72 protein-coding genes and 2 pseudogenes are annotated in these 90,349 nt (G+C 31.1%); 60 read left to right on the top strand and 14 right to left on the bottom strand.

Annotated elements, in window-relative coordinates:
* The first annotated feature begins 222 nt into the window (after positions 1–222).
* From KPL51_RS08240 to KPL51_RS08175, 14 genes and pseudogenes are all read left to right on the top strand, one after another.
* Positions 223–483: a Crp/Fnr family transcriptional regulator gene (locus KPL51_RS08240; protein WP_216159338.1), complete on the top strand. Its 261-nt coding sequence runs from the start codon at positions 223–225 to the stop codon at positions 481–483.
* A gap of 40 nt (positions 484–523) precedes the next feature.
* Positions 524–1,942 carry a dihydrolipoyl dehydrogenase family protein gene (locus KPL51_RS08235; RefSeq protein ID WP_216159336.1) on the top strand — a complete coding sequence of 473 codons (1,419 nt, stop codon included), beginning with the start codon at positions 524–526 and terminating at the stop codon, positions 1,940–1,942.
* Between the two features lie 223 nt (positions 1,943–2,165).
* Positions 2,166–2,819, top strand: a complete 654-nt coding sequence (locus KPL51_RS08230) for a peroxiredoxin-like family protein (RefSeq protein WP_216159334.1) — start codon at positions 2,166–2,168, stop codon at positions 2,817–2,819.
* A gap of 70 nt (positions 2,820–2,889) precedes the next feature.
* Entirely contained in the window at positions 2,890–3,483 is a 594-nt protein-coding gene (locus tag KPL51_RS08225; protein ID WP_216159332.1) for a CDP-alcohol phosphatidyltransferase family protein, read from the top strand.
* A gap of 43 nt (positions 3,484–3,526) precedes the next feature.
* Positions 3,527–4,219: a TVP38/TMEM64 family protein gene (locus KPL51_RS08220; protein ID WP_216159330.1), complete on the top strand. Its 693-nt coding sequence runs from the start codon at positions 3,527–3,529 to the stop codon at positions 4,217–4,219.
* Between the two features lie 58 nt (positions 4,220–4,277).
* A complete protein-coding gene (locus KPL51_RS08215) occupies positions 4,278–5,510 on the top strand; it encodes an ABC transporter substrate-binding protein (protein WP_216159329.1) in 1,233 nt (410 codons plus the stop codon).
* Entirely contained in the window at positions 5,510–6,385 is an 876-nt protein-coding gene (locus KPL51_RS08210) for an ABC transporter permease (RefSeq protein ID WP_216159327.1), read from the top strand. Before KPL51_RS08215 ends, KPL51_RS08210 begins: the two co-directional genes overlap by 1 nt.
* Positions 6,382–7,170 carry an ABC transporter permease gene (locus KPL51_RS08205; protein ID WP_216159325.1) on the top strand — a complete coding sequence of 263 codons (789 nt, stop codon included), beginning with the start codon at positions 6,382–6,384 and terminating at the stop codon, positions 7,168–7,170. The genes KPL51_RS08210 and KPL51_RS08205 overlap by 4 nt, the downstream gene beginning before the upstream one ends.
* A gap of 73 nt (positions 7,171–7,243) precedes the next feature.
* Complete coding sequence (locus KPL51_RS08200; RefSeq protein ID WP_216159323.1) at positions 7,244–8,281, top strand: ABC transporter ATP-binding protein; 1,038 nt, start codon at positions 7,244–7,246, stop codon at positions 8,279–8,281.
* On the top strand, positions 8,268–9,386 hold the full coding sequence (locus KPL51_RS08195) for a slr1591 family oxidoreductase (RefSeq protein WP_216159321.1): 1,119 nt from the start codon (positions 8,268–8,270) through the stop codon (positions 9,384–9,386). Before KPL51_RS08200 ends, KPL51_RS08195 begins: the two co-directional genes overlap by 14 nt.
* Before the next feature lie 343 nt (positions 9,387–9,729).
* A complete protein-coding gene (locus KPL51_RS24480) occupies positions 9,730–9,963 on the top strand; it encodes a hypothetical protein (RefSeq protein WP_216159318.1) in 234 nt (77 codons plus the stop codon).
* A 468-nt stretch (positions 9,964–10,431) separates the two neighbouring features.
* Positions 10,432–10,578 (top strand): annotated as a pseudogene (locus tag KPL51_RS08185) (sugar ABC transporter permease); the annotation flags it as partial.
* 40 nt (positions 10,579–10,618) lie between these two features.
* Positions 10,619–10,891: a hypothetical protein gene (locus KPL51_RS08180; protein ID WP_216159316.1), complete on the top strand. Its 273-nt coding sequence runs from the start codon at positions 10,619–10,621 to the stop codon at positions 10,889–10,891.
* Between the two features lie 108 nt (positions 10,892–10,999).
* Positions 11,000–12,052 carry an aldose epimerase family protein gene (locus tag KPL51_RS08175; protein WP_216159314.1) on the top strand — a complete coding sequence of 351 codons (1,053 nt, stop codon included), beginning with the start codon at positions 11,000–11,002 and terminating at the stop codon, positions 12,050–12,052.
* A 291-nt stretch (positions 12,053–12,343) separates the two neighbouring features.
* Here KPL51_RS08175 and nfsA read toward each other — a convergent pair whose 3' ends face one another.
* From nfsA to KPL51_RS08150, 5 genes are all read right to left on the bottom strand, one after another.
* Entirely contained in the window at positions 12,344–13,081 is a 738-nt protein-coding gene (gene nfsA, locus KPL51_RS08170; RefSeq protein WP_216159312.1) for an oxygen-insensitive NADPH nitroreductase, read from the bottom strand.
* A 189-nt stretch (positions 13,082–13,270) separates the two neighbouring features.
* Positions 13,271–15,658: an endopeptidase La gene (gene lon, locus KPL51_RS08165; protein WP_216159310.1), complete on the bottom strand. Its 2,388-nt coding sequence runs from the start codon at positions 15,656–15,658 to the stop codon at positions 13,271–13,273.
* 178 nt (positions 15,659–15,836) lie between these two features.
* Positions 15,837–16,400 (bottom strand): TetR/AcrR family transcriptional regulator, encoded by a 564-nt coding sequence (locus KPL51_RS08160; protein WP_216159308.1) that lies wholly within the window; start codon positions 16,398–16,400, stop codon positions 15,837–15,839.
* A gap of 58 nt (positions 16,401–16,458) precedes the next feature.
* Complete coding sequence (locus KPL51_RS08155) at positions 16,459–17,148, bottom strand: response regulator (RefSeq protein ID WP_216159306.1); 690 nt, start codon at positions 17,146–17,148, stop codon at positions 16,459–16,461.
* Positions 17,145–18,725, bottom strand: a complete 1,581-nt coding sequence (locus tag KPL51_RS08150) for an ATP-binding protein (RefSeq protein ID WP_216159304.1) — start codon at positions 18,723–18,725, stop codon at positions 17,145–17,147. The genes KPL51_RS08155 and KPL51_RS08150 overlap by 4 nt, the downstream gene beginning before the upstream one ends.
* Positions 18,726–19,104: 379 nt before the next feature.
* On the opposite strand from KPL51_RS08150, the gene KPL51_RS08145 reads away from it, so the two are divergent.
* From KPL51_RS08145 to KPL51_RS08085, 13 genes are all read left to right on the top strand, one after another.
* Positions 19,105–20,415 carry a 2-hydroxycarboxylate transporter family protein gene (locus KPL51_RS08145; RefSeq protein WP_216159302.1) on the top strand — a complete coding sequence of 437 codons (1,311 nt, stop codon included), beginning with the start codon at positions 19,105–19,107 and terminating at the stop codon, positions 20,413–20,415.
* A gap of 57 nt (positions 20,416–20,472) precedes the next feature.
* Positions 20,473–21,645, top strand: a complete 1,173-nt coding sequence (locus tag KPL51_RS08140; protein ID WP_216159300.1) for an NAD(P)-dependent malic enzyme — start codon at positions 20,473–20,475, stop codon at positions 21,643–21,645.
* A 179-nt stretch (positions 21,646–21,824) separates the two neighbouring features.
* The gene (locus KPL51_RS08135) at positions 21,825–23,075 is read left to right on the top strand and encodes a DNA polymerase Y family protein (protein WP_216159298.1); all 1,251 of its coding nucleotides are present in this window, start codon (positions 21,825–21,827) and stop codon (positions 23,073–23,075) included.
* A gap of 308 nt (positions 23,076–23,383) precedes the next feature.
* Entirely contained in the window at positions 23,384–25,072 is a 1,689-nt protein-coding gene (locus KPL51_RS08130) for a GspE/PulE family protein (RefSeq protein ID WP_216159296.1), read from the top strand.
* Between the two features lie 25 nt (positions 25,073–25,097).
* The gene (locus KPL51_RS08125) at positions 25,098–26,306 is read left to right on the top strand and encodes a type II secretion system F family protein (RefSeq protein ID WP_216159294.1); all 1,209 of its coding nucleotides are present in this window, start codon (positions 25,098–25,100) and stop codon (positions 26,304–26,306) included.
* A gap of 126 nt (positions 26,307–26,432) precedes the next feature.
* The gene (locus KPL51_RS23990) at positions 26,433–26,864 is read left to right on the top strand and encodes a type IV pilin protein (protein WP_280526763.1); all 432 of its coding nucleotides are present in this window, start codon (positions 26,433–26,435) and stop codon (positions 26,862–26,864) included.
* 404 nt (positions 26,865–27,268) lie between these two features.
* Positions 27,269–28,354, top strand: a complete 1,086-nt coding sequence (pilM, locus tag KPL51_RS08115; protein WP_216159292.1) for a pilus assembly protein PilM — start codon at positions 27,269–27,271, stop codon at positions 28,352–28,354.
* A 9-nt stretch (positions 28,355–28,363) separates the two neighbouring features.
* Positions 28,364–28,936, top strand: coding sequence for a PilN domain-containing protein (locus tag KPL51_RS08110; protein ID WP_216159290.1), 573 nt, complete (start codon positions 28,364–28,366; stop codon positions 28,934–28,936).
* Positions 28,923–30,164, top strand: a complete 1,242-nt coding sequence (locus KPL51_RS08105; protein WP_216159288.1) for a hypothetical protein — start codon at positions 28,923–28,925, stop codon at positions 30,162–30,164. Before KPL51_RS08110 ends, KPL51_RS08105 begins: the two co-directional genes overlap by 14 nt.
* A gap of 16 nt (positions 30,165–30,180) precedes the next feature.
* Positions 30,181–30,984, top strand: coding sequence for a type IV pilus modification PilV family protein (locus tag KPL51_RS08100; RefSeq protein ID WP_216159286.1), 804 nt, complete (start codon positions 30,181–30,183; stop codon positions 30,982–30,984).
* 30 nt (positions 30,985–31,014) lie between these two features.
* Entirely contained in the window at positions 31,015–33,297 is a 2,283-nt protein-coding gene (locus tag KPL51_RS08095; protein ID WP_216159284.1) for a hypothetical protein, read from the top strand.
* Positions 33,298–33,311: 14 nt separating this feature from the next.
* Positions 33,312–33,845, top strand: a complete 534-nt coding sequence (locus KPL51_RS08090) for a PilW family protein (protein ID WP_216159282.1) — start codon at positions 33,312–33,314, stop codon at positions 33,843–33,845.
* Positions 33,846–34,094: 249 nt separating this feature from the next.
* Positions 34,095–37,475, top strand: coding sequence for an Ig-like domain-containing protein (locus tag KPL51_RS08085; RefSeq protein ID WP_216159280.1), 3,381 nt, complete (start codon positions 34,095–34,097; stop codon positions 37,473–37,475).
* 298 nt (positions 37,476–37,773) lie between these two features.
* Here KPL51_RS08085 and KPL51_RS08080 read toward each other — a convergent pair whose 3' ends face one another.
* Both KPL51_RS08080 and KPL51_RS08075 read right to left on the bottom strand, forming a co-directional pair.
* A complete protein-coding gene (locus tag KPL51_RS08080; protein ID WP_216159279.1) occupies positions 37,774–39,060 on the bottom strand; it encodes a dicarboxylate/amino acid:cation symporter in 1,287 nt (428 codons plus the stop codon).
* A 234-nt stretch (positions 39,061–39,294) separates the two neighbouring features.
* Entirely contained in the window at positions 39,295–40,722 is a 1,428-nt protein-coding gene (locus KPL51_RS08075) for an aspartate ammonia-lyase (protein ID WP_216159277.1), read from the bottom strand.
* 758 nt (positions 40,723–41,480) lie between these two features.
* On the opposite strand from KPL51_RS08075, the gene KPL51_RS08070 reads away from it, so the two are divergent.
* The 5 genes from KPL51_RS08070 to KPL51_RS08050 all read left to right on the top strand — a co-directional run bounded on the left by KPL51_RS08070 (position 41,481) and on the right by KPL51_RS08050 (position 48,886).
* Positions 41,481–42,980: a multicopper oxidase domain-containing protein gene (locus KPL51_RS08070; RefSeq protein WP_216159275.1), complete on the top strand. Its 1,500-nt coding sequence runs from the start codon at positions 41,481–41,483 to the stop codon at positions 42,978–42,980.
* A gap of 223 nt (positions 42,981–43,203) precedes the next feature.
* Positions 43,204–44,907, top strand: coding sequence for a methyl-accepting chemotaxis protein (locus tag KPL51_RS08065; RefSeq protein ID WP_216159273.1), 1,704 nt, complete (start codon positions 43,204–43,206; stop codon positions 44,905–44,907).
* Between the two features lie 191 nt (positions 44,908–45,098).
* Positions 45,099–45,716: a nucleotidyltransferase family protein gene (locus KPL51_RS08060; protein WP_216159271.1), complete on the top strand. Its 618-nt coding sequence runs from the start codon at positions 45,099–45,101 to the stop codon at positions 45,714–45,716.
* 320 nt (positions 45,717–46,036) lie between these two features.
* Positions 46,037–48,121, top strand: coding sequence for a methyl-accepting chemotaxis protein (locus KPL51_RS08055; RefSeq protein ID WP_216159269.1), 2,085 nt, complete (start codon positions 46,037–46,039; stop codon positions 48,119–48,121).
* Between the two features lie 165 nt (positions 48,122–48,286).
* The gene (locus tag KPL51_RS08050) at positions 48,287–48,886 is read left to right on the top strand and encodes a zinc dependent phospholipase C family protein (protein ID WP_216159267.1); all 600 of its coding nucleotides are present in this window, start codon (positions 48,287–48,289) and stop codon (positions 48,884–48,886) included.
* Positions 48,887–48,891: 5 nt separating this feature from the next.
* On the opposite strand, the gene KPL51_RS08045 is transcribed toward KPL51_RS08050, so the two are convergent.
* Positions 48,892–49,659 carry a DeoR/GlpR family DNA-binding transcription regulator gene (locus KPL51_RS08045; RefSeq protein ID WP_216159265.1) on the bottom strand — a complete coding sequence of 256 codons (768 nt, stop codon included), beginning with the start codon at positions 49,657–49,659 and terminating at the stop codon, positions 48,892–48,894.
* Positions 49,660–49,975: 316 nt separating this feature from the next.
* Here KPL51_RS08045 and KPL51_RS08040 point away from each other — a divergent pair, with 316 nt between their 5' ends.
* Genes KPL51_RS08040 through KPL51_RS08015 form a run of 7 tightly spaced genes read left to right on the top strand, consistent with a single transcriptional unit; the run spans position 49,976 to position 55,928 of the window.
* A complete protein-coding gene (locus KPL51_RS08040) occupies positions 49,976–50,728 on the top strand; it encodes an ABC transporter ATP-binding protein (RefSeq protein ID WP_216159263.1) in 753 nt (250 codons plus the stop codon).
* Complete coding sequence (locus KPL51_RS08035; RefSeq protein WP_216159261.1) at positions 50,721–52,346, top strand: ABC transporter permease subunit; 1,626 nt, start codon at positions 50,721–50,723, stop codon at positions 52,344–52,346. Before KPL51_RS08040 ends, KPL51_RS08035 begins: the two co-directional genes overlap by 8 nt.
* 49 nt (positions 52,347–52,395) lie before the next feature.
* The gene (locus KPL51_RS08030; RefSeq protein ID WP_216159259.1) at positions 52,396–53,382 is read left to right on the top strand and encodes an extracellular solute-binding protein; all 987 of its coding nucleotides are present in this window, start codon (positions 52,396–52,398) and stop codon (positions 53,380–53,382) included.
* Between the two features lie 21 nt (positions 53,383–53,403).
* Entirely contained in the window at positions 53,404–54,507 is a 1,104-nt protein-coding gene (phnW, locus tag KPL51_RS08025) for a 2-aminoethylphosphonate--pyruvate transaminase (protein ID WP_216159257.1), read from the top strand.
* Positions 54,495–55,310: a phosphonoacetaldehyde hydrolase gene (phnX, locus tag KPL51_RS08020; RefSeq protein ID WP_216159255.1), complete on the top strand. Its 816-nt coding sequence runs from the start codon at positions 54,495–54,497 to the stop codon at positions 55,308–55,310. Before phnW ends, phnX begins: the two co-directional genes overlap by 13 nt.
* On the top strand, positions 55,300–55,479 hold the full coding sequence (locus KPL51_RS23405; RefSeq protein ID WP_224853981.1) for a hypothetical protein: 180 nt from the start codon (positions 55,300–55,302) through the stop codon (positions 55,477–55,479). Before phnX ends, KPL51_RS23405 begins: the two co-directional genes overlap by 11 nt.
* An 11-nt stretch (positions 55,480–55,490) precedes the next feature.
* The gene (locus KPL51_RS08015; RefSeq protein WP_224853978.1) at positions 55,491–55,928 is read left to right on the top strand and encodes a hypothetical protein; all 438 of its coding nucleotides are present in this window, start codon (positions 55,491–55,493) and stop codon (positions 55,926–55,928) included.
* 126 nt (positions 55,929–56,054) lie between these two features.
* Here KPL51_RS08015 and KPL51_RS08010 read toward each other — a convergent pair whose 3' ends face one another.
* On the bottom strand, positions 56,055–56,258 hold the full coding sequence (locus KPL51_RS08010; RefSeq protein ID WP_216159253.1) for a hypothetical protein: 204 nt from the start codon (positions 56,256–56,258) through the stop codon (positions 56,055–56,057).
* Between the two features lie 274 nt (positions 56,259–56,532).
* Here KPL51_RS08010 and KPL51_RS08005 point away from each other — a divergent pair, with 274 nt between their 5' ends.
* From KPL51_RS08005 to KPL51_RS07985, 5 genes are all read left to right on the top strand, one after another.
* Positions 56,533–58,281 (top strand): GGDEF domain-containing protein, encoded by a 1,749-nt coding sequence (locus KPL51_RS08005; protein ID WP_216159251.1) that lies wholly within the window; start codon positions 56,533–56,535, stop codon positions 58,279–58,281.
* Positions 58,282–58,453: 172 nt separating this feature from the next.
* A complete protein-coding gene (locus tag KPL51_RS08000; RefSeq protein ID WP_216159248.1) occupies positions 58,454–59,350 on the top strand; it encodes a phosphate ABC transporter substrate-binding protein in 897 nt (298 codons plus the stop codon).
* Positions 59,351–59,703: 353 nt separating this feature from the next.
* Positions 59,704–60,135: a hypothetical protein gene (locus tag KPL51_RS07995; RefSeq protein ID WP_216159246.1), complete on the top strand. Its 432-nt coding sequence runs from the start codon at positions 59,704–59,706 to the stop codon at positions 60,133–60,135.
* Between the two features lie 153 nt (positions 60,136–60,288).
* A complete protein-coding gene (locus tag KPL51_RS07990; protein WP_216159244.1) occupies positions 60,289–61,554 on the top strand; it encodes a hypothetical protein in 1,266 nt (421 codons plus the stop codon).
* 121 nt (positions 61,555–61,675) lie between these two features.
* Complete coding sequence (locus KPL51_RS07985) at positions 61,676–61,858, top strand: hypothetical protein (protein WP_216159242.1); 183 nt, start codon at positions 61,676–61,678, stop codon at positions 61,856–61,858.
* 108 nt (positions 61,859–61,966) lie between these two features.
* On the opposite strand, the gene KPL51_RS07980 is transcribed toward KPL51_RS07985, so the two are convergent.
* Entirely contained in the window at positions 61,967–64,339 is a 2,373-nt protein-coding gene (locus KPL51_RS07980; protein WP_216159240.1) for a PAS domain-containing sensor histidine kinase, read from the bottom strand.
* Positions 64,340–64,559: 220 nt separating this feature from the next.
* On the opposite strand from KPL51_RS07980, the gene KPL51_RS24475 reads away from it, so the two are divergent.
* From KPL51_RS24475 to KPL51_RS07935, 10 genes and pseudogenes are all read left to right on the top strand, one after another.
* On the top strand, positions 64,560–64,664 hold the full coding sequence (locus tag KPL51_RS24475; RefSeq protein ID WP_376770079.1) for a cysteine-rich CWC family protein: 105 nt from the start codon (positions 64,560–64,562) through the stop codon (positions 64,662–64,664).
* 227 nt (positions 64,665–64,891) lie between these two features.
* Positions 64,892–66,013, top strand: coding sequence for an efflux RND transporter periplasmic adaptor subunit (locus KPL51_RS07975; protein WP_216159238.1), 1,122 nt, complete (start codon positions 64,892–64,894; stop codon positions 66,011–66,013).
* Positions 66,013–66,705, top strand: coding sequence for an ABC transporter ATP-binding protein (locus tag KPL51_RS07970; RefSeq protein ID WP_216159236.1), 693 nt, complete (start codon positions 66,013–66,015; stop codon positions 66,703–66,705). The genes KPL51_RS07975 and KPL51_RS07970 overlap by 1 nt, the downstream gene beginning before the upstream one ends.
* 46 nt (positions 66,706–66,751) lie before the next feature.
* The gene (locus KPL51_RS07965; RefSeq protein ID WP_216159234.1) at positions 66,752–67,993 is read left to right on the top strand and encodes an ABC transporter permease; all 1,242 of its coding nucleotides are present in this window, start codon (positions 66,752–66,754) and stop codon (positions 67,991–67,993) included.
* Positions 67,994–68,011: 18 nt separating this feature from the next.
* Positions 68,012–69,520, top strand: a complete 1,509-nt coding sequence (locus KPL51_RS07960) for a HAMP domain-containing sensor histidine kinase (RefSeq protein WP_216159232.1) — start codon at positions 68,012–68,014, stop codon at positions 69,518–69,520.
* Positions 69,517–70,206 (top strand): response regulator transcription factor, encoded by a 690-nt coding sequence (locus KPL51_RS07955; protein WP_216159230.1) that lies wholly within the window; start codon positions 69,517–69,519, stop codon positions 70,204–70,206. The genes KPL51_RS07960 and KPL51_RS07955 overlap by 4 nt, the downstream gene beginning before the upstream one ends.
* A 148-nt stretch (positions 70,207–70,354) precedes the next feature.
* The gene (locus KPL51_RS07950) at positions 70,355–71,356 is read left to right on the top strand and encodes an N-acetylmuramoyl-L-alanine amidase (protein WP_216159228.1); all 1,002 of its coding nucleotides are present in this window, start codon (positions 70,355–70,357) and stop codon (positions 71,354–71,356) included.
* A gap of 191 nt (positions 71,357–71,547) precedes the next feature.
* Positions 71,548–73,059 (top strand): annotated as a pseudogene (locus tag KPL51_RS07945) (fused DSP-PTPase phosphatase/NAD kinase-like protein).
* 306 nt (positions 73,060–73,365) lie between these two features.
* Positions 73,366–75,126, top strand: a complete 1,761-nt coding sequence (locus tag KPL51_RS07940) for a glycosyl hydrolase family 28-related protein (protein WP_280526762.1) — start codon at positions 73,366–73,368, stop codon at positions 75,124–75,126.
* A 487-nt stretch (positions 75,127–75,613) separates the two neighbouring features.
* A complete protein-coding gene (locus tag KPL51_RS07935) occupies positions 75,614–78,079 on the top strand; it encodes an ABC transporter substrate-binding protein (protein ID WP_216159224.1) in 2,466 nt (821 codons plus the stop codon).
* 167 nt (positions 78,080–78,246) lie between these two features.
* Here KPL51_RS07935 and KPL51_RS07930 read toward each other — a convergent pair whose 3' ends face one another.
* Complete coding sequence (locus KPL51_RS07930) at positions 78,247–78,720, bottom strand: DUF3231 family protein (RefSeq protein WP_216159222.1); 474 nt, start codon at positions 78,718–78,720, stop codon at positions 78,247–78,249.
* A 306-nt stretch (positions 78,721–79,026) separates the two neighbouring features.
* Here KPL51_RS07930 and KPL51_RS07925 point away from each other — a divergent pair, with 306 nt between their 5' ends.
* The 5 genes from KPL51_RS07925 (at position 79,027) to KPL51_RS07905 (ending at position 86,984) form a co-directional block, all read left to right on the top strand.
* Positions 79,027–81,390, top strand: coding sequence for a PAS domain-containing sensor histidine kinase (locus KPL51_RS07925; protein ID WP_216159220.1), 2,364 nt, complete (start codon positions 79,027–79,029; stop codon positions 81,388–81,390).
* A 109-nt stretch (positions 81,391–81,499) separates the two neighbouring features.
* Positions 81,500–81,715, top strand: coding sequence for a PF20097 family protein (locus tag KPL51_RS07920; protein ID WP_216159218.1), 216 nt, complete (start codon positions 81,500–81,502; stop codon positions 81,713–81,715).
* Between the two features lie 173 nt (positions 81,716–81,888).
* Positions 81,889–83,946: a thioredoxin domain-containing protein gene (locus KPL51_RS07915; protein WP_216159216.1), complete on the top strand. Its 2,058-nt coding sequence runs from the start codon at positions 81,889–81,891 to the stop codon at positions 83,944–83,946.
* A gap of 422 nt (positions 83,947–84,368) precedes the next feature.
* Positions 84,369–86,078, top strand: coding sequence for an arginine--tRNA ligase (gene argS / locus KPL51_RS07910; protein WP_216159214.1), 1,710 nt, complete (start codon positions 84,369–84,371; stop codon positions 86,076–86,078).
* 207 nt (positions 86,079–86,285) lie between these two features.
* Positions 86,286–86,984: a ribonuclease H-like domain-containing protein gene (locus KPL51_RS07905; RefSeq protein ID WP_216159212.1), complete on the top strand. Its 699-nt coding sequence runs from the start codon at positions 86,286–86,288 to the stop codon at positions 86,982–86,984.
* Between the two features lie 104 nt (positions 86,985–87,088).
* Here KPL51_RS07905 and KPL51_RS07900 read toward each other — a convergent pair whose 3' ends face one another.
* From KPL51_RS07900 to KPL51_RS07890, 3 genes are all read right to left on the bottom strand, one after another.
* Positions 87,089–87,253: a FeoB-associated Cys-rich membrane protein gene (locus tag KPL51_RS07900; protein ID WP_216159211.1), complete on the bottom strand. Its 165-nt coding sequence runs from the start codon at positions 87,251–87,253 to the stop codon at positions 87,089–87,091.
* A gap of 40 nt (positions 87,254–87,293) precedes the next feature.
* Positions 87,294–89,057 (bottom strand): ferrous iron transport protein B, encoded by a 1,764-nt coding sequence (gene feoB / locus KPL51_RS07895; RefSeq protein ID WP_216159209.1) that lies wholly within the window; start codon positions 89,055–89,057, stop codon positions 87,294–87,296.
* Positions 89,058–89,181: 124 nt separating this feature from the next.
* The gene (locus KPL51_RS07890; protein ID WP_216159346.1) at positions 89,182–89,406 is read right to left on the bottom strand and encodes a FeoA family protein; all 225 of its coding nucleotides are present in this window, start codon (positions 89,404–89,406) and stop codon (positions 89,182–89,184) included.
* Between the two features lie 235 nt (positions 89,407–89,641).
* On the opposite strand from KPL51_RS07890, the gene KPL51_RS07885 reads away from it, so the two are divergent.
* Positions 89,642–90,316 carry a ribonuclease H-like domain-containing protein gene (locus tag KPL51_RS07885; protein ID WP_216159207.1) on the top strand — a complete coding sequence of 225 codons (675 nt, stop codon included), beginning with the start codon at positions 89,642–89,644 and terminating at the stop codon, positions 90,314–90,316.
* The last annotated feature ends 33 nt before the right edge of the window (positions 90,317–90,349 follow it).

The following is a 90,349-nucleotide window of genomic DNA, read 5'->3' as shown; positions in this document are numbered from 1 at the left end:
TTAGGGTAGGAACTATCCGAAGTAAGACGCCCATGGAGTTAGTAGGTATGTCATAGGTTGTTATGTTAAGGGTTACGAGGACGTAGATGTGGGAAAATTTATTGGCAACAATAGAAGCTCGTGACTTCAGTCATGGGAGGTTCACGAGTTTTTACTGGAAAGACCGAAGCTTCTCATGAATATTTTAAAAAGAATGGGTGAAAAAATAAATGAACAAAATCAATGTTGGAGCAGTTAGCAAATTATGATATAAAACAAAGGCTGATGTACTGGCTAATAAAACTGGCTAATGAATTTGGAAATGAGAAAGGCGAAATTATAACCATTGACCTGGCTCTAAGTCATCAGGAATTGGCCAATATGATTGGTTCTACTAGAGAATCTGTTACATCAACATTAAACGAATTAGTTAAGGAAGAGGTTATAATAATGGGAAGAATGAGCATTAGCTTAAGAAAAGAAATGCTGTCAGTATTTCAGTAAGTATATATTTCTACGAATAAACTTAAGGGGAGTATAAATCATGAAGTATGATTATCATATTATTGTTATTGGAGCGGGAAGTGCAGGTCTAGTAGTCGCTTCAGGTGCAGCAACTCTTGGCGCAAAGGTTGCACTTATTGAAAGAGAAGAGATGGGTGGGGATTGTCTTAATGCTGGCTGCGTGCCAAGTAAGGCATTTTTAAAGTGCGCTCATTTAGCGAAGGATATAAGAAAAGCACAGAAGTTTGGCTTAGAATCTACTATAAAGGAAGTGAATCTAGCTGATATAATGGAAAGAGTAAAATCTGTGATAAAGGAAATAGAGCCACATGATTCAAGAGAAAGATATGAAAGTCTTGGAGTGGATGTAATCACTGGGCAGGGAGAAATGCTAGATAGTCATACTATTAAAGTAGGAGAAAGAATAATTACTTCTAAATCTATTGTTATTGCTACTGGGTCCCAGCCCGTTGTTCCTAAAATTAAAGGATTAGAAGATGTCTCCTATTTAACTAACAGAAATATATTCGAATTAGAAAAATTGCCCAAGCATCTTGTCATTCTAGGTGGCGGACCTATAGGTCTAGAACTTGGTCAAGGTTTTAGACACCTAGGTTCAAAAGTAACTATTATTGATATGAGTACTAGTTTGTTTGGAAAAGATGATGCAGAGGTTGGTCCTTTAATGGAAAAGGTATTCATTGAAGATGGAATTGATTTAAAGTTAAAATCAAAAATTATAGAGGTTAAAAAAAGCAATGAAAACATAATTGTGGTAATTGAAAGGGGAGGCAAAACCGAGGAAATAACTGGGGATAATCTACTTGTATCCTTAGGAAGAAGACCAGTTACCTACGGACTAGGACTTGAAAAAGCTAAAGTAGAATTAACTGAAAGAGGTTTTGTTGTAGTTAACAAAAAACTTCAAACTAATATTAATAACATATATGCCTGTGGAGATGTAACAGGTCCTTATCAGTTTACACATATGGCGGGATACCAGGCAGGTATTGTAATTAGAAATATTATTTTTCACCTTGGTTCAAAGGTTGATTATTCAGCAGTACCCTGGACAACATATACAAAACCAGAAGTGGCACATGTGGGATATACAGAGACTATGGCAAAGGAACTTGGACTATTTGGAGAAGCTATTGTAGTTCCTCTTAATGAGATTGATAGAGCTAAAACAGAAAATGATAGAATTGGTTTTTTAAAACTTATCTTAGGAAAGACAGGAAAAATAATTGGGGCTACATTGGTGGGAGAGAAAGCCGGTGAAATAATTCCTTTAGCTACCCTGGCAATTAAGAAAAAACTTAAGGCAACAACCTATCTAAACATGATATTTTCTTACCCAACAGAAGCTGAAATTTTTAAATTTGCATCTCTGAAGGTTTTAAAGAATTCATTTAAAGATTGGCAGAATAAACTTATAAAATTAATTTTTTTAAGATAATTAATTTTTACAAAGAATATTTCTCGCAGGGTAAATTAGATTAATAAATTAAAACATGCATTAAAGATATTAGTAGAGGCAGCTGAAAAATGAAATTTAGCTGCTCTTTTTAAGTAGATTATGGGTCCATTGTTATGTGAAAAATTTTACATAATAATTTATTGATTTGATTTATAATATACAAATAACACATTAAATTATTCTAATAGAGAGGTAGATAAAAATGAATAACATAAGTTTAAAAGAAGAAATTCAAAAATTAAAAGATATTGCCAAGGAAAAAATCACCGATGAAATAAAAGAAGTATTTAACAAAGCTATAAAGGAGCTACAAGAAACAGGAAAGGTAAAAGGAATAAAAGCCGGTGGCAAGGCCCCTAACTTTACATTAAAAGATACTTTAGGAAATGATATAGAGTTATACGAGAAATTAAAAAACGGTCCAGTAGTACTTACTTTTTACAGAGGGGTTTGGTGTCCGTATTGTAATCTTCAACTTAGAGCTTATGAAAATATATTTCCTCAAATACAAGCAGAAGGTGCTGAACTTATAGCCATAAGCCCACAAAAACAAGATTTATCAATTAGTGTAGCGGAAAAGAATAATCTTACTTTTAAACTCCTAACCGATATAGAAGGAGGAGCTTCAGAAAAATATAATATATTGTTTGAAGTGCCTACTTATTTACGAGAAGTTTATGAACAAATGGGAGTAAATCTTTCAGAGTATAATATGGGTGAAAAATGGTCACTGCCGTTAGCTGCTACCTTTATAATTGATAGAAATGCTTTAATTCGTTATTCTTTTGTAAATGTAGACTATACAGAGAGAATGGAGCCTGTAGATATCTTGAGTATATTGTCTATAATAAAATAACAATATTTTAATGTTGCAGATTCGAAGAAGATGGTTTAACTATAAGAATTGTTTAAAAGGTGGCGTTAAAATGATTGATACTAGATGGCGTGGAGGATTTGAGCCTATGTTTAATTTCCTTTCAAGAATTTTAGTCCGTTTAAAAATAAAACCCAATGCTATAACAATAGCAGCTTTTGCTATAGGTTTGTTTTCAGCTATATGTATAGGATTTAATAAACCCATAATAGCACTAATTTTATTGTGGATTTCCGGTCTTTTGGATGCGCTAGATGGCAGTGTTGCAAGACTTACAGGCAAATCTTCTGCGGGAGGAGCTTACATGGATCTTATTTTTGACAGAATGGTAGAAGCTTTTATTATTCTTGGATTCACCATTCTTGCTCCTACAAATTACATTGCCTACATCTTGTTCTATATTTCAGTGATTTTCAATTTTACAACATTCATTGTAGCGGGAGCTCTATTTAAGAATGATTCTGAAAAAAGCATGCATTATGATACTGGAATAGCAGAACGGACGGAAACATTTATAGTTTTTTCACTAATGTTAATATTCACAAATCATATAACTATAATACTTATGATATTCAACGTTATTATATTTTTAACAGGAATTATAAGATTTCACAAAGTAATTAAATATAGTAAAACATTACATTAATTTACTAAAGATTTAATGGGTTAAGAATTTGGAGGGTAATTCAATGGCGTTTAAGAAGTTAATTAAAAAACATATTATTTATTTGGTTTCATTGGTTGCGGTATTATATTTTATTTATATATATAGGGCAAATTTTAAAAATATAATTGATACTCTCTCTAAGGGATCCATAGAACAGGTTGCAAATATCATTAGATCATGGGGCATTGGTGCACCCATATTAAGTATTCTACTTATGCTTCTACAAGCATTTATAGCTCCAATTCCTGCTTTCTTAATTACCGGGGCTAATGGAGCAGTTTTTGGTATTTGGTTTGGAACTCTAATATCTTGGTTTGGGGCTATGCTTGGAGCTTTAGGAACATTTTATTTATCAAGGCTTTTTGGAGAAGCTTTTGTGAAAAAATTTGAATCAACAAAGGGGTTATGGGAAAAAGTTGATGAAATAAGTAATAAACAAGGTTTTAAGGTTATAATAGTTGGAAGATTATTACCCTTTATTTCTTTTGATTTTTTAAGCTATGCGGCAGGCTTAAGTAATATGAAGTTAACCCCGTTTTTGGTTGCTACAGGAATTGGTATGATACCTGGGACCATCGCCTATGTAGTTTTAGGTAATGAAATGTCTAAACTCAGCTCTTATTCAAAGATAATTACTATGATAGTTATATCAGCTATTATTATATTTATATTTAGTTATATTATAAAAGTGATAATGAAAAAGAAAACTAAATAACATATGCTTTTTAATGATTTGGGAATTTGTAAGAAAATTACAAAAGGAGAGAGAAAACATGAAAATTAGAAAAATTTCAGTAATATTACTTGCTCTTGTCATGCTTTCGGGGTGTTCTTCTAATAAATTCTTAAGTAGTACCCCGGCAAAATTCACTTCATGGGAAAATGTGGAGAATCAAGGTAAAAACAAAGAGGCCACAATTTTAATGTGGGGGGGGAATGATAGCATCAACAAATACATGGACGGGTTTGTGGCTCAAAATGTGAAGGAGATGTACGGAATAACACTTAAGAGAGTGCCTATGAGTGCACCTGAGTTTATAACAAAACTTCTAAATGAGAAAAAAGGTAGCGTAAATAAAGGCACCGCAGATCTGCTATGGATCAACGGAGAAAATTTTAGAACTGCAAAGCAAGGCGAGCTTATATGGGGACCCTTCACTGAACTTTTACCAAACCTAAAGAAGTATTATGATGTAAATGCTGATGATTTAAAGTTTGATACTGGTATTCCCATAGAAAGCTCTGAAGCCATCTGGGGTAGAGCGCAGCTTGTACTGACTTACGATTCTAAAGTAGTTCCTGCTCCACCGAAAAGCTTTAAGGAATTGATGCAGTGGGTTAAAAAGAACCCTGGTAAATTTACGTATCCAAAGCTTCCCGATGATTTTGTAGGAGTTTCCTTTATCAGAACTGCCTACTACGAGCTTACGGGAAAAAGCGATGTTTTCCAAAAGGATATGACTAAGGAGGAGTTCCAACAGATCTCAAAGCCAGTAGTTGCTTACTTTAAGGAAATGAACAAGTATCTGTGGAGAGAAGGAAAGGCATTGCCAGCAACTCAGGCCCAGCAAGATGAGCTTTTCAAAAATGGTGAAATTGCCATGACTATGGGATTTGAAATAGGTAAAACTGCAGGGCTTGTAAAAAAAGGTGAATATCCAGAAACAGTAAAAAGCTTTGTTTTTGATACAGGAACTATAGGAAATTCGCATTATCTTGCGGTGCCTTATAATTCGCCAAACAAGGCAGCTGCACTACTTGTAATTGATTTTCTACAAAGCCCAAAAGCTCAAATAGAAAAATTGAAAGCAGAAGTCTGGGGAGATATGGCAGCCTTAGATGTAAGTAAGCTAAGTGATGATCAAAATACGCAGCTTAAAGCTGTAGAGGCAGGTCCGGGTGCGCTTTCCACTAAGGAACTTTCACAGCATAGACTTCCAGAAATGAAATCCCAATATATCGACTGGATCAAGGAAATATGGATAAGCGAAATCGGAGGGAAATAATGCATTTTAAGAGGATTACACCTTATGCACTTTTATCACCTATTTTGATATTGTATATTATGCTAATTGGTGGCGGACTTATAGAAACTGTAAAGGAAAGCATGGGTTATATTCCTGTTCTAGGATTTAATACTTTTAACCTAGACAGCTACAGTGAGATATTTAGACAAAGTGGATTCATTCGGGATATGCTGTACTCTTTCTATATAGCGACCTCGGCCACAATTTTATCTACTTTTCTTGGAATCATCATTGCCTACTGTTTTGTTACCTCAAGAAATTCACGCGTCAAGTCTATGGTTAAGAAAACCTTGCAAATGGGGCTAATTATTCCCTATCTGTATGTGGTATTCTTAGCAACGTTAACTCTAAGTCAAACAGGATTTGTTTCTAGACTTATGTACAATATAGGAGTACTGAAGGATTTGCAAAGCTTTCCAGAACTTATTTTTGACAGGAGGGGACTGGGTATAATATGGGTGTACATATTCAAAGGCACACCCTTTATAGCATTATTTGTACTTAATGTCATGTCCAAAATAAGTAGCACATATGAAGATGTTGCAAAATCTTTGAGTGCTAGTGGACTCACTATCCTTCGTAAAATTTATATACCGCTAAGCTCCGGAGCAATAATATGGTCATCCTGTATAGTATTTGCATATGCACTAGGCTCCTTTGAGGTACCATATCTGTTAGGAAGCATTTCACCAGTATCTCTGTCATCAAAACTTTATAGCTTGTTCATTAATCCTGACCTGAGTGCGCTCCCAAAAGGCATGGCAATGAACGTAATTCTGCTTATACTTGGAGGCACAATTGTAGGGGTCTATGCTATGCTTTTAAAAATTTTGCTTAAGGGGAGGAGATCATGAAGAAGTTGATTTTAATTATAACAGCCATTATTATATTATTTCCTATGACACTGGTATTTCTACTATCTATTTTTTCATACTACCGTTATCCACTTTTGTTTCCGAATAAATTCACCCTGGCATTATGGGGAAATATTATACTGGGAAATTCTCAGTTTTATATCAGTGTGTTAAATAGTATTGTCATTGGAACGCTAAACGGAATACTGGCTACACTAGTAGGAATTATGACAGCAAGAGCCTTAGTTAAATATAAATTCTTTGGGGATAAGTTTATAAAAATATTTTTTTCACTACCATTATTTATACCCTCAATCGCGCTTTTTATGGGTGTTCATTTGATGATGATAAAATTCCATTTGATTAACAGCTTAACTGGGGTGGTACTTACTCACATGCTTGTTTCAGTGCCGTATGCTACAAGTATTTTTATATCCTTTTTCAAGGGTATTAATCCAGATATGGAAAATGTGGCAAGAACCATGGGATGCACGCAAACAAAGATATACTCAAGGATATTACTTCCACTTTTGGCTCCAGGAATATATCTATCCTTTTCTATTGGGTTTCTTATTTCTTTCTCTGAATATTTTTCAACCTTTCTAATAGGGGGAGGCAAGGTGCGGACCTTATCTTCTATGCTGTATCCTTATATAAGCAACGGTGATACAGGAAATGCAGCGGTACTCGGGGTAATATTTATTTTAATTAATATATTTGTGTTTTTTATTACAGATTTTTTGTCCCATAAAAAAAATAAGATAGAGAATTACTTATTTGAATAATAAGGAATGATGCAAAATTGAAGGGAGTGCAAAATAGAATGATAAAAGAAATTAAAAAGAGAAAAAGGTTTATATGAAAATTATTCTTAATAATATTTCAAAAACCTATGGAGTGCAAAATATTCTGGATAATATCAGTCTTAAAGTTGAAGAGGGTGCACTACTATCAATTTTAGGAGAATCGGGTGCAGGCAAAACAACTATTCTACGTATAATAGCAGGACTTCTTACACCTGATACAGGAAATGTTATCATCGATGATACAGATATAACTAAGCTTATTCCAGAAAAAAGGGACATTGGGTATGTTTTTCAGTCACCTTTACTTTTTCCTCATATGACCATTGAAGAAAACATATGCTTTGGCCTTGAAGTGAAAAAGTGGGATAAAAAACGAATGATGGAGAGAACCAAGAAGCTTCTTAAATTGTTACAGATTGAAGAGCTTGAACACAGGATGCCCTCTGAGATTTCAGGAGGACAACAGCAGAGGGTTGCAATAGCAAGAGCACTTGCACCGCAGCCCAAAATTTTACTTATGGATGAGCCATTTTCTAGTCTTGATCCTGGACTTAGGAGCGAAATGGGTGAACTAATAAAAAAAATACAGGCCACTGAGGGAGCCACCATTATTTTTGTTACCCACGACAGAAATGAAAGCCTTGCGCTATCTAACTCCATTGCCTTCATTGTAGAGGGGCATATAGCACAAATAGATTCGCCACAAAATATTTATTATAAACCTATAAATAAAACTACAGCCTTGTATATGGGAGAGTGCAACTTCATTCCAGGTAAAATGGATGGTAATCTTTTCAAAAGTGTTATCGGTAGTTTTGAAGCTGAGACAAGTGCAAGTGAAAATTTAGAATTATTACTAAGACCACATCAGATTGTATTTGATTTTAGTGGAAATGATTATACTATCGAAAAGTGTAGCATAAGGGGCAAAGAAGTAACCTATACCGTTTCAAATGGCAAGATAAGTCTCCAGGTTGAAAATTTTTCAAATCAGGTTTTAAAACTAGGACAAAGGGTAGGGCTTATATTTCCTAGGAATAACCTTCACTTTGTACAAAAGGAAGAGGGTGAATATTATGCAAAAGACTAAAAAATTACTTTTAGTGGGTGGTGGGCATGCCCATGTATTTCTTATAAAGCAGTTTTATTTGAAAAACATTCCAGGGCTTGAGGTTGTTCTTGTGACTGCAGGTCAATATCAGTATTACTCAGGGATGGCTGCTGGATATGTGGAAGGAATCTACAAAGAGGAGGACATGTCCTTTGATATAAGGAAAATGTGCCATAAGAGTAGGATCAAATATATAGAGGGTAGGATAACTGGAATTGATGTTGAAAATAAATGTGTTAAATTAGAAAATCATGAAACAATATCTTTTGATGTGATTTCTGCGGATACAGGGTCTGAAATGGCTGGTAAAAATACTCAGGGAGTTGTGGAATATGCATATTGTGTTAAGCCATTAGAAAACCTATTTAAGCTTCGAGAAAATTTTATAGAGAAGATGGGTGAAAAAAGTCAGGTGGTAATAGTAGGTGCTGGAGCTGCCGGGATCGAAATAGCATTTGCGTTAAAAGCCTTGTCATGCAAAATGAAGAAAAATGTAGAAGTCACTTTAGCACACAGTGGGAATTTAATATTAAAGGGGTACAATGAAAATGTCAGAGAAAAGACCTTAAAAAAGCTTGAGAAAGATAAAATTAAAATTTTGCCTCTGAGTAAAATATCAAGTGTTTCAGAAAATAATCTCACTATAGAATCTGGAAAACAAATAAAATATGATTTTTTAGTATGGGCTGCCGGACCAAAGTCAAATTCGATGTATAAGGATTCTGGGTTTACAGTTGATAAGGCTGGTTATATGGTGGTAAATCGTTATCTTCAGTCCGTTGACTATCCGTTTATTTTCGGAGCGGGTGACTGTATTTCTTTTTCTGATTTCAAATATGTAAAGAAGGTTGGTGTTTATGCTATTCGCGAAGCTCCATACTTGCTTAATAATATACTGAAATTTATAGGCAATGAAGAATTAAAAGAATATATACCTCAGATAGACTACCTGGCTATTATATCTGCTGGGAATAAAAAAGGAATTATGCAGTATAAGGGAATGGCTAAGATGGGGAGACTAAGCTGGAAATTGAAGGACTATATTGACCGTGGATTTATGGAAAAGTTTAAATACTATGAATAGTTTAACAACTTATGGTGTGGTTAGAAAATATAAGTATGGAGCATAGTCAAATATGAGGGTTATAAAAAGGATAGCAAACTTATCGTATGCCACCCTTTTGCCACCGCTCTATAAAATATAATTAGATATAATTAGTTAATATTTAATCATAAATAATAATTTACACCTCATAAATGGCTCAATACCAATGATTATGTGATTATTTAGGATATATAAAGATAAGCTAAAATACAAGGTATAAATATATATTCAAAGCGGAAATGTTAGCTTTGAGTATGGAATAAAGATACCATAGAGATAGCTAATGAAATGAGGAAAAAATAGGGAAACCTTTGGATTTCAGGTGAAAACAATTATTCGTACAGATGAGGAACTTAGAAATATAGTGAATAATAATCCTTTTATAAAACAAGCAAATATTGAAATTGATAAATTATATATTACCCTTATGGTCGAAATACCGGACCCGAGCATTGGACAAATGAAAGTCTCAGTTTTGAAATCAACCTTGGTTTTGTTGAAACGCAAATCAAAAACTTTGCACCGAAGTTGCCCGCGGCCACCGGTGTTATCGTAGATATAGGTGTGAGGAGCACCACATTGAGGGCACACAGTATCCGGTGATACAGGGTTTTTACCACGAGAATTGACAGGCTTTTTTTCCTTACAATGAGTAGTATTATATTCACTTAATAGTTGTTTGTAATCAAGTCTTTTAAAGGTCTTTATGATAGGTGATTTATCTACAATATGTTTATTGTATTTAGGGCTTGTCATATCGTATTTCAGTTTACTAAGAGGTATATTTTTCGCAATAAAAATAAGTAATTGATTTATTTGAGAAAGTAATAGTTGATTATATTTAACTAATATTGATATAATTGTACTCATGATGACACCTTCCTTTTGGAATTTTGTTGGGTTGAGATACAACAATTATACCAAAAAAGAGTGGGTCATTGTTTCTTTGTTATAAAAATAGCTTAAATCCTTGCAAATGCAAGGACTTAAATAAATAAAACAAAGATAGTGTTAACACTATCCAGCTATGATTGGCGGTCTGTTTATGGGTGTTATGAATAACGGGATGTCACTTATGGGAGTAGGAATTGACTGGCAGCAGACTATTAAAGGTTTGGTATTGTTACTTGCTGTAGCATTTGATGTATATTCAAAATCAAAAAATGCATAAATAAATGTATATAAGATTTTAGAGAGAAGGGAAGACGTTTATGTCACCAACTAACATTATATTTGGGCTTATGGTTATAGCAATGGGGATATATGCTATTGTATTTAATAAATATCCTGGCAAAGAAATTTCTTATGAGAATGCAAAGAAGAAATTCAACACAGTTAATGAACGAAGAGTAACCGTGTTTGATGGAGTATTTTGTATAATATTTGGTGTAGCATATGCGTCACTGGGAATGATTTTTTTAGTAATACTAATGCTTGCCTATTATCCCGTAAGAACAATATTTTTAAAATTTAGGATTATATAGTGTATTAATTTCCTATTAGCTTTAAAAAAATGTATAATTGAATTGAGAGGCTGTTGAATTTATTATAACTTCATGGCCTCTACTTTTTTGAGGGGGGAATATTGAATTATGAGTATAAAAAAAGATTTTGGAATTGTAGATGGAAAGTCTGTATATCTATTCACTATTAAAAACTCCAAGGGTATGGTGGCAAAAATCACTAATTATGGAGGGACCTTAGTATCTGTAATGGTTCAGGACAATAAAGGTGAGTTAGGTGATGTGGTTTTAGGCTATGAAAAGGTTGAAGATTATATAAAGTATAATTACTTTTTGGGGGCAACAGTAGGTCGAGTTGCTAACAGGATAGAAAATTCGAGTTTTGAGCTAAATGGAACTCAGTACAAATTAGCTAAAAATGAAGGCGAAAATCATATACATGGTGGAATAGTTGGGTTTGATAAAGTAGTTTGGGAAGAAAAGCAACAAGTGAAAGAATCTGATGAGTGCATTGAATTATCTTATCTAAGTATTGATGGGGAGGAAGGGTACCCAGGAAATCTTAATGTAAGAGTTAAATATACAGTTACAGAGGATAATGAACTTAAAATAGAGTATTTTGCTATTTCAGATAAGGATACTATAGTAAATCTTACTAATCATTCTTATTTTAATCTGACAGGGCAAGGCTCAGGTGATATTTTAAAACATAAGCTTATGATCAATTCCGATAAATTTACTATTAATAATAAATTATCCATTCCCACTGGTGAAATAGCCAAGGTAGACAATACACCAATGGATTTTAGAGTGCTTACCTATATAGGTGAGAATATTTCTAGTGATTATGAGCAAATTGTGTTTGGTAATGGTTACGATCATAACTGGATAATTAATAATAGTAGTGAAAAATTAAACAAGGCAGCTGAAGTCTACGATGAGAAAAGTGGACGGGTTATGGAAGTTTATACAACTAAACCTGGAGTGCAGTTCTATTCTGGGAACTTTCTAAAAGGGTTGGAACCAGGGAAAGGCGGCACCACTTATTATAAAAGAGGTGGGTTATGTCTCGAAACTCAGTATTTTCCTAATGCCATTAACAATGAAAATTTTCCTTCACCAATACTTAAAGCAAATGAGAATTATGAACATAGCACCATATATAAATTCTCTATTAGATAATATCCCCTCTGGGGTCTTACCGAGAATATAGATAAGGGTTAAAATAATATTTAGAAATTTTCATTTGTTAACAAATGTTTTTACACGCAAAAAAAGTATATATTACGGATAATGCATTGAAGCGAGCTTTAGAACTTCTTATTTTATTTTTAATTGATCTACACTCAGAAAAATATATGTTTGAGCGAGGCAGCGAGTTTATATTTTTTAGCAGATTAATTAAAAATAAAATTAGTAGTTCTTAGCAAAATGAATGCATATATAGTAATATATATTTTTTTCTTTTTTATTCTATTTCATTTTAAAGCCTTGCCCTTCTAAAAAGTTTTTCATGTGGGGTCTTTGAGGTTTATCCATTAGATTAGATACTTGACTTGTCCATGTGTCTGATCTTTTTCCCTGAGTTCTCTTTTTATAATAAGCACTAATTTTTGAGTCATATTTTTCTATTTTTTCAGCATCACCAGTTGTATTGTACTCATCTGTTTTAAAGATTACGTCTAGAGGTAGCCTTGTTTTTATATCTGGTGCTTGATCTGGATAACCAATACACATTCCAAATACAGGGTATACTCCAGAAGGTATATTTAAAAGTTTACATACTTGTGAGGGATTATTTCTTATACCACCTATGTATACTCCACCTAGTCCTAATGATTCAGCAGCAATTAAAGCATTTTGGGCGGCGAGAGTAGCATCTACTGTTGCTACAATAAAAGTTTCAGTGTATCCTTCTAACATAGTTTTATGGTTAATTTCACAAGAGGTTTTAATCCGATTTAGATCCGCACAATATATTAAAAATAATGGACATTCTTCCACATAAGTTTGATCGCCTGCAAGATGTGCTATAGCTTTTCGCTTAGATTTATCTACTACACTTATAATTGTATAAGCTTGAATAAAACTAGAAGTAGGGGCACTTTGCGCACATTCTATTATTGCCTTTATTTTTTCTGCTTCTATAGGTTGATCTTTATATTTTCTTATGGAACTGTGAGCTTTTAATAAATTTATTGTTTCATTCATATTATCTACCACCTTATATTAAATTTAGAAACTTTTTCATATGCCAATAATATACCACAAACTAATGAAAAGGAAATGAACATTTCAAAAGATGTATATAAAAAAAGCTACCACTATAAAAAATCAATGGTAGCTTTTTTGTGTTAAGAACAATATAGTAATGTTTAATATTTATTTTTAATATACATCTTATATTTGTTTTGTTTTAAAAGTTCCTTCAGTAGAAATATTAGGATTAAATACATGTTCTATCCTAGGTAAGGATATTCCTAAAGTTTCGCGTAGTACGTCCTCTACAGTTTCTACTGTTTTTATTGATAATTGATTTTTAATTTCTTCAGGTACATCTTTTAGGTCAATTAAATTATCTTTTGGAATTAATATCTTCGTTATTCCAGCCCTTTGAGCTCCTAGTAATTTTTCCTTAAGTCCTCCTATTGGAAGTACTGCTCCTCTTAATGTAATTTCTCCAGTCATTGCAAGCTTTGAATCTACCTTTATGCCTGTAACAAGGGATGCAAGTGCAGTGAATAAGGTAATTCCAGCTGAAGGACCATCCTTAGGAGTAGATCCTGATGGAACATGAATATGAAGATCTCTTTCCTTAAAGTTTATAGTATTAACTGGTAACCTTGACTTAAGTAGGCTTAGTGAAATCTTTGCAGATTCTTTCATAACGTCGCCTAGTTGACCAGTTAAGGTAATCTGTCCAGTTCCTATCATGTCTGTAGCTTCAATGAAAAGTATTTCTCCGCCTACAGCTGTCCAAGCGAGACCTGTAACTACTCCCGGTGGGTTATCCACTTGAGCCTTATCATGGCTTGAAACCTTTCTTCCAAGTAAATCATCTAGCATTTCCACAGTAACTTTAAATGGTAATTCTACAGTATTTGTTACAATTTTCTCTGAGGTAACTCGGGCTAAAGCAGCTATCTGCTTTTTCAGTCCACGAACTCCAGCTTCTAGAGTATACTCACTAATTATTTTTTGTAATGCTTCATCTTCAATAATTAATTGGTCATTAGTTAATCCATGTTCTTCAAGTACTGAAGGTATCAAGTGGTTTTTACCTATATGAAATTTTTCATTCATAGTATAACTAGATATTTGTATTATTTCCATTCTATCTAGTAGCGGTCTAGGAATGTTGTCTAGGGAGTTAGCTGTTGCTACAAAGAACACCTCAGACAAATCATAAGGTAAATCCAAATAATGATCAGTAAAAGTATTGTTTTGTTCTGGATCTAATACTTCGAGTAGTGCACTGGCTGGATCTCCATTGTAGCCTGTCATTAGTTTGTCCACTTCATCCAAAACCATAACTGGGTTTATTTCTCCTGCCTTTTTAATACTTTGAATAATTCTTCCTGGCATTGCACCTATATAAGTTCTTCTATGACCTCTAATTTCAGCCTCGTCGCGTATTCCACCTAAACTAAGTCTTATATATTTTCTATCAAGAGCCTGTGCGATACTTTTTCCTAAACTTGTCTTACCAGTACCAGGAGGTCCAACTAGTAATAAAATAGAACCTTTTTTATCATTTTTAAGTTTCATAACTGCTAAATGTTGTATTATTCTATCCTTAACTTTTTCAAGACCATAATGCTGTTGATCTAATATACGTCTAGCTTCTCCTAGATTAATAGACTTAGTTTCAGCCTTTTTCCAAGGAAGGGTTACGAGTAGATCTAAATAGTTTCGGATAACATTATATTCAGCGCTACCTTCATTTTGACTTTCTAGTTTTCCAAGTTCATCTAAGGCAGTACTTTTTATTTCCTCTGGCATTTGAGCCTGTTCAATCCTAGTTGCATAATCCTTGTCCTTTTTAGAACCTTCACTTTTTCCTTCATTTAGTTCACTTTGGATAGCTTTCAATTGCTCCCTAAGTACTGATTCTCTATAATTTTTGTTAGCTTTTTCAGTAAATTTTTCTGCCATCTCAAATTGTAGTTTTAGAGATTCCTTCTGTTTTAAGAGGTAATCCATAAACTTAAGTCCTCTCTCTTTTAATGACTGAGTTTCAATTAATTCATATTTTTCTTCATTTGAAAGGGGCATAAATTGAGTAAGATGACCCATGAGGGCATTTAAATCCTTTTGATTCTCAACTATCTTCATAAACTGCTCTGAACCTTTGAAATTCTCACTAACTTCACGAGTAATTTTTTTCACATACTCAAGCATTTCTTCTTGACTCGTTGCATTAAGGTCAATAAGGTCTGGTGCAATTTCAAATTCAACACGAGTAAAACCATTTCCCATACTAAGTTCTTTAATTTCTACTCTATCTAACACTTTAATTTTTACTTGATATCCAGTTTCTGTTTTTTCAATCCCACTTACATTGAAGGAAACACCAATACTATGAAAATCTTCTCGCGTTAACTGACTTTGATTAAAGTTCTGCTTTAAAGGTAATGCAATACTAAATTGTTCCTTTTTAGATAGATTTTCTAGTTCTGCTTCACTAATGTTTTTTAGTTTTAGTGTATAAGCCATTCCTGGTAATAAAACTATGTCCGATACAGGTATTACCATTCCATCTTTATTTTTACTATCTATATTCATCATTATAATCATCCTTTCTTTAATAATATTCATAAGTGAATGTTCGTTTAATTATTTATTGATTAATAGCGAGATATTCTGCAATTAACGCATCACCTAAGGTGCTGAAATATTAACAATGCTACTAATGTAGTTAATATTTTTACAAAACTTTCTCGCTTTAATAGTGCGATTTTTATTATTATACAAGAAGGGCATCTTGAATTATTGTAATCATTTCTTCAAGAAGCGAAGCTTGTTCAAATTCTCCAATACATTGTTTAATAGCAATAGATTTTATTGGGTAAAATATTATAGCTATTAAATTATCATTTCTATAGTTTTTAATTATTCTTTTCTGTTTCATCGCTTCTAGCAGTGAGTTTAAATTATTAGTGTTCTTTTGCTCTGAACATTGACTAGCAAGCGCTGGGCAACTTGAGAATTGATCTACAAAATGAAATATTTCACCGTGTTCTTGTATATAGGTATAATAGCCTCTAGTTAGTATTTCAATTAGTTCATGTCCATCCATTTCTGCGTATATCTTGCTAAGTAATGAGTCTACAATTTCTTCGGAATACTCAATATATATATCCCTTAGCATTACCTCTTTATTTTCGTAATAAATATAAACAGTAGCGGGGGAGACCCCTGCCTCTTTTGCAATCTTTGAAATAGAAGTACCATGAAAACCTTGTTCTAGTATTAGCTTAATCACTGCTTCTTTTATGCTCTTTTCCTTTTCGTCATCTTTTCTTCTCATTGGATCACCTCTAATAATTATATAATAAACGACCATTCGTTTATTGTCAATAGATTATTTAATTATTTATTTTATACTTGTGTTGTGGTCTTCCTACCTTACCATATTCTATTAATTTTTCTACTTTTCCTTCCTTATTCATATATTCTAAGTATTTTCTGCAAGTTACCCTGGCAATGCCTAAAAGCTCACCTAATTCTTCAGGGGTAGTGTATTCTGCTCCAATTTTTTTGATTTGTTGCCATATCGTTCTGTAAGTATATTTATTTAATCCTTTTTCTAAATCTGAATTATTCTCTCCCACCTCTGAAAACTCCTTGCTACTTGAAAGGTACTTATCTACTTCACATTGCTGAATTTCATTTGTCTTTTTTAAACTATAATATCTATCTTTAAACTCAAGTAGTGATTCTTTGAATCTATCTAAGGTAAAGGGTTTTATTAAATAATCCCGGGCTCCGTAGCGAAAGGCCTCTTGAACTCTAGAAGTGGTGTTATCTGCAGTAATTAAAATAACATCTACGTTTATTTCTCTAGACCTAAGTAGCTTTAAAAAATCCATGCCATTTTCATTAGGAAGATAGATATCAAGCAAAATTAAGTCTGGTTTTTTACTTTTCATACAACTCTTAGCATCTGTAAGATTACTAGCAGCCATAGTTAACTCAAAGCCTTCCACTTTACTTAAAAACTTCGTATTGATATCACGTACCATAGGGTCATCTTCAATAATCATCACTTGAATCATAGTAATCTACTCCTTTTCATTGGTATGCTTACATTCCACATGGTTCCATTTTCTAGACTAAATTCAATTGTGCCTTGCATCTCATCAATAATATTTTTGACAATATACATACCCATTCCACGCTGACCAACTTTTGTAGTTGCCCCCATATCATATATTCTGTTTTGGATTTCCTCAGCAATACCTGGACCATTGTCCATTATATTAATTTTTAAGGCATCATCCATTTCAGAAATTTTAATAGAAACGGTTCCACTTCCATCCGTGCGGACCACATCAAAAGAATTCTCAACTAAATTACCAATAACAGAGCCCAGTTCATCTTCGCTCATATACTGTGGTAATTCATTTAAACTACATCCTGGGTCAATTTTAAAGGATATTCTAGTTTCTTCTGCCTTGTTGTATTTTGAAAACAGTAAGGCTGCGATAGATACATTCTTGATTCCATAAGTAAGAATACTACTGATTTCACTTCGAGTTTTAGCAATATTAGATATGAATTTTACAGCTTCCTCGTATTCTTCCAGTTGTATAAGTCCAGATATAGTGTGAAGCTTATTCATAAATTCATGATTTTGTGCTCTAAGAGACCAAGCCATTTTTTTTATGCCTGTAAGTTCTTCAGCCATTTTTTTAACTTCCGTTAAATCTCTAAAATTCATTACTATTCCAATTACTTCATCTTTAGCATTTTTAAGGGGATTATATTTGCACAAAATTGTTAGACCAGGTCTTACTTTAAGTTCTATATTTTCATAATACTTTCCTTCTTCTAGAACCTTGGAAATCTTATTTTCATAAGTGAGGTTTGAGATTGGTTTGCCTATATCTTCATTTACTAGTTGTAAAATTTCTCCCGCTTCCTTATTAAATAAGGTGATTTTGCCGTCTTTATCTACAGCTAAAATTCCTTCCCTTACACTTTCAATTACAGCTTCCTTTTCTTTTAAAATTAAGGCGATTTCTTTTGGCTCTAAACCAAAAATGGATTTTTTAATATTTGAGGATAAAAGAGTTGCAGCTATTACTCCAAGCATTAGCCCTAATAATAAAAATGGGATAAAATTGTCTATTTTTGAATAAATCTCACTATAAACTTCATTAATGGGGCTTCCTACAACTACAGCTCCAATTTGCACGCCATCTTTAAATATGGGGGTAAATGCTCTAAGGGAGATGCCGAGGCTACCCCTTGCTTCTGAAATATATTCATCACCCGTTGTGAGAACACGAATTTCATCTGAACCCTGAATTTTTTCACCTATTTTTTCTTTTGTAGGATGAGAATATCTTATTCCCTTCATATCCATTACTACTATAAATTCAACTTTTGTCTTAGTTCTTATGTTTTCTATTTCATCGCTTAAAGCTTTTTCATTAATTTCACTGGTTCCTTTTAAATAATTTTGTACACGATAACTCATGGACACAGAACTTGCGATATTTAAAAGGTTACGTCCAGCTTGATCTTTAAGAATTACCTTCATCTTATTAAAAGAAAGTAATGATATACTGCCAATAGTCAAAATTAAAATTCCTATTACGAAGCTTGTGATTTTTGTCTTTAATTTCATAATCTTCTCCTCTTAAACCTTTGGGACATTAGGAACATCTATATAAATTATAACATATCTAATATAATAAGAAGTTTGTTAAAAATTATACAAAGTTTTTTTAATCACCACAATACATTTTAAACTTTTAGAATATTTAAAAAACTTTAATTCGTTGTTATGATAGTAGTATAAAGTATATTTAAAAATTGTATTAACTTAATCTAAAAAATTATGGCGAGGCAAATTTAATACAGTAGAGGGAATCTTTTGTGGTTTAGTCCTATTACTTTTTTTATTTAGATTAAATGAAAACGTTATCTATACAATTAATTACTTCAATAGCTTAGTATAATTAGCTATAGGTTTCAATAAAAAATTAATAATAGGGGGGATAATTATGTTAGCAGAAAAAAAAGTTGTGGTACATGAAAAGAAAACACTTGAAGTTATGGGTATCAAAATCCAGTATTTTGCAATAATTGCTATTATCATGTTCGTGGGTTCATATATGAAGGTACTTCCTTCAGGAATAGTAGGGGTATTACCCTTAATGTTAGTTATGGGTAGTGTTCTTTACCTTATTGGAGATAATCTACCTATTGTAAAAGATTATTTTGGTGGTGGAGCTATTGTGGTTATTTTTGGATCTTCTGCACTTGCAACCTATAAAATTTTACCAGCTTATATTATAACTTCAACTACTACGTTTATGACAAGTGGTGGGTTTTTAGATCTCTTTATATGTGGTCTAATTGCTGGAAGTCTTTTAGGAATTAATAGAAAGTTACTACTTCAAGCTGTTGTTAGATATCTTCCATGTCTTTTGGGTGGAGTTATAGCAGCCCTTGGACTCGTAGGACTATTTGGAATTATTTTAGGCTACGGCGCAAAAGAAGCTATCCTTTATATAGGAATACCTATTATGGGTGGTGGAATGGGTGCTGGTGCTGTACCACTTGCTAAAATATTTGGTGCTACACTTAATCAAGATCCTAAGGTTGTTATGTCTATAATGACTCCCGCAGTAGCTTTAGGTAATGCTTTTGCTATTGTGGCAGCTGGTATTTTAAATAAAATTGGTAAAGTTAAACCTAGTTTAACAGGAAAGGGAGAGCTTATAATACCTAATTCAAAGACTAAACTTGATGCGGTTGAAGAGGTAGAAGATAAGTCTAACGATTTAGAATTATATGGAATAGGTATATTATTATCTGGTATGTTCCTTACGGCAGGTTATATCGTAGGAAAGTTTTTACCTGCAATCCATGCTTATGCTTGGATGATTCTTATTGTTATTATTGTTAAAATGCTTGGGGTACTACCTGCTAAATATGAATATGCTTGTAGTGTATGGTATTCGTTTGTAATGAAGAATTTTACAGTTGTTGTTTTGGTAGGAGTAGGAATTGCATATACTGATCTTAATGCAGTACTTGCAGCATTAACATTTAAATATATAATACTTGTTGGAGTTACTATAATTGGCGCGGTAATTGGTTCTGGATTTGTAGCTAGATTTGTTGGCTTCTACCCAATAGAAACTGCCCTGTCAGCCGGCCTATGCATGGCTAATATGGGTGGATCAGGGGATGTTGCTGTATTAACGGCAGCTAAAAGAATGAAACTTATGCCTTTTGCTGCAATTTCATCCCGTTTAGGTGGGGCTCTTATTCTTATAATTGCTAGTGTTTTACTTAGACTGTTTTAACTGATTAAGCGTTATACTTAAAGTAGATAAATACTTTAACAAAAGGAGAGAGATTAAATGGATTACTTTAAGGAAAGTTTAAAACTACATGAGAAGCATATAGGTAAAATTGAAGTTACATCAAAAATTAAAATAGAAACAAATGAGGATTTGGCACTTGCATATACACCTGGAGTTGCAGAACCTTGTAGAAAAATTCATGAAAATGAAGAAAATGTCTACAAATATACGGCTAAAGGAAATATGGTTGCAGTGGTTACAGATGGTACTGCTATTCTAGGACTTGGAGATATAGGACCAAAGGCAGGTCTTCCTGTTATGGAAGGCAAGGCTATATTGTTTAAGGAATTTGGTAATGTAGATGCTTTTCCAATCTGTTTAGATACAAAGGATGTAGATGAAATTGTTCGTACAATACAGCTTATTTCACCAGGATTTGGTGGAATAAACTTAGAAGATATTAGTGCTCCAAGATGTTTTGAGGTAGAAGATAAACTTAAGAAACTATTAGATATACCAGTATTTCATGATGACCAACATGGCACAGCAATAGTAGTGCTTGCAGGACTTATCAATGCTGCAAAAGTTGTTAATAAGAAACTCGCAGATTTAAAAGTTGTTGTAAATGGTGCTGGTTCAGCAGGTACTGCTATTTCTAAACTTTTACTTTCCTCAGGTGTGAAAAATTTAATTGCTTGTGATAAAGTAGGAATTCTTTATAGGGGAATGGAGAAAATTGATGATGCTAAAACAGCTCTTACAGAAATAACTAATCCAGAAAACATAAAAGGAAACTTAAGTGATGCCTTAGTAGGTGCAGATGTATTTATAGGAGTTTCTGCTCCTAATATTGTAACAGCTGAAATGGTTAAATCTATGAATATTGATTCTATAGTTTTTGGAATGGCAAACCCAACTCCAGAAATCATGCCAGAGCTAGCTAAAAGTGCTGGCGCAAAAGTAGTTGGATCAGGACGTTCTGATTACCCAAATCAAGTGAATAATGTGCTTGTATTTCCCGGGCTATTCAGAGGTGCTTTAGATGTGAGAGCAAAGGAAATAAACGAAGAAATGAAACTAGCAGCAGCATATGCTATTGCAAATTATATAAAAGAAGAAGATTTAAACGAAAATAATGTTATTCCTAGTGCACTAGATAGAGGAGTAGCTAAAAAAGTAGCAGAAGCAATTTCAAAAGCAGCAAGAGAAACAGGTGTAGCAAGAATATAGATTATGGAGATAACTAAGTAAGAAAAGATCTAGCAGAAAGTAAAGCTGCTAGATCTTTTTTGCGCCTAAAAATATTTTTTTAAAACTACTTATAAAAGATTAAAAAGTGTTATATAATAGTAAATGCGAACATATGTTCTAAAGTTAAAACATATGATTAGTAAAGAAGGTGATATTATATGAGTACATTAATTTTTCATATCGATGTTAACAGTGCTTATTTATCCTGGGAGGCTACTTATAGGCTTCAACAGGGAGAGAAAATAGACTTAAGAGAAATACCCTCTGTAGTAGGTGGAGATGAAGAAAGTAGGCATGGTATTGTTCTAACCAAATCAATACCCGCTAAAGTGTTTAATATCCAAACAGGAGAAACACTATATAATGCTAGAGCGAAATGCCCAGGGATAGTAATAGTACCCCCTAGGTACTGGCTTTATATGAAGTGTAGTTCAGCCATGAACTTAATATTTCAGGAATATACTCCACAAATTCAAAGGTTTAGCATAGATGAGAGTTTTCTAGACTTTTCTAATATGGAGCATTTATATCCAGACTATATGTATTTAGCTGAAACTATAAAAAATAGAATAAAGCAGGAACTTGGGTTTACAGTGAATATAGGAATATCAAATAATAAACTCTTAGCAAAAGTGGCTTCAGATTTTAAAAAGCCAGATAGAATACACACTTTATTTCCGAGTGAAATAAAGAAAAAAATGTGGCCACTACCTGTGGAAGATTTGTTTATGGTAGGCAGAGCTACAGCACCAAAATTGCACAATCTAAATATAAATACTATTGGAGAATTAGCAAATTATGATTTGAAAATATTAAAGAATAAATTTAAAAGTCATGGCCAGGTAATTTGGAATTATGCCAATGGTATAGATTTTTCAGAGGTCAGAAAAAGTAACTATATTGAAATGAAAGGTATTGGAAACTCTACTACTATAGCTTTTGATGTGGAGGACAGTGATACAGCTCATAAAGTGTTGTTATCCTTATGTGAAACAGTATCTATGAGGTTAAGAGATTCCCAGAACTGCTGCAATGTTGCTTCAGTAAGTATAAGAGGAAGTGATATGATCTCTTATTCACGTCAAGTGAAATTATCAGTAGCTACTGACTCTACTCGTAAAATATATGAAGTGGCTTGTTATCTATTTGATAATGTGTGGAAGGGAAATTCAATAAGGCATCTAGGGGTTCATATTACTGATTTTTGTGGTAATTATTTTTATCAGAGCTCTTTAGTTGATTCATTTAATTACGATAAAGATAGTAAGCTTAATAAGGCAGTGGATGAAATTAGGCTAAAGTATGGTGATAAAGCTATTGGTAGGTCTTGTTTTCTTCATTCAGGTTTAAGTGCTATGTGCGGTGGGATAGGGGAAGAAGATTATCCACTTATGAGTGCGATGTTATAGAGAATATTAGAAAGAAAGTTAAGGGAGATGAACTTTTAATATAAAAAATGCATTGAAAAAATGGAAAGTTAATTGGAAAATTAGTGAAATTAAAAAATAAATAGAATATCCATAATAAGTAAAAATATATAAAAATAAGCGGTTTATTTTAAGAAAAATGTTGTAATAATTTGTTAATCGTATTACAATAATATTAATTAAATATGGCGAAAAAGGTAAAATATTATATATAAAGTTATTATATAGAAATGATTCAAAAACATTAAATGGAAATAATATATAGTATTAGAAATAAAGGGGCATAACTAATGAAGATTATGGTGAAAAAGAGATTAGGAGATTTATTAGTGGAATCTAGAAAGATAGCTCCAGAACAACTTAAGAAAGTGCTAATAAAACAGCAAGGATCTGGGAAAAGGCTAGGAGAAATTCTTATTGAGGATGGTATTTTAAGTGAAGAAGATATTTTAGGAGTCCTAGAACAACAATTATGCATAAATAGAGTATACCTAGATATGGAACATATTGAGCAAAAGGTTGCACAATTAATACCGGTAAGTATTTCAAAAAAGTATAATCTAGTTGCTTTTGGTATGGAAGATAATAAACTAAAGATTGCAATGTCTGATCCACTAAATATATTTGCAATAGACGATGTTAAGATATCTTCAGGTTTTGACGTTAAAATATACATTGCAGCAACAAAAGATATTAAAGATACAATTGATAAATACTATGCTAGCCAAAATGCTAAGAGAGCTGCTGAGGATTTATCAAAAGCTCAAGGTACAAATGAAGGTAAGGAAGAAAACAAAGCGCAATTAGACGATATAAAAAGTGCGCCAGCTGTAAGACTTGTTGATTCCATAATAAGCGATGCAATAAAGCTGAAAGCTAGTGATATTCATATAGAACCTTTTGAAAATCACATAAAAATAAGATACAGAATAGACGGTACCTTAAAGGAAATATCTAAGTACAACAAAGATATTTTTAATGCTTTTATAACTCGTATAAAAATACTTGCAGAATTGAATATTGCAGAGAAGAGAATTCCTCAGGATGGTAGAATTTTAACAATTGTAGATGATAAGAAGATAGATCTGCGGGTATCAACGCTGCCAACAATTCACGGTGAAAAAGTTGTAATCCGGGTATTAGATAGAGAAAATTTCTTGGTAGGTAAAGAAAAATTAGGCATGAACGAAGATGACTTAGAAAAAGTAGAAAGAATACTTAAAATCCCATATGGGATAATTTTGGTTACAGGACCTACAGGTAGTGGAAAATCCACTACACTATATACATTATTAAGTGAACTTAATGACAATAGCAAGAATATTATAACAGTAGAAGACCCTGTAGAGTACGTAGTAGATGGAATAAATCAAGTAAACGTAAATGCAAAAGCAGGACTAACTTTTGCATCAGGCCTCAGATCAATTTTAAGACAAGACCCTGATGTTGTTATGATAGGTGAGATAAGGGACAATGAAACGGCAGAAATTGCTACCAGAGCATCTATAACAGGACATATAGTGCTAAGTACAATACACACTAACGATGCACCTTCTGCAATAGTAAGACTTATAGATATGGATATACAACCTTATCTAGTAGCTAGCGCCATAGCGGGAATTATATCGCAAAGACTTGTGAAAAAGATATGTCCCATGTGCAGTGAAATTTACGTAGCAACTGATTTTGAAAAAGAAATTTTAGGAATTCACTCAAATGAAGAGTTATTGATTCACAAGGGTAAGGGTTGTGGGCACTGTAACAAAAGTGGATATGCAGGAAGAATAGGTGTATATGAAATAATGGAAGTAACTCGTAAACATAGAGAATATATAATGCGTAATGCTAGTGTAGATGAAATAAGAGATATAAGTGTTGAAAATGGAATGAAAACACTAAAAGCATCTTGTATTGATTTAGTTTTAAAAGGAATGACAACCATAGAAGAACTGGTTAAGATAGCATTTTTGAAAGAATAAAGTTTTTGAAAAAGGGGGTGATAAAGTGCTTACTTTTAAGTATAGAGTTATGAACCATCAAGGTGAGAAAATAGATGGAACATTTAAAGCTAATAGTCAAAACGAAGTGTTAGCCATGATAGAGGATAATAACTACTATCCTATAGAAATAAAAGAAGTATTAGAACGTGAACAGCAGGATTTATTTGAATCCTTTGCAAAAGTTAAAACAAAGGACTTATACATTTTCTGTAGACAGTTTCACACCATGATAAACGCAGGCGCTAATATTTCTAATGCATTAGATGTTTTAAGAAAACAAACTGAGAATAAAAAATTAAAGAAATGCTTAGATGAAGCATATGATGATGTGCAGAAGGGAATATCTCTTTCAGAGGCGCTTGCAAAGCATAACGATGTGTTTCCAGATTTACTGATAAATATGATTAATACTGGTGAGGTCAGTGGTAATTTAGATGTAATAATGGGCAGAATGGCAACCCATTTTGAAAAAGAAAACAAAATAAACAACCAACTTAAGAGTGCCATGGCTTATCCAATGGTACTAGCGGGCTTATCAGTGGTAGTAGTAATTTTCCTTTTAACCTTTATAATGCCTACCTTTGCAGGGATGTTTGAAGGCTCAGGAGTAGCATTACCAGCACCAACCAGGATAGTTATGGGGTTAAGTAAGTTTATACAAACTAAGTGGTATATTCTAATTGCCGTTATAGGTGGAGCAGTTTATGGTGCAAAAACCTATGCTAAAATTCCAGCAGGTAGATTAACACTAGATGGATTAAAATTAAAATTACCAATAATTAAAGATACTACAGAAAAAGTAATAGTATCTAGATTTACTAGAACACTATCTACTGTACTTGCTAGTGGGGTAGCTTTGGTACAAGCCTTAGAAGTAGTGCAAAAAGTAGTTGGAAATAAAGTAGCAGAAAAAGCCTTAGAAGCAATCAAAGAAAAAGTACTAAAAGGTGTATCTTTAGGTGAAGCCATAGGAGAAACAACAATATTTCCAATAATGCTACACTCTATGATAAAAATAGGTGAAGAATCAGGTTCACTAGACGATATATTAGACAAGACAGCAAATTTTTATGATGAAGAATTAGAGGCGTCACTGAAAAAACTGACTGCAATGATAGAGCCACTTATGATAATAGTAATGGGGGTTGTAATTGGATTTATAGTTATTGCAATGATGCTTCCAATATTTGACATGGGAAAGACAGTCCAGTAATTGTTTGATTAATATGATAAAACTACAAAATATGTGCATGGAAATTACAGATATTGTAATATGGAGATTTTGTAGTTAAATCATTATTATATATTTAAAATATTAATTTATAAGGGGGAATTATTAATGGAAATGAATTTAATAAAAATGGATTTAGTTAAGAAAAAGAAGAGGAAAGGGTTTACTCTAATTGAACTGATTGTTGTTATTGCGATTATCGGTATTTTAGCAGCTGTTGCAATTCCTAGATTAACAGGTTTTCAAGATAAAGCGAGAAGAACTCAAGTTGTTACAGACGCAGCACAAATTACAACGGCTATTGAATCATTATTAACTGAATCAGCTTCAGGAGAATTAACACCAGTGACAGCAGTAGACCTTAGTACACTGGCATCAGATCCCGTAGTGAAATTGGCTGCTATAAATATTGATGTGAAAAATGGAGTAAAAACTTTAGGTTACGATAAGAATGGCGCCTTTGTTCTTAAAGAAACATTAAACTCAATAGAGTATACGGCAACTAGACTAGTTAATAAACCAGCAACTATTGCTCCTTAAAATTCAGGTGACAGGGGATTAATGGAAAGGGATCGTGCCAGCCACCCAGTATATGGAAATTAAGTGGCTAGCAAGCTCAGTCCCTCCGATAATGACCCTCGGGGGTCATTAGCAAGGAGCTGACTTCCAGTCACCTCCTAGCACCTCGGGGGAAGAGCAAATATTTACCATTTATTCATACTAATCAACAAACAAAGCAAAATCAATCCCTTCGCAATGCCCCCCCGGGGGTCATGAACAAACTGTGAATGAAAATATTAATGTGTACCACGAATTATGCCTATAGTAAAAACATGAGAAAATAAAAACTTCCAGTTCTTGTTACCACCTCATGGCATGTAACAAAAACTGGAAGTATATATTAAATATTTTAACTAAACAAACTAAAAAAGAGGTGACCACCAATGTTCAACTCAAAAGTCCTATCCATAGACATAGGTTCAAAAGACACAAAAATAGTTCTAGGAACTCAGAGTAAAAAAAATGTAATCATAGAAAAAACCATCACAATGACTACTCCAGTAGGATGTTATCATGATGGGAATATTATAGATATAACTAAATTTAAAAATGAAATTTCAGATGTGTTGCAAAAGGAAAATATAAGAAGTAAAAGTATTATAATCACCACAAAAAGCACAACAGTTATAACTAGAGACATTGATATTCCAGTTGCTAAAAAGGAAGATATGAACTCTATAATTAAGTTTCAGATGGAAAGATATTTACCAATAATGTTTGATGATTATATAATGCAATATAAAATATTAGAAGAGTTTGAAGAGGACGGTATAAAACAAGCTAAAGTTACAGTAGTAGTATATCCTAAAATTATGGCAGAGGGATATTATAATTTAGTAAAGGAATTAAAGGGTAATGCAGTGGCATTAGATATTAGTTCAAATAGTATTAATAAGTTATTTATTGAAAATATAAAAGTTAATGATGAAAATTACAGTTTAGAAGATACTGTTGGGGTTATAGATTTAGGATATGATTTTATAAATGTTAATATTATTTCAGATGGGAATGTACAGTTTACTAGAATTATTAATTATGGTGGCTCTAATATAGATATAGATATTGCTAAGCAATTATCCATATCGGAAGAGGAAGCTGAGGATCAAAAGCTTGAACAATGTAATTTAGAAAGTGAAGCTTCAAGTGATAGGCAAAGTTCAACCGTAAACGATATTGCAAAAGCACAAGTAAGAAATTGGACTGAAGAAATAGAAAGAATGATTAACTATTATAAAAATAAGGATCAAGGAAATAAAGTAGACAAGATATATATTTATGGAGGAAGTTCAAATATTAAGGGTATAGAAACATTTATAAAAGAAATATTGAACTTACCGGTTACTAAAATACAAAGTTTAAGTAATGTAAACTGTTCTAAGCTAAATACATCTAAAGTAGATTCATCTATTATAGATGCTGAATTAAGCATGTATTTAAATGCTATAGGAGCGATAATAAGATTGAGGTAGGTGAAACTTATGAAGGATTTTAACTTTTTTGCTCCTTATAAGGGAGGTAAAAAAGATTTTAAAAAAGAATATTTTTATGCTGTTATTTTATCTACAGCTTTAGTATTATTCGTTGTATTTACTTATGCATTTAATTATTTTAATATAAATAAGCTAAATTCAGAAATAGCTGATATACAGCAAAATTTAAATACAAAAGATAATATTGCTAAGCTGAAAGAGATAGAAAATGAAGAAAAAAAATTAGCTATAATGAATCAGTACTATGGTATAGTTACAAATATTAGTGATGGAATAATTAATAGTAATTTTTTAGGTAGTAAATTAGTAAATAAAATAAATACTTGCGTTCCTGAAGGGGTGTATTTTAAAATTATAGCTTTGGATGCCAGTGGAGTACAACTTCAAGCTGAAGGAAAAGATAGAGAAACAATAGCCGTATTTGAACGAGCTTTAAGAAATTTAGATGTGGTGAAAGATGTTAATATCGCTAATATAAATTCTTCATCAGTAGATAATAAAAATTTAACTTTTAGTATAAGTTGTACTTTAAAGGATGTTGATAATTATGAAGGTAACTAAAAGGGAACAAATGCTAATAGGAACTTTATTAATAGTGTTATTAGGTTACTGTTTTTACAAATTTTTTTACATACCTCAAAATCAAAAGATAGTGCAGTTAAAAGTCAGTAGAGATACGTATTCGCAAAAATGGGAGCAAGTTAAAGCTAAGATTGCATCAAAAAGTGAAAAAAATGAACAGTATAAAATTTTAAATGCGAAAATATTTAGTAAAACAGATATGCTATTTCCATCAATACAGCAGGAAGAAATCATTGTGGTTTTAGATAAAATGATTAAAGAAAGTAAGCTTCAAGCAGAGGTATTAGGTTTTTCAGAAGTGAGTAGTAATAACACAGAAGAAGATAAGAGCAAAACTAATACGGCAACTAATGAAAAAATTACTATCAATGAATTGGACAAGTTAGTAAATGACTTTAATAGTACTTTAAACAAAGAAGCGATTACAGAAAAGACAAATACTACTAAGGTAGAAACAAATACTGCAACTACTAAAACTGTTAATACAAAGCTTGTAGGTGCATATACAATGCAAGTTACACTTGAATTTAAAGGCATATATGAGGAACTTATAAGCTTTATAAAGCAAGTAGAAAATTACGATAAAAAGATAATTATAAATAATATAAATATAGTAGCGGCAGAGGGCAATATTGTATCAGGAAATGTTATAGTACAGTTTTATGGTGTTCCAAAGCTTATTAATAATGATGATTTTAAGTGGGATTATAAAGTGCCAAGTGGTAAGGAAAATCCTTTTGAAGGTGCAGTTACGTCTGTTAATGTAACTACAAAGAAGAAGGTTGAGGTTAAAAATGATTTTGTAATGAGTGCAAAACCTATTACGTCGGATTTACCTACTATAAGAATAGGAAAAGCTGAAGATAATTCTACAAGTTCATATGTATATGCAGATAACATAGGTGTGGAGGCAGTGGAATTCCACTTTAGTAAAAAGGGTGACAAGTATTACTATAAGTATAAAACAAGTATAGAGGCGTATCCAAAGGATTTTAATAGTGTCAATGAATTTGTTTTATCATCAGAAAATATTAATCTGGAAATTTTCTCTCAAAAGAGAGGTGGAGAAACAGATCTTGCTGGTGCAAATATAAAAATCTTTAATGATACTGACAAGACTGTTGTGGTTAATGTTCAAAATGATGATACAGTGAAGCCAAGAGTTAATATATTAAAAGAAAAAGGTAACGTTTTGGTCAATAGATAGTAAATGAGGAGAGACTATGAAGTTTATAAAAAGTAAAAAAGGTCTTACTTTAATAGAAATTATTGTGAGTATAGCTATTCTATCAATAATTATTGGTCCTATTTTGTCATTAACCTTAAATAGTGTGAAAATGAATAAAAAGTCAGATGAAAAGATGCAGGCATTATCCTTAGCTCAAAAGGAGATGGAGGGAATAAAGTCTCCTAAGTATATTATTGTTGGTTATACTCAAGTAGGAAATGTGTTAACTAAAAATCGTACTGAGGGTAGTTATGAAATAACAGAAACTTTAATCAAACCTTCTGAGAGTCAAGTAGTTGATGAGTTTAGTATTATTAAGGATGCTGATGCAGATATTGTGATGAAGTTTGATTATTCAAATATTGGAATTTATGATAAGAGTGTTGGTATTATAATAAAAGATTTGGGCACGGTTGATAGCAATTCAATTGTTAAAATTAAATCTGATGATAGTAGTCTAGATCTGGGACTAGATGGGGTTTACAACTTTCCCCTAGATGCAAGGATAAATCCGGAAATTAATATTAAAATTTATTTATCAAAAGATAAGTTGAAAATGGATATTTTGAATTTTAGTAGCAAGTACAAATTAAAATTACACTTTATAAAACAGGACGATAGTTCACAATTCGAATTTAACCAATATATCGGTAATGCTGAGTATTACAGTATTGATCCATCTGATTTATCTAATAGCACTGGGCCTATATATAGACTTTATGAAGTTAAGGTAGAGATTAGAAAAATGGGTACTACTGAAATACTTCAGGAATTGAAAGGATATAAAAAAATTTCTTAAACTTACATAAACTAGGGATGTGATATGGGAATGAGAAGATGTAAAAAAGGTTCTTCATTGATTTTAGTTTTGATAATTTTTTCTGTTTTGAGCTTATTAGGCACTGCTTTTTTAGGACTAACATTGTCTAATTATAAGTATAATTTTGTTAAAGGGAAAGTAAAAGAAAATCTCTATGCATCTGAAGCTGGAATTGATGAGTCATATAAAATCATTGGTAGTGTAATAGATAATGCAATTAATTATAGTAATACAGAGGTTGAGGTATTCACTAAAGGTGAGATGGACAAAGAGATTGAAAAGCAACAGGCAAAAGCACAAGAAATAATCAATAATCCGAAAGAAAAATCAACTTGGGAAGTAGAGTGGGAAACAAATTGGGATAGGGTTCATTATGGCAATGACTATATTACTGTGGATTCAAATGGAATATTTACTACTTATGAATTAAAAAAAGAACAAAAAATAAGATTTAAGGCAGAGTACAAGAAATATATTGAAGCTAATCTATTTGACGTGGATGCTGCTGGAAGTGTTATTTTAAAGGGTGACTATAGTTATAAATTATCAGAAAAAAAGCCAAGTGTTACTTTAGTTGGGCCTAAGCAGAGCTTTGTAACGGAGTTATTAAGTGTAAAGTTAAAATCCATCTTTAAGGATGATAAAGGGATAGAAAAAATAATAGGAGCTACTTATGATGTATCTGTACCAGAGTATGGACAGGAGTACAACGTTGATATGAATACTATTAGAATTCCTAACATGGTTTGGTCAAAAGCTTTAGCGGTAGATGGAAATATGTTTGTTGAAGAAGGAAATTTAATTGTAGGAGAGAACAAAAGTGGCGTAGATATTCCAGCAGATATATATGTTAAAGGAATAAATGGAGCAAATGGTGGAATAAATTTTAATGCTGAAAAATCTACTGCAAGGATAATAGGTAATATATCTACAGCAGAGGACTTTACAATAAACCAAAAGAGTGATAACACCATCTGGGGTAATATATTTGCTAAAAACGTAATAGTTAATGAGACAGCTATTGGATCTGAATTAAAAGTTGAAAAAATGTCTAGTCCGGTTGAAAGTGGCTCTGTATATACTACTGATGATTTGGAATTGAATGCTAATGATAGTACTGTTGATATTAAAGGTGGTTTTTATGGGATTGATGATGGTAGCATGGATAGTTTAGGTGAAAAGGGGAACACTGCATTTGGAAAAGCAAATAAATCCAGTACTATTATTGTTAATGCAGATTCAGATACAGCTTTAAACCTTAGTTCCACCCTATCAATTGCAGGGGATAGTATTATTAGTGGAGTTGGTTATATTGATATTCCTTATGTGAATTCATTTATATTAGAAACAGGTCAATATCAAACTGGTGAATCGGTAGCTATAAAGGGAAATTATAGAGCTTATACCTACCCACTTACAGGTAATATTGTTGGAAAAAATGATGTAAAGCTTGATGAAAGTAATATAATTTTTGAAAATTTTGACCCACTTACAGTAGTATCAAGTCTTAATACTGAAAAAAGACCCTTACTTGCACAAGAGAAAAGCATTTATTTTAAAGCTTATGATGATGAATATAAAGCTAAAGAAGGTGGAAGCGGTCTAATTCTTAATGGAGTGACTCTAGGTGCTGAAACAATCAATACTGGCGCAATTGTTTCTAATGGAATAATCACACCACAACATGTCCTTATTGATAAAGAACAGTATATAGTTGAAAAAAGAAATGAATTTAATAAGATGGTTAACAATATGGGAGCTAAGGTTAAAATTCCGGTTAGTGAAAAAGAAAAAAGAGATACCTACCCAGAGAAAACCAATGATATATTTGGAAATAATTCAACGGATGCATGCAAGATAGATAGCAGTAAACTAGTAGAAAATGATAAATTGGAAAACGAAGAACTTATCCTTATTCATAAAGGAAATTATATTTTAGATTTCAATTCGGATGCTAAAAAGGCTGCTAAGAAAGGGATAGTAATTATAACTGGAGATTTGACAATAAAGGGTGGAATGGATTTTACAGGCACTATAATTGTTGGAGGAAACTTAACAGTCCAGGGTTCTGAAGAAAAAAAGCTTGAATACGACAGAACATATATTAGCCAACTAATACTTAGTAATTATAATGAGCTTTTCAACGGTGTATTTATTAATGATAATACAAAAAATGTAGAAGAGTCATATGATACATTTATTAATTCATCCTATGGATTAAAAATAGATGCTGATAAGCTTATACAAAAGAATAACCTAATAATGATTAAAAATTGGACAATAATTAAATAGGAGCAGTGATAGGAATGTATAGAAATAAAAAAGGATTTACACTTGTAGAACTTATAATATCTATGGCAATTTTATCAATAGTTATGACTGCTATATATTCCTTTTTTTTATCAGATTATAAATCTTTGAATAGGGTATCCACAGAAGTAGAAATTCAGACTCAAGCTGAAAAAGCTATTGAAAAAATAACTAATATTGGTATGGAATCTAGTAGTGTAAAAATAAGCACTGCAGGTACCGATGAAAAAATAGATAATAGTGTGGAATATTTAAAATTAACTAAGAATTTAGTAATGGAACACACGGAGTACACTGAGTACACATTTACTGTAGAAGACAATAAGCTAATGTTAGATACGATTGATAATGGAGTTGACGAGGGCAAAATAGAAATAGCAAATTTGGTTGAATATGTTATTTGTAAAGAGATCACAACAAATGGAAGTGGTACAAAGGTTATAGGAATTGAAATTGAAATAGCCTTTGAGGGAGGAATTAGAGATAACGAAGATAAAATTGTAAAAAGCGAAATATATTTTAGAAACTAGATAAAAACATAATCCGAACTTGTTGTTGATATTTGACAAAGAGAGTAATTAATCACTTTGAATTTATAGGTATGCCAGCTTATGTTGAAGTAGACAAGAAGACTATAAATGATAACCAAAACATTAAAATGAGATAGGGTAAATAATTTGTATAGCTTTTCACATATTATAAAGTGAAGGTGGTATAGGATAGGAGATTTGTTTAGATAAATAGTTTATATAGTAATAACAAAATAAGGAGGGGTAAAGATGAACGTCAAAAGGATAGTTTGTGTAATGTTAATATTTACATTTGTCTTTTTAAACTTTCAGGGTATGGTAAATACTAAAACAACTTATGCAGCCACCAGCTTGGCATCAAATGTTAGCATACTAGAAATTACAGATTCAGGAGCTTCAAATTTAACAACACTGACTTCTACAGAAATACAAAAGATAACCACTATGAGCATGAAACAATTTGTAGCGAATAGAAATCAAATAGAAGGATTGTATGACATTATATACATCGGTACAGGAACTTATGCAACTGGCGCTATAATTAATAAAAATCACAATACAAAAAATATACTGAATGACATAACAAATTTAAAAGCAAATGAGATTATAAATAATTTTATAAATAAAGATTATCTTCTAATACTTCATAATGATGTTTTCAAAGGTACTATATTAAACTCTAAATTTTCTAGTTACAAAAATAATACTAAAACTAATGTAAAAGTAGTTACAGATACAAATAGTGTTATAACTTTAATGCGAAATTATACACCAAACAAACCAGTATTAAACATTAGAAATTATACAAATGGCGAGACATATAATGCTGGTAATCCTTTTATTTTGAATTATGACGTAACAAGTGCCAGTAGTAATATAAATTTGAAGCTATATTTAGATGGAAACTATAATAATATAAATGAACCTTCTGAAGTAGTTGCAACGAAGAGTTCAACGTCAGGATATATTTCATATATTTTTCCAAGAGGATTATCAGGCATTAGAAACTGGACTTTAGAATCTATAGATAGCAGTGGTAAAAAAGATATACAAAGTGGATATATTAAGTTTAATGATCAAAAAGTAATTGTAAATGTACTTCAAGTAACCAGTAGTGGAACTATTGGTAGTTTGTTAAATAATAGCAATATGACTCAAAGTTTTTTAAATGGAACGGATTATCAAATAAAAATTGAAGTAGTGGATATGAATACTTTTAATAGTAGTAAATACAAAGAAATAAATGGAAAGTATGATATGATTTTATTTGGTTTTGCTGATACTTATGGAAATGCGAGGTTAGGGATTGAGGCAAAAGTAGAACTTGATAAATTTATAGCTACAAACCAAAGTGTTATGTTTACACATGATATTTTATTTGCAAGCTCACCAACCTGGAGTTCATATGCAGGTGCTTTTGGTCAGAAAACTCCATACACTGACTTAGGTAATGGTGCACCAAACAAAACTACTTCAACAAAAAAAATAAACGAAGGTCTTATGACTATGTACCCATATGTACTTGATGATACGATTACTATTGCAACAACACATAATCAATACTATACACTGAATTTAGAAGACAAAGACGTTATACCTTGGTACAACCTTACAGGCAGTGATAGAGATCCATATGATAGTTATAATCATTTTTACACATATTCAAAAGGGAATTTGACATATTCAGGAACAGGACATACATCATCTGGATTCCCCGTATCAGAACAAAAGCTATTTGTTAATACTATGTATAGAGCGTTTTTAGGTGCAAATCATAATCCAATAATTACTGTTATTTCACCTAAAACAACGGATATTGTATCACAAAATAAAAAGGTATTTGTTGAAGCATTAATTGAAGATTTAGACCTAGGAGATTCTAGTATAGGCGTAAAAATATATATAGAAGATAGAGAGGTTTATAATGGAAATGTAATTAATGGTACTACTATAAAAAATACTTTCGATAACTATACAGTAGTTGGTGATACAGTTACAGTTAAAATAGTAGCTACCGATTCAAGAGGGGCAGAAAGCATACAGACTATAAATCTCACATATAAAGACATAAAAGTACCAACAGGACTTGATTTAACGGATTCATCTGATTCAGGAGTATTAAATAATGATAATTTAACAAATGACATTACACCAACAATAACTGGTGAAGCAGAAGCAAACAGTGCAGTTACTCTATACAATGGAAATATATCAATAGGAACTGGAATAGCAGATGCTAATGGGAAGTTTAGTATAACAACAAATGAATTAACACCGGATGGAGTTTATAATATTACAGCAAAAGCAAAAGACAGATATGAGAATGAAAGTCCAGCATCATCACCACTAGCTATAATAATAGACAAAACTCCACCAAATGCACCAAGAGATTTAGATTTAATTGAGTCATCAGACACTGGTGATAGTAGTACAGATAATATTACAAGTGATAATACACCAACTATAAATGGTAAAGCAGAACCTGGGAGTACCGTTACTCTTTATAATGGGAATATAGTATTAAACACAGGTATAACAGATGCTAGTGGAAATTTCAGCATAACAATATCATCAGAACTAGCTGATGCGGTTTATACTATTACAGCAGAAGCAAAAGACATGGCAGGAAATATAAGTTCAAGATCAGCGGGATTAATAATAACAATAGATAGTATGGTAAAAGCACCCACAGATCTTGACTTAGCAGCAGCTTCAGATACAGGAATATCAAATACAGATAATATTACAAGTGATAATACACCAACTATAAATGGTAAAGCAAATCCTGATAACACTGTTACTCTTTATGATAAAGATGGAAATCTAATAGGAACTGGAAAAGCAACTGTTGATGGAAACTTTAGTATAACAATAACAGACGCAGACAAACTAAACGATGGAGTTAATAATATTACAGCAAAATCAAAAGATATAGCGGGTAATATAAGTGGAGTAAGTGTAGGACTAAGTATAACAATAGATACAGTAGTACCATCTACACCAACACTAAGGGCTAATATAACTACACAAACAAAAGAAAACGTAAGTATAACAATAATTTATCCAAATGATGCTGCTATTAAAGACTATAAAATAGGCATTTCAGGTAAGTGGTTAAATTATACTGGAGCAGTGGTTGTAGATACTAATGATACTATATATGCTCAATGTAAAGATTTAGCTGGCAATATTAGTGAACAAGGGTCTCTAGAAATTAGAAACATTGATAAAACTAAAATTAAAACAGGGTTATTTGTAAATAATAAATTTACTGAGATAGTAGGAGATATTAATATAGTAAAAGGATTTAATACTAATTTAGCTTTTGAAATTAAAGATTTGAAAAATCAAGAAATTACTTTGAATATGAACAGTACTAACTTTATTACGATTTCAGAAGTGAAAGTATACTCAATTACAGATTTAATAACTCCAATTAAAACTTTATATATAATTGGTAATGCTTTTACTATCAAAGGGTTACCAATGGACAAAACAGATTATGTACTTGTCCTTAAATCTACAGCACGTAATTTAGGAACAAATATTAGTGATTTTATTAAGATTAATGGCTTTGAAAGAATAGAAAAACATATTATTAATGTTGTGAAATTACCATCATTACAATAAGGGTGACAGATACTCGTAAAAAAAATAAAATTATGTTGCAAAAAGAAAGTCCAGCAAGAGTGACTGTCACTTGTCGAAAGGTGTGAAGTTAAGAGGGAACTACCGAAATTTATATTTCGGTAGTTTTTTCGTCGTTAAGGTGTTTTTTATATTACATTCTAGGGGGTAAGGACAGTAACCTAAAAAGGAAATTGTTCGATGGCTAGGTGAAAGATATGCGGGCCAAAAACAATTGAATTAATCCATCAAAAAAAGGTGTAGTAAACAAACTACACCTTTTTACAAACAATACATTTACCTAAGCAACCTTCCCCCCCTCATCATCCTTCATATTATTAAATACATCAACATCCAATTCTTTTTCTTGCTTAGCTATTATAACAGTACAAATAGCATCTCCTGTAATATTAACAACGGTTCTGCCCATATCTACCAATCTATCAACCCCCATTATAAGTCCGATTCCTTCTAAGGGAAGGCCTACAGATTGAAATACCATAGATAGCATAATGATGGAAGCACCAGGGACTCCAGCTGTACCTATAGAAGCAATGGTTGAAGTTAGGACAACTGTTGCCATCATACCTAGTGTAACAGGAATACCGTATGCTTGAGCTACGAAGAAGGTGGCTACCCCTTGCATAATAGCGGTACCGTTCATATTAACAGTTGCGCCCAATGGAATAGTAAAAGCAGCAATTCCCTTTGAGACTCCTAATTTTTTTTCGCATATATCTAAGTTTACTGGTACTGTAGCATTACTACTAGCTGTTGAGAAAGCTACAGACATAGCTGGGAAGAATTTCTTGTAAAACTTCTTTATAGATAGCCCAGTAAAACCCTTTAAAAGACTTGCATATCCTAATATTGAAACAAGTATCAGACCAAGATATATTGTGAGGATATATTTCATTAGTGGAATCATGGCTACATAGCCTACAGTGGCAAAGGTTTTAGCTATAAGTCCAAATACACCAATAGGTGCAAAGTTCATAACAATATCTACTAGTTTCATTATTAAATCATTTAAGTTTTCAAGTAAATTAATTAAGGACTCACCCTTTTTCCCCAGTAGTGATAAACCTATGCCAACTAATACAGCAACTATAATGATTTGAAGCATATTTCCGTCGGACATAGCTAAAGTTATATTTTTGGGTACCATTTCGTATAGTGTTTGTACCAAGGGAGTTTTGGTGGCGGCTGTAGTAGTTTTTACTGCTTTAACCATTTCTAAATTTAAACCAGCTCCTGGCTTTAGAAAATAGCCTAAACATAGTGCAATAGTAATAGCTATTGCTGTAGTTGATAGATAGAAAGCTACAGTCTTGCCCCCAACTCTACCAAGTTTCTTTATATCGCCCATACTAGCTGCACCATTTGCTAAGGAAATAAATACTAATGGAACTACAAGCATCATTATTCCTCTTAAAAAAAGTTGACCTACTAATTGGAAAACTCCATTTATTAAAATTGTATCCTTAAAAACTCCATCTGGTAATTGGAAAACAATAATTCCAGTTATTGACCCTAGTAATAGTGCAACAAGGATTTTGGTTGTCAAACTCATCTTTTTTTTACTCATTTAAAACGCCTCCTTTAGAAATTTTAATTAGCTGGTTATAGAATTCCATAATCAACTTAAATACTACATTTTGTAGTTAACCATAATGTATGTAAAAGGTTGCTAGTAAACGTTTTCTTATTCTTTAGTAAATTTTTTTTATTTTTATAAAGCATCCAATTTTACTATTTGATGATATCGGATAGTAAAATTAGATGCTATTGTTCACACTCAACTAATGAAAAACTTGTATATTTATATAGCCATCAAATGTTTTGCTGCTATTCCTGGTTCAGTCATTGCTATTGTATCCAGTATTTCATTAAGTTCTGATTTGGTTAAAATATTCTCTTTAAGTACAAGATCCCTTACAGATTCGCCAGTTGCAATTGCTCTATCTGCAATTTTAGCAGCTGCTTTATAGCCTACATGAGGAACTATTGCTGTAATTATACCTACACTATTATCTACTAAGTATTTACATCTTTTTCTATTAGCAGTAATACCTACAATACAATTTTCACGAAGGGTGTTAACTCCATTGGCAAGTGTTTCTATAGATTCATACAAGTTATAGAATATAACTGGTTCAAAAGCATTTAATTCTAATTGCCCAGCTTCTGCTGCCATAGTTATTGTAACATCATTTCCTATAATATTGAAAGATACTTGACTCATTACTTCTGGAATTACAGGATTTATCTTTCCTGGCATTATTGAAGAACCATTTTGTTTTGCTGGAAGGTTGATTTCTCCAAAGCCTGTTCTTGGGCCTGAGGACATTAATCTTAAGTCATTTGACATTTTGGATAGACTTACAGCGCAAGTTTTAAGAGCTGAGGAAACGTCTACAAAAACATCTAGATTTTGTGTTCCGTCTACTAAGTCTTCTGCTTGACGTAAATCTAGATTAATAACTTTATTAATTGCTGGAACAATATTTTTAAAATACTCTGTATCTACATTTATTCCTGTGCCTATGGCAGAAGCACCCATATTTACAGTTTTTAGACCTTCACTAGCTTTTTCTATCCTAGTAATATTTCTTTTTATTACTGAGCTGTAAGCATGGAATTCTTGGCCTAATCTAATTGGTACGGCATCTTGCATTTGAGTTCTTCCCATTTTAATAACATCATCAAATTCTACAGATTTTGCAATAAGTGAATCGTACAGCTTTCTTAACTCATCTAAGGTTCTTGGAATAAGTTTTAGAGCTGTCATTTTGCCTGCGGTTGGGAATACATCATTTGTAGATTGTCCCATGTTTACATGATCATTTGGATGAACTTTATCATAAACACCTAGTTTACCGCCTAATATTTCATTTGCTCTATTTGCAATTACCTCATTGGCATTCATATTACCTGATGTGCCTGCTCCACCTTGAATGGGATCAATTATAAATTGATCATGTAATTTACCAGCTATTATTTCATCACATGCTTGTACTATAGCACATCTTACATCTTTATGCATTAAACCAGCTTCATTATTAGCAATAGCTGTGCCTTTTTTTACCTGGGCAAGGCTAATTATTAATTCACTATGCATTCTTTTACCTGTAATATTAAAGTTTTCTGCAGCCCTTAGTGATTGCACTCCGTAATATGCTCCTACAGGTACATTTTTAGATCCCACAGAATCGGTTTCTACTCTATATTTCTGAAAGTTTTCATTCATAATAATTCCTCCTTATTTATCTTAATATACTAATAATACCCTTTAGAACAAATTTGTCAAATTTTTAGATATAATTGGTAGTCCTAATAATAAATAGAACAACTAAAAAAAATATAGCAAATAGTACTATATTACACCTTATACGGTGATTTTAAACCGTGTAAGCTTAAAAACAATTTATGGTTTATATGGAATTATTAACAACGTTTAATTAGTAGAAATATTTAGAATATTCTAATTAATGCAAGAATACTGTTATAAAATTTTATATATGTTTTCTCAATTACAGTAGAGATAAAAAATCCGAAGAAAATTTAAAGCAAATAAAAAACAAGTCATACATTGTTAATGTAGACTTGTTTTTTATTTGCTTTCTTTTTCAATGGAATCAGCAAGACATTCATCAATGACATCTTTAGTAATTATAAACACACTTTCATTACTCATATACTTCACTCTCCCTTCTTCATATATAAATAGTATCATGTTAATGTTAAGAGAGTATTAAGCTAGTATTAAAATCAAGTGAATTTTAATGGTTTTAAAATTATAGCATCTATTATTAATAAGCACTCTAGAGTTATGTGGTCCAAAGAGAGTGTTTGAATTTATAATCAATTCTATTATAGCAGTCATATTATGGAGTAAAGATGTAACTATACATTTTGAATTATAGCTTTAAAAGTGCTGAATTGAATCTAAACTACTATATACCTTTAATTATGGATCAGAAATAAATAAACAGGGGTGATAATAAAATGAGTGTTAGACATTATGTGCTGGCTGCTACAGATGGTTTTATAGAACTTCCTACCTCTCCTGACCTGCCGCCTGTAGAATCTAAGCATAAGAAAGTCTATGTCTATGGTTTTGTTGGTGGGTTATTTAAGGTTAATGGCAAAGTAATAAATGAAAACCTTGATTGGACAAAACCTTGTAATTGGTCAAAATTTGAAGCACTAATAGGAACTGCGACTATACCTTCACCAATAATATGGGGAGAAACCGGCGATAGAGTGTATATAACACTGATAAATTTAGGAATGATTACTACAGGTATTATGGTTCCACACACTATTCATATGCATGGTGCCCATGTAGTGACTCAACTAGATGGCTTCCCAGAATCCTCATTTGCAGTTCCAACCTGCATGGATTTTGAAATGGAACCACCTTCGGTAACTTACCTTTTTGATACGCAGCACCCTGGAACTTATATGTATTACTGTCATGCTGAAGCCTCTGAGCATGTTCAAATGGGTATGTATGGAGCCTTGGTTGTCTATCCATCCATGAGAAGTCTTGCTTTGAAAGGTATAAGAAGGTTGTGGAATGGCCGTTGGTATTTTGAGGAAAAACTACAAGAGCATATCTCAGAAACTGCAACAAATAGAAATTTTGCATATAATGATGTACTTTCTTATTTTGACAAGGAATATATAATGCTACTTTCTGATATAGACACTAAATGGCATTATAGCGTTGAAATTGGTGGTAATTTTAATCCAGTAGATTATAGACCGAATTTTTGGCTTGTAAACGGTCGTGCCTTCCCAGATACCCTACTTCCACATCCGTCAACTCCTGAGCCATATTGTGATAAGGAGGTATCCCAGCTTAACTATGAATCCTATGTACATGTAAAAGCAGGAGAAATGTTTATGCTTAGAATGATTAATATGGGCTATCAGGTGGTACCATGGCATATCCACGGATGGAATTTTGCGGTAATAGGCAAGGATGCAAATCCAAGTCCACTATTAAAAATATCTGAAAAATTAGGGCTGGAGAGACATGAAGGACTTGAAAGGGGAGTTACATGTACCTTAGGTTCAGGAGAGACCTTTGATCTATTGATAATGGCTGAAGATAAAAGTCCACAGTATAAGAGCTATATTGTGAATGGAAAAGATTGCATTCATTCACTATGTAAGCAAATGCATGAAATAAAAAATATAGATTCCAGTATAATTGCTAATATACCAACCCAGCCAGGTAATATCAATAATATAAAAACCATTAATTATGTAGATATATGTAGCGAACCATCAGCTATTAATGACAATTTCTTTCCGCAAATTTATCCTATGCACAATCATGACGACTATAAAGTTACTAATAATGGAGTGTATCCAGGAGGACAATTGACTTATATTCAAACAGATGCTCCTGATAATCCTGAGTCTTGTGCTGAACAAGAAAAAGAGTTACAGGATAATGAATTTCATATGACTTACAAGGGTTTAGCCACGGATTAGTATATTTAAATGATATCTCAAAACCAATTAATTAATTGAAATAATAACTCTAGCAGGTTAAGTTTGCTGGAGTTTTTTTAAGTCTTCATATTATAGGAGTATGTGTAAAAATATGTTCATAAATAATTTGATAAAATAGAGGGAAAAAGAGTTTAATATAGAAATAGTATTAAGTAAGTTATACTATAAATGTAAAATAAAGAGAAGCAAAGGATGGGATGGCATGAAAGGTAAAATATATAAAAAGAGGAATAATTCTATTAGTAAACGTTTAATTAAATGTTTTGTAGTGCTTTTGTCATGTATGGTAATAATAAATGCTATTTCTGTTGTAATGAATTTGCGAGTAATTAATCAATACAAAAGTATTATAAGTAATATAGCTTTAGAAGGGCAAGTTAAGGTTAAAACTGCGGAACTCGTAAATATATATAATTCTGTAATTAGGAGTGACGGTAAACTAGATAATAAGGCATATAATAAAAAATGGGATGAAATTAAAGTAGTATTTTCAAAGTTAGACAAAACCATTATTTATGATAAAAGTAAAAGTGAATATGAGGGACTTAAAAATATTTTAGATACTATTAATAAAGATAGTATAGCAGCATTTTCTAATTTAGGAACTACTCATGGCGCTGTAGAGGCTATTGATGTGTATGCTACAATGCAAAGAAAACAAGATTTTGCCACTGTTAGTATTGGTAATATTTTAGTAGATGAATCAGAGTATATGCAGACTTTGGATGGAAACATACAAAAAATATATAAAATAACTCTTAGTTTAATAATTCTTACCATTATAGGAGTATCTGTGTTTGGTATATTATTGGCTTCTAAGTTTAGTAAAAAAATAACAAAGCAACTAAATCAATTAAATGATTTTGCTAAAGAAATATCAAATGGTAATTTAAATATAGATGATTTAAAATTTAACTCAAAAGATGAAGTGGAAGATCTGGGTAATTCTTTTATTACCATGAAAAATTCTCTTAAAGGCATTGTTAAGGATGTTCAAGAAAATAGTATACAAATATCTGAATCATCTAATCAATTAGCAATAAGTATGGATGAAAGCAGTAGAGTAAATGAGGAAATAGTCGCATCCATAGTTAAGTCTAGCCAGATATCTAGCAAACAATGTGAATTGGTGGATTTAGCATTAGTTAAAATTGAAAATTCCAATAGTGAAATGCAAGATATTTTAGTAAATGCTAAACAAATGCAAGAAGAATCCGATGAAACAATTGATCATTGTATGAAGGGCAAAAACAATATGGAGAACATGGTGCAACAATTATTGAAAATAAATGTAATCATTTCAGATTTTGATAAGCAAGCTGAAACATTAAATAAAAGAAATTCTGAAATAACGAATATATTAAGTTTGATAACGGGCATATCAAGGCAAACAAATCTTCTTTCGCTAAATGCATCAATTGAGGCAGCAAGAGCAGGGGAACATGGTAGAGGATTTGCAGTTGTAGCTGGAGAAATTGGGAAGCTATCACAGCAATCTGATGGTGCAGTAAAAGAAATTAACAAAATACTCGTTTATATAAAAGAAGATACAGAGGGGATCAATACTAAAGCAAAATTAGGACTTCTGGAATTACAACAAAATAAAGAAGTTTCAAATGATGTTAGCAATGCTTTTTCTGTTATTGAATCATCAAATAAGAAAGTGAATTATACTATAAATAATGTAAATAGTAATATAAATCTAATAGTGTCTAAAATGGATGATTTGTTAAAAAATATGGATAACTTAAAGAAACATTCTGTTGAGTTATCTGAAACTAGTATCAATAATTCAGCATCTATGGAAGAACAATCAGCAACCATTGAGGAGGTTAATGCTTCTTCGGATATTCTAAAAGAGATGGCTGTTAAGATGCAAGATTTAACAAAACAATTTAAAGTTTAACAGACTATTTTAGAAAATTAGAATCTTATATATAAAGCAAGTTCTTTTAATAAAGAATTGATAAAGTTACCCTTGTGTTTTATAATGATTATAACAATGAAATGTTAAATTATTACAAAGCATAAGGGCCTTTAATTTTATGTTCTTTATTTATAGGAAAATAGATTTTTACTGTAAAGCGAGGTGTCTGATTGGAAACTAATGGTATTATACTAGCTGCCGGTTTATCTAGTCGTATGGGAGAATTTAAACCGCTTTTAAAATTCAAAGGGAAAACTATGATTGAATATAGCATTGATAGTATGTTTAATGCTGGTGTTAGCAGAGTGATTGTGGTACTAGGATATCGTGGGCAGGAAGTTGAAGCTTTGCTACGTAATAACTATGATTCTCTTCATTTGCTAGTTGTATTTAATGAAAATTATAAAGAAACTGACATGTTAGCATCTGTTAAAATTGGAATTTCAGCACTTAATACCTGTGATGCTTTTTATATTCTTCCAGGGGATATGCCAGCTATTAGTACTAAAACTTTTCTTTTAGTAAACGATGCAATGTCTAAAACAAATGCAATGGTGGTTTTTCCCACTATTAATGGACATCTTAAACATCCACCTTTAATTTCATGGAGATGTATAGAGTATATTCACAACTTTGTGGGAGAGGGCGGTCTTCGGGAACTATGGAAGCATTTTGGTAACCAAATTGCAACGATACCTGTTCAGGACCGTGGTTGCATTATGGATGCAGACACAGTGGAAGATTATAATAAGCTAGCAAACTATATGGAAAGTTTGATTCAATTCTAAATCATTTATAATATAATTTTTGTAAAGTAACAAGTACATTTAATTCTTTAAGTATTATATAAAGAGTATATTACTTAATTAAAAAATAGGTCAATACAAATATTGGCCTATTTTTTTATGGGAAATAATTATTACTTATATTATATAAACAAACAAAGAGTTACATAAGAGAATGAAACAAATGGAGAGGTTTATCCTCTACGCATAAAATGTCTTTAATCTAAGCTATTATTTAACATAAGTACACATAAAACTTAACGCAATATTAACTATCCCAATATATACTATATATAAATAAAGATTATTAGGGGGATTTTGATATGCCGCATGAGCTAAAAAGAATTATTACACGTCTAAAAGAATTTAAAGGCTTCAAAAATATTTCTATACCCATTAAAATTATCTCAGTAGTAGCTTTGACCTTAGTTATTTTCATGGCTATAGAGAATGTAATTATATATAGGATTACCTATAATAAAATGGTAAGTACTAATAAACAAAATATGAAATTAGTGTCTAATGAGGTATATGAAAATTTTAAAAATCTAATAAAAATACAAATTAGTGATGTTGAAAAGAATGCACTAAATAATGATATTATTTTAGTTGTGAAACATAGAAATAATACGACCAGGCAAGAATTTAAAATCACATATAAAGATGAAATTGAAAAAGCTACAAATAAATTAAAGATTTATGCTCAAGAAAATAAGACAGATGAACATGTTTTTATTACTGATAAAGATGGAGTAATTATAGTAGATAGCAACAATGAGTTTTTAAATACTGATTTAAGTCAAAAGGATTATACAAAAAAAGCTTTGAGCGGCGTAGGTTCTTTAAGTTCTGTATATATGTCTACTGTTAATTCTAAGCCGGTAGTTACATTTTTACAGCCCATAGTGGATGAAAATGCTAATGTAATAGGAATTGCTGGGAAAAGTATTTACACAGACTACTTTTCTCAAAGGTTTGATAAGTTTAAATTTTTAGAGGATGGATTTTTATTTGTAGTGGATAGTTCACAAAATATAATCTACCATCCAGACAAACATCGTATCAATAAAAAGTTAGATATACCTGAATTAGTTACGATTACCAAAAACACTAAAAATTTTGAAAATGTCGATATGAAGGAGCTTACATATAAGACAGGCAAAGATACATTTAGCGCATTTTATATTAGTGTACCTGAGCTAAAGAGTTTAGTAGTTCTTACAGTTAATCAGAATAATATTAAAAGTGCATCAAATTTATTAGGAAACCTAATAGTACTAATGACTTTTATAATGCTTTTAGTTATGGTACCACTATGTTACATGTTTATAAAAAAAATTTTGAGGCCCATGAATGTACTTGTAGAAAATACAGTTGAAATTTCGAAAGGAAACTTTACAGTTATTAATGAAATAAAAAGCAATGATGAAATTGGTAAATTGTCGAAGAGTTTTAATTCCATGACGGAAAATATTAAATCTTTAGTGTTTGATGTAAAGAAGGTAACAGAAGAGCTTTTACATATTAATAAGGTAACAGGTACGGCCCAGCATAATATAGTTTTAGGTATAGAGAAAATTACAGAAAATACTCAATTGGTATCTGAGGACACAGATAAGTTGAATAGTGTAATTAATTTAAGTATGAGCTCTTTTGAATCAATAACTAAAAAGGTCCAAAGTATAAAAGAGCAATCTACAGATATGTATATAAAGGCTGAAAATATTAAGAATATTAATAATACAAACATAAGTACCGTTACTAGCTTAAAACATATAAATAAGAAAAGCACTGATAAATTAAAGGGAGTAAATATATCTTTCAAGGAATTATATACAGATTTAATGGGTATTAAAAATATAGTAGATGTTGTAAATGATATTTCTAAAAGAACTCATATACTATCATTAAATGCGTCTATAGAAGCAGCTAGTGCAGGACAGTACGGGGCTGGATTCAGTGTGGTGGCGAGAGAAATTAGAAATTTATCAGATGGCATAGGAGAACAAATGAGCAAAATACAGAATATAGTTAGTAGTGTTAATAATAATATGTCCAAAACTGAAACAAGCATTGATGAGGTAAATAGGGTTTTTAATGAGCAGGATAGTGTGATAAATGATACTATTGGAAATTATAAAGAGGCACTAAAATCTACAGAGGATATTGTTTCTTCTATTGGAAATATAGATCTTAGTATTGAAACCTTAAATAACGAGAATAGCAGTGTTATAAATACACTTCAAGAAGTAAATATTATTTGTTTTGAGTTTACAAGTTCTATAAATCAAATAAGTTCTGTAATTGAAAACCAATATGTTGAAACTGTGAATATGGACACCCTTGTACAACAATTAGAAAATTCAACTAATGAACTTAGAGAAAAAATGAATAAATTTAGTTTGTAATTGTATAAACAGTTTAACGATTAATGATTTACAAGATTATTATATTTATCTTCTTTAATAAAATGCGATATCTGTTTAACCATAAGATAACCATATCTTAACCTAATCTAAATTATAATTGCATCAATTTGGGATATACTATAAATATAGGGGAGGTGTAATACTATGATAGTTGATACCCACTTACTCATATCTCAAATTTTATACAAACACATCTCAAAAGGAACAAATTTTAAACTAAACAGGTTAGCATTTGCATATGGTAATATAAAACCAGATTTTACCAATAAGGACATTAAGAGTGCTCACACATTAGAAGAAAGCTTACACAATGTCACTAAATATTCAGAAGAACTAATGGGTAAAAATATTTCGAATAAGGAATTTTCAATATCCTTAGGGGTAACCTGCCATTTTATTTGTGATTATTTTTGCTTATATCACAGAGAGGGTAATGAGAAAAAAGCAGCATATGAGCATTTTTTTTATGAGCTAATCCTACATGTGAAATTGATAATACTTCTTTTAAAGGGTAAGATAAACCTTAGTAATCATGAATTGTTTGAAAATAATGTGGAAAAGTTAGTACTTGCCTTACAAAAAAAATACAACTCAGAGACCAAGAGCTTAACTAGAGATATAAACAATGCCTTAATTGCAGCTTCTCAAATTTCAAATTTAATAGTATGTTCAAGTCAATTGCTAATTCAGCAAAATGAAACTAATATTTCAAAAGCATATCTTTTAAGTCATAAAAATAGCTGAAGATTTTATAAATCTTCAGCTATAATTATTTTTGATTTGAATTTATTGAAACTATTTGCCATAGTTTTAGTTAGATTAGAATCTGTTACAATATAACTTACTTTGCTAAGTGGAGCAATATTGATTGTTACATCTCTTCCAAATTTACTGCTTTCAGCTGCTACAAATATTTCTTTAGATCTTTCTATAATAGTCTTTCTTATTAATGCTTCCTGCATGTTAAAATCAGAAATTCCATTTTCTAAGGTGATTCCACCAGCACAAATGAAACTCTTTTGAATGTTTAATTGCGAAAAATTAAAGATATAGTCATAAGATACTATAGATCTCTCATTATGTCTTACCTTTCCACCAATTATAATAATCTCATGTTCAGTATTTATTAGTGCGTTTAGCACTGGAATAGAATTAGTTATGATGGTTAGATTTTTTTTATCTATAATTTGTTTTGCAATATGAAAGGTGGTTGAACCACTGTCTATAAAAATACAGTCCCCATCATTTATAAATTCACTACATTTCTTACCAATAGATTCCTTTTGTTGCAGCTTATTAGTCATTCTATTCTCCATAGTGGACTCTCCTAAGGTTGCAGCTTTAATCTTTGCCCCTCCATATACCTTCTCAATCTTGTTTTGTTTTTCTAAAATAGATAAATCACGCCTAACTGTTTCTATAGATATATCAAATTCACCCATAAATTCAGAGATTGTAACTACATCTTTTGTTGAAAGTAATTCTAAAAATTTATTTTGTCTTTCACTTGGTAGCATAAGATCCCCCTAACATAGTCTTTTTATTGTGCATATTTAAATAAACAACAAGTCAATATACTAGTCTATTTATTTTACTGATCATAATATATAAACAACTTATCATAAATCATGACAATATACAAGGATGTATTACAGAGTAAATAAAGAAATTGTCATATATGTCCATGAAATATATCAACATATAGTAAAAACATAACAAACATATAGTAATAATTTACACACTCTTAACCTATTCATAATATGTATTAACCTTTATCAATGTATACTAAAAGTGCGATGAAATAAAAGCAAAAACATTTTGGAGGTGAATCAAATGCTAGAGCTCAGAAATATAACAAAAAAGTTCGATGGTAAATTAATATTAGATGAAATTAATTTGAAAATAGGAAATGGGGAGATCGTTTCTATGCTGGGACCCAGTGGAAGTGGTAAAACTACATTGCTAAATATAATTCTAGGAATAACACCAATGGATAGTGGCTGCATTATATTTAATGATGTCGACATAAGTAAAGTATCCATGAAGGATCGGGGATTTAATATTGTTTTTCAAGACTATGCTCTTTTTCCTAATCTTAATGCCTATAAGAATATAGTATATGGTCTTAAAAATAAACCTGATTTAGTAACTCCCAAAGAACTTGAGGAACTTATAGATTTTTTAGAATTAAAACCTCATTTATACAAAAAAATTCATGAGTTATCTGGTGGGCAGAAACAAAGGGTAGCATTAGCTCGAACACTAGCAACAAAACCTAAAATACTTCTTCTAGATGAACCTTTAAGTGCTCTTGATGGAGTTATAAAGGAGACAATTAAGGGAAAGATTAAAGCTATTACTAAGCAGTACAAGCTTACAACTATAATAGTAACTCATGATCCAGAGGAGGCACTAACTATGGCAGATAAGGTGCTGATTATTGATAAAGGTAAGATTTCACAATATGGCTCACCAAAAGAAGTAGTACATCAACCTAAAAATAAATTTGTGGAGGAGTTCATATTACGCCAATTAAAAATAAAAAGAGATAACATTTATAACTTGTTTGGAGAGAATTATGTATAGAAAAAAACTAGAAACACAAATTATTTTTATTGTTATAACCTTGTTTTTTATAGCATTCCTTTTTACTCCAATACTAATACTTTCAGTGAACTCATTTGTGGGCGAAAATGGAATAGGATTTTCAAATTATTATTTAGTTACCCATAATAAGGAGTTTTTAATTGCCATAGGAAATAGTATAAAAGTTTCATTGATTACGGCATTAATAACAACAATTTCTGCTTTTATTATAGCTTATGGAGTAAACTGTACAAAAATATTTAGTCCTATAAAAAATATGATAAAAATTGGAGTTTCTATACCAATGCTTTTACCTACCATAACTTATGGATTCGCCATAATATATTCATTTGGTAAACAAGGACTTTTAACAAAACTCTTTGGAAGGGAGCTATTTCAAATTTATGGATTTAAAGGGCTTTTAACAGGTTACGTAATTTATACACTACCTTCAGCTTTTCTTCTTATAAATAATTCTTTTGAGTACATTGATAAAAAGTTTATTGTTGTATCAAAGCTTATGGGCGATAATTTTTTAAGAAGTTTTATAAATACAATCTTTCGTCCCTTAATTGGTACCTTAGGAGGAACTTTTGTACTTAGCTTTATTTTAAGCTTTACAGATTTTGGTATACCTGCGTCTGTTGGGGGTACTTATAGTGTAATATCAACACAACTTTATGAAGTAATGCTCGGGTCAATACCTAATTTTAATGGTGGCGCTGCAATAGCTATACTCATGCTTATACCTGCAGTATTTGCGGTGCTCTTTTTAAATTACATTGAAAGATATAATTTTAGTTATGATAAATTTACGGAAATTGAGTTATGTAAAAACAAATTTAGAGACATTTCTTTTGCTTTAGTATCGATTAGCACCGTGGTAGGCATTATGTTAATATTTTCAGTTATGTTTATAGCACCTTTTGTTAATAACTATCCCTATGATATGAGCTTTAATCCCAAACTTTTTAAAGATACTATTTTATCAGGAGATATCTTAGAGGTATATAAAAATTCATTTTACGTTTCAATTATTTCAGCAATTAGCGGTACATTAATTTGCTATAGTGCAGCTATTGTAAATGCTCGTTCCCTTATGAATAAGAAATCTAAACTAGCAATAGATATATTCTCAATGATAACTAATACAGTTCCAGGGATGGTTTTAGGACTAGCTTATTTAATGCTTTTTAATAGAAGTGATTTAAAAGGAACTTTCACAATAATAGTAATTTGTAATACAGTACATTTTTTTACTACTCCCTATCTCATGGCTAAAAATTCCCTTTCTAAAATGAATCCTGCTTTCGAAACAACAGGAGAATTAATGGGTGATAACTGGATTAAGACTATAACCCGTGTTATTATTCCTAATTCAATAGCCACTATAGTAGAGATGTTTGGATATTATTTTATAAATTCAATGGTTACAATTAGTGCTATTATTTTCCTCGTCACTGCAAGGACATCTCTACTAACAAGCAAAATTAATGAACTTCAACATTTTCAAAATTTTAATGGGGTGTTTGTATTATCTATACTTATTTTTTTAACTAATATATGTATTAAACTTGGCTGCAATTTAGTTAATAAAAAAATAACTATCCACAAATAAATGTGGAAGATTTAATAAATAAATATAAAAAATAAAGGAGAGATAGCTTATGAAAAGAGTTTCTAAAATTATTACAATTTCTTTAATGGTATGTTCATTGTTAATTACACTTATAGGGTGTAGTCCGAGTAGTGCAAAAAAGGTTGTTATATACACTAATGCGGATGAGGAAGCTGTGGCATCAATGAAAAAAAGTCTTGATACTTCTGGATATGAAGGGAAATACGTATTACAAACTCAAGGAACATCTGAACTTGGTGGGAAATTAATGGCTGAAGGCGATAAAATAGAGGCTAATTTGGTAACAATGAGCTCATATTTTATAGATAGCGCACAGAAAAAGAACAATATGTTTGAAAACTTAAATTTTACTACTAATTCATTAGAAAAATATCCAAGCTATTATACACCAATACTCGCAAATACAGGTGCAATATTCGTTAACACAAAAGTTATGAAAGAAAAGGGTCTTGCTATGCCAAAATCTATAAAAGATTTAACTAAAGATGAATATAAAGGCTTAGTTTCAATTCCTAACATAATGAATTCATCAACTGCATGGCTTCTTATTCAGTCTATTATAAGTGAATATGGCGAAAAAGAGGGTAGCATTGTACTTCACAAACTTATTTTAAATTGTGGACCTCATATTGAAACTTCTGGATCAGGTCCAATAAAAAAAGTTAGAGTTGGAGAAGTGGCAGTAGGATTTGGGCTCCGTCACCAAGCGGTAGCTGATAAAACTTCGGGAAAAGATATTGATTATATAGATCCTATAGAGGGTAACTATTCTCTTACAGAATCAATTGCAGTAGTTAAAAAGAAAGATACAGCTACAACAAGACTAGCAATGGAAATGGCAAAGGTTATAGTAACTAAAGCAAGACCTGAACTTATTAAAAATTACCCTGTTGCACTTTACACGGGCGAAACTATAGATAATTCAAATAAACCAGGAAATCCTAAAAAGTTTGAAAGTCCATTAACAGTAGAACTTCTTGCAAAACATCAAGAATTTTTCAAAGCTTCAAAATAAGTAATAGGAGGGATTGTTCACATGAGAAATTATAAACTTCTAACCCCAGGACCACTAACTACTACAAAGACAGTTAAAGAACAAATGCTCTTTGACCGTTGTACTTGGGATGATGAATACAATGAAATCACTCAAAAAATTAGAAGGGAGATCCTTAACTTAGCAGGAGCGTCTCCTGATGTATATACTACAGTTCTTATGCAAGGCAGTGGAAGCTTTGGTGTTGAAGCTGTAATGCATTCAGCTATTGGAAAAGAAGATAAGTGTTTAATAATTAGTAATGGTGCTTATGGAGAAAGAATTGTAGCCATGGCAAAATGCATGGGAATTAACTATGTTAATTATAAGGTGGAATATGATACTTTTCCTAAAACTGACGAAATAAAAGAAATACTTAATAGTTATAATGATATAACTCATGTAGCCATGGTCCACTTGGAAACTACAACCGGTATACTGAATCCTATTGAAGATATTGCGAAATTATGCAGGGAGTATGATAAAACCTTCATACTTGATGCCATGAGTAGTTTTGGAGGAATTCAAATTAATGTTCAGGAATTAGGGATAGATTACTTAATTAGTAGTGCTAATAAGTGCATTCAGGGTGTTCCAGGTTTCTCTTTTATCATAGCCAAAATCAGTACACTTTCGAAGTGCCAAGGTAATTCAAGTAGTTTATCCTTAGATCTTTATGATCAGTGGAAGAATATGGACAAAAATGGTAAGTGGAGATTTACTTCTCCAACACATGTGGTTGCTGCTTTTTCTAAGGCTTTAGATGAACTATTAGAAGAAGGAGGAGTTATAGCTAGAAATAAACGTTATACAGACAATAATAATCTTTTAAGAAAAAAGCTTGAAGATATAGGAATAACTTCATATATAAACGAAGAACTTCAATCTCCTATTATAACAACATTTCTTTTCCCAAGTGAAGATTTTGATTTTAGAGGCTTTTATGATTACGTAAAAGAAAGAGGATTTGTGCTATACCCTGGTAAGTTAACAGAGGTTGATTCATTTAGAATTGGTAATATTGGTGAAATATATCAAGAAGATATTGAAAAATTATGCATTATCATACAAGAATACATGAGGGGGATAAAAAGATGGACAGAGTAGAAGGAGTTATATTTGACTGGGCAGGAACCACCGTTGATTTTGGATGCTTTGCACCTGTTAACATATTTTTAGAGATATTTAAAGCAGCAGGAATAGAAGTAACTATGGAGGAAGCGAGAGCTCCTATGGGAATACTTAAAAGAGACCACATTAAAGCTATCCTTGAGATGCAAAGAATAAGCAAATTGTGGAAAGAAAAATATAGTAGGGACTTTAATGAAGTGGACATTGATAATTTATATGGTGAATTTGAGCCACTACTTTTATCTTCCCTAAAAGAATATACACATCCAATTCCGGAAGTCATAGACACTATCAAATCACTGAAAGATCAGGGGATAAAAATAGGCTCAACTACTGGATATACAGATGCTATGATGCAAATAGTAGTAGAGGGTGCTAAGGATAATGGGTATGAACCAGATTTTTGGGTAACACCAGATTCTACAAATTCTTTTGGCAGGCCCTATCCATACATGATATTTAAAAATATTGAAACACTAAGACTTTCAGCATCATGGAAAGTGGTGAAGGTAGGAGATACAGTGGCTGATATTAAAGAGGGAATAAATGCGGGTGTTTGGTCTGTTGGAGTAGCGGTTGGAAGTTCACAGATGGGACTAAGCTATTATGAGTATAAGAGTCTTTCTGATAACGACAAAAATGAAATTATTAAAAGCACTGAGGAGAGTTTTTTAGAAGTTGGTGCAGATTTTACTATAAAAACTATGAAAGAACTTCCTCTGTTAATTCAAAAAATTAATGTCTTGATATCTGAAGGAAAGAAACCGAATGCAAAATAATGGAGGATTAAATCGAGAAGGTGATGTGAACTTTAGCCAGAATAGAGAAGATTGGATTAATGCTCTTGATGAGAAAAGTAAAGAAATTTTAAAGGCTGATGAATCTGTATTTATGAAACAATCTATGTCTACCCCTTGTATGAATGTAATTGTTAATGCAGAGGGGTAGACATAGGGGATATGTCAGGAAAAAAATACCTAGACTTTCATGGTAATAGTATCCATCAAGTAGGTTATAAGAACTCATATGTTATCAAAGCGGTTAAAAATCAAATGGAAGATCTGCCTTTTATTCCAAGAAGATATACTTCAGATATTGTAGCACGCGCTGCAGCTAAACTGGTAAACAAGACAACATCAAAAGATTTTAAGGGGCTATTCACCCCGTCAGGCACTGCAGCTGTGGGCATTGAATTTGTAAAAAACAGAGATTCTAAAGAAAAACATGAAGAACTTGCAGAAAAAGTTCTATATAAATCTCTTGAACTCGGGCTATCTTTTAAAGTATCTTCAGGTAAGTGTATAACTTGGCATCCACCTCTAATAGTTTCGATCAATGATATTGATATAGCTTTTAATATCTTTGAAAAGGCTATAGTGTTTAGTTTAAATATATAAAATTTATAAAAACGGTTTAAAACCCCATATCTTAATTATGATATGGGGTGATAAAATTAGTTGCATATTATAATTGTATAAATATAAATATAAATATAAATATAAATTATATAGATAGTTTAACAATTAATGATTTATAAGATTATTATATTTATCTTCTTCAATATAAATACGATATAAAATCTTATCATCAATTAATGTTTGTACACATACACCGTCAGAGCAAACCATATATTTATCTCCATCAAATTGAAACTCATCTTCATTAGTCTTAATAGCATTAATCATAAGTTTATTAAATATATTACGATTTTCAGGACTAAGTATCATAATAGCACTCCTTCTATTAATTAATAAAATTTCATTTACGTTAACTAATATTCTGAACTAATTTGATTAACAACATGTTATGATTGTGTTAAGTCTATGTAAATATTATAAAATTTATATTAAATGTAAAAAGCATCTGCTTAGCGGATGCTTTTTAATGCGTTTTCAGTAACCTAAATGATGATTTAACATAAATATACATAAGTCTTAACGTAATATTAACTTCCAAAATATATACTATATATAAATAAATGATTATTAGGGGGATTTCGATATGTCAGATGAGCTAAGAAGAATTATTGCCAGTAATAATTTAAAAAGTGTTTTTCAAGCAATTGTTTCTTTACAAACAGGGGATGTGATAGGATACGAGGCATTGACAAGGGGGCCAGTAGATAGTAAGTATATAAACCCAGAAATACTATTTGAAGAAGCTAAAACCCATGATCTGCTTTGGGATTTAGAAATTTTATGTAGATCAAATGCAATAAAGACATTTAGCAGTCATAATTCTAATAAGCTTCTTTTTGTAAATGTAGATCCCGCTGTTTTAAAAGATGAACATTTTATTAAAGGATTTACTAAAGATATATTAACAGAACATAACATAAGCCCGCTGTCACTTATATTTGAAATTACAGAAAAGACTTCAATTGATAATTATAAAAACTTTAATGAAGTAATAGACTATTACAAAAATCAGGGATATAAAATAGCTATTGATGATGTTGGGACAGGCTATTCTGGACTTACAACTATCGCAAATACAAGACCAAACTATATTAAAATGGATATGAGCTTAATAACAAATGTAACTAGGGATAATTTTAAAAAAGCAATAATTAAATCATTCGTTGAATTTGCAAATACAACTAACACCAAAATTATTGCTGAAGGTATTGAAGATGTGTGTGACCTTTATACTCTCATTGAAATAGGGGTACATTATGGTCAAGGATTTTTAATAAATAGGCCAGATGATAATTTATTAGAAACACCTGAGTTAATAAAAAAGAGAATTATTAATAAAAATATAAGTTTGAAAAAATATAGTTTTAGTTCAAGTTCAAATGTTGAAATAGGAGAAATCGCTAGGCAAGATAATGCTGTTTTATCCACAACAACCTGTAGTGAAATAGACAAAATATTTAAAAGTAATCTCAATATAACAGGTATACCAGTAGTTAATAGTGACGGAATGACTCTTGGGATAGTTATGAATTCTAATTTTTTTTCTAAGGTTGGAACTCAATATGGATGGTCAATATTTATGAAAAGGTCTGTACAGCTAATTATGGATACAAATCCACTTGTTATTGATTATTATACTTCGCTTGATAAAGTATCAAAAATTGTTATATCAAGGGAAGAAGATAAATTATATGATTATATAATTGTAGAAAAAGATAATAAATATTATGGTGTGGTTCCTGTTATTACCTTACTTGAAAAAACAATGCAATTTGAAGTGAATGTAGCCAAATATTCAAATCCACTAACTGGGCTACCTGGAAATGTTGTTATTGAGGATTCTATTTCTAAATTGATTTTGGAAAAAAAAGAATTTTCTCTTTTATATTTTGATATAAATGATTTCAAGGCTTTCAATGATACATACGGTTTTGAGAATGGCGATAGAATCTTATCATTTACAGCAAGTGTTATTCAAAAACAAACATGCCTTTATAAAGATAGCTTTTTAGGTCATATAGGTGGAGATGACTTTGTTGCAATAATTCCAGGCCATGATGTAAATGAGCTTTCACAAAATATAATAAATGAATTTGATAGCAATATATCAAGTTTCTATAATGAGGAAGACAAGGGAAAAGGATATATACAATCATTTAACAGAAATAACAACAAAGAGAATTATCCAATAATGAGCTTATCCATTGCAATAGTAATGGATAAAAACAAATTTTATACGAATATATATGAATTAACTGAAGATGCGGCAAAAATCAAAAAGAAGTGTAAAATAGAATCTAAAAAAATAATGAAAAGTTGTTTTATAGTATGATTAAGATTTTCTGAAAACAATTTAATATTTGGTATGGTTGTAAACTTTAATTAACATCAACTAAACTTTAATTAACTTTATCGTAATACAAAGTTAACTTTCAGGGCATATTATTATAAGTGAGATGTATAGCTAGTAAAGAAATTAAAATAAGTGAACGGGGGAATTATAAATGAAGAAAAAAAACTTGAAATTAATGGTGGCTGCATTAGCAGTTGCAATGACAGCAGGAATTTTCACGGGCTGTGCAGGCAAAAAGGAAGAGACTAAAACTACACCTGAAACTAAGAAAACTGAATTATCGGGTTCAATAACTGCAGCAGGATCAACCGCACTTCAACCTTTAGCTGAACTCGGCGCTAAAAGTTTCCTAGATAAAAACCCAGCAGCAACTGTAAATGTTCAAGGTGGTGGAAGTGGTACTGGACTTAAACTTGCATTAGAAGGTAGTGTAGAAATAGGAAATTCAGATATATATGCAAAGGACAAAGAAGGAATAGATGCAGCTGCATTAAAGGATCATAAAGTATGTGTTATAGGAATTGCAGCAGTAACAAACCCAAAAGTTAAAGTTGAATCTTTAACTAAGAAGCAATTAGTAGATATATTTACAGGAAAGATAAAAAACTGGAAAGAAGTTGGCGGAGCCGACATAGCAGTCACTATTATAAATAGACCAGCATCTTCAGGAACTAGAGCAACATTTAAACAGTTTGGATTAGATGGCACAGAAGAAGCAGCTGGCTTAACTCAAGATTCAAGTGGAGCTGTTAAACAAGCAGTTAAACAAACAGAAGGAGCAATTAGTTACTTAGCTTTATCATACTTCGCAGATGCAGCTAATAAAGAAGGCTTAAATGTATTAAAAATTGATGGAATTGAAGCAAATGCAGAAAACATAAGTACAGACAAATATAAAATTTGGGCATATGAGCATATGTATACTAAAGGTGAACCTACAGGAGTAACAAAAGCATTCTTAGAGTATATGGTAAGTGATGAAATGAAAGCAGGAATAACAAAATTAGGATATATTCCTATGGCAGATATGAAGGCTAAAAGAGAGTAAATTACAAGTTAATAATTCCATTAAAGACAAGAAATAATCCTAGATATTTCTTGCCTTTTTTAATTCTATATAAGTATAAGTATTATTATAATATGGGATAGAATATTTAAAACAAAGTTCTTGCATTTTTTAGGATACGTGGTAGAATATAGATTACAATGACAGTTAAACTATCAAAATATAAATAAAAATATTAATTATTAACAAGCTCCAAACAAGCTAATAACATGTTCTTTACATTGAATTGCTATAATAATAGAAACGGATACATTTTAGTATACAATATATATATATAAGGCTTTTAAATTTTAGTTTTATTTATCTAATATTATATTAGAAAGGTGAGGATTAGGATGAAAGAAGAAGAATTGTTGTATAATATAATTTTCCCAGAAGATGATGATCCTAATTATATTAATTATGGCTATTTTGTAGGTAGGAACAAAAGGAGCATATATAAATTAAAAGCTACTATTGACGAAAGTCAGCTAAATCCAGTATTGATTTGCGATGGTAATAATGAAAATGCATTTTTTGCTAAAGTATTCCAAAACGAAGTAGATAGATTTTTAAAAATTACTAATGAGTTTAATTTCAAACAAATTAAGATAGATAGTAGTCATATCAGTGGAATAAAGTACATTTTTGGGGAAGAAGTAATAATGCACCGAAAAAAGGTGTATAAGGCAGCACATTTTCAATATTCACAGAGAGATAACAACGGAATAAGAAATTGGAACTTAGGAGATATAGCAGCATCAGATTTAAAATTTAAAATATCTTAAAACACATATTTTAAAAGACATGAAATACTTCTATGGATTTCATGTCTTTTTTTGTTCCACAAATTGTAAGGTGATGGTATAATATTAATAATAATTGTTTTGTAACATATATAGTATGGCGAGTTAGGTTTGTTTTTAAAGGAGGATATATTTATGAAAAGAGAATATTTGGAATTAAAAACCTGTCGTACAGAAAAAGCAGAATTTATAAGCGGAAGAGAATATATTGTGCTTGATACAACAACTAAATATACATATGAACATGATTTTAAAGTATTGCCATGCTATAGGATTGTAAATGAAAGAGGGGCAGTGGAAATAGTTGTGCCCGACCAAATTTTCTATCCAACCAGTAGGATGTTGCAATGCATAAAAGAAGTAGTATATACAGGCATTTTAGATATAGATAGTTTAAAGGAAGGGGAGGTATATTCTGTTTTTAAAGTGACTGAAGATAATGGAGAACCTGTTTATACTATATTTGACAATTCAAACAAACTAAAAACATATTCTATAGCCATGTTTCTCTCGGAAACTGAATATCTTAAAATGACCAAAGAGGAACTTTGTAATTTTAAAAAAGCTAAAAAAGAAGAAATATTAGAATTTCAAGATTTGAGAAAAAAAGAGGCTCAAAAGGACTTAGATGAAAAATTAGAAATTGAAAATGCTAAAAAAAAGGAGTCTCAAAAGGCTATAGATGAGCAAAACAGATTGCAAAATGTAAAGGATTTAAATAAGCTGGAAATACAAAAAATTAAAGAAGTTATAAAAGTTCTAACACCAAATAGAGTAGAGAATACTATGAAGCCACTGATTTCTGAAACCTCTAAAATTACAAATAAAATAAATAAACTCTCTATATTTTTTATCGCTGGAACCCTTACAACAGTTGTTTCTTCAATATTTAGCGAGTTCTTATTAGGTTCAATAATTAATACGATATATTTGATTGCAGGTACAATAACTTACTCATATTTAAAAAATAATTTATCTGATAGTTTAATAAAAGATATTCCTACAAGAAAAAAACTCGATAAAGCTTCTCTAGGTTTATTGGTATCCTTAAGTGATGATATATTGTTGAAATTAAAAAAGATCGAATTAAATTTATTAATCTTAGAAAGTGGAACAAATGTAAGTAGTGGAACTATTTCACTAATAAGCGAATCTGTCTCCTTTTGCCTAGAAAGTTATAAAACAAAAGATACTAATTTACTAAAAGATATATCTCTGTTTTTAGATAAAACCTTGGAATATATATATAGCTTGATAGATGGGGATAATTTAGAAGAATTATATATAGAAAAGCAAGTCTATGAAAATGTATCTTCCATTATAAACAGAAACACTGATATTTTCGATGTTATGATTTCGGATAATAAAGAAATTAAAGAAATATTAAAGAAAGGGGATTAGATGGGGCATATTAAGGAGTGCTTCATAATGTTCTTATAATTAGGTTTTTAGTACTTAATTGAATATTAATTATCAATAGGGTATAATAAAATAAATACTATAATGGTGAGGGGTGTAAAAGGTGACAGATAAACAAAAACTATTAATTTTGTTAGATAATTTTGAATTAGGATATACCAATGAAAATAATAACATTGTTCTTAGAGAAGGAAATGAGAATGTAATAGGTCGGGGTGGCTATGGAGCCACATTTATATTTGAGGAAGACAATTCTTTTGATGCATTAAAAATTCATAAAGAGTAATAAACCATACCCCCTTAAGTAGGATACGAAAATAAAGAGTAGTGTCTGCTAAATTAAGGGGGTCATTTTTTGCTGTGAGGAAAAACTATGGTTAGTATAAACAAAACTCTAATAAATATCTGAAAGTTCTACTCGTATATTCTGATTTTTAATGGGTAATTTGCTAATATAAAGCTTACTTTCTTGAAGTACCCTTCTTGAAGGAAGTTTAACTGTGAATTTACTACCTTTCCCAAAGTCACTCTCAACATGTATGCTACCACCATGTAATTCGACAATAGACTTAACTAAACTTAAGCCAATACCCGTACCTTCTGAATTTTTTGACAGAGATTTATCTACCTGTTTAAACCTATCAAAAATCATATCTAAGTTCTTATCTTCAATGCCAATACCATTATCTTTGACTGATATTTCAACAAATTCATTCTTATTCACAATAGTTACAAATATTTCATCGCCCATGTCTGAAAATTTTATCGCATTTGATATAAGATTCAAAACTATTCTATTTATTGCTTCTGGGTCACAAGCAATAATATTTTCTTCTGTATCCGTATCAAAAATAATATTTAAGCCTCTGATGTCAGCGATATTAGTTATGGACATCACTATATCTTCTACAATGGGCACTATATTGTTATTTGATAAGTTTAATTTATAGAATCCTGCTTCAATTTTAGATAAATCAACTATGTTATTTATAAGTTTAGATAGTCTATAGGAATTTTGCTTAATAGATTCTATATATTTAATAATTGAATTTTTCTTATCGTCCAAGGAACCACTATTGCAATACAAATCAAATAACTGAGCTGTGGCAAATATAACATTTAGTGGCGTTTTAAGTTCATGAGATATATTAACAAGAAATTCGCCTTGTAATTTTAATGCCTTTTCCATTACTATATTAGATTTTATTTCAGCAGTAACATCTATTACTATGACCAATATTTCTTGGATTTCTCCATTTACATCAATAATGGGTTCAAAAATAATATTCCAATATAGCTGGTTTCCATTTAATAAAATTGCTTTTTTATTAAAATACTTAGTTTTCTTCTCTATTATCACTTCATTAATATACTGATAACATTTACTTGTTTCTAATGGTTCATATATTTTAAATAAATCTTCAAGCTTATTTTGAATTAAATTGCTGACGGATACAATATCGGGTTTCAATAACTTAATTATATTAAATGCCTTTTTATTAATATCCACAATATTTAAATTTGGGCATGATATTCTAACAACAGGCAAATCAAAAGTATCTACTAATCTATTTAAGAATTTATATTGGTCTCTTATAGCTTCTTCACGCTTAAAATAGTCCGTCATGTCTTGGCTGCAAAGCACCCCTAAAGTGAATTTCCCTTCACTATCATAAATAGGTGTTCCACTAATATTTATTTGTAATACTTTATGAGGGAATTTAACTGTCATTCTCATATTTTTGAATTTTTCACCTCTCATAACTCTACAAATCGGAGTATTTTCTAAAGTAATCTCCTGTCCTTTTATATTATAAAGCTTGGCTTGATTATAACTATCGCTGGTCTTATCTATATATATATAATACCTATCATTCGTTTGGGGCAGGTATTCATAATATGGGAAAAACATTTTTCTTTCTGATTTGTTAAATGATATATATTTGCCTTCACTATCAAAAATAGATATACCATCAGATATATTTTCTATGATAGCTTCTAATTGCTTTTTCTGTTCTTCAATTTTTCTGGTTTGCTCAATTATCTTGTTTTTTTGTAATAAGCTTTGATTTTTGAAAACCTTTGCAGTAACCTCAGAAGCAGTCTCAAATATATATTTAATTTTTCCGTTTTCCAGTATAGCTGTTTGAGTAAAATTCCAATAAGCTACATCGTCCTTAAAATTATAAGATCTAAATTCTTTTATATAGCTGTTCTTTTTTGTTTCAAGAATAGAATTCCAAACAACATCGCATTCGCTACCTACAAATCCCTCTACAATTTCTTTAATGGGTCTACCTATACTACTTCCCTCATTATTAAGAGGGGAAGCTATTAAACCTAGATATTTTTGATTGGATTTGAGCAATATTAAATCTGGAGCACTGTACACAGCATAGCCCGTTATGTTATTATCTATAAACATTTGTTCCATAAAAATCAGTTTGTCATCAAGTCTAGAATTTGGTTTTTCAACAAAGGTATATCTTTGTCCATTTGCCACCACGTCATGAAAAAGTGATAAATTAACTTCTCTTGCGTAAAGCGACTTTGTAAATATATATATTGGATACTCACTTTTAATATTATCAAGAAGTATTTTCGAATTGATTTTTAACATGCTGCATATCTCTGTAATAGATTTACCTAGCAATTCACCCATTGAAAAACCAGTAAAATCAATGAATTCTTTATTTACATCTGTTATAATACTATCGCACGAATAAAAATATGGTTCTATTAATTTATTGCTTAAAGCATTTCTCAATATATTACCCCCATTTTTTAACAAGTACTCGTATAGATTTCATCTTTATGTAAGAAGCATAGTAATAATATGCTTCTTATTACATATTACCATATTTTATATTGAAATTACATATTTTAGAACTAAATTATATAAATTGTATAATTATAATACAATTTTTTCTTAAAGATACCATTGGTGAACAATGGTATAATATTGAGTATGCATTAATTATTGTATAGTGAAAAAGGTTGAATTTCCAAAGTACATATTAGATTTAATTCCTAATGAAAAAAGGGGCAAAGCTTGTATATGTAAGTCTTGCTTAGAGAAATATCAAAAATAGATTAAATTTCTGATTTATTTTAAGAAATTAAACCAATATCACAACTTACTAGGGTCGTATATTTTTATGCGACTCATTTTTGCGTTTAGGAAAAGGGAGCAATAATAAACACATATAGATTTATTTAATAAAAATTTAATATTTAGATAATATTTTTTTAATATTTGCCATGTAAAATAAAATTATGAGATCAGTAATTCATAATTACAAGTAAACAGGAGGCCATCATGAAAAAGAAAATTATTATTGGTGTAGTTATAGTAGCTTTAATAGGTACAATTGGAGGAATCCAAATTACTTCAAAAAACAAGAAACAGAGCATAGTCGTAAAAACCTCAAAGGTTGTAATGGGTGATGTTAAAATGTATTTATCTACCACAGGTACAATAAAATCTAAAACTGAAAAAGATTATACGGTATCATCAACGGCTAAAATTTTAAATGTTAATGTTAGTGTTGGAGATAGAACTAAAAAAGGTGCTACCCTTTTAACTTACGATACATCTGATTTTAAAAATCAAGTAGCATCTGCTCAAATAGGGTATAACAATGCACTATCTCAGAAACAAGATGCTGTAAATAAAGACAATGATGCAACAAATACTATAGCAAATACAGCTGATACTCAAGCAAATGCTGCAACAATTAACACAGCAGAGGCAAGTGTATTATCAGATGAAAAAATAAAACAACTTGATTATGCTGTTGCCACGGCAAAGATAACACTTGACTCAGCAAAAACCAAGCTATCTCAAAATTCATATATTACTTCAAACATAGATGGAGTAGTAACAGCAGTTAATGTTGTGAATGGGCAAACTGGAAGTCAAGAAACGGCTATAATTGTCCAAGATATTTCAAGCTTAAAAGCAGTTGTTAAAGTTGGTAAATATGATGCTGCTAAGGTAGCAATTGGACAAGAATCAACAATTTTGAGTAACAGTAAGGTCTATAAAGCCAAGGTTTCAAAAATTTATCCAACCGCAACAGTTAATACTTCAGCTGCAGGGGGAGATACAACTTTAACTGTAGAATTGGATGTACTAGAAGTAGCTCCAATGTTAAAAGTCAACTTTGATTCAGATGTTGATATATTGCTTAATCAAGCATTAAATGTACTGAAAGTTCCTGCTGAAGCAATATTAACTAATAAAGATGGATCAACTTACTTGTTTGTTTCTGAAAATGGCAAGGCAGTCCAAAAAACTGTTAAATTGGGAATACAATCAGATGCGGATGTTCAAGTTATTAGCGGAGTAAAGGCTAGTGACATTGTAATATTAAATCCAGGAGCCACCATTACAAATGGGTTAATGGTTAAAGAAGCTGAAGCTGTAGGAGGTAAATAATGATACAAGTAAATGATATATTAAAAAGATATGTAACTGGAGATATTGACTTTACTGCACTTGAATCGGTAACCCTTAAAGTTGAAAAGGGCGAATTCACTGCCATAATGGGACCTTCTGGTTCAGGAAAATCAACTTTTATGAATATCTTAGGGTGTTTGGACAAAATGGATAGTGGAACATATCTTTTAAATGGACAAGATGTTTCAAATCTTTACGATAATCAACTTGCGTTCATAAGAAATAAAGAAATAGGATTTGTATTTCAATCATTTAATCTACTTCCAAGAATATCGGTACTTGAAAATGTTGAACTTCCAATGCTTTATGCAGGAGTGCCATTAAGAGAAAGAAGAAAAAGAGCACTGAGTGCACTTGAAAAGGTTGGGCTATCCGACAGAGTAAAACATAGGCCAAATGAAATATCTGGAGGACAAAAACAAAGAGTTGCAATAGCAAGGGCAATGGTTAACAATCCAGCAGTTATTATGGCAGATGAACCAACAGGTAATCTAGATACAAAATCATCAATTGAAATTATGAAAATATTTCAAAGGTTAAACAATGAAGGTGCAACCGTTTTAATGGTTACACATGAAGACGATATAGCAAAATGTGCAAAAAGAGTTGTAAGATTTCGAGATGGAAATATAGTTGACGATTATCCGGTTGAGGGTAGGACAGTATTATAAATAGGTAGCACTGACAAATTTTTTTAGTGTTAAATGGAGGGCAGTTATGAATATTTTAGAGAGTTTTAAAATGGCGATGTCTAGCATTCTGTCAAATAAAATGAGATCTTTTCTTACTATGCTAGGAATTATAATAGGTATAAGTTCAGTAATTACTATTGTTTCGCTTGGTAATGGAGGAAAGAGTTATATAGCCGATCAATTTGCTAAGATGGGAGCAAACACAGTTACTCTATCTGTAGATTCATCAAAAGTTGAGCAAACAAGTGATTATTTTACACTTGATGATGTAAAGCAAATTAAAAATAAGGTAGATACGGCTAAGTATATTTCTCCAACTGTATCCGAAAAAGGAACAGCGAGAACTGATACTAAAACTAATACGGCAAACATTACTGGAGTTAATACAGATTATTCATTGATAAGTAATGTAGAGATTGTTTATGGAAGGTTTCTAAATGATAGAGAGGTTGAAGAGGGTAAAGCTGTTGTCGTAATAGATCAGACCTCCGCAATATCATTATTTGGAACAGATGATGCTGTAGGGAAATCATTTAAATTAGGTCCTGTAGCTTCTAGTAAAAATGCCACTGTAGTAGGTGTTTCAAAAGCGAGTAGCATGTTTAGTAGTGGAGCTAGCAGCGAAGGAGGACCTCCAGGTAGAAAAGCTGATAACACACCAACAATGGCAACAGTGCCAATTACATTCCTCCAAACATTATATCCAATAGATTTTAACATATCATCAATTAGTATAACATCAAGTTCACAGGAAACTTCAGTGCAAACTGGAAATGAGGCTTTAAAAATTCTTCAAGCTAATCATGACAACAAAACTCTAAATCTCTATAAGGCTACTAATTCAGCAAGTATGCTTGATTCAATTAATCAAGTATTGGGAGTTTTCACAACTTTTCTTAGTGCTGTTGCAGCTATATCACTTTTAGTTGGAGGCATTGGAGTTATGAATATAATGCTCGTTTCAGTTACTGAGAGAACTAAAGAAATTGGTATTAGAAAAGCTATTGGAGCTACAACCAATGCTATATTATTTCAATTTTTAACTGAATCTGTTATCTTATCACTTATAGGTGGACTTATAGGTATGAGTCTGGGAATATTCTCAGCTGAAATAATAGGGTCTTTTGCAAACATTAACCCTAGTGTTTCAATATCTGTTATTATAGAAGTAATATTGTTCTCGTCTGCGGTTGGTATATTCTTTGGAATTTATCCTGCAAGGAAAGCTGCAAGATTAAATCCTATAGATGCACTACGATATGAATAGAATTTAGGAGGAATTTTTATGTCCATAAAATTTAGGCTCATAGTTTCATATATGGCGATGCTTATAGTCCCAATTATTTTGTCTTTGTTAGTACTGCCAGTTGTTGCCAGTTTTTATGTAAAAAGTATTGATGAAGCTTATGACATAAAATACAATGGGCATCCATTTCAAAGTAATGTATTTAAAAGCAACCCATTAAAAGACCTATTTGATAAGAACTCATTAATACTTATGGATATAGAAAAAGATATAGAAGTAAATCCTAATATACTTGAAAATAAAAATTATTTATCAAAGCTTGATAGCAAATTGAAATTGACACACAGCGGAATAGTAGTAAGAAAAAATGGTAGCATAACCTATTCCACTGAGTTTATTAATAAAAGTGATATTAAAAAGAGCCTTCCTGAATTTGGATTTAACCAAGAAGAGAGAATGCACCCTAATCTTCTTTTGAATTACCTTGTGCTTTCTAAGCAATATGATTTTTATTTCCAAGATAAAAGTTCAGGAAGTATTTTTATAATGACAGATGCTGGGGCAATGCTGACAATTACTAAGAGATTTTTATTAGTATACATCGCTATTATTATTTTAATAATGATTCTAGTTAATTCAATACTTACATATTGGGTTTCTAAAAAGATAGCGAAGCCAATAATAGCATTAAAAAAAGCTTCTACTAAAATAAAAGAAGGTAATCTTGATTTTGAAGTTAAGTCTAATACAAATGACGAGATTGGACAGCTTTGCAAAGAATTTGAAGACATGAGGCGCAGACTAAAAGAATCAGTTGAGGTGCAGCTTCAGTATGAAAACAACAAAAGAGAACTCATTTCAAATATTTCACATGACTTAAAAACTCCGGTAACTGCAATTAAAGGCTACGTGGAGGGAATTAAAGATGGTGTAGCAGATACACCTGAAAAGATGGAAAAATATATAAATACTATTTATAAAAAAGCAAGTGATATTGATAAGCTGATAGATGAATTATTTCTATTTTCAAAGCTTGATTTGAATAAACTGCCATTTGATTTTGAAGAGGTTGACATAAAAAGTTATTTAGATGACAGTATGGAAGAACTTAAGTTTGATTTGGAGAAGAATAGTGTTGAAATACACTTGATTTATGAAATTGAAGACAAAATATCAATAATGGCTGATCGTGAAAAACTAAGAAGGGTAATATTAAATATCGTTCAAAACTCTGTGAAATATATGGATAAGGAAAGTGGAGAGATACTAATAACACTGAAAGATTTTGGCGATTTTGTGCAATTTGAAATCAAAGACAATGGGCGAGGGATATCTAAAGAAACTCTTCCATTTATATTTGATAGATTTTATAGAGCTGACCCATCAAGAAATTCTCAAACTGGTGGAAGTGGACTTGGACTTGCAATTGCTAAGAGAATAATTATTGGACATGGCGGGAAAATATGGTCTGAGAGTACAGTTGGACTCGGCACTAGTATATTCTTTATTATTAAGAAATGCATTAGCGGAAGGTCGATGATAAAATGAAAAAAGTGTTGATAATAGAAGATGAACTCAGTATTGCAGAGCTTGAAAGGGACTATCTAGAGATAAATGGTTTTTTAGTTGATATTGAAGTTGACGGAGAAACAGGGCTCAGTGCTGCACTTAATAAGAACTATAACCTCATTATACTTGATGTTATGCTTCCTAAAGTAGATGGCTTTGAAATTTGCAGACAAATAAGAAATGGAATGGATGTTCCTATACTCATGGTTTCTGCTAAAAAAGAGGATATTGACAAAATTCGTGGGCTAGGACTAGGAGCTGATGATTACATAACAAAACCGTTCAGTCCGGGAGAGCTTGTAGCAAGAGTAAAGGCTCATATCGCAAGATATGAAAGGCTAATTAGAGGAACTAAAGACCAAAATGAAATAATTGAGATAAAAGGACTTAGCATTTACCCTACTTCTCGGCGTGTATATGTTAACGGTAACGAAGTAATATTGACCGCAAAAGAATTTGATATTTTAACAATTTTAGCTCTTAATCCAAACAAAGTATTTTCAAAGGATAATATTTTTGAAAAAGTATGGGGCATGGACTCTTTGGGAGATATTGGAACTGTAACTGTACACATTAGAAAGTTGAGGGAAAAAATCGAAGTTGACCCATCAAATCCTAAATATATTGAAACAATATGGGGTGTTGGATATAGATTTGAAATGTAAGTATTTAAGAATATAATATAGACGTTGGATTAAAATTATACGGATATTTATCATAAATTGAAACTAATTGTTGAAACAACCGTAATATAAAGTGGAGGTTGTTTTATAGAATTGCTTATTATTCAATAATAGAATATTTCTTGGAGAAATGAACAATTCAAAACATTTTAGGAGGAATAATATTAAAAATTTCTTTAAAGCATTTATAATTATGATTTTATCTATTACATTGTGTTTACATATGCAATCAATAGTTAAGGCTAGTACATACACCGATTTAGGACTTAAAAAAGATGTGTCAATTAGTAAATCTTGGACAGTGAATTTTAATAAGGCTCTAAGCGCTACTACAATAAATGCCACAAACATAATGGTAGTTGGACAAAATAACGAACATAAAGATATTAGTGTTAGTTTAGCTAATGGTAATAAAGCTGTTATAGTTAAACCTATTATAAATTATGAACCTAATAAGACATATACAATCATAGTGACGGTAAATGTAAAGTCCACAGATGGAAAACCTTTTCCCAAAGAAGTGAGGATGAGCTTTATTACTAAAAGTGAGCCTGTAAAATATAAAATAGTTTTAGATGCAGGTCATGGAGGAAATGATCCGGGAGCAATAGGACCAACGGGACTTAAAGAAAAAGACGTAACACTGGCAATTACTTTAAAAGTGGGGAGTATATTAGTTAAAAATGGTGTTGAAACAATATACACAAGAACAACTGATAATATACCTTGGTCCACAAATGAAGCTCAAAATCTTCAAGCAAGATGTGATATTTCGAATAGTGCTAAACCAAATTATTTCGTAAGCATTCATGAGAATAGCTTTTCAGCCCCGTCAGCTACTGGTATTGAAACATATTATTTCACCGGAAGTGTAGCTGGACAAAAGCTAGCCCAAGCAGTACAAACGGAATTAGTTAAAGTTACTGGAAATGTTGATAGGAAGATTAAAACTACTTCAGGGTTATATGTTATAAAACATGTAGATGCTACGTCTATTTTAGTGGAATCAGCATTTATATCTAATCCTGAGGATGAAAGATTATTAGCTACACAGGCCTATCAATATACCTTGGCTAAGGCAATTGCAACAGGTATTCTTAAGACCTTAGGCATAAGTAATATAGTATATTAATAGTTTTAGGTTTAAATTATTATAAGAAAACACCTTAATTGTATTATTGCAATTGAGGTGTTTTTTTAGGTTGTTAATTCTTTTAGAGTTAATTTGTAATCAGTACCAAAACATCATTCATGCATAATATATTGTAGTAAGTATTTTTTGGAGGGTTTATAATGTATATCAGGTATCCATATATTTATAATATGATGATGCTAAATAATTATGTTAAGACAAATAATGAAATATTCTTTATCAATAGGATGGGAGATAGTACTCAAGCATCTGACTCACAATTAGATGATGTGGTGAATCTTGTTTTAGATTCTCAAAATTACTATGACATGCCAAAACATTTTCGCAAGTCAACAGATATATTAAATACACAAGGCAATAGCGAATTAAATATTAGTGGTCTAAATACATTAAATATTTCTGGTAGTCAACAATTTTCTGAGTTCAATTTACCTCTTATAATAGATAGTATAGGAAACTCATTGCATATAACAGTTATTGATCTAAGACAAGAATCACACGGATTTATTAATGGAGCGCCCATTAGCTGGGCCAATGAAAGAAATGATGCTAACATGGGATTAACAATGGGTGAAGTTTTATTGGATGAATATACTAAACTAAGTAGTATTAAGTTAAATGTGCCTATGACTTTTTATAATCACAAGAATATAACTGTAGTTCCAACAAAAGTTGAAGATGAAGATCATCTTGTTAATTCTAAATCATTATCATATATACGCATCCCTGTTACTGATGGTAAGATACCTACAGATGATATGGTGGATTACTTTGTGTATTTAGTAAAACTACAACCTAAAAATACCTGGCTTCATTTTCACTGTAAACAAGGCATAGGAAGGACTACAACCTTCATGATTATGTATGATATGATGAAAAATTCCAAAAGAGTTTCGGCTGAGGATATTATAAATAGACAATTACTTTTAGCTAATTTTGATGAGAGCCATATTAAATCTTTTAATAATAATGAAAGAGTAAATTTTTTGCAAAATTTCTATAAATACTGTAAGAAAAATATTGATGTCTAATATTAAGTGGAGTGATAATGATCGCTACCCTTCAAGGGTTGGTCAATAAGTCCATCATTATATTACCTTGCACCTACCGTATTTAATTTATATTATGAAAGTGCAGCTCATGGATCTACTAATGATTATTTTATAGTACCACCCTCTGGAAATGGCTATATGTATCCAAGTAAGTTTGATAAGAATACACTGGGGGTATATATTAATAGATTAAATAATTATATGAAAAAAGTAGATGAGAAATATATAGCAATTATCGATGACTCTTCTTTTTATAATAAGGAGCTTTGGGATAAATTTACTGCTCAGCCTAATATACACGGATTGTTTTATCTTGATTATCATAAACATGACAACTATCATGGAGAGATTATTTGGTCCAATAATAAACCTATAGTGTCCTGTAGAGATCTTCTTTGGGATACTCTTGAAAGTGAGGATAACTTACTTCAAATTATTAATAATCGAATTGATTCTGGGCAAGTGGATATTTATAATTCTAATAGTTACACCTTTGTATATGTTCATGCTTGGAGCAAAAGTCTTAGTAATATTGAAAAAGTTGTGAATAAGCTAAAGGAAAATCACAAAGTGTCAATAGTCACCCCAGCAACATTTATGGAATTAATAAAGAAGAATGTTAAACACTAATCCCGATTGAGTATTTGTGAATATACCCTAATATATGAGGATTTATTATCACTGAAGCTATAGTTGTAATAAGTCCTTTGTTTTTTTCGTATTGAGTTGTTGGGTTTATATGGATATTTGAGATGGGATAAATGTGTAATAGTAATATAGGAAGTCAGTATTAGTAATTAATTATTTAATTGATAGTTAAGTTAATAAAATTGAGAATAATATTGAAAAGGTAATAGAAGTTTTAAAAGGTATAGATACATTAAATGCTGAATATATTTTTAAGACTGATAGTGAATTATGGAAAGGTGTGAAATCATGGATAATGTAAAAAGGTTTGGTGCTATAGGTGACGGAGTCATAGATGATACAATTGCAATTCAATTTGCTATTGATATGACTTATTTATCAGGGGGTGGAATAGTTTATTTACCAGAAGGGACTTACTATACTAGTGCACCAATTATGTTAAAATCAAATATACGAATATTAGGGGCAGGAATTGATTTAACCATTATTGACTTAAAAGCCAATAATGAAGCTTCTGCTTTTCAAACGGAGGTTCCTACACTCATCTCTTTAACTCAAACCACAGATTTAAACACAGGGAGTAAAGCGAATACTATTAATAATTCTGTACAACCAGGTGATTCAATTTGTTTTCAGTCCAATGATATGTTTACTAGCGGATGGGAGCCAGAAGTTATCAGAACTTATTATACAAAAGGGGAAATTTTTGAGGTGGATAGTGCTACATCTACTGATGTGACCTTTACAGAGTCAGCCTTTTTAACTTTCCCACTAATTGCGACTAAGGGCGTCGAATCTTTTACACCAACAAAAAATATTGAGATTAGTGATTTGACTATTACTAGAGATGGAGATACAACAAGTTACGGCACAGGAATTAATATACAGTATTGTAATGGTGTACGGATTGAACGAATAAAAGCAAAAAAGAATAATTATGCTGGTATTATAATAAGTAGAAGTTTTAATGTATCATGTAAAACGATTTATGCAGAGGGCGGTACAGCAGATCTAGGCTTAGATTATGGAATTGTTGTAGTAGACGGAAGTAAACGAGTGTTCATGGAAGATATTCGTATAAAAAATTGTCGACATGGTATTGCAGGTGGTGGCTCTGGATATGCATGTCCTTTATATGTTAAAGCTACTGGAATATATATAACGAATTCCTTTGGGGCTTCTTTAGATACCCATGCTTGTTGTGGATTTTTTACATATGAAAATGCGGTTATTGACAACGGCATGCAAATGTCAGGAATAGGACATACTGCTAGAAATATAGAATCCTCTAATGGTACACCTTTTGCCTATGATGGTGGAATGGATTTAACTATTGATAATGTAAAATTTAGTTCCTGCTTAGGATGGCTTACAAACCGTGCTATAATCGGAATGACCGTTCGGGATAGTAAATTTGTCATTACCAATACAACTGCTTTAACCCCAACATCTTTTTATGCTGTCTCTAAAAATATTAAATTCTTTAATACCAAATTAATTCACAATGGTTATAACGCAGCTACTTCTCTAGCACAATTAGATACTATGTTTAAGGCCCCATATGCGTTTATATTGTATGATGATTGGTCATTAATTAATTGTACTATTGAAGGATTTCCTATTGCTTTCTACTTAAATGGTAGTCGATGTTGTGTAAGGGATTTAACTATTAGAAACTGTGGATGGGCTACCACTTTAGGAAGTTATCCGTGTACTATCTTGGTCAGTAAAGATGGGGAATATTCTACAATGGACAATATTATTATTGAAAATATTAATCGTGGGTTTTCGTATTGCTGTTATACAATACGGTTTGATGCATTAGGTACGGGTACTGGTAAAAACATTACAATGCGTGGTGTCAAGCATGGTAGAGATAATCAAGTGACACCTTATTATGGGATATTGACCACTGTGGGTTATAGTTTACTATTTTTTATGGATAACCAAATCGTTGTGGGTGCAGGGAAAAACAGTCTTTCTGGCACTGGTAAGTTTTTTAATAATAGTTTTGTGACTAATAACCATTTAAGAGGGACAAGAAAATAGCAAGAATAATTTAGCAATAATAATTAGTCAATGCTTATAATAAACTTAAAATTCAATACAACGAAGCTTAAGCCATTAGAGGCGCTAGGGCTAATTAGATCATTCAATAAAAAACATCTTATATTGTATGTTTTTATATGTATTTTTATTGGATGTTTTAATTTTTTATAGAAACATATAATTTTTTAAAACAATCTATGGTAGCAAGATAAATGTTTTCTATATCATCTACATTATACATAGCAAGATTATTCATAAGCCATTCTTTAATGATTTTTGTGTCAATACATTTGTTATTAGCTATGCTGGTCAATTACAGGAGGAAGGCAGGCTGAGAAGTATCATGGAAATTTTGAAAACTAAGTAACGAAAGTTTGATGATAAACTTCTAATTATCCAATATTTATATTGACCTTTTAATTATTTTGGCTAATAATGTATATAGAATTATTATTGTTATAAATCATTTTTTACAAGGGGGATAAATATGCTGAATTGGAAGAGAACGAAATCAAGCTCTATTGATATTATCGACGAAAACAATACAAAGTATGACAACGATAAACATCCCACATCTCAAAATAAACTAGCACTTTTGAAACACAACCAAAAATGTATTGTAAATAAATTAAATAACAAAATTGATGAAACTGGTTTCGCCACAGAAAACTTAATTGGTATTACAGACAATATCAATCAATATGTAGTAGTACAGATGGATTCAATTGAAAAATTGGTAAATGAGATTACTAATTATTCTGCATTAGCTGAGGAGGTACTTGCGAGTACCGAAAATTCAAAACAAATATCAGAACAAACCATGGAAATAGCACAAGAAGGACGTAGGGCTGTAGATAACTCTATTAAAGCGATGACTGACATAGAACAATCTGTGGACGACGCAAAAACAGTTGTTATAGATCTTAACACAAAATCAGCACATATTAATGAAATGCTAAATATTATTAAAGATATCGCTAATCATACAAATCTCCTTTCTTTAAATGCATCTATTGAAGCCGCAAGGGCCGGGGAAGCGGGAAGAGGGTTTACAGTGGTTGCACAAGAAGTTAAGAAATTGGCAGAACGAAGTGTAGAATCTGCTGGATTTATTTCTAAGACAATAAATGAGATAAACGATAGTATAAAACATACTATTAATGCTATGGATAAGACAACTGTAAAAGTAAAAGAAGGAAGTGAAATAGCTAAGAACACTATGCAGGTTTTCCAAAACATTATAAAAGCAGTTCAAACTAGCACTAACGTAACAGCAGAGATAAACTTAGCGCTAGTAAATCAAACTCAAAATTTAGAGGATGTTATGAGCTCCACAGAAGAAATGAACCATACTTCAGTGAAATTATTATCAATTGTAGAATCAGCTTCTTTAAACACTCAATATACAAAAACATCTCTTAACATTTTAACAGAGGTTTCAGAAGATTTATTATACATATCTGATAAATTGATTAAGGAAGTTCCATCAGAGGCAAAAGAAGAAACAATTCTAAGGACCTGTTTATATGGTGCTCCGCTTGGATTTGATCCATGTCTTGCAATAGATCAAGAGAGTGGACAAGTAATCGTAAATGCTCATGCAGCCTTACTTACAATTGGTTCATCAGGTGATGTTTCTCCCGGAATAGCAAAAAGCTGGTATGTAGAAGAGGACCATCTAACTTGGGTCTTTAATTTAAGAAAAGGTGCAAGATTTCATAACGGGCGCGAAGTGACAGCCAGTGATATTAAATATACATATGAAAGAATTTTAAGCCCAAAATGTAAATCACCAAATAGTTGGTTTCTTGAAAATATAGAAGGTGCTACTCAGTATTTAAGAGGCAATGCTAAAGAAGTTATTGGAATAACAGTATTAGATAAATATAGACTGTCTTTAAAACTTACAGTTCCGTATACAGGGTTTTTACTTAATCTTGGACAATACTGTTGCTCTATTATTGCTAAAGAAGAAATAGAAAAAGGCGAGATCGTTGGCTGTGGTCCATTCATTATAGAAGAAATACGAACTGACGGTTGTACTCTAACAGCTTTTAAGGATTACTACGGTGGTGATCCCTATGCAGATAAAGTTCAAATTGAGTTTAATCCTAAAAATGCAGCAGAAAAATTTTTAAATAAGGATTATGATTTTATTACTGTAGATAATAAAAGTCTTATGGAAAGCCTTAAAAATTCTAAATCTTCAACTATTAAAATGAAAGATGTTATGGGAACTTACTATGTTGGTTTTAATTTAAAAAGCAATTCAGAGCTTGTTAAAGACCAGGATATAAGAAGAGCATTAAATCATTCTATTGATAGGAAAAGAATTATAAGCGAAATTTTAGGAGGAATGGCTATTGAATCAAGGGGACCTTTTCCGCCTAGCATAATAGATAATAATTATTTGCCTATTTTTGATTACAATCCTAGTATGCTAAAAAATCTTTTATCTAAAAAAGGAGTAGGCTCATCGCAAAAGCTTAAGCTACTTATAAGGGAAGGTGATAGTGACACTGTATTCAATAAGATTGCTCAATATGTTCTTGAAGATTTAAATAAAGTAGGGATAGACTGTATAGTTCAAAAGGTTCCTTCAGATAAATACTTTGAAAATATAACTAACAGTGATTTGTTTATAAGTAGATGGATTGCGGATACTGGCGACCCTGATAATTTTCTTCAACCTAATTTTAATGTGACAAATTATACTGATTTTACTGGATATAATAATGAGGCTGTTTTAGAAATGATGAATACTGCTAAAGAAATATTAAATCCACTTAAGCGTATTAATAAGTACCAAGAAATTCAAAAGAAAATTGTTGACGAATATCCATGGATTTCTCTATATCATCCTCAAGTTGCAATAGCTACTAATACTGGTGTATTTGGTGCAAGGCTAAATCCTTTAGGAATGGTAAGATTTGAAGATATTGTTAAAGAATAATATGCAGCTACATTCCCATAACAAAAGAGAGAATTATCTAAACTTTTTTAGATATTCTCTCTTTTGTACTATATAATGTTTATTATATAGAATGCCTTTTGCCAATACCTTATTTTACAAGCTGATTTCTGTCTTCCATTTGAGGTGGTTCTTCCATCCATTTATGTTCAATCATTAATTTTCCACCTTTTTTTTGCAAAACCAAATGCGTCCGTAGCCATAATTGCAAGCTTAGCATGTAAATCAATTGTATTTAATGAGCGTTTATCAGATAAAAAATTAGCTCTACTCATGTAATTTTTATCTTCAATAATTTCTACTTGTTTTGGCATGGCTAGATATGGTGGCTTTGCAAGCACTCCTTTTCCTAATAGATAGTTTGTTGTCATAACATAAAATTTATCCGCAATATTATAGTTAAGCTTTAATATATCATGAACATCTTTCATATATGAAATAGCTGAAAATATAGCAGAATGACCAAAATTTAATTTCATCATTTGGCGCAGAAACATTATATTAAAAATGTCATCAAATAGAGGAGGTGATTCCCTTATAATATCTCGTTCATCAAATCCTATTGGAATAACTGCTTTTTCATTATTAAATACATTTACAATTTTATGTTTTACTGAGAGCATTAAAGAAAGTTATTTAGTACTTAAGAACCACATGCATTTATGCGTGGGAGTTTCAGTAAAGGGTTAACTATAAATCTTCACTTAGGGGGGTATTTATATAAAAATTTCATAAATCGACTTATATTTTAATTCATGTCTTTTGATATGTAAATAAATGTCGCATTATCAATAATGAAAGTTATATATATATACCATCAGATGTGATAATATGTGAAATAATGCATATTATGAATTTATTTTGTAATGTGCTTATTAATAACGAAGAAAACCATGCGATATTATATAAAAACATTGGGGGGATATATTATGGGGTGTACTTTTAATGAAGGAATTATACAACCATGTCTTCGTTCAAGTGATAGCATTATATCAGAGGTCAATAAAGAATTCATTGATTTTACAAGATTTTCTATTGATGAATTGACAGGAAAATCACTCGTGGAAATAGGAGAGATGCTAAGAATTAATTCGCAAATACACCTTTCTAACATCAACAATAAGTATTCAGCATATATATTCACAAAGTCTCTTGAAGCTAGAGAAGTGGATATAGTAATTTCTCATGTCCCGGATACTAATGAAAAAGTATATTCTTTTATTGAAAAATTCAAATCCAGGCTTGACGACAAGCTCGCTTTTGTAGAACAAACATTTAACGATAACATAATTGGTTCTGCTGTTTTCAGTGTGCCAGATTTAATAATGCTTAGAGCAAATCAATTGTATCTTGATTTTATGGATTCGCCTTTTAATATAGAGGGAAATAGTATAGGTAAGCCAATTAGAGAAATTGTAACAGGATATGTCGGAAGTGAGGCTGAAGATAATTGGAGAAACGTTCTTGAATCACAAAAGACCAGTTATATAAAAGAATTCAGATGTGATAATTTTCAGAGAGGTGTAACTTATTGGAATTCAACTCAAACACCTATCTTTGAAAACGGAAAGATGCGATATATATATGAAACTTCTACAGAAATTACTGAAATGGTTCTTGGTAGAATTAATAATCAAAAGGAACAGTTGAGAAAAAAGCAACAATTATTGCAACGAAATACACAACTAAGTAATATAATTGAAAATTTATCTGATGGAATAATAATTGCTGATAATAAAGGTAAATATATGCTAACAAACTCAGAGGCAAGGAGATTATTATATAAACCTGATGAATTAAATGCTTTAGGTCAAGTTCCTAACAACAGTAAATACTTTGATATGCAAGGCAAGGAAATACCACATAATAATATGCCTGGAATCAGAGCATTAAAAGGTGAAAGAGTAAAAAATTGTAAGATATTTATAAGAAGTCTTGATAAAGAGTTTTTTATGGATGCAAGCGCAATCCCGATTTATGATGATAATAATGACTTAACTATGATAGTATCATCTTTTCATGATATAACTGACACAATAGAACAATCTAAAAAAATTCAAGAGCAAAAGGAACAACTTGAGGCAATCATTGAAAATATGCCTGATGCTTTAGCATTTTACAATAAAGAAGGTCAGGTTATATTATTAAATGCTGAGGCACGTAAACTACACCCTAAAATAGATACTGGAAAATCAGTAGCAGAAGTTCATGATGGATACCAATATTTTGATTTAGACAATAACATCCTACTCCCTGAGAATCTTCCAACAAGACGAGTCTTTAGGGGCGAAAGAGCAAGGAATGAAAGAATAATCCTTAAACAATCCGATATAATTAAGATTATAGAGATTAATGCTACCCCTGTTTTTAATAAACGACATAATTTAGTTTCTGCTGTAGTATCTCATCGAGATATTACAGAGATGGTAAGAAATGAACAAGAAATTAAAGCTCAACAAGAGAAATTAGTGATTGCTGAGAGAGATAAAAATGAAGCACTTGAAAAAGTAATTCAAATGCAGGAAGAATTTTTTGCTAACATATCTCATGAACTTAAAACTCCACTAAATGTTATATTTGCTACCTCACAATTACTTAATATGTATTGCAATGATGGTTCATTTTACAGTAAAAAGGATTCAGTTGTTAAGTACATTGAATCAATAAAGCAAAATTCCTATAGATTATCTAAACTTATCAATAATATAGTTGATTTATCTAAAATTGAAGCAGGATTTTTTGACATTAACTTATCAAATAACAATGTAGTCGATGTTGTAGAAGAGATAGTGATGTCAATAACTAATTATACTAGAATTAAAGGCTTAAATATTGTTTTTGATACTGATACAGAAGAAAAAATTATTGCTTGTGACCCAGAAAAGATAGAGAGAATAGTATTAAATCTTATATCAAATGCGATAAAGTTCTCAGATGAAGGTGATGAAATATTTGTATCTATCAAGAATAAGTGTGAATTTGTTGAAATATCAGTAAAAGATAATGGTATTGGTATTGAAGATAAATACTTAGCTATGATATTTGATAGATTTAAACAGGTGGATAAATCCCTATCAAGAAATGCAGAAGGTACTGGCATCGGATTAAGTATAGTTAAGTCAATTGTAGAATTACATGGTGGAAGCATATACGTTGAAAGTGAATTAGGCAACGGGAGTAGATTTACTGTTGTATTACCTACCAAAAGAGTAATACATGAAAATATGTTGCAAAATAATAAAATGGAAAATAAGGCTGAGAGTATTCAAATAGAACTTTCAGATATTTGCTAATAATTTTTATAAATTGTCTTATAATTTGTATTAATAACCTACTATGTCAAACCTGAGTTAGTAGGCATTGATAAGATATGGTAAAATAACCAATAAGTGATTGGGGGTAATGAAGTTGGAATGTCCATACTGCAAAGAAAAGATGAAAGTAGGCTTTATTGATGGTGGAAGGTACTCATTTAAATGGCACGACGCAAATGCGGGGCTAAAAGAGAAATACACTGTTTTCGGTGGGGAAGTGTTAAGTTGCAGTAGAATAGTTAAGTGTTTTAGGTGTACAAAGTGTCATAAAATAATTATTGATTTATACGACTGCAAATTATAAGCATAAGTTTCGCAATCATCTTATATGATGTAGCATCCCATTTACAAATTTATGGCACATATGAAGAAGTAATAAGGTTATGTTACGTCTTTATTTTCTGTGCTTAAAGGACTTAAAACAGTCACCTTGGGTATAATACCATTAATACATATTTGATAGGAGTTGTTGTAGCTATGACTAAATTCGATACTATTAATCAAAACAGAATACCAAACAAACTAATTAATGAAAAGAGTCCATACCTTCTGCAACATGCATATAACCCAGTAAATTGGAATCCTTGGGGAGAAGAAGCCTTTGCACAGGCAAAAGCAGAAGATAAGCCAATATTCCTTTCAATCGGCTATTCTACGTGCCATTGGTGTCATGTCATGGAGAAGGAATCCTTTGAAAATGAAGCTGTAGCAGCTATTTTAAACAAGTATTTTGTTGCTATAAAGGTGGATCGTGAAGAACGGCCAGATATAGATAGTATTTATATGACGGTATGCCAAGCCTTAACAGGAAGTGGCGGATGGCCCTTAACGATTTTTATGACCCCAGATAAACAACCATTCTATGCAGGTACATATTTCCCTGTAGAAAGTAAATATGGAATGCCAGGGATAATGGATGTGCTAAATTCTATTGCAGAGCAGTGGAATGATAAAAGAGAGGATATTGTAAAATCTAGTGAAACAATAGTAGAGCATATAAAAGGAATGAATACTAGGGTTAATAGGGAGCAAATGGGTGAAGAAGAGATACATAATGCATATAATAGCTTCAAAAGTGTATTCGATATGAATTACGGAGGGTTTGGTTCTTCTCCAAAATTTCCTTCACCACATAATTTGAAATTTTTATTAAGATATTGGAAAAACTATAAAGAGCCTAAAGCCTTAGAAATAGTAGAAAAAACACTGGAAGCAATGCACGCGGGTGGGATTTTTGATCATATTGGCTTTGGTTTTTCAAGGTACTCCACAGATGAGAAATGGTTAGTACCTCACTTTGAGAAAATGTTATATGATAATGCACTTTTATCTGCTGTATATGTGGAGGCATTTGAAGCTACAGGCAATGTATTCTACAAAGAAGTTGCTGAGAAAATATTTACTTATATAGCAAGGGATATGACCTCACCAGAAGGAGCTTTTTATTCCGCGGAAGATGCAGATAGTGAAGGTGAAGAAGGTAAATTTTATTTGCTAACATTAAAAGAAGTGGCCTTAGTTTTAGGTGAACAATTTTATAAAACCTATTGTGAGCATTACAACATAACTGGAAAAGGAAATTTTGAAGGTAGGAATATCCCCAATCTAATAGGTATGGATAGTAGTTCTAAAAATGAAGATTTGCAAGAAAAACTAGAAAAAATGAGACAAAGACTTTTTGAGTATAGAGAGCGAAGAATTCACCCTTACAAGGATGATAAGGTATTAACCTCATGGAATGGACTTATGATTGCGGCACTCGCTTATGGAGGAAGGATTTTTGATAATAGTAGCTATATTCAGCAGGCAGAAAAGGCTATGGATTTTATCTTAAGTAACATGATTAATGAAAAAGGAAGATTGATGGCCAGATACAGGGAAGGTGAAATAGCACACTTAGGTTATTTAGAGGATTATGCGTTTACAGTTCATGCTCTAATTGAACTATATGAAACAACTTTTAATGTAAAATATTTAAGTAAAGCATTAGAACTTAATGAAGATATGCTTAAGCTGTTTAAAGATGAAGATCAAGGTGGATTGTTTTTATATGGAATTGATGGAGAGAAGCTAATAGTGAGGCCTAAAGATATATACGATGGTGCAGTGCCTTCAGGTAACTCAGTGGCTACTTTGAATATGTTAAGACTTGCTAGATTAACTGCTAATAGTGAATTAGAAAAAGAGGCATATGGTCAATTTGAAGTTTTTGCTTCAAAGGTTAAAACTATTGAAAGTGCTCATGCTTATTTTATGACTGCACTATTATATAGTATGGTACCAGGTAAGGACATTATAATTTCCGGACAAGAGGAAGATGAAGAAACTAAAGCTATGATTAAAGAAATTAATAGCACTTACCTACCTTTTGCTACAGTAGTGTTAAATACTGGTGATGAAAGTTTAAATTCTATAAATTCTGAAATAAAAACACATAAACCCTTGCAGGGGAAAACTACTGCTTATATTTGTGAGAATTTTAATTGTAAAGAGCCCATTATTGATTTACAAAAATTTTCACAGAATATTAGTTGACAACAATACATTAATGGTAATATAATATAGTGTATTATAAAGTAAATATATAATAAATAAATTCTGTGAAGAGGACAGTACTTTCTTATTATTCTTAAAGCGAGCAAGGGGATGGTGTAAGCCTTGTAAGGGATATGAAGTTAAATGGGTAACTATTTGACGAAATTAATTCATTAATTTTAGGAAAAGAACCTTGGAGAAGCTGCTTGAACTAGTTAGAAGAGACGACTTTTGACTCTTATAGGGTATGCCGCTAATAGCGTTAAAATATTGAGTGGACTTTATAGTCAACTAGAGTGGTACCGCGGAAATATAACCCGTCTCTTTATTTAGAGATGGGTTTTTTGTTATATTAAAATGTATAGGAGGCATAACAATTGATAATAGTTATGTACCTCAAACGTATATAGGAGGGATTTTTTATGGATTATAAAAAAATAGTGGCACAAAGAATTAAACAATTGGTGGATTTAGATATAGAAACAATAGAGAATTTAATAGAAATACCACCAAGACCTGAAATGGGAGAATTCGCTTTTCCTTGTTTTCAATTAGCAAAAATCATGAAAAAAGCACCTAATGCAATAGCTAATGACTTAAAAGAAAAAATTGAGAACGAAGGTTTTGAGAAAATAGAATGTTACGGTCCTTACGTAAACTTCTTTTTAGACAAAGGAGTATTTATTAAAAATACTGTAGAAAAGATATTAAAAGATGGAGACAACTATGGTTCTTCTAAAATGGGTGAAGGTAAGAATATAGTAGTAGAGTATTCATCACCTAATATAGCAAAGCCATTTCATGTAGGACATCTTTTCACTACAGTTATCGGTAGCTCTTTATATAAGATACTTTCTTTTGAAGGATACAATTGTACTGGCATCAATCATCTTGGTGATTGGGGAACACAATTTGGTAAGCTTATCTATGCTTATAAAAACTGGGTAGATGAGGAAACCCTATTAAAAGATCCTATTAAAGAATTATTAAGAATTTATGTTAAATTCCATGAAGAGGCTGAAATTGACCCAGCACTCAATGAAGAAGCAAAAATGTATTTCAAAAGACTAGAAGACGGCTGCGCAGAGGAAGTTGCACTTTGGACTAAATTTAGAGACTTAAGCCTAGTGGAGTTTAAGAAGCTTTATGAAACACTAAATGTTAAATTTGATTCTTATGCGGGCGAAAGTTTTTATTGTGACAAAATGAAAGATGTGATTGAAGATATAGATGCAAAGGGCTTACTTGTAGAAAGCAATGGAGCTAAGGTTGTAATGCTAGATGAGTACAACATACCACCTTGCATAATTAAAAAATCAGATGGAGCTACAATTTATGCAACTCGTGATTTAGCTGCAGCAACTTATAGAAAGAAGACTTATGATTTTTATAAAAACATTTACGTAGTTGGAAAAGATCAAGCTCTTCATTTTAAGCAAGTATTTACTACCCTAAAACTAATGGGCAATAAGTGGGCAGATGATTGCGTGCATGTACCTTTTGGTACAGTAAGATTTGCAGATAAAAAATTATCTACAAGAAAAGGTGATGTTATTTTCTTAGATGAGTTATTAAGTGAAGCGGTGGCGAAAACTCTTGAAATAATAAATGAAAAAAATCCTGAACTGGAGAATAAAGAAGATGTAGCTAAAAAAGTGGGAATAGGAGCAATTATATTTACTTATTTAAAAAATCATAGAGAAAGAGATATTGTGTTTAATTGGGAAGAAATGCTTAGTTTTGAGGGAGAAACAGGTCCTTATGTTCAATATACTTATGCAAGAGCAAAGAGTATATTAAGAAAAGTTGAAGAGAATAATAAGGGAGTTCAATCAAATGTAGAGCTTGATTACAATAAATTAGATTCTAAAGAAGAATTTGAGCTAGTAAAGCAGCTAGAAGGGTTCCAAAACTCAATTATGTATGCCATTGATAAATTAGAACCATCTATGGTTACAAGATACGTTATTGAGGTAGCTAAGGCTTTTAATAAATTCTATAATCAGCATAATATAGCTAATTTAGAAGATGAATCTAATAAAAATGCAAAAATAAAAATGGTTGAAGCTACTTGCCAAGTAATTAAGAATGCTTTAAACCTTATAGGTCTAGAAGTTGTAGATAGAATGTAAAATAAAGAGGTTAGTCACAAATAAAATAAACAATAATATTATGAGGTATTATTGTTTATTTGTACGTTTTCAAAGTGATTTGCAATAACATTGTTTTTAATGTATTATTATAATATAGAAAAATGTGAAATTTAAATAAAATTACTGAGCAAATTGAAATACATTTGTTGTAATATACTTTTCTTTTTTTATAGATTAGGGGGAACTATGTTTATCAAAGAATATGAAAATGAAGTTATTTTGCCTAGAGAGATTTTTAAGAAATATAAGATGGACACTATTGCGTACTTAGATATTGAAGCTACAGGGTTTGATATGGAGCGGGATAAGATAGTGTTAATATCCTTGGGATATTACTTAAAAGAAGATCAATTTAAAGTTGTTCAATATTTTGCGGAATCGCCTAGCGAAGAAGAGTGCATTTTGAAAGAACTTAAGAAATCTATGAAAAATTTTAAAAAATGGTGTTCTTATAATGGTACAGCATTTGATGAGCCTTTCGTAATTAGAAAGATGAATAGATATAATCTTGGATTTAGACTTCCTAGTGAACATGTTGATTTGTTTAGAATTATAAGACCATTTCATAAAAAGATGGGAATGAAGAATTGTAGTTTAAAATGTGTAGAGAAGTTTACTGGTATTAAAAGGCGAGATGAAATAAGTGGAGCCAAAAGTGTTGAAATATACAATGAATATTTAGTAAAACACGATGATAAATTAAAGCAAATTCTCATGCTTCACAATTATGAAGATGTCCTAAACTTGCCTAAAATTTTCAAGGTAATTAACATTATTGAAAATGATTTGGATTTAAAAAGGAAAGAAAAGATAGCTAAAAAACAAATGTCCCTTTTGAATAATAATGTACACACTAATCAGCCATTAAAAATATTGACTAGATAGCTATTGTAAAGCATAGTAGTTATATAAGTAAATAAAGAACTGAATAGCTATAAAAAACAGTCCCATGGTACATAAATAATGTGCCATGGGACTGTTTTTTATTATTAAATTTTATCATCCTTATTAATAGATGATTTTGTTTCACAAGCATGAGTACAACCTTTGCATCCGTTTCCACAACCACAGTCACCTTTTGCTTGTTTTTTTATATTTGAATACAATATATATCCAGCTGCAATAACAATCGCACCGACAATAATAAATTCCACTGGCAATCACCTCTTTATATTTTATACTAATATGTTTTAATTATCCTATTATTAGACTACCTACATTAAATATTATGAAGGAAACTACCCAAGCGAGTATTAATTGGTAGGCTACAGAAAAAATTGCCATTTTACTTCCATATTCCTTTTTCATAGTTGCTATTACCGATACACAAGGAGTGTAAAGTAATACAAAAGTTAAGAAACTATAAGCGGATAATGGAGAAAAATAAGAAGGTAAGATATGCGTTAAATTACCACCATATATAACACCCATGGTACCTACAACTACTTCTTTAGCCATAAGACCAGTTAAGAGTGATATTGAATTTTGCCATGAGGCAAATCCAAGTGGAATAAATATTGGGTTTATAAATCTCCCAATAACAGCTAGAAAACTAACGTTTATATCAACCATTCCAGTACTATTAAAATTTGATAAAAACCATACGATTACGGAAATTGAAAAGATTATAGTACCAGCTTTCTTTAAGAAGCCTTTACCTTTTTCCCATGTGTGTAATATTAAAGCTTTTGGCTCTGGAAATTTATATTCGGGTAATTCTATAATAAAAGGTTCCTCATCTTTTTTGAACATTGTATTTTTGAAGAGAATGCCAATTCCGAATGCTATACTAATACCCATTAAGTATAATGAAAATACCATGAGGGTTTCTTTTCCTGGAAAGAATACTGAGGCAAACAAGGCATAAACCGGAAGCCTAGCATTACAAGACATAAGTGGTACTAAAAGTGCAGTTAATCTTCTGTCTTTTTCACTCTCTAAAGTTCTAGCAGACATTATAGCTGGTACAGAACAACCAAAGCCAACAATCAAAGGAATAAAAGCTTTACCTGATAAGCCCATTTTTCTCATTAGCTTATCCATTATAAAGGCAGCTCTTGCCATGTAACCACTGTCTTCTAAAAAAGAAATACCTAGAAATAATGCCAATATGACTGGTAAGAATACTATTACGGAACCAACTCCGCCAATGATACCATCGATTAATAAAGAAGAAAACCAAGGACTGTTGCTCGCAAGTGCGTTACTTAAAAATGGAACAAAGAAATCATTTAGCAAACTATCTAGTAAATCAGCTAAAGGTTTTCCAACCCAACTGAAAGTAAACATAAAAATTAAAAATAAACTTCCGAAAAATAATGGATAAGCTATTATTCTATTAAGCACAATTTTATCTATTTTTTCTGAGGCAGAAACTTTATCACCGTGATTCTTATTCGTAATTGATTTTAGTAAAACTTCAATATAGGCATAAGTTTCTTTTTCATCTTTAAATTTTAGACTATTTGAAGTTGTGGAAATATAATCTTCCTTAAGGAGACAATCTCTTACTTGCGAAATTCCTTTGCCCTTTGAAGCTACTATAGGTATTACTCTTACCCCTAGTTTTTGAGATAAAAGATCATAATTAATATCGAATCCCTTAGCTATTGCAACATCTACCATATTTAATACTAAAATTATTGGTTTATTAAATTGCTTTAATTGCGTGGTAAGATATAAATTCCTATCAAGACTTGACGCATCAACAATATTTATAATTACATCAACATTACCAGTCTCTAAAAATTCCTTGGAAACTTTTTCTTCATTTGAATAAGTATCCATGGCATAAATACCGGGTAAGTCAACAATTTTAATTTTATTATCAATGAAGCCTTCTTTTTTTTCTACTGTTACTCCCGCCCAATTACCTACGTATTGGTTAGAACCTGTAAGTGCATTATATAGTGTCGTTTTACCAACATTAGGATTACCTAATAGTGCAGCAGTGATCATTCGAATCCTCCTTACTATGTCGCTTGTCTGATTTTAGTCGTTAATTGTATGTGGTTTGTCCCATTATTTAGTTCAAGATAATTTACCTATTATTTTATTCTAATAGTGGTATTGAGCATAGTGACTATGCCATTTTTACATTTATATTTTTAGCATCATTTTTTCTGATGGCTAAATTGAAACCACGTAAATTTATAATTATAGGATCTCCTAGAGGTGCTGTGGCTTTTAAAGTCACTTCAGTACCTTCTATGCAACCTAAAGCTAATAATCTTTTAGCAAACTTTTCATTACCGCAAACTGAATGAATTAGTGCTGTATCTCCTGGTTTTAAATCATATATGCTTATATCAATCACCCCTTATTGAAAATAATTCTCAATATCATTTTAACATCATTCTCTATTAGTGTCAATAAAATAACATGGAATATATAAAATTTTTTAAAATACTTTCAAATAATAGTAGAATTGTGATAACATATAAGTAGAGCAGAGTTTTAAATTAGAAATATGCAAATTTACGGTTTTGTTCTCTAATAACTTGGTATTGAAGTTAGTAAACTTAGTAGAAAAGAGTGATATTGTGATTACAAAACTTAGTAGTGTTAAGGTGGGAGAAATTTGCACAGAAGGGTCCCTTACCATAGACGGAAATAAACAACTATTTAAAGATGCATTGTTTTTTGATTTAGAACATTACATTTATAAGAAGCCTATATGTATTGGGGTTTTTGGATGTTGTGTTTATGATGAAATTACAAATGAACTAAAGGTTACTCAGTATATGGCAGAAAATAAAAAAGATGCTATAGAAATATTATCCTTAGCTAAAAATTATTTTGAAGAAATGAAAATTAAGTATAATAAAAAATACATAGTTACGTTTTCTGGAAACAATGATTTTACAGTGATAAACTATTTGTTAAAAGCACATAAAACGGATTTCATATTAGAAGGTTATTTTGGAGAAATAGATTTACAAAAATGTTATGAAAAAGCTGAAGGAAGTTGTATTGGGCTTAAGGCTCTGGAAAAAATATTCGATATTGATCGGGAAAGTGAATTAATTAGTGGCTCTAATTTAGCTAAAACCTTTGGAAAAATCGTAAAAGATGATGATTATATAAACAGAATGCCACAAGAAAAAAAAGATAAAATACTGTTATATAACCAGCAGGATGTTGTTAGTTTATTTTATATATATATAGATTGGTATAATAGAATAGAGCTAAAAAAAGAAGAAATCACAGCACAGTAGTAGCTGTGTTTTTTTATTCTCAAAGAAAATAAA

It is taken from the genome of Clostridium bowmanii (assembly GCF_018861315.1).
Classification (GTDB): Bacteria; Bacillota; Clostridia; order Clostridiales; family Clostridiaceae; genus Clostridium_AD; species Clostridium_AD bowmanii.
This window is presented reverse-complemented; position numbering and strand designations above follow the sequence as displayed.

Bases quoted from the DNA above. Each gene is read 5' to 3' on its own strand.
- KPL51_RS08230 (WP_216159334.1), top strand. From the start codon at position 2,166: ATGAATAACATAAGTTTAAAAGAAGAAATTCAAAAATTAAAAGATATT.
- KPL51_RS08210 (WP_216159327.1), top strand. From the start codon at position 5,510: ATGCATTTTAAGAGGATTACACCTTATGCACTTTTATCACCTATTTTG.
- KPL51_RS08100 (WP_216159286.1), top strand. From the start codon at position 30,181: ATGAAGTTTATAAAAAGTAAAAAAGGTCTTACTTTAATAGAAATTATT.
- KPL51_RS08235 (WP_216159336.1), top strand. From the start codon at position 524: ATGAAGTATGATTATCATATTATTGTTATTGGAGCGGGAAGTGCAGGT.
- KPL51_RS08050 (WP_216159267.1), top strand. From the start codon at position 48,287: ATGATAGTTGATACCCACTTACTCATATCTCAAATTTTATACAAACAC.
- KPL51_RS08140 (WP_216159300.1), top strand. From the start codon at position 20,473: ATGGATTACTTTAAGGAAAGTTTAAAACTACATGAGAAGCATATAGGT.
- KPL51_RS07920 (WP_216159218.1), top strand. From the start codon at position 81,500: ATGAAGTTGGAATGTCCATACTGCAAAGAAAAGATGAAAGTAGGCTTT.
- KPL51_RS08085 (WP_216159280.1), top strand. From the start codon at position 34,095: ATGAACGTCAAAAGGATAGTTTGTGTAATGTTAATATTTACATTTGTC.
- KPL51_RS08205 (WP_216159325.1), top strand. From the start codon at position 6,382: ATGAAGAAGTTGATTTTAATTATAACAGCCATTATTATATTATTTCCT.
- KPL51_RS08200 (WP_216159323.1), top strand. From the start codon at position 7,244: ATGAAAATTATTCTTAATAATATTTCAAAAACCTATGGAGTGCAAAAT.
- phnX (WP_216159255.1), top strand. From the start codon at position 54,495: ATGGACAGAGTAGAAGGAGTTATATTTGACTGGGCAGGAACCACCGTT.
- KPL51_RS07990 (WP_216159244.1), top strand. From the start codon at position 60,289: ATGAAAAGAGAATATTTGGAATTAAAAACCTGTCGTACAGAAAAAGCA.
- KPL51_RS07955 (WP_216159230.1), top strand. From the start codon at position 69,517: ATGAAAAAAGTGTTGATAATAGAAGATGAACTCAGTATTGCAGAGCTT.
- phnW (WP_216159257.1), top strand. From the start codon at position 53,404: ATGAGAAATTATAAACTTCTAACCCCAGGACCACTAACTACTACAAAG.
- KPL51_RS07940 (WP_280526762.1), top strand. From the start codon at position 73,366: ATGGATAATGTAAAAAGGTTTGGTGCTATAGGTGACGGAGTCATAGAT.
- KPL51_RS08030 (WP_216159259.1), top strand. From the start codon at position 52,396: ATGAAAAGAGTTTCTAAAATTATTACAATTTCTTTAATGGTATGTTCA.
- KPL51_RS08010 (WP_216159253.1), bottom strand. From the start codon at position 56,258: ATGATACTTAGTCCTGAAAATCGTAATATATTTAATAAACTTATGATT.
- KPL51_RS07970 (WP_216159236.1), top strand. From the start codon at position 66,013: ATGATACAAGTAAATGATATATTAAAAAGATATGTAACTGGAGATATT.
- KPL51_RS08095 (WP_216159284.1), top strand. From the start codon at position 31,015: ATGAGAAGATGTAAAAAAGGTTCTTCATTGATTTTAGTTTTGATAATT.
- KPL51_RS07995 (WP_216159246.1), top strand. From the start codon at position 59,704: ATGAAAGAAGAAGAATTGTTGTATAATATAATTTTCCCAGAAGATGAT.
- KPL51_RS08035 (WP_216159261.1), top strand. From the start codon at position 50,721: ATGTATAGAAAAAAACTAGAAACACAAATTATTTTTATTGTTATAACC.
- KPL51_RS23405 (WP_224853981.1), top strand. From the start codon at position 55,300: ATGCAAAATAATGGAGGATTAAATCGAGAAGGTGATGTGAACTTTAGC.
- KPL51_RS08000 (WP_216159248.1), top strand. From the start codon at position 58,454: ATGAAGAAAAAAAACTTGAAATTAATGGTGGCTGCATTAGCAGTTGCA.
- KPL51_RS08110 (WP_216159290.1), top strand. From the start codon at position 28,364: ATGAAGGATTTTAACTTTTTTGCTCCTTATAAGGGAGGTAAAAAAGAT.
- feoB (WP_216159209.1), bottom strand. From the start codon at position 89,057: ATGATCACTGCTGCACTATTAGGTAATCCTAATGTTGGTAAAACGACA.
- KPL51_RS07950 (WP_216159228.1), top strand. From the start codon at position 70,355: ATGAACAATTCAAAACATTTTAGGAGGAATAATATTAAAAATTTCTTT.
- KPL51_RS08105 (WP_216159288.1), top strand. From the start codon at position 28,923: ATGAAGGTAACTAAAAGGGAACAAATGCTAATAGGAACTTTATTAATA.
- KPL51_RS08240 (WP_216159338.1), top strand. From the start codon at position 223: ATGTTGGAGCAGTTAGCAAATTATGATATAAAACAAAGGCTGATGTAC.
- KPL51_RS07930 (WP_216159222.1), bottom strand. From the start codon at position 78,720: ATGCTCTCAGTAAAACATAAAATTGTAAATGTATTTAATAATGAAAAA.
- KPL51_RS07935 (WP_216159224.1), top strand. From the start codon at position 75,614: ATGCTGAATTGGAAGAGAACGAAATCAAGCTCTATTGATATTATCGAC.
- KPL51_RS07905 (WP_216159212.1), top strand. From the start codon at position 86,286: ATGTTTATCAAAGAATATGAAAATGAAGTTATTTTGCCTAGAGAGATT.
- KPL51_RS08005 (WP_216159251.1), top strand. From the start codon at position 56,533: ATGTCAGATGAGCTAAGAAGAATTATTGCCAGTAATAATTTAAAAAGT.
- KPL51_RS08145 (WP_216159302.1), top strand. From the start codon at position 19,105: ATGTTAGCAGAAAAAAAAGTTGTGGTACATGAAAAGAAAACACTTGAA.
- KPL51_RS08225 (WP_216159332.1), top strand. From the start codon at position 2,890: ATGATTGATACTAGATGGCGTGGAGGATTTGAGCCTATGTTTAATTTC.
- KPL51_RS08040 (WP_216159263.1), top strand. From the start codon at position 49,976: ATGCTAGAGCTCAGAAATATAACAAAAAAGTTCGATGGTAAATTAATA.
- KPL51_RS07965 (WP_216159234.1), top strand. From the start codon at position 66,752: ATGAATATTTTAGAGAGTTTTAAAATGGCGATGTCTAGCATTCTGTCA.
- KPL51_RS07960 (WP_216159232.1), top strand. From the start codon at position 68,012: ATGTCCATAAAATTTAGGCTCATAGTTTCATATATGGCGATGCTTATA.
- KPL51_RS08130 (WP_216159296.1), top strand. From the start codon at position 23,384: ATGAAGATTATGGTGAAAAAGAGATTAGGAGATTTATTAGTGGAATCT.
- lon (WP_216159310.1), bottom strand. From the start codon at position 15,658: ATGATGAATATAGATAGTAAAAATAAAGATGGAATGGTAATACCTGTA.
- KPL51_RS08070 (WP_216159275.1), top strand. From the start codon at position 41,481: ATGAGTGTTAGACATTATGTGCTGGCTGCTACAGATGGTTTTATAGAA.
- KPL51_RS08160 (WP_216159308.1), bottom strand. From the start codon at position 16,400: ATGAGAAGAAAAGATGACGAAAAGGAAAAGAGCATAAAAGAAGCAGTG.
- KPL51_RS08180 (WP_216159316.1), top strand. From the start codon at position 10,619: ATGTCACCAACTAACATTATATTTGGGCTTATGGTTATAGCAATGGGG.
- KPL51_RS08065 (WP_216159273.1), top strand. From the start codon at position 43,204: ATGAAAGGTAAAATATATAAAAAGAGGAATAATTCTATTAGTAAACGT.
- KPL51_RS08055 (WP_216159269.1), top strand. From the start codon at position 46,037: ATGCCGCATGAGCTAAAAAGAATTATTACACGTCTAAAAGAATTTAAA.
- KPL51_RS07925 (WP_216159220.1), top strand. From the start codon at position 79,027: ATGGGGTGTACTTTTAATGAAGGAATTATACAACCATGTCTTCGTTCA.
- KPL51_RS08080 (WP_216159279.1), bottom strand. From the start codon at position 39,060: ATGAGTAAAAAAAAGATGAGTTTGACAACCAAAATCCTTGTTGCACTA.
- pilM (WP_216159292.1), top strand. From the start codon at position 27,269: ATGTTCAACTCAAAAGTCCTATCCATAGACATAGGTTCAAAAGACACA.
- KPL51_RS08215 (WP_216159329.1), top strand. From the start codon at position 4,278: ATGAAAATTAGAAAAATTTCAGTAATATTACTTGCTCTTGTCATGCTT.
- KPL51_RS08155 (WP_216159306.1), bottom strand. From the start codon at position 17,148: ATGATTCAAGTGATGATTATTGAAGATGACCCTATGGTACGTGATATC.
- KPL51_RS08195 (WP_216159321.1), top strand. From the start codon at position 8,268: ATGCAAAAGACTAAAAAATTACTTTTAGTGGGTGGTGGGCATGCCCAT.
- KPL51_RS07975 (WP_216159238.1), top strand. From the start codon at position 64,892: ATGAAAAAGAAAATTATTATTGGTGTAGTTATAGTAGCTTTAATAGGT.
- KPL51_RS08150 (WP_216159304.1), bottom strand. From the start codon at position 18,725: ATGAAATTAAAGACAAAAATCACAAGCTTCGTAATAGGAATTTTAATT.
- KPL51_RS08175 (WP_216159314.1), top strand. From the start codon at position 11,000: ATGAGTATAAAAAAAGATTTTGGAATTGTAGATGGAAAGTCTGTATAT.
- KPL51_RS08075 (WP_216159277.1), bottom strand. From the start codon at position 40,722: ATGAATGAAAACTTTCAGAAATATAGAGTAGAAACCGATTCTGTGGGA.
- KPL51_RS08090 (WP_216159282.1), top strand. From the start codon at position 33,312: ATGTATAGAAATAAAAAAGGATTTACACTTGTAGAACTTATAATATCT.
- KPL51_RS08135 (WP_216159298.1), top strand. From the start codon at position 21,825: ATGAGTACATTAATTTTTCATATCGATGTTAACAGTGCTTATTTATCC.
- KPL51_RS08045 (WP_216159265.1), bottom strand. From the start codon at position 49,659: ATGCTACCAAGTGAAAGACAAAATAAATTTTTAGAATTACTTTCAACA.
- KPL51_RS07915 (WP_216159216.1), top strand. From the start codon at position 81,889: ATGACTAAATTCGATACTATTAATCAAAACAGAATACCAAACAAACTA.
- KPL51_RS23990 (WP_280526763.1), top strand. From the start codon at position 26,433: ATGGAAATGAATTTAATAAAAATGGATTTAGTTAAGAAAAAGAAGAGG.
- KPL51_RS08220 (WP_216159330.1), top strand. From the start codon at position 3,527: ATGGCGTTTAAGAAGTTAATTAAAAAACATATTATTTATTTGGTTTCA.
- KPL51_RS08015 (WP_224853978.1), top strand. From the start codon at position 55,491: ATGTCAGGAAAAAAATACCTAGACTTTCATGGTAATAGTATCCATCAA.
- nfsA (WP_216159312.1), bottom strand. From the start codon at position 13,081: ATGAATGAAACAATAAATTTATTAAAAGCTCACAGTTCCATAAGAAAA.
- argS (WP_216159214.1), top strand. From the start codon at position 84,369: ATGGATTATAAAAAAATAGTGGCACAAAGAATTAAACAATTGGTGGAT.